Source organism: Streptomyces sp. NPDC057249 (genome assembly GCF_042669245.1).
Lineage (GTDB): Bacteria > Actinomycetota > Actinomycetes > Streptomycetales > Streptomycetaceae > Streptomyces.
In genome coordinates this window covers 1-114,381 of sequence record NZ_JBHUXS010000021.1, presented here as the reverse complement: position 1 = coordinate 114,381, position 114,381 = coordinate 1, and the positions used below count along the sequence as shown (strand labels likewise).

Sequence of the window (114,381 nt, the reverse complement as noted above, 5' to 3'; positions counted from 1 at the left end):
CACGTCAGTGATGCTGTCACGGGGATTCCCACCAGTTCGCTCGCGCCAGGATTCGATCACCTGAACCCTATACCGTCCGCTGCCGGCGCATGTTCGTCCCAGGTGTGCCCGGCGTCCAGGGTCGCCTGGTGGGCGCGGCGATAGTTCTGGTCGCCGTGCTGACGCATCCAGTTCGACTCGTACAGTTCGTGTGCGAGCAGATCGAAATCACTGGGGTGTGGATTTCCGTTCTGAAGGCGTTCCCAGGCCCTGGCAATGCGCGGATTGGAGTCGAATCGCAGCATTCCCGCGTCGAGTTGGTGCGATTCGATGAACAGGTGGCTGTAGATCTGATTGATGTCGGCCGCGGAATAGCCACGGGACGCCGCGGTCTGTGCCACCCGGTCGAGCTGGGCGTCGGCACGGATCGCGTCATAAGCGTGATCCGCCCATTCCAGTTCGAAGTCCATGTCGTTGCGTGGCCGCCGGAAGGACGAACCGCCGGACTGCAGCTCCCGCTCCGTGGCCACCGCGGTCCGCCGCCACCCGGTCAGCCCGCCGATCCCGGTGAGGACCAGCTGCTGGGCGAGTTCGTCGGCGGTCTCCGCGTACAGATCGGCGAGCGCGTCGCAGCCCTGCTGGCGGAGCATGTACTCGGCGCGGTAGAGCCGGTAGGCGGGGCGGACGGGGAGGTACTTGTCGACGAACGCGCCCACGCCGCCGTTCTCACCGGTGAACGCGTCCTCCAGGTCCCCGAGGAACACGAAGGGGGACTTGGCGACGTCGACGAAGGCGTCGCCGAAGATGCCGAGCGCCTCGCCGAGGCTGTCGACCCGGTCGTTGTCCGGGTCGTCGGGGGTCAGACCGCTGGGGTCGGTGAGCACGCTGGGCACGTTGTCGGCGTAGGCGTACGCGGAGACGTACGGCGTCGACAGGTCCCGGGCGGCCGGATCGGACCGCGTGAAGCGACCGGTGGCGGTGTCGTACTGGCGGGCGTGCAGGTCGAGGTTGCCGGTGGTGGTTTCGTAGCGGGCGCCGGTGTAGGAGGGAGGGCTTGCGGGGGCACCGCCGGTGACGGTGTCCAGGACCCGGGTGCCGAACGGGTCGTAGGCCCAGCGCTGGTAGAGGGTGCCGGTGCTGTCGGTGACGTCGACCGGTGAGCCCTGGGTGTCGTGGTGGTAGTAGAAGTGCGCGCCTGTGCCGGTCTCGACGGAGGTGGGCCGGCCCAGGGGGTCGTAGCGGAAGGACTGTTCGACGGTCCAGGCGCTGTCGTATTCGGTGGCCAGGAGCGGCAGGGGTGCGTTGGGGTCCCACTGGGTGCGGTGGGTGACCGTCCCGTCCTCGCGGGTGGCGACCTGGTTGCCGTCGGCATCGTGGTCGTAGGTGTAGACGGTGCCCGCGACGGTGGCGGCGGATATCCGCCCGGCCAGGTCGTAGGTGTAGGTGTCGGCACCCTTCTTGGTCTGGTTGCCTTCGGCGTCGTAGTCGTATGCGGTGGTCGTGGTGCCGGTGGTGGTGGAGGTGAGCTGGTCGGCCGCGTCGTAGGCGTAGTTGGTGGAGGTGGCGCCCAGGGTGGAGGTCAGGCGGTTGCCGACCTTGTCGTAGGTGTAGGAGGTGGCGCGGCTGGTGGCGCAGCCCGTGGCCGAGGGCTGGGGGAAGCAGCCGGAGGTGAGGCGGCCCGCGGTGTCGTAGGTGAGGTCGTAACCGGTCGTGCCGACGTCGGCGCGGGTGATGTCGACGTGGGTGGGCAGGCCCGCGTGGGAGAGGGTGTGCGCGGTCTTGGTGACCGTGGTGCCGGCCTTGGCGGAGGTGACGGCGGTGAGGCGGCCGGCCCGGTCGTAGGCACGGTCCTCGGTCTCGGTGTTGGGCAGCGCGGACCGGGTGAGGTGGCCGGCCGGGTCCCAGGTGTAGGTGGTGGTCCTGCCGTCGGCCAGCATCGTGGCGGTGCGGCCGTCGTTGTCGTAGGTGTACGTGATCGGGTTGCCGTCGGAGTACGTGCGGGTGAGCATCTGCCCGGCGGCGTCGTAGGTGTAGTTGAAGCCGCGGGTCCTGGTCAGATTGCCGACCGCGTCGTAGACGAAGTCCTCGGAGATCTTGGAGTTCGCGCGGGCGGTCAGCTGCCCGGCGTCGTCGTAGCCGAAGGTCGCGTCGGGGGTGGCGTCCGAGTAGTCGATCTCGGTGAGCAGACCGCGCGGGTCGTAGGTGTACCCGGTGGTGCCGCGGGGTGTGGTCTTCCCGGTGACGTTGCCCTCCGCGTCGTACGCGTAGGTCGTCTTCCGTTCCAGCGGGTCGGTGACGGAGGTGAGGCGGTGTGTCGCGTCGTAGCCGTACGCGGTGACGTGGCCGTTGGCATCGGTGCGTTCGCTGAGGTTGCCGAGCTTGTCGTAACCGTAGGCGGTGACCGCGCCGCCGGGCGCGGTGACCTTGGTCAGCTGGTCCAGGTCGTCGTAGCCGTAGGAGGTGGTGCGTCCGTCGGCGTCCTTGCGTTCGGTGACTCTGCCAAGGGCGTCGTAGGCGGTGGTGGCCACTCCGCCGAGGGGGTCGGTGACCTTGGTGGGGTTGCCCGCAGGGTCGTAGTCGTACGTCGTCGTGTATTGGGCGGGGTCGGCGCCGGTGGCGTTGCCGCGCGGATCGACCGCGGTGGCCCGGCGGCCGTCGCCGTCGTAGGTCCAGCTCGACTCGTGGCCGAGCGGGGAGACGCGGCTGAGCAGGTTGCCGTCGGCGTCGTAGGTGTAGGTCGTGGTCCTGCCCAGTTGGTCGGTGCTGCTGCTGAGGCGGTTGTTCTCGTCGTAAGCGGCGGTGGTCGTCTCGCCCGCGGCGTCGGTGGTCCTGGTGACGTTGTCGTTGGCGTCGTAGTTGTAGCCGGTGGTGTGGCCCAGCGGGTCGGTGACGACGAGCGGCCGGTTGATCGCGTCGTAGGTCGTCTTCGTCGTCGCGCCGGTGGGCCCGGTGGTCTCGGTGAGGTTGCCGGCGGCGTCGTACGCGTAGGACGTGGTGTGGGCGGCCGGTTCGGCGCCTGAGACGTTTCCGCGCGGTGAGACGCTGCTGAGCAGCCGGCCCGCCTTGTCGTACGTGAAGGTGGTCCGGCCGCCGGCCGCGTCGGTCCGGGAGGCGAGCCGTCCGCTCGCGTCGTAGGTGCGGGTGAGGGACTTGCCCGCCTGGTCGGTGGTCCGGGTCAGGTTCCCCGCGTCGTCGTAGCCGAGCGTGGCGGTCTCGCCCGCCGGGTTGCGCACCGATGTCAACTGCTCGGCGCCGTTGTACTCGTAGGTCGTCGTGCGGCCCAGGGCGTCCGTGGCCGAGCTGAGCAGACCGCGGCCGTCATAGGTGTACGTCGTTGTGTACGCGGCCGGGTCGGCGCCCGAGACGTTCCCACGCGGGTCGGTCCTGGTCAGGACGCGGCCCGCCGGGTCGTACGTGAAGGTCGTCTGTTCGCCCAGTGGCGTGGTGACCGACGTCCGGTTGCCCGTGGTGTCGTACCCGTAGGTGGTGACCTTGCCGCGAGGGCTGGTCACGGTCTTCAGCGAGCCGAGCGAGGTGTACGTGTAGGCGGTCCTGCCGCCCGTCGGGTCCGTCGCCGACGTGAGCCGGTTCGCGGTGTACGCGTACGTCGTCTTGTTGCCGCGGCCGTCGGTGTGGCTGGTGAGATTGCCCGCGGTGTCGTAGCTCCAGCTCTCCTTGTAGCCGAGCGCGGCCGGCGCGGTGCGGGTGAGCATCCGGCCCGAGGTGTCGTACGTCATCTCGGTGGTGTTGCCGCGCTGGTCGGTGATGGCGACGGGCCGCAGGTAGCGGTCGTAGTCGTAGGTGATGCTCTCGCCGTACGGATCGATCGTCTTCATCAGGACGTTGCCGGCGTAGGAGTCGGTCCACACGCCGCCGTCGGGCGTGGTGGTGTGCGACTCGCTCTTGCCGTCCCAGGTGAACGTGGTGGTCTCGCCGTTCTGGTCGGTCTGGGACTTGATGCGACCCGCGTTGTCGTAGACGTTGCTGACTTCGCCGCCGGCCGGGTCGGTGTAGGACGACAGCCGCTTGTTCGTGTCGTACGTGTATGAGGACGTCCTGCCGGCCGGGTCGGTGACCGAGGTCAGCAGACCGTCGGTGTAGCCATACGAGACCGATGTGCCGTCCGGCAGGGCCACCCCGGACAGCAGCCCGTCGGCGCCGGGTGTGAACGAGGTGGTACGGCCGGCGGCGTCCTTGACCGAGGCGAGCCTGCCCGACGCATACGTGAGGCTCAGGCCCTTGCCCGCCGCGCCGACCACGGAGGTCAGCAGGCCGGCGCTGTCGAAGGTCCGTACCGTGTGGTCCGGGGTGGTGACCGTGTACGTGCTCGTCCCTCTGACCAGCTTGGCCGTCGTGCCCGCCGGGGCGGTGTACGTACCGTTGCTCGCCTGCGTGAACACGAACGACGCCCCGTCGCCCGTCCGGTACGTCGCCTTCCCCGTCGCGAGGGTCAGCCGCGCGTCGAACGGCGTCGTCCAGCCGCGCCCCAGCAGACCGGTGGCGGTCGAGTCCGACCGGTAGGTGCGCTCCAGTGTCAGCGGCACCCCGGGACCCGTCAGAGAGGCATCGACCAGTTGCTCATAGAACATACCGGTCGCGGTGTTGACCGGGTCGGCGCGATGGGCCTAGGCGTAACAGGTGCAGATGCCCGCCGCCGCGCCGGGGATGCCGGGCGTGTAGAAGGCCTCCACCAGCGCTGAGGTGGTGCCGCCCGGGCTCGACCCGTCCGCGTTGCTCAGGAAGACCCAGGCGTAGTACTCCTTGCCGTCCTCCAGGATTCCGCCCAGTTCACTGCCTGCCCACCAGAAGCACTGGTCGGTGGGGTAGGAGTTGCTCGACCACCAGTCGTAGCACCAGGCGCCGGTGTCAGGGGTGTCCCCGCTGGGGTCATCGGTGGCCTTTTTGATCTCCTGCTGGACGACGGGGGAACCCGCCTCGTCCAGGACGTAGAGCCACATCCCGGTGTACGTCGATCCCCGCTGCGGCAGCTTCACCTGTCCGCCGATCGACAGCATGCCGGGGTACGCGGTCGCCCAGGCCGACACCGAGACCGGGTTCCCGGGCGCCGCTGCGAGACGCTGTGCGGCCGGGCCGGTCTCGGCGGCGGGACCACGCTCGATGCGCTCCGTTTCCGGCCGGCCGTGAGGCGTGCCCTTGGCCTTCCGCTTCGGCGCCGTCATGTATTCCCGCATGGGAGACAGTTCGTGCCTGTCCTTCGCGACCTGCTTGCGCCGCTCGGCGAGCGTCATCGCCTTCGGTGGATCGGGCAGGTCCTCGGCCGTGCGGGCCGCATCCTGTGCGACGCCCGTTCCGGCGCCGGCGGGCCGGTCACGGGGCGCCGCCCAGGACGGGGCGGCAGGCAGTATCACGAGGAGAGCGAAGGCCAGGAAGGCCGTGACGAGTCTTCGCGCTTGTGCGCGCATGGTGAATCACCTGGGTGGCAATAGTGAACAGAGACTCGGTGATGTTGATCCACACAGCGTCCGAAGTAACCCATGGTGCGAAATGCGGCTGGATTGTGCCGGCAGGACGGAAGTGACGAGAGGAAAGCCGCTGATCACGATCATGGGAGGCGGCAGGCAAGTCCTCAAGTTGGCGTGGACGCGACGATGTGGGCCGAACCCGCGGGATGCTTCGCGTAGTACAGGGCGGTTGCCGTCAGTCTTCGTCGAACTGCGCCAGTTCGATCGTGTAGAGGCGCCGCTTCTCGGGCCCGTTGCCGGTATCGGGGTCCAACTGGCTGTCGGCGCACACGGCGAAGACGAGGTTGCCGAGGCAGTGGGTCCACAGGAGGTACTTCTCCGGCAGGGTGCGGACCGGGCCGCGTCGGCCCGTCGACGCGCAGCAGCTTCGCGCCCTCGCCGCGGACTTTGGCGATCAGCGGCGAGTCGGGGGCCGTCCGGGAGGTGGAGACGAACGCGTACAGGTCCTTGTGCTGCCAGCGTTCCTCACCCTCTCGTGGGTCGAGGCCGACGAGACTGCCTTTCTTGGTCTTCGGGTCGTACTCGTTGCCTACCACGGTGCCGCCCATGAGGACGCCGCCGAGGAAGTTCGGCGCGGACCACATTTTCTTGCCGTCCGTGGCCGACCACGCGCCCCGCTGCCCGAGCAGCATCCGGTGCTCGGGTACGACCCGGGCGTCGCCGGGTTCTTGGTACGTCGCGACGACCGTGCCGTCCGAGGCGTCGAGGACGGTCAGTCCGGGGCCTCCGCCGAAGAAGACCCGGCCGTCCACCGCGCCGTCGTCGTCGCCCCGCCCCGTGATCACTGCGGGGCCGGCCACGGCGATCGGCGTGCGAGGCGTCTGTCTGCCCAGCGGTACGTCACCTCCCCGCCGTCCCCGTCCCCGTCCCCGTCCTTGCCCTTGCCCTTACCCGGACCCCGGTCAAGGACTTTCGGCACCACGACGATCACCGTCGTGGACGCGGCCACCACTCCGACGGCCCCGAAGAGCACGGTGCGCCGGGAGATCGAACGCTCCGCGGTGCCGGCGGCCTGCGGCCCTGCCGACATCGGAGGCGCCGGGGCCGCCCCGTCGTCTCCTCCACCCCCAGCTCCCGCGCGACGGCGCCGAGCCGCGCCGCGGTCGCGGCCGCCGATTCGGGCCGGTTCTCCGGGGATCTGGCGAGGAGTTCACCGACCAGGAGGTCCAAGTCGACCGGCACCCCGGATCGGTGCGCGGAGGGCGGGTCGGGGACCTGTTGGGCATGCGCGACGATCTGGGCCAGTGCGTCCCGGTCGCCGAAGGGCGGCTGTCCGCACAGAAGTTGGTGGAGCAGGCAGCCTAAGGAGTAGAGATCGGATGCGGGCCCCACCTCCTCCCCGCGCGCCTGTTCGGGTGACATCCAGGGCGCGCTGCCCAGTACGCCACCCGCCTGGCTGATGCGGTCCAGACCCAGGTCGCGATGGAACCAGGCGATGCCGAAGTCGAGGACGCGGACCGTTCCGTCCGGGCCGAGGACGGCGTTCGCGGGCTTGATGTCGCGGTGGACGATGCCCGCGTCGTGCGCGGCCTCCAGCGCGACGCAGACCTGCCGGGCCCAGTTCACTGCATGCGCGACGGCGGGCGGACCCTCGGCAGCCAGGACGCGGTCGAGGGCGCGGGCCGGTTCCGTGGAAGACGTACGTGCGCTCGCTGCCGGGGACCGGCGCGGCCCGACCGCGCTGTGCCGGCCCGAGGTAAACCCGCACCGCACCTGCCGGGTGGTGGAGAACGAGCGCCGCCATACAGAGCAGTGATGGGGTCATACGGCTTGCCCTCCTACCGGCCTGTTACGCGGCTGTCTACAGTTACGGCGGTGCACCGCCACGGGCCGCTGTCCGAGGTCCCGGACACGCGTGCCATGCGTGCCGTGTCCCGGCGCCCCGGTCCCGGTCAGCGGACTCGCACTGCGTCGGACCGGACATCTGAAGGAGGGGTCGTGCGCCGACTGGCGCTGTTGCGCGAACGGAGACAGGACGGACTCATGGCCTCGGCCGATCCCGGGCATGGTCGCGGCGCCCGGTCGGCGACGGAGCGGCACCGGGCTCTCCGGGGGACGGCTGCCGAGCACGTAGCGCCGACCGAGCCGCGCTCCGACGCGTGCGTCGCATCGAGGGCTGTCCGTGCCTGCGTCCCCACGCGTGACGCGAGGTGAGATCAGTTTCTTCCGGGTCCGGTGCGGTGGCGGCGGCGACGCACAGGCGAGCGCGGTGCTGGCTGCTCGCCCTGTTGTCGCTGCTCGTGGTGGCGGGTGCGTGGGCCTGCGGGACTCGCGCGCTCGGTGCCGGTGCCGGGACGCCGAGCTCGGCCGGCGTGGCCGTGCGGGTGGAATCGCTCGTCCTTGAACCGGGCGATGCCGCCGAAGCGGTACGGAAGCCCTCCTCGCGGTGCGAGACGCCCGGCTCGCCGCGCCCGTGCAGGAAGGCGCTCCTCTCCCAGCCGGACATACGCCTTGTGGAGGCGGCCGGCTCCGCGGCGCCGGTGGCCGTTCCGCCCGCCCCCGTGCCCGGCACGGTGGCGGGCGATGTGTGCCGCGACGTGGCGACGTCAGGGCTCTCGCCGCCGGCAGTGCGGACCGTACCCGACCGTATGCGGATCTAGGCCGGCCGCGCGCTCTTGCCCGCGCGCCGCCCGGTCGTAGGCCGGTCATGACAGCCACGGCGCGCGTGACCGCAGCCCGCCATTCGCACACCCAGCAGCAGGAAGCAGCTTCGCCATGCCCCCTTCCCCCTCCCGCGCCTCAACCCGCGTCCGCCGCCGCAACCGCACGATCGCCGCCGCGGCGGTCGGGCTGGCCGCCATCATCACGACGGTCCTCGCCTTCACCCTGGACGACGGGGCGGCCGAACCCGTCAAGCAGGGCTCCGCCGCCGACGCCCGTACGCCCGATGCACGGGCGAGCGCTCTGCTCGCGCTGGCCCGTCGGGATGCCGACGACCCGCTGGCCGTCGGGGACGCCGACGCCCCCGTCGTCATGATCGAGTACTCGGACTTCCAGTGCCCGTACTGCGGGAAGTTCGCGCGGGACACCGAACCGGAACTGATCCGCTCCTACGTCGACAAGGGGGTCCTGCGCATCGAGTGGCGCAACTTCCCGATTTTCGGCGAGGAGTCCGAACAGGCGGCCCGCGCCGCCTGGGCCGCCGGCCGGCAGGGCAAGTTCTGGGAGTTCCACGACCAGGCGTACAGCAAGACGCACAGGAAGAACACCGGTGCCTTCTCCACCGACAAGCTGACCGCGATGGCCAAGGCCGCCGGTGTGACGGACCTCGACACCTTCCGCAGCGACATGGACTCCGACGAGGCGCGGACAGCCGTGGAGCGTGACCGGACCGAGGGCTTCGACGTCGGTGTGACCAGCACTCCCGCATTCCTGGTCAACGAGATCCCCGTTCTCGGCGCCCAGTCGGCCGGCACCTTCAAACAGGCCATCGAGTCGGCTGCGAAGGCCGCGCAGTGAACGGTGAAGCGAGCCTTCTGGCCGCCTTCCTCGGCGGTCTGCTGGCCCTGCTCAGCCCTTGCAGCGCCCTGCTGCTGCCCGCGTTCTTCGCCTACTCCTTCACCAGCCGCACCACACTGCTGCTGCGCACCGGGCTGTTCTACCTGGGGCTGTCCACCACTCTGGTGCCGCCCGGGGTCGCCGGCTCGTTCGCCGGCCGGCTCTTCTACGGTCACCGCGACCTCCTGGTCACCGTCGGCGGCTGGACCGTGATCGCGCTCGGAGCGGCGCAGATCCTCGGGCTCGGCTTCGGCGTCCGGCGCCTCCAGGAAGCCGCCGGCGCACGACGCTCCGGGTCGGGCCTCTCTGTGTTCGTCCTTGGCACCGTCTACGGTCTGGCGGGCTTCTGCGCCGGTCCCATCCTCGGGTCCATCCTCACCCTCGCGGCCCTCGGCGGCCGGCCCGCTCACGGTGGCCTGCTTCTCGCGGTGTACGCACTCGGCATGGCCGTCCCGTTGTTCGCCCTGGCCCTGCTGTGGGACCGCTTCGACCTCGGGCACAAGCGCTGGCTGCGCGGCCGCACCCTGCGGCTGGGACGTTTCACCTGGCACACCACTTCTCTCATCGGCGGCGCGCTGTTCATCCTGCTCGGCGCGGTCTTCCTCCTGTTCGACGGTACCGCGGCCCTGCCTTCGCCCATCAGCATCGAGACGGAGGCGGGGCTCGAGGAGCAACTGGCCCGCCTCGGCGGTGCCGTACCGGACCGGGTCCTCCTGCTCGTCCTCGCCGCGTCGGCCGCGCTCACCGCCGTCGTCCTCCTGGCCCGACGAGATGGGCCTCGGCCGAAGCCCGGCCCTGGACGCACGGACCCGGCTTCCGAACCAGGCGGTCCGCCCGTATCCGCCTCCCCGCCCTCGGCACCCCACCCGGCCGACCCGTCAAGGAGCTCCGACACGTGAGTACGACACAGGACATATCTCCGAATCCGTGGCAGGAGCAGTCCCGGGTGCGCGCCGTACAGAAGCGCACGGTCCGAGTCCTGTCTGCGGCCCAGATCGTCGGCGGGGTCGGGGTGGGCGTCTCGGTGTCGGTCGGCCCGCTGCTCGCGGAGTCCGTGGCACGGAGCGAGACGTACGCCGGACTGGCTCGCACAGCGACCACGGTCGGGGCCGCCGCAGTGGGCATACCTCTGGCACTGATGGCCCAAAGGCGGGGGCGCCGGACCTCTCTCGGCACGGGATGGCTCATGGCCGCAGCCGGCGGGGCTCTGCTCGTCGTCTCGGCGGTGTACCGGTCGATACCCGTGCTCATCATGGGCATGCTGCTGTTCGGCGTCGGCAGCGCGACCAACCAGCAGAGCCGGTACGCGGCAGCGGACCTGGCCGTGCCGCAGCAACGGGCCCAGGCGCTGTCCGTCGTGCTGTGGTCCACGACCATCGGCTCGGTGATCGGACCGAATCTCGCCGGCCCCGGAGCCGCGGTGGCATCGGCGCTCCACCTCCCCCGGCTGGCCGGTGCCTTCGTCCTGGCCACCGTGTGCACGGCGGCCGCCTCGGCGCTGCTGTGGGGTCTCCTGCGCCCCGACCCGCTCGCGCTGTCCCGCCGGTTCCAGGACACGGAGGAGTGTCTGGAGGAGGGCGCGACGAGTCCGACGTCACGAGTCGACACTCTTCCGCAGGGGAAGGAGCCGCGGACCGGGGCCCTGCGCGCGGGAGTGCGGCACCTTCGCCGAACTCCCCTGGCGGCCTTCGCGTTCGTGACCGTCGTCGTGGCCCACACGGTCATGGCAGCGGTCATGACGATGACTCCCGTCACCATGTCCGAGCACGGCGACGGCCTCACCGTCGTCGGCGTCACCATAAGCGGCCACCTGCTGGGCATGTACGCGTTCTCGCCGCTCGTCGGCCGGCTCTCCGACCGGATCGGTCACCTGCCGACCATCGTGGCCGGCCAGGCCGTCTTCCTCGTGGCCGCCGCACTGTCGGGGATGAGCCACGGCTCGGTCGGCATGATGATGGCGGGGATGTTCCTCCTGGGCCTGGGCTGGTCCTTCAGCCTGGTCGCCGGCTCGGCTCTGCTCAGCGAGACCACACCCGCCGGCCTGCGGCCCGGCGTGCAGGGGACCACGGACACCGCGATGAACATCGTCGCGGCCCTCGGTGCCGGGCTGGCCGGTCCCCTGATGGGCTGGGCCGGCTTCGGCGTCCTGAACGCCGTCGCCGCCGTCCTGGTGCTGCCCGTGCTCGCCTTCTGGGCTCTCCTCGTGCGCGCACGCTGATCCATGCCCCGCCGCGCGGCGCGAGGGTACCCGGCCTCCGGGGGACGCCGCCCGGAGGCTGGGTGCCGTGTGAGTCAGCTGCGTCCGGCCATGACGCCGCCGTCGACGTCCCAGATCGCGCCGGTGACCCAGTCGGTCCGGTCCGACAGGAGGAAGGCGACGGTGGCCGCGACGTCTTCGGCGGTGCCGGTGCGGCCGATCGGGTGGAAGGCGTCGAAGCCGTCCATCGTGGAGTCCATCTCCGCCTCGGGGATGAACTCCTCGTAGATGGGGGTGCGAACGACGGCGGGGGCGACGGCGTTGGCTCGGATGCCGTGCGGGGCCAGTTCCATCGCGAGGTGCTGGGTCAGGGAGTGCAGTGCGGCCTTGGCCATCGAGTACGCAGAGGAGGGGGTGGCCGCGATGGCCTGGTGCGCCCACATGGAGCCGATGTTGACGATGGCGCCCTTCGCGCCGCGCCCGATCATGTTGGCTGCTACGGTCTGGGTGAGGAAGAAGAAGGCGCGGTTGAGCTCCTGGTATCGGTCGTAGTCGGCTGTCGTGTGCTCCAGGCAGGGCTTGGAGCGAAGACTCCGGCGGCATTGACCAGCAGGGTGGCGTCGGCGTGCTCCTCGGTGAGGGTGGTGCGTAGGCGGTCGACGGCCGTGTGGTCGGTGAGGTCGGCGGCCAGGCCGGTGACCCTGCCGTGGGCCGACAGGGCGGTCGCGGCCCGGTCGGCGCTGGACTGGGTGCGGCCGGTGACGACGGCGGTGCCGCCGACGTCGAGGACGTGGGTCGCGACGGCCTGGCCCATGCCGCTGGTGCCGCCGATGACGATGACCTTCCGGCCGGTGAAATCGAGTGTGTCGCCGGACATGTGGTGCCCCTTTTTCAGGTGCTGTTGTGGGGGGGGTGGGGTGGTCAGTGGGACGGGGACCAGCCGGGCGACCGTGGGGTGGCTCTCCGCGGTGCTCGGTCGGCTCGGGACGTGTCGCGTTCGGGAAGGGGTCAGACGGCCAGGGCCACCAGGAAGCGCGAGACCATGTTGTAAGCGGCGACGGTGGCGACCGCTTCGACCGTCTGGGCTTCGCCGAACAGACGCTTGAGCTCTTCGATGACATCGGCGTCGACATCGATCCGTCGGGTGGACTGATCGGTCAGCGCGAGCAGTGCGAGCTCGTCTTCATTGAAGGGGCCACGGTCCGCGCGATCTCCCTTGAGGGCTCGGCACTTCTCTTCCGTGCCTCCTGCCTGCAGGTATGCCGGGTAGTGGACGCCCCACTCGAAGTCGGCGCGATTGAGCACGGCCACGCGCAGCATGATCAGTTCGCGGTATTCCGACGGCAGGTCGAACTCGGCGCGGACGCGGCCCAGCAGCCAGTTCCATCCTGTGGCGAGCGGGAAGCTCTTCAGCAGGACACGGTCGATGCCGATCAGCTCGCCGCCCGGCCTGCGCGCCTTCATGCCCGCGAGCAGTTCGGGCGGGGGCGCGGGCAGGCTGTCGTCCTGCCAGGGGGCGACTCGGACGTCACTCACGTCGTACTCCTTTGATGGTGCACCGGCCCACGACGGGGATCGGGTGGTACCGGTGATGGATTGCTGCCGGATGCTCCCGGCCAGAGGTGCGGGCGCTCAGGCGGAGGGATCGCGGACCGGGTAGCCGTCGACGCGGCTGAGGGGGTCCGAGGCCGGGGCGGGCGGCAGCCGTCGCCGGGGTATCCCGTCCGGGCGGAGGTCATTCCCCAGGCCGCCGGTGTGGGCGCGGGCTCGGTCGTACACGCAGCAGCGCCATGAGCCCGTGCCCGACCCGGGTTCAGACGGTGTCGTAGAGGCGTACGTCGGGGTCGGCCTTCAGCAGGGGGGACAAGCCGCCGACGACGTCGCGGGTGAACAGCTCGCTGGTCAGGTAGGCACTGGCGTCGGCGGTGGTCCGAAAGCCGTGCAGAACCTGGACGTCGTCGTCGCGGACGAGGAGCTCCTTGCTGATGGCGCCGGGGACGGAGTCGAGGAACGGCTGCTTGTACTGCTCGTATACGCCTGCGGCGGCGGCGCGGTGGGCCGGGTCCACCTGCAAGGTGATCTGGAGATACGCCATGGTTATGCCTCACTAGGTTGCCAGGGAGGGGGCGGGGCAATGAATCCCGCGATGTGCCTGCAACGTTAGGCATGTCCGGCTAGGGCCGGTAGAGGCCCCTATTGAAATCGGGATATAAGTAGTGCGTATGGCCCTAGTGGCGGGCGGCCGCGAGGCTGTCGGCGAGGTGAAGCAGGTCCGGGGCGAGCGGGGAGTCGGCGCTCCAGACGGCTTCGAAGGAGATCTGCACCTCCCGGCCCTGGTCGTGCAGGGGGCGGTGGCAGACGTCCGGTGAGGTCAGTTTGGAGCGGGGGACCAGTGCCGAACCGAGGCCGAGCTTTGCCCAGTCCTCCAGGACCCGGTAGCTGGCGGCCTCGCCCGGATAGGCGTTCAGGGGCATCTCGTGCGCCTGGAACAGTTGCGTGGTGAAGGTGGTCAGGCCGCAGGCGTCGGGGACGAGGATGAACTGCTCCTTGCCGGCCTCCGCGATTTCCACGGGAGTCATTTGCGCCGCGTCGGGAGTGACGACGACGATCGGCTCGACGTCGATGACGCGGTGCTCGAAGCGAGGCATCGCGGCCACGGCCGGGATCAGAATGATGTCGAGCCGGCCGGCCAGCAGACACTCGCGCAGCTCCTGCATGTTCGCCTCGCGCAGCACCAGGTCCCGCGGGGTGGGAAGGCCCTGGACCATGCCGAACGCGCGGGCGACCAGGTGGGGGCCGATCAGCGGCGAGAGCCCCATGCGGATCTTCTGCTCACCGGATTCGGTCAGGCGCCGGGCCTCGACCCCGACGGCGTCGAGCGCGGCAACCGCCCGTTCGATCAGCGGAAGGATCCTGGCGCCGAACGCGGTCTGCGTCACACCGCGCGGCGACCGCTCGAACAGCCTGCCGCCCAGGCGCTCCTCCAGTTTGGCGATGCCGTTCGACAGCGCGGGCTGCGTCACCCCGTACGCTCTCGCGGCGGCGCTGAACGACTTGGTCTCCGCCACCGCCTGCGCATAGCGGAGCCCTTCGAGATTCAGGCGATCCGTTGCCATAGCCACGGCTTATCACTCCATTCACTCATGCCCTCTACCGGGCTGGATCACCTCTGTTTACGGTGAGGCTGCCAGTGACCCAGCATAAGCAATAGCTATGAGCGGCCTCGTCGGAACGGAAGGGCACCATGTCGAACAGCGCCGGGACCATGGTCGTGACCGAGCCCCACGGGCCCCTGCACCCCGAGGCGGCCGAGATGGTCGCGCCCCCGACGGGGTGGGTGCGTGTGTCGGTGGTGGCGAGTGGCGTGTGCAGCGCCGACATCGGCACGGCCGAGGCCGCCGGCAAGGACACGGTATTCCCCATCACCCCGGGCCATGAGGTCGCCGGTGTCGTCGCCGAGACCGGCGCCGACGTCGAAGGCTGGGTGGCCGGCGACCGGGTGTCCGTCGGCTGGTTCGGCGGCAGCTGTGGCCGCTGTGCGCACTGCCGGACGGGCGACGTCGTCCACTGCGCCGCGCGCAAGATCCCCGGCCTGTCGTACCCGGGCGGCTGGGCGCGGTACATCACCGTGCCCGCCGACGCGCTCGCCCGCGTCCCCGACGGCCTCGGCCTCTTCGACGCCGCCCCCTTCGGCTGCGCCGGGGTGACGACCTTCAACGCGATCCGCAAGGCCGACGTCCGCGCGGGCGGACGGGTCGCCGTCTTCGGGATCGGCGGCCTGGGACACCTCGCCGTCCAGTTCGCGGCCGCGCTCGGGTGCGAGACGGTCGCCATCGCCCGCGGCGGTGACCGGGAGCAACTGGCACGCGGCCTCGGCGCCCACCACTACATCGACAGCGATGCCCTGGCGCCCGGAACCGCCCTGAAGGAACTCGGCGGGGCCGACCTCATCGTCTGCACCGCCTCCTCCACCGCCCCCGTGGACGAACTGCTCACGGGCTTGGCCGTCCATGGGCGGCTCACCCTCGTCGGCGTCGACGCCGGCTCCGTGACCGTCCCGGCGGCCCGGCTGGTCATGAACGGCCACACCCTCACCGGGCATCTGACCGGCAGCCCGCGCGAGACGGAAAAAGCCATGTCCTTCGCCGTCACCACGGGTGTGCGGCCGATGATCGAACGGATGCCGCTGGCGAAGGCCGGCGAGGCCATCGCCCGGCTGCGCACGGGAGCACCCCGCTTCCGCATCGTCCTGGACACCACCAGCACCGAGTAGCCGGCCCCCCGCCCCGCCGGCCTCCTCGGCCACACAGCGGGCGGCACTCCGGCCCGCCTTGCATCCGATGTCACAACCACCGACGATCGCGGGGGTCCAGCCTGCGCCGAACGGAGCCACCATGTCCCACCAGGAAACCCAGGACGTCATCGAAACCAACGACGTCATCGTGATCGGCGCCGGCGCCTCCGGACTGGCCGCAGCCACCGCTCTGCACGCCGCCGGCCGCGACGTCGTCGTCCTGGAAGCCCGGAACCGCGTCGGCGGCCGGCTGCTCTCCACCCCCCTCGCGGCCCCCGGGCGGGCGCTCGATCTGGGGGCCACCTGGTTCTGGGACGGCGAGGAACGCGTACGCACTCTGGCCGTCCGCAACAACATCGCCACCTTCGACCAGCACCTCGCCGGCGACACGAAGCTCCAGGAGGCGACCGGCGTCCGCCGCCTCACCGGCAACCTGATCGACGCCCCCTCCCACCGTTTCGCCGCAGGGGCGCAGAGCCTCGCCGCAGCCCTCGCCGCCGGATTGCCCTCCGGGTCACTTCGGCTGGACACGCACGTCACCGCGATCCACCCGAGCAGCCGGGGCTGCCTCGACGTGCTCACTCCGGCCGGCACCCGCCGTACCGGGCACGTCGTCCTGGCCGTTCCTCCGGCGTTGGCACTGGAGCGCATCGACTTCTCCGACGTGCTCCCCGCCGACCTCACGCGGCTGGCGCGGGCCACCCCGGTGTGGATGGGTGCGGTCGTCAAGGTCGTCGCGCACTACCCGACCGCGTTCTGGCGCCAGGACGGGTTGGCGGGGGCGGCGTTCAGCCGGACCGGCCCGCTCCAGGAGATCCACGACATGTCCGGACCCGGCGGCGCGCCCGCCGCACTGTTCGGCTTCGCGCATGCCCGCACCGTCGGCCCCGGCTTCGAACGGGCCCTCACCGCCCAGCTCGTCCGGCTTTTCGGCCCGGCCGCCGGCTCCCCCGTTGCCCTGCACGTGCAGGACTGGAGCACCGAGCAGTGGACCGCCCCGTCCACCGTGCAGCACCTCACCGACCACTCGCTCTTCGGGCACCGCCTCTACCAGCGGCCGGCCCTCGACGGCCGCCTGCACTGGGCGTCGACCGAGACGGCCACCACCCATGCCGGACACATCGAAGGCGCACTCGCCGCCGGGGAACGCGCGGCACGGACCGTGCTCGCGGCGTCCGCGGACGCCGACGACACCGCCCCGGGCATCACCGCCCCCAGCAGGTAGGTCACCATGGTCGACGCCTTCGTCGCGGGCGCCGCCGGCGGCATCACCTCTGGCATCATGGTCGCCACCACCAGCGACCCCACCCCCGCCTTCCTGCCCGCCGTCGCCGTCACCGCCTACCGCCGATGAACACCACGAACCCCGAAACGCCCGCGCCCGGCATCACCGTCGACGGCACCGGGCTCCTCTGCGTCACCCTCCTGCTCCGCCTGCGCAAAGAGATCGACGGCGCAGAGACCGACACCGTCGTCCACGTCATCGCCACCGACCCAGCCGCGCCCCTCGACCTCCCCGCCTGGTGCCACATGACCGGCCACCACTACCTCGGTCCGGTACCGGACGCCGCCGAAGAGCCGGTCTACGCACTGCGGATCGCCGCCGGTGCCCGCCCTACCCGAGCCGGCGCCCCCTGGCATGCGGACGACCCGGAAGGCTGACGGCCCGCGTCACTCCGCCCTCGGCGGCATCGCACGTGAGGCCGTGGAGCATCTGCTGTCCAGCGGGCTCACCCGAGCCGCCCACCTCGTGGGCAACCCGACTGCTTATCCACGCGCCAGTGAGCGCGGTTGACACCTCTTCGACTGCTCCGCGACGGAGAACGGCTGTCAGCAGTACGGGCCTCCCCGGCCGCTGACTCCGCCAGTCGGCCACGTACCGCAGGCGGGGAGCGACGCTGCGAAGTTCCTCGCAGGTCCGCGACGGAGTCCGGCTGTGCGCGAAGCGGGTGTACGACCGGTCGGGCAGCGGCGCGACGCGGTCCGCCTCGGGCTCTCCACGCGGCCCCCGCTGCCGGCGGCGAAAAGTAACGGCCCCGGGGGCAGCAGCGCGGCCCAGGGCCGGTGGAAGCTCGCGCTGCTCCACGCGTGCGGCAGGCAGTTGAGCGTGGACCGGGGCGCGGTGTCGCCGCACCGCTCCTCAGCCACGGGCTGTCGGCACGACGACGCGCGTGGTGGGCCGGAAGGACGCGCGGTGAGAAGGGGGCGGCCGTCGAGAGGGGCGGCGCATCGGCGCCGCCCCTCTGCTATGCGACCGTCACCAGGAGGACTTGGTCACCCCTGGCAGGTATCCGGCGTGGGCCTGCTCGCGCACGTTGACGCGGGAGAGGCCGAACTTGCGCAGGTGGCCACGCGGTCGTCCGTCCACGCTGTCCCGGTTGCGCACGCGGGTCGCGCTCGCGTCTCTGGGCTGGCGGCGGAGCTCCGCCTGCGCGGCCGCCTTATCGTCCTCCGAGGTGCTCGGCGAGACCAGAACCTCCTTGAGTTCGGCACGCCGTTGCGCATAGCGGGCCACGATCAGTTTGCGCTTCTCGTTCTTGGCGATCTTGCTCTTCTTGGCCATCAGACACGCCCCCCGCGGGCCCTGATCCGGGCGACGGCGGCCTCGATGCCGATCGCGTCCACGGTCTTGACCGCTCGCGCGCTCAGCCGCAGGCGCACATTGCGTCGCTCGCTGGGCAGCCAGTACCGCTTGCTCTGGATGTTCGGGTCGAACCGGCGCGAGGTGCGCCGATGCGAGTGGGAGATCTTCTTGCCGAAGGCCGGCGCGGCGCCGGTCAGTTGGCAGTGGGCAGACATACGGTTCAGCCTTCCTGTTCACCGCTGTTATCGGTAATGGAAATCATTGTCGTATGCTACCCGCATGGCTCGCAACGAACTACGCCCGATCGTCAAGCTCCGCTCCACCGCCGGCACCGGCTACACGTACGTGACTCGCAAGAACCGCCGGAACAACCCCGATCGGCTCGTCCTCAGGAAGTTCGACCCCGTCGCCCGGCGCCACGTCGACTTCCGCGAGGAACGCTGACGCACCAGGCCGACCGCCCATCCGTTCTCCGAACCAGGGACACACCCATGAAGCCCGGAATCCACCCCGCCTACCGCCCCGTCGTCTTCCGCGACAAGGCCGGTGACTTCGCCATCCTCACTCGCTCGACGATGACCAGCGAGAAGACCGTCGAGTGGGAGGACGGTCACACCTACCCGGTGGTCGACGTCGAGATCTCCTCCGCGAGCCACCCCTTCTACACCGGCACCGCCCGTGTGCTGGACACCGCCGGCCGCGTCGAGCGTTTCGAGCGCCGCTACGGAAAGGACGGAGGCCGGCGATGATCCCCGGAGGACCCATGCCCGTGGTGATCGTCGGCGGGCTGCACGCCGACGCCCGTCGCGAGACGGTCGCCCGGCTGCTGCGCGAAGTGACCGGCAGCGTCGCCCTGCACCACGACCTGTCCAACGGGCCGGCCGGCGCGGTGCGCCGCGGCATCCGCGACAGCACGGGCGCCACCTCCTGGTCCGAGACGCCCCTGGTCAACGACTGCGCCTGCTGCGCCCTGCGCGAGGACCTGGTGCCCGAGCTGGCGCGACTGGCGGACGCCGGTCCCACCCGTCTCGCGGTCGTCGAACTGTGGGACTCCGTGGAACCGCGCGGGATGGCCGAGGTCATCGCCGCCCACGGTGACCGCGGCTTCCGGCTCACCAGCGTCATGACCGCCGTGGATCCCGCACTCGTCCTGCCGTGTCTGTCCAACGGCGACGACCTGGCGGAGACCGGTCTGGCCGCCGCCGTCACGGACCGGCGCACCGTGGGCGACACCTTCGCCCGGCAGCTGGAGTACGCCCCGGTCCTCGCCGTGGCGGACAGTCCCGAGACGGGGCTCGACGACCTCGCGCTCCTGCGGCAGCTGCATCCGGCCGCACGTCAGATCCGTGTCGGCTCGGGACAGCTGGCCCGTGCCGCCTTCACCGGGTTCGACGTGGCCGCGGCCGCCGCCGCCCAGCACCCCGCCTGCGCCCGGCTCCCCCACGACTGCGACGAACAGGGTGTCAGCACCCTCGTCTGGCGGCGTCGGCGGCCCTTCCACGCGGGCCGCCTCTACGAGGCGTTGGAGGACCTGTGCTGCGCAGCGGCCCGCAGCCGGGGCCGGTTCTGGCTGGCGGACCGGCCGGACAACCTGCTCGCCTGGGACGCCGCCGGGGGCGCGCTGTGCGTGGAGGACGCCGGACCGTGGATGGCGTCCCTGCCGGACGCGGCCTGGGAGATGATGCCCGCCGAGCGCCGTACCGCGGCCGCCCTCGACTGGCACCCGGAGCACGGCGACCGCTGCCAGCACCTCGTCTTCACCTCCCCCGATCTGGACCGTGCGGGGCTGCTCTCGTTGCTGGACTCCTGCCTTCTCACGGACGAGGAGCTGGTCTCCGGTCCGGACGCCTGGCCGCGGCCCACCGGCTTCGATCACCTGCTCGACATCGCCGCCTGACCCGCCCCGCCGAACATTCGAGGATCTCTCATGCCCCGCCCAGCCAAGGTCGCCGTCGCCCGTAAGGACCGGCCGAACCCGCTCGACGCCGCCGGCATCGCGTACATCGATTACAAGGACACCGACCTGCTGCGGAAGTTCATCTCCGACCGCGGCAAGATCCGCAGCCGCCGCGTCACCCGGATCAGCCGGCAGCAGCAACGGCAGATCGCCACGGCCGTCAGGAACGCCCGCGAGATGGCGCTGCTCCCCTACTCCAGCCGCTGACTCCCACCTCATTACGGTCCGGCTCCCCGCCGGCGAAAGGACTGCCATGGCCGTTCCCAAGCGCAAGATGTCCCGCAGCAACACCCGGCACCGCCGCGCCCAGTGGCGCGCGATCACACCGGCGCTCGTCCCCGTGACCGTCGACGGAAGCACCCACCTGGTGCCGCAGAACCTGCGGAAGGCCTACGAGCGCGGTCTTCTCCGCCCGGATGGCTGAGCAGCGTGCCACCCCCCGTCCGGACGCCTTTGAACCCCACGGGAAGGCGTGCGTGCACGGGTAGCACGGGGCCGCGCTGCCCCGAAGACCCCGGGCCGGGTGATGGTCGCAGCCACGGCATCACCCGGCCCGGTCGACCTGGCACCGGCTTCATACACGGGAGGGCACGTGACGGTGATCAGCATGTGCCCCCGGAGCCCTCTCGGCTCCCGGCGCCTACCAGGGCGTGGCGCGGGCGACTCCGCCGACGGCACTCCCGTACAGCTGCGCCGTACAGGAGAGCAGGCCGGCGACGCACCTCACAGCGTGTCATCCGATCGGATGCGCTTCGGCGGGGAACTGTGGGGGCATGACGACACAGCTCGGACTTCCCGAAGGCATCCAGGCCTGTCTCTTCGATCTCGACGGAGTGGTCACCCGGACGGCGGTGGTGCACGCCGCCGCCTGGAAGGCGACTTTCGACGCCTTCCTGCGCGAGCGTGACGGGGCCGGCTTCCGCCCCTTCTCCGATTCCGACTACGACCAGTTCGTCGACGGCCGCCCCCGGGCGGACGGCGTCCGCTCCTTCCTTGCCTCCCGGGACATCGAACTCCCCGAGGGCACCCCCGACGATCCACCGGACACGCGGAGTGTCAACGGTGTCGGCAACCGCAAGAACGAGCTCCTCCTGGAAAAGATCCGTACCGACGGTGTGGAGCCGTACGAGGGCACGCTGCGCTACATCGACGCGGTCCGCGCCGCGGGGCTCGCCACCGCGATCGTCTCCTCCAGCGCCAACACGCGCGACGTGCTGCACTCCATCGCCGCCGAGCAGCTGTTCGACGTACGGATCGATGGCGTGGTGGCCAGGGAACGGAATCTGCCGGGCAAGCCGCGCCCCGATACCTTCCTGGCCGCCGCCCGGGACCTCGGGGTGGAGCCGTCCCGGGCCGCTGTCTTCGAGGACGCGCTGGCCGGTATGGACGCGGGCAGGTCCGGGCACTTCGGCTTCGTCGTCGGCGTCGACCGGGTCGGGCAGACCGACGCACTGTACGCCCACGGCGCCGACCGTGTCGTCAAGGACCTCGCCGAACTCGGAGGCAACGCGTGATCACCAACCGGACGTACACCGTGGAGCCCTGGCGCGTGCGCGAGACGGCTCTCGACCTCGATCTCCTGGCCCAGAGCGAATCCGTCTTCGCCCTGTCCAACGGGCATGTCGGCTGGCGCGGCAACCTCGACGAGGGCGAACCGCACGGCCTGCCCGGCAGCTACCTCAACGGGGTGTACGAACTGCACCCGCTGCCCTACGCCGAGGCGGGTTACGGCTACCCCGAGTCGGGTCAGACGGTCATCAACGTCACCAACGGGAAGCTGCTGCGGCTGCTGGTGGACGACGAGCCCTTCGACCTGCGTTACGGGCGGCTGGGCAAGCACGAGCGCACCCTGGACTTCCGGCGCGGTGTGCTGGAGCGGAGCTGTGAGTGGACCTCCCCGGCGGGTACGACCGTCCGGGTGCGTTCCACCCGCCTCGTCTCGCTCACCCAGCGCGCCATCGCCGCCGTGCAGTACGAGGTGGAGCCCGTCGACAGCCGGACCAGGGTGGTCATCCAGTCGGAGCTGGTCACCAACGAGAGCCTGCCCTCCGCCGACGGCGACCCGCGGACGGCCAAGGCGTTGCAGTCCCCGCTGGAGCCGGAGGAGGACCAGGCCGTCGGGTCGCGGCTGCGTCTGGTCCACCGCACCCGGCGCAGCGGCCTCAGGGTCGCTGTGGCCGCCGACCACGTCGTGGACGCCCCCGGGGAGATCACCACCAGCAGCGAGAGCAACACGGATGTCGCCCGCCTGACCATCACCTCCGTCCTGGACCCGGGACAGCGGCTGCGGGTGCAGAAGACCGTGGCCCACGGCTGGTCGGGCGCCCGTTCCCGGCCCGCGATGAGCGATCAGGTCGAGGCCGCACTGGCTGCCGCCGCGCATGGCGGCTGGGACGAACTGGTGGCGCAGCAGCGGGCCTACCTCGATGACTTCTGGGCCCGCGCCGACGTCGAGGTGCACGGCGACGAGGAGATCCAGCAGGCCGTCCGCTTCGCCCTCTTCCATGTGCTCCAGGCCGGTGCCCGCGCCGAACAGCGGGCGATCCCGGCCAAGGGACTGACCGGTTCGGGGTACGACGGCCATGCCTTCTGGGACACCGAGATGTTCGTGCTGCCCCTCCTCTCCTACACCGAGCCCAAGGCGGTCGCCGAGGCGTTGCGCTGGCGGCAGGCCACCCTGCCCGCCGCCCGGGACCGGGCTACCCAGCTCGGACTGCGCGGTGCTGCGTTCCCGTGGCGGACCATCGACGGCTCGGAGGGCTCCGCGTACTGGCCGGCCGGCACCGCCGCCTTCCACGTGGCGGCCGACATCGCGCACGCCGCGGTGCGCCACACCGCGGTGACCGGCGACGCCGCGTTCGAGCGCGAGACGGCCCTGGAGCTCCTGGTGGAGACAGCGCGGTTGTGGCGCTCCCTGGGCCATCACGACCCTCACGGTGTGTTCCACATCGACGGCATCACGGGGCCGGACGAGTACAGCGCCGTCGTGGACGACAACACGTACACCAACCTCATGGCCCGCTCCAATCTCCTCGCCGCGGCCGACGTGTGCGAACGCCACCCTGAGGAGGCGGCCCGGCTGGGTGTGGACGAGGAGGAGAGCGCCGCCTGGCGAGACGCCGCCGAGGCCGTGCACATCCCCTACAACAAGGAGATCGGCGTGCACGAGCAGCACGCCGGCTTCACCCACCACCAGCGCTGGGATTTCGCGAACACACGCGCCGACCAGTACCCGCTGATGCTGCATTTCCCCTACTTCGACATCTACCGCAAGCAGGTGATCAAGCAGTCCGATCTCGTGCTGGCCATGTACACCTGCGGCAGCTGGTTCGAAGCGCACTGCGACGACGACCAGCTGGCCGCGAACTTCGCCTACTACGAGCCGCTGACGGTACGGGACTCCTCCCTGTCGGCGTGCTGCCAGGCCGTCGTCGCCGCCCGGACCGGGCATCTGCGGCTGGCCTACGACTACACCGCCGAGGCCGCGCTGATGGACCTGGCCGACCTGGAGCACAACACCCGCGACGGACTGCACATCGCCTCGCTGGCCGGTACGTGGATGGCGCTGGTCGCCGGATTCGGCGGCACCCGACGGGACGGCGACAGCCTGCGCTTCGCGCCCCGACTGCCGGAGAAGTTCAGCCGCCTGGCCTTCCGTCTCCAGTTCCGCGGCCGGTGCCTGCAGGTGGAGATCGAGCCGGACAAGGCGACGTATGCGTTGCTGCTCGGCGACCCTCTGACGATCCACCACCACGGCACGGAGGCGCACGTGAACGGTGAAGGGCCCGTCACCCTCGCGATCGCCCCGCCGAAGCGGCGGCCGACGCCCGAACAGCCGCTGCACCGCCGCCCGGGCGCCACCGACCGGCCGGGCCCCGTGCAGAAGTGAGACGGGGCGACCGGTCGGGCTCGCCGGACAGCCGCCCCGGCCCGGGGGCCCGACCGCCCCGGGCCGGGGCGGCTGCCTCTTCGCGGCCGAAACCCCGCTGGTCCACCGGCTCCCCGGTGACCGCGCCGCCGCCGGCGTACTCGTCCGAGCCGGCCCGGGTCTGCGGGGTCTCGGCGGTGTCGCACAGCATCAGGTGACTCCCGGCGGGCAGCACGTCCAGGTAACCGCGGAGCCCGGTCACCTCCGCGCAGCCCTCCGAACGGCTCAAGTCCGGTCACGTAAAGGGTCGTTCGCGTTCCGCCGAGCGTCGCAGGGCGTTGCACACCCTCTTGACGGGCTCCCCTCCTTCGCTAAGGTCTAGACCTGCAAGCGTCGGTCTAGACCTTCGCATGTCGAGTTGCCCTGTCGGCAACGGAGTACGTTCACCTGGGCGGACCCAACGTGCACGAAAGGAATTGAATGTCATGCGCATGAAAAAGACGTGGGCCGCAGTGCTGGGCGCCCTGGTCGCTCCCGCAGTGGCCCTGAGCCTCCCGGCGCCCTCGGCGAGTGCCCACGGCTGGGTGGTCTCGCCGTCCAGCCGCCAGGACCAGTGCGCCAATCGCGTGGTCCCGTGCGGCCAGATCAAGTACGAGCCGGCGAGCGTCGAGGGCCCGAAGGGGCTGCGCACCTGCAGCGGAGGCGACTCCCGCTGGGCGGACCTGGACAACGACAGCAAGGGCTGGAAGGTCACCCCGGTGGGCACCACGGAGACCCTGACGTGGACCATCGAGGCGCGCCACGCCACGAGCAGCTGGCAGTACTTCATCGGCGACCAGAAGATCGCCCAGTTCAACGACGGTGGCCGCATCCCGGCCGCCACGGTCAGCCACCAGCTGGACTTCAGCGGGTTCAGCGGCAAGCAGAAGGTGCTCGCCGTCTGGAACATCGCGGACACTGCCAACGCGTTCTACGCCTGCATCGACGTGAACATCGGCGGCAGCGACGGTGGAGGCGGTGACGACGGCGGCGGCGACAACGGCGGCGGCGAGGAGCCCGGCGACTGCACGGTCGCCGCCTGGAACTCCGGCAGCGTCTACAACGGTGGCGAGACCGTCTCCTACAACGGCCACACCTGGCGGGCCAAGTGGTGGGTGACCGGCGAGGAGCCCGGCACCACCGGCGAGTGGGGCGTCTGGGAGGACCTCGGCGTCTGCTGAGCCCCGCGAGGGCCCCGACTCTCCGGGAGCCCTGACACCGCGATGCCCTGACACCGCGGTGGCCGCGATTCCCAGCGCCCGGGGCCGCCCGCATCACCAAGGACGATGCCCCCTCCCGCACGACCGGCCGGCGCAGATCCCCGAAGGACTGCGCCGGCCGTTCCGCACCTTCCCCGGCATCACAGCACCGCTCCCCCACCACCAGGAGACAGCGTGAGAACTCGGCATCGCCTGCTCGCCTGCGCCACCGCCGCCCTGCTCGGCGGCGCCGGCGCGCTGATGACCCCGGCCACCGCGCAAGCGGCCAACCTGCTGACCAACCCCGGCTTCGAGGCCGGCACCCTCGCGGGCTGGTCCTGCGCGGGGAGCACGGGCTCGGTCGTGAGCAGCCCTGTGCACGGCGGCTCCCGCGCACTGGCCGGGGCCGCGAGCAACTCGGACACCGCGCGGTGCGCGCAGACGGTGTCCGTGCGGCCCGACACGAAGTACACCCTCTCGGCCTGGGTCCGCGGCTCGTACACGTACCTCGGTGTCCAGGGCGGCACGTCCACCTGGACGGGCTCCGCCTCCGACTGGAAGCAGCTGACGGTCTCCTTCACCACCGGGTCCTCGCAGCAGAGCGCCGAGATCTACCTGCATGGCTGGTACGGGCAGGGCACGTATTACGCGGACGACATCAGCCTCGACGGACCCGGTGGCAGCGACGACACACAGGCGCCCTCCGCGCCCGGCAACCCGCGCGCCACCGGCACCACCGCCACCAGTGTCTCGCTCGCCTGGGGCGCGGCCTCCGACAACGTCGGCGTCACCGGCTACGACGTGTACCGGGACGGCACCCTGGCCACCTCGGTGACGGGGACCTCGGCGACCGTCGGCGGGCTGACGCCCAGCACCTCGTACCGCTTCACCGTCCGGGCGAAGGACCGCGCGGGCAACGTGTCCCCCGACTCAGCGGCCGTCACCGCGACGACCGGGAAGGACGGCGGCAGCGGCGACCGCTTCATCCAGGCCGCCCCGTACCTCTACCTCGGCTGGGGCAACCCGCCGAGCCCGGCGGAGGTCATGCGGGCCACCGGCATCAAGTGGTACACCATGGCGTTCATCCTCGCGCAGAACGGCTGCAACCCCACCTGGGACAGCCAGCGGCCGCTGACCGGTGGCCAGGACGAGGCGGCGATCAAGGCCATCCGGGCGGCCGGCGGCGACATCGTCCCTTCCATCGGCGGGTGGAGCGGCAACAAGCTCGGGCCCAACTGCTCGACGACGGACGCACTCGCCGGTGCATACCAGAAGGTCATCGACGCCTATGGACTGAAGGCGATCGACATCGACATCGAGAACACCGACGAGTTCGAGAACGCCGCCGTGCAGACCGCATCCTCGGCGCGCTGAAGATCGTCAAGCAGAACAACCCCGGCCTGAGGACGATCGTCACCTTCCCCACGCTCAACACCGGACCCAACTCCTGGGGCAACCGGCTGATCGAGCGCGCCCATGAACTCGGCGTCGGCATCGACAACTTCACCATCATGCCGTTCAACTTCGGTGGCCAGGCCGACATGTACGGCAACACCATCAAGGCCACCGAGGGGCTGAAGGCCAAGCTCGTCTCCACCTTCGACTGGACCGACCAGCAGGCGTACAACCACATCGGCATCTCCGGCATGAACGACTCCAGCGACGCCGGTGAGATCACCACTCCGCAGATCTGGACCCAGATCCGCGACTGGGCCAACAGCCACGACCTCGGGAGACTCGCCTTCTGGGCGGTCAACCGCGACCGCCCGTCCTGGCAGTTCACCTCCATCACGGCCGGTTTCACCGGCTGACGCGCTCGCACCATGGGGTGCGCCCCGCCCGCAGGGGCGTACCCCACGTTCACCAGGACCAGCCGCGGCACGCGCTCTCCGGCTCGGTCCTCGCGGAACGCACCATGGCGCAGCACCGGCGCCCGTACGGCCGCCAAGACACCGATCGGCTTCTCCCCCGCCTCTTCGGCAGAGGACATCGATGATCTCGGCGGTGGTCCGGAACCGCGTGCGCTCCTCCTGCTGGGTGCGACCGGTCTCCTCGGCCGGCTTCTCGGCGCTGCCCCGGCCGGCCTCCTTCGGCGCCGGTCATGACGGCGCCCTTCGGCTTCGCGGACGTCGCCGACGCCCGGCATTACACGGAATTCCACGCGCAGACCGGCAAGATCGTGATCACCGTCGATCACGGCACCGATGCGGCCGGATCGCGGTCATCGCCGACGACCGACCCCGCTACGAGGAGCCGCACCATGCGCGCGATCATTCAGCACACCTACGGAGGGCCCGAGGTCCTCACCGAGACCGAACTGCCGCTTCCCGAGCCGGGCGCGGGCGAGATCCGCGTCCGGGTCGCCGCGGCGGGCGTGAACCCGACCGACTGGAAGCACCGCGACGGCACCGTCCCCTACGACCACGGCCTGCCCGCCACCACCGGCTGGGACGTGGCCGGCGTCGTCGACAAGGTCGGCCCCGGTGTCACGATCTTCGACGAGGGCGACGCGGTTTTCGGCATGCTGCCGTATCCGTACGCGCCCGGCGGCTACGCCGAGTACGCCACCGGGCCGGCCCGGGCCTTCGCGGCCAAGCCCGACACCATCGACTTCACCCAGGCCGCCGCGCTTCCCCTGGCGTCGCTCACGGCCTGGCAGGCGCTGAACGACACCGCCGGGCTCACCCGTGGGCAGCGGGTGCTGATCCAGGGCGGGGCCGGCGGTGTGGGGCACCTTGCCGTACAGATCGCCCGTCACCTCGGCGCCGACGTGACCGCCACCGCGTCGGCCGCCGACGCGGAGTTCGTACGCTCCCTGGGCGCGGACCACGTGTTCGACTACCGCACCACCACCATCAGCGACGTCCTCACGGACGCCGATGTCGCACTCGTACCGCTCACCGGGCGGACGCGTCTGGACTCCCTGCGCTCCCTGCGCCGCGGCGGCGTCCTCGTCTCCCTGCTGGGCGCCGACGACGAAGCACTGGCCCTGGCCGACGAACGAGGTGTGCGGTACCGCAGCATGCTGGTGCAGGCCGATCACGCCGGTATGCGGGCCGTCGCCGACATGGTCGAAACGGGCGCGCTGCGCGTCACGGTCCACTCGACGCTCCCGCTGTCGAGCGCCGCCGAAGCACACCGGCTCGGCGAGGCCGGCAAGATCGACGGCAAGCTCGTCCTCATCCCCTGACTTCGGACACAGGTGGAGCGGTCCACCGGTGCGAGGTTCGTCCCGGCCCGCGCGGGCACAGGACGCTGCCCCCGGTCTTCCCGCAGGGGCCTTTCTTCTCGCGTGGCCGGGCCCGAGCCTTGACGCCGAGGGCCGTCCGGCGGCGGCCGGGAATGTGGGTGAAAGTTGATGCACGCGAGGCTGCCGCAGCAGAGTCCGCTCGCCGAACGGGCAGCAGGGGTGAGCAGGCGGCCGTCCGACGCGTCTCGGCTGGCCGCCCTGCAACGCAGCTTCGGCAATGCGGCGGTCACCCGTGCGCTGAACGGCACCCCCGTACAGCGGTACACCGAGCCTGACGCGGAGCAGGACATCACGGACACCGTGACGTACGACCGGATCTCGCAGAACGGGAGGATCGCGGTCTCCGGCCGCCAGGAGGCCTTCGCGGAGGCCGGATTGTTCGAATCGGCGAACACGGCGTTGGCCGCGTCGGAGCAGGTCCGCATCCGCCTCGAACCGGGCCGCGAGGTGGTGGTCGGCGGCCGGGTGCTGCGCCGGGTACTGCCTGTCTTCGCGTCGAGGGAGGCCGCCGAGGCTGCCCAGGCGAACAGTGAACACGAGCCCCTCGCGGGTGAGAGCGCGCAGGTCAGGGGGGCGAAGCTCGACTCCTACCGGCAAAGCGTGGTTCAGCCGCCCGCCGCACTCGGGGTGCTCCTGCGGGACATCGCCAGGCTGGCGGGCGGGGGCCGCCCCAGCGACGGGAGCGTCAACGGCGTGCACCAACGGCTGCTCGCGCTCGCGTTGGACAACCAGGGCGCGGCGCGGGCCGCCGAGCACGTCCCGGTGAACCCGCTGCTCGACCCGGTCGATTACCTGAAGACGGCGGGGCGGCTCATCGGCGAGATCGTCCTGGAGTACGCCGGCTCCCGGGAGCCGGAGCGTGTGATGCAGGATCTCCTCATCACGATGCCCAACGACTGCCAGGCCGCCGCGCAGAGGCTGCTCGGCACCAGGACGGGCGAACTCCAGCAAGCAGGGGCCGAGCCGGCGGTCGGCCAGAACCACTATGTGAACCTGAGTGACATGTCCGGTCGGTGGAACAACCATTTCGGCGCGGTGATCATGCGGGACGGCGACGACACCCTCACCTTCGAGGCGGCGGCGGACAGCAGCAGCCGTATCAGTGAAGGCAAGTCCCTCGGATACTTCGCGTTGTACGGGAAGCACGGCACCTCGCAGTCCTTCGACGCGGACCTGCGCCGGCAGAACGCCGTGGGGAGTGCCTGAACACTCCGAGAGGGGGTGACGGTGGTTGCGGCGGACACGCCCACGAGTGGGCGTGTCCGCACGGGCTAACCGCCTGCGGTCACCGACGACGGAGACCCGACCGCCTCCGCGGGTTGCCCAGCCGGCGCTGACCGTGACCATCGGGCCGCGAGCGCCGCACAGACCGTCAGTTGCATCTGGTGATACAGCATCAGGGGCAGAACGGCCAGCGCGGCCTTGGCTCCGAAGAGCACGGAGGCCATGGGCAGCCCGTTGGCCAGACTCTTCTGCGATCCGCAGAGTACGACGGCGATGCGCGAGGGGCGGTCCAGGCCCGCGATGCGGGCGGCGGCATGTGTCCAGGCCAGTGCCGCCACGAGCAGCATGGCGAGGACGGCGAGCAGGCCCAGCAGCCTGCTCGGTGTGACGCTGCTCCAGACGCCCTGGTTCATTCCCGTGCTGAACGCCACGTAGACCACCAGGAGGATGGAGCCGCGGTCCACCGGGCCGAGGAGCCGCTTGTGCCGGTTCACAAGGGCTTGCAGCCTGGGGCGCAGCAGCTGGCCCGCAAGGAACGGAGCGAGTAGTTGTGCCCCGATGCGAAGGGCTCCGTCCGCGGAGAGACTGGCCTCCGATCCGATCAGCCAGGCGGCGAGCAACGGGGTCGCCGCGAGCCCGATCACGCTGGAGTAGGTGCCTGCGCAGATGGCGGCGGCGATGTCGCCTCGGGCGGCGGAGGTCAGCGCCACCGATGACTGGACCGTGGAGGGGACGACGCACAGGAAGATGATCCCTGCGCCGAGTTGGGCGGTCAGCGCGTCGGGGGCGAGCCACAGTACGGCCAGTCCCAGTATGGGGAACAGGGCGTAGGTGGAGACGAGGATCAGCGTGTGGAGGCGGATGCGGCGCATGCCCGCGAGAGTCTCCTTCGTGGAGAGCCTCAGGCCGTAGAGGAAGAAGAGGAGGACGATCGCCAGCTGTGACGCGGTGCGGGCGGCCGTTTCGGCCGTACCGGAGGCCGGCAGGAGCGCGGCCAGCGTGACGGTCGCGACGAGCGCGGCCACGTAGGGGTCGATGAACCGGGGCCATCGCGAGCGCGGTGACGGCCCGGAGTTCTGTGACGAGCGGCGGAAGGGGTCGGGTGGGGCAGGGCTGTCCGGGAGGCCCTGCCTCCGGTTGTCGGTCACCCTCGGTCCTTCGCATCATCGTCGGTGCTGTCGGGGTTGATCAGAGTGTCCATGAGGTCCACCGCGCTGCCGTCGTGGTCGCTGCCGGAGGTGCCGCTGCCGTGGTTGGTGTTGGCTGTGCGGTCGATCTCCAGCCAGGAGTCGGCTTCGGAGTTGTCGACGACCACCAGGTTCAGGTCCCCGGCCGCAGCCGGGGAGCCCGCAGCGGCCAGGAGCGTCGCGGCCAGGACCAGCGCGGCTGCAGCGCCCAGGCCGAGAGGGGGACGATTGTGCGGCTCGCGCAGGGGGCGGGCCGGGGCAGGGGCGGGTGAGTGGGCGCGGGCGGTCATGCGGAGAGAGCCTCTTGTGCGTCGTGATGCCGGCTGATGTTCCGCTCCAGCAGCTGTGTCGACTCGCGTACCCCGATCTCGCCGGTGTCGTCGGCGGCGGGCAGTCGTCCGTCCGCGAACTGCAGCTCCGCCAGGGCTGTGTCCACCGCTCGATGCGCGGCGAACAGGCAAGGGGTGCTGTAGATCGCCACGTCGACCCCGAGTTCCGTGAGCTCCGAGAGCGAAAGGCGGGGGGACTTCCCGCCGGCGATCTGATTGAACAGGAGCGGTTTGTCGCCGATCACCCGGCGGATGCGCTTGATCCAGTCGACGCTGCGGACCCCGTCCACCAGGACCACGTCCGCGTCGGTCTCGGCGAGGGCCTCCGCTCGGCGCAGGATGTCGGCCTCTTCCGTGGCGTCGGTGCGCGCGACGACGACCATGTCGGTGCGGGAGGCGAGGACCAGCTCCAGCTTTTCGAGGTACTCCTCAAGAGGCAACACCTGCTTGCCGTCCGCGTGGCCGCACCGGCGGGGCCGCTTCTGGTCCTCCAGGATGACCCCGGAGGCCCCGATCCGTTCCAGGCGCTGCACCACGTGGCAGGCCACCTCGGGGTCGACGTAGCCGTCGTCGATGTCCACGAGGAGGTGCTGCCGCGGAAATGCGCCGCGCAGCCGCTCGACGAATGCCACCATGTCCGGCCACGCGATGAATCCGATGTCAGGCAGGCCGTAGTAGGACGCCGCGAATCCGAACCCGGAGACGAAGAAGCCGTTGTAGTGCTGGGCCGCGATGGACGCGGAATACATGTCGTAGATTCCGATGAGTGGCGTCGTTCCGGACGCGCCGATCTCCTGCCGCAGGACATTTCCGTACGTCATGACAGTTCTCCGTGGGGGGGTGATGGCCCCGGCTTGCCGCCCGGGGCGTTACGCCTGCGCCACAAGTGAAGGTATTCCTCATGGCGCGAGGAGGTTCGATAGTCGGATGAGAAGTCAAGGTTGCGATGACTTCTCCGTACGACCGGGAAGGGCGAATGGAAGAACTCTCCGCCTTTCGCGAAAACCATAGCTTTGCCCTCCATTTGCCCGCAAGGTGCTTTTTTCGCCTTGGCTTGAATGAGCCTTTTGCGAATGCTGCTTAAAAAATTACAATCCCGTTCAATAATTGAAGCCAGACCTGTTTATGTCGAGAAAGGAAACGCTTCCTCATTCTTCCGGCACGTGTGTGCTCCGGTCATACGTCGCACCCCCGGACAACGTCAGGTGGCTCGTGTCCCCGGCTCCGCACTCACGTGCCCGCGGTACGTATTCCCGAAGGCGCCCGCCCTGTCGCGAACACGCCCATAATGGCGGTACAAGGGACGGCAGGGGGGCCGACATGGATGCATCCGACCTGGCAGCGATGGCTGCGCAAGCTCTCACCACCGCAGCAGCCGGTACAGCGAACACGGCGGTGGCAGATCTCGTACGTGACAGGCTCAGCCGTTCCGCTCGTGGACAAGCCGCCCTGGACGAGTTGGCCAACGCACCCAGCGATCCCGAGACAGGCAGACATCTGCAAGCCACCCTTGCCGACGAGATCAGAAGCGATGCCGAGTTCGCCGGACGGCTGGCCGTGCTGATCCACGCGCCCTCACAACAGCACGTCGGCAGCGTCGTAGTGACGGGCAGCAAGGTATACCGGAGCAAGATCGCACTTGGGCCGCTGACCATCAACAACACCCGCGCCGGACGGTTGTCCCTCGCTGCCGGCGTCTTACTGGCGGTGCTGATGCTCATACTGGCCGCCTACGGAGGTGTGCGACTGTTCGACAACACGGACGACGCACCACACAGCGCACCGTCGGAGCGCGACACCAAGCGCTCCGCCGGCCGCTCCGCCGCCCTCCCGCCCACCACCGATACGGTCCGCCGGATCCTGCCCGGTCGAAGCGACATGGATATCAAGGAGTACCCCTGGTCGGGGACACCGGTGATCAGGGCGTCAGCGGGCGGCTTCGCCCTCTGCCGAGCAGCGCCCGAATGCGAGGCGAATGCCGTCGCGGTGGGCGCGGTGGAGTTCGGCCGGGGCGAGAACAAGGGGGAGAACCTGGCCGAGTTCTTGGTGCTGGCGTTCCCGGACGCTACTGCCGCCCACCTGGCATACAACGACATCGTGCAGGACTACGAAGAGGCCGACCGCGGTTTCAACAACTCCCGTAAGGTGGCGCTGGAGCGTAGGGGCGAGGAAAGTCAGGGATTCGATTCGCAAGGCACGGACACCAAGAGCAACCCTCAGCCGTTGTTCGTCAATCGGGTGCTGATTCTCCGTCAAGGCGCGTTCATAGGTGTAGCGCACCAGCTGGACGATCCGACCGAGCGGCGGGGCACCCGTATCCTCGGTCTGTCCGCCATGCTTGCCGAGCGCATCGAGCGGGCCGACACCGGAAGGACCCCGTAGCGGACAGCGCCTTCGAGCCGGGCGCTACGGTCGGACGAAGTCGCAGCGCGTGCCTGCTTCGAGCCCATGAGATCCGTCTGGGAGGCGCCGCGGCCTCTGGGTACAGGGCTGCACGAGAACGAGCGAGTGGTCCACGCCCCGGACGGGGCTCTCGGTGACCGAGTCCCCCAGCGATGCCGGCCCAGTCGCCGGCCGGCCCTTTCGGTGTGGCGTTCGCCCGAGGGGCCCCGGGGAGATCCGCCGGCCCCGTCGGTGCCTCGGCAGGTAGCAGCAGCCGACGTCGAGGGACAGCGTCGGCCCGTCCGGCGGCGGTGGCCTCCAGCCGCTCGGCACGAACGACGACGGGACCAGGTCACACTTGGCCGTCAGCATCACGGCCGCGTAGGCCGGAGCTTGCTGCGGGAGGCGCTGGCTACACATGGCCCGCGCATGCGGGTACATCGACGCGGAGACAGACTTGCTCCTTGTGTGAAATTGCCTGCCCGGCGGCGCGTGGAGGGGCCGCACCACGGCCCTGGGACCCCGTTCCGGCGCGCGTGGGGACACGGGGCCCGGGTCGGTGCCGCCGTTGTTCGGACGGGGCTGCAGCAGGGCGGTACGGTCCTTGCGAGATATGGGCTGACCTGGCTCGTCACCAGACATGGGGCTGGTCAGAACCTTGGCTGGTCCGCTCAGGTCGTTCAGGTCGTCTTCTCCGACGGATGACCGGCGCAGTCTTGGTCGGATGGCGACTACCGCCGGGCAGTGGCCGGGCTCTTCGACTTGCTGAACGAGTACTTCGAGCACCTTGCCGGGCCGTATCCCGCGCTACCGGCAGTCGACTGATCTGTCGGGCTCGGCCCCTCGCACAAGGCCCTCGACCCGAGGCTTCGTCAGTGAGGGCTTGAGGCGGCACTTCGGGCCATGTGGCGAGCCCGCGTTCGGGCTCGGACTGTGCGGCAGCTGGCAGAGTCGGGCTTCGGCCGCTTCGTCGCGCCAGGGGAGCGTTCAGGCGGAAGTGCCCTCGGCAACAGGGCGCGGATTCCGGGTGTTGGGCGCGCACGTCGGCGTACACGTGGACGCGCCCCCTCGCAGACGTACCGAGGCGCTGCACGAGTCCCGGGCCCGGGGGAAAGTTCTCAGCTCGCCTCCGCTGTGAACGTCACCTCATCCGTGTCGACGGTCTTCGCGCTGCGTCCGGGTGCGCTGTGCCACTGCCAGTAGAGGTTGGTGTGCGCGATCACCTGGTGAGGGGCCGGCGCGCCGTACTCGCTGAGGTCCTGCGTCGTATGCGCGTTGCCGACCAGCGTCACGTCGTACCCGCGGACGAAGGCGCCGTGCAGAGTCGCGCGGATGCACACGTCGCTCTGAGCCCCCGTCACGACGAGTTGACCCACCCCGCGCTCGGCGAGCAGCGCCTCCAACGCAGTGCCCTCGAACGAGTCACCGTAGATCTTGTGGACGAGAGGCTCCGCGTCTCGGCGCACCAACTCCGGCACGTACTGCCAGGGCTCGCTGTCCCGTTCGAGGTCGTCGTCGGAATGCTGCACCCAGATCACGGGCACGTCCGCGGCACGCGCCTTGCCCACCAGAACGTTGATGTTCGCGATCACGCCGTCACGGTCATGGGCGCGTTCCACCACTCCGTTCTGGACGTCGATGACGAGCAGCGCGGTATGCGGCCGGTCGGGAAGGGTCGTCAAGGGGTGCTCCTGTCGTCGTCATGGGTTCTGTGTCGCCCTCAGAGTAGGACGGGCCACTGACAGTGGCACGGCCGCACTAGGCAGTGAGGCCTTCGGCTACCTCGGTCGGCCCGACCCCAGGATGTGGCAGTGGAGTCGGACGAGGATGGTGTCGCCGGGAAGCTGGGCCAGGTAGGCCTCGCTGCCCGGCCAGGTGGAGGGATCCGGCGGGGTGTGGGGGCAATGTCCGGGCGCGCAGTGGGCGTGGATGCCGAAGGTGCCGTCTTCGATTACTCCCATCCACCAGCCGTCGAGCGTGAGGACGTCTCTGTCCCACGGTTCCGGGAGCTCGTTCGTCGGATGTGCTGGGCGCGAGTCCCGTTGCAGCCGATGACGAGGTGCTCGCCGAAGCAGGCGCCGCACCACCTCAACCGCGAGGTTGAAGCCGCCCCTGAGGCCGCACACATGACATCGGCGCGCCGTTCGGGCGCGCGTGCCGCCGGACATGGTCGGAGAGTCGGTCTCGGAGCCGCGTGACGTGTCCGGGGGCGTACGCCGGAACTCATCCGCTCGGGGCAGGCGCGCACACCGGCCGCGGGCGCATGGCACGCCGCTAGGGGCGCACAAGCGTGCATCGGCCCTCGACTTCGCAACTCTCGGTGCTCGATCGAATGCATAGCGTCACGGGGGAAGGGAATGCTGATCTTGCCGGAAGCAGTCCGGAGGCAGCACCTCCAGTCGCACAGGCCTGGTTCCCCGCAGCTCACACCGGCACCCACCCGCAGCCTCGCTCCGATCCGGGCAGCGGGGCTTCCCTTCGCGTCGACAGGCGCGGCCCCGCACACCTCGGCCGGTGAGCCCACCTGAGAGGACCCCTCCCTCATGACCGCGATCTCCGAAATCCTCGCGCACATCGTGACCGCCGACATCGACCACGCCTCGACCGGCTCGTGGATCTATCTCGGGGTGGCGGGACGCGAGTTCAGTCTCGACACCCACGGTGTCGACTTCTCGCGGGGAGCGGACGCCAACTTCCGCCTCGGCGAGGACAGCAACGTGAAGTACCCGGAGTACAACGACCCCCGCAGGCCGCCGTTGAGCACTGAGGACGTGCATCACTTCCCCGTCTACCTCCGTGTGGAATCGGCAGGCGACAGGGCCGCCTGGTGCCTCGAGTGGGCGTCGGTGACGGTCGATCCCGGCACCGGGCACCGCCGTCGCTACACGCATCCCGCCCTGTCCGGGACCGGGCACCGGATCTGGCTGGACACCGGGTACGGCAAAACGCTGTACCTGCGCCCCGAGGAGGAGGACGAGCCACGCCGCTGAACGCGAGTCCGAAGGACCGTGTCCCACAGCCGCATCGCCGGAATCCGTCCCCGCGCCCCACACCTCGGAGGTCTACTGTGTCCCGCCGCCATTCCCGTACCTCGTTCAGCCACGCGCTGCGCCGCATGGTGCACGCGACCGAGGATCTGGTCGATGACGCCCTTGACCGCGCCGGAGACTTCGAGCGCGGCGTGCGACATTCCCTGAGCGACGCCCTGGACGACGACAGGCGCCCGCGCGACCGCGATCACGACGACCACGACGACCACGACGACGACCATGACCACGACGGACACGACCGCCGCCGTGGCCCGGACCGCCGCCAAGCCGGACGTCCGGCACGCGACGACGGCGAGCTGCGGGCTCTCACCGAGCAGATCTCCCTGCTGGCCGACCGGCTGGAGAGGCACCGGGACAGCAGCCGGCAAGCCCGGGCGGGGGGAACGGTCCCCCCGCCGCGGGACGCCGAGGACCTCGACGCCGTCCGAGCCGATCTGGCGACGCTGGCGGCCCGCCTCGACCGCATCAGCGACGTTGCGCGCTGAGCTCCCGGGGCCGAGGCAGACCGACGTGACGGATCACAGGGGTGGTTCCGATGGGTGAGCAGCGTGCCCGACTGCTCGCACGGGTCCTGGCGCAGCTCGCCGGGGCGGAGGCGGCGCACACCTTGCTGCCGCGTGGCCGCCACGCGGCTCGGGAGGAGAGCTCGAAGACGCGCCGGGCCCGTCGCGCCCGCGAGGCGTTGGAGAGTCTGGGACCGTTCTACATCAAGGCCGGTCAGATGCTCGCGACCCGTCCTGACTTCGTGCCGCCCGAGATGATCGCCGAGTTCGAGAAGCTGCACGACAGCGTGTCGCCCGCCCCGTTCGCCGCCTTCGAGCCGGTACTCAAGGAGGAGCTCGGTCCGTTGTGGCACCGGCGCTTCGCGGACATCGACACCACCTGTCCACTGGGCACCGCTTCCCTGGCGCAGGTGTACCGGGCCGAGTTGCCGGACGGACGGCAGGTCGCCGTCAAGATCCAGCGGCCCGGCGTCCGGGAGTCGGTGCAGGCGGACATGAAACTGATCCGGTCCCTGGCACGGTTCGGGGCGAAGCGGGCGACCCGGTTCAACGACGTGATCGATATCGAGGCCATGCTCGGTGTCGTCTTCGATGCCATGCGTCCCGAACTCGACTTCGTGAAGGAGGCGAGGAACATGACCGAGGCCGCCGAGGCGGCGCTCGGCTTCGATCACATCGCCGTACCGGAGGTCATCCGGGCGACCGGCCGTGTGCTCATCCAGAGTCTGGCCCCCGGTGTGTCCATCCGTGACGCCGACCGGGACGCGTTCACCGTGGAGGAGCGCAGGGCCATCGGTCATGACCTGCTCGCTTTCATGTACCGGGGTTACTTCGTCGACCGGATCTTCCACGGCGATCCGCACCCCGGGAACGTGTTCGTACATCCCGGCCAACCGGCCACGCTCATCGACTGGGGCATGGTCGGCCGCATCGACCGCCCCATGAGCACCAGCATCCTGCTCCTGCTCCTCAACCTGGCCATGAACGACGGTGCGGGAACCGCGCGCGCCTGGATCGACATGGGCAGCACCACGTCGTGGACGCGGGCGGCGGCCTTCGCCGGCGACATGTCGGCGCTGGTGCCGCAGATCGCCACGGCGTCCCTGGAGGAGCTCAACTTCGGCGTCACCCTCACCGCGGTGCTGCAGCACTCCACCCGACGGGGCATCCGCACCAGCCCCATGGTCGCCATCCTCGGCAAATCCTTCGCCAACATCGAAGGGTCCATCCGCCACCTGTGCCCGGAACTCTCCCTCATCGACGTCTTCTCCGAAGAACTGATCGGCATCGTCACCGATCTGGTCAAGGAGGCCCTGTCACCGCAGCAGGCCGTGCGTACAGCACTGGAGCTGATCACGGCCGGTGCGGCGGCGCCCCAGCAGTTGCGGGGTCTCACGAGGGACCTGTCCAACCGCGACCTCAGCATGCGGATGACCCTCAACGGCTCCAGACCGTCGTTCCCCGCCCGGCTCGGCCTCGGCGTGCCGGAGCTCGGCCTCTCCATGGCCGCCGCCATGTTCTGGCAGCACTGCACCAGAGCCCGGTGACCTCGACCGCCCCGCGCTCCCCTCCCCCACACCAAGGAGCCCTCATGCGTCCGCAGACCTTGGCGGCCGATGCGCTCGATCTCGCGGATCTGCGCGAGCGCATCGACGGCGCGCTCGCCACGTTTCTGTACAACCCTTCCTCCCGTGTCCCGACCCAGGGCCGGCACGCGAGCAAGGGGCACGATCTCGACCGTACGCTCGCCCAGTACGTACTCGCTCCGGGCAAGCGCATCCGGCCCCTGCTCTGCCTGGTCGGCTGGCACGCCGCGGCCGGCGGCAGGCAAGGCGTGGGCGAGAAGGCGGCTCTGCGGCTCGCGGCGTCACTGGAGTTGTTCCACGCGTTCGCACTCATCCACGACGACATCATGGACGGGAGCGAGAGCCGTCGGGGGGCGCCCAGCGCCCACCGCGCATTCGCCGTCCGCCATCAGGACCGGGCCGACGCGGAGGCGTTCGGCAGGAACCTCGCCGTGCTCCTGGGTGATCTCGCGCTCGTACGGTGCGACGAGCTGCTGCACTCCGCCGGACTCACCGAGGGGCAGTACCGCGTGGTCCTGCCGCTCATCGACACCATGCGCAGTGAGGTCGTGCTCGGCCAGTACCTGGACCTGCGGGCCGCCGGATCGCCTCGCGGGGACACGGGTCTCGCCCTGCGGGTGGTCCGCCTCAAGACGGCCCGGTACACCGTCGAACGTCCGCTGCACCTGGGGGCGGTGCTCGCCGGCGCAGGTGCCCGGCTGATCGAGGCCTGCTCGGCGTACGCACTTCCGCTGGGAGAAGCCTTCCAGCTCCGAGACGATGTGCTCGGCGTCTTCGGCGACCCGGCCGTCACCGGGAAGCCGGTCGCAGAGGACCTGCGGTCGGGGAAGGTCACCGTACTCATGGCGCTGGCGGTCCGGAGGGCGACCCGGCCACAAGCAAGGGTTCTGCGCAGATTCGTCGGGGACCCCGGGCTCGATGAGGAAGGAGCGGCGGCGGTACGCCGCGTCCTGGAAGTCACGGGCGCTCGCGAGACCGTCGAGCTGATGATCAGCGCGCGGTACGAGGCGGCGGTCGCCGCGTTGGAGCGGGCGCCGTTCCATCCCGGCGCGACGGTGGCGCTGCGTCACATCGCAGACGGTGTGGCCATCCGGACGGCCTGAGCCATCACGGCATGGCGGCCGTTCGGTCGGACGGTCTTCGCCGAGGGGTCACGGCAGGAAAGCCGTCTCGTCCGGCGCCACGTCCATGCGGTGCCGGCAGCAGCCGACGTTCCCGAGGGAGGCATGTTCTGAGCACCGACACCGTCACCGCTGACGCCCTGGCCCTGCCGTTCTTCTGTCCTATCGGGCCGGCGGTCCACCCGCGGGCCGACGAGGCGGAACGCCGGGCCCTCGACTGGATCGGGGCCATCGGCTTCACCCGGTCCGAGGAGGAGTACGCCCGCACGGTCGCCACCAGAAGCGCCGATTTCTACGCGCGCTTCGCACCGGAGGCCGACCCCGAACGCCTCTGGCTCGCCGCCTGCTGGGTCTACTGGGGGTTCGCCTTCGACGACGCCCGCTGCGACGAGGGCCCCCTCGCATCGGACCCGGCCGGCTTCGCCCGTATGGCGGCACACACCCAGCGGGCCCTGGAGGTCCCTGGCCCCCTGTGCACCGGTGACGGCTTCGCCGATGCCGTGCACGACCTGGGCGAACGCTTCCGCGACTGCGCAACCCCCGTACAGAACCGGCGGTTCCACCACGCCCATCAAGCCTGGCTCACCGGTGTCCAGTGGCAGGTCTGCAACCGTGCCACCGGCTTGATGCCGGACCTCGACGAGTACCTCACCATGCGGCTGCATTCCGCAGGCGGCGAACCCACCTACGCGATGCTGGAGATCGTCAACGGCGAGGAAGTCCCTGCCCGGGAAATGGACGCGCCGGCCGTACGCGCGCTCACCGAGATGGCCATGTGCGTCGCGGCCCTCGACAACGACCGTCACTCCTTCGCCCGAGAGTCCACACGCCGTCAGACCGATCAGAATCTGATCACCGTTCTGATGGCCCACGAGGGCAGCACGCCCGAACAGGCGCTCCACCAGGGCATTGGTCTGCGCGACAGCGTTCTGTGCCGGTTCCTCGGACTCAGCGAGAGCGTGCGCGGACATGCGAGTCGGTCGCTCAACCGCTACATCGACGATCTCGCCCACGGCATCCGCGGCAACATCGAGTGGGCGGCGAGAACGCTCCGGTACACCGCCGCCGGTGGCGACATCCCGCATCCCGCGACTCCAGCGCCCTCGCACTGGACGGACACGCCGCTCCCCCACGGACGCGATCCTCGCAGCCTTCCCTCCATCGCCTGGTGGTGGGAGGTCCGGATCTGAACGTCTCCGCACGACCACGCGCGCAAGCTCTCTCACGGTGAAGGACGGCCCGCTTCATGCACACACAACTCATCGGCGACAAGCCGGGGACACGCCAGGACGAACCGGTCGCGGTGGTGGGGGCGGCCTGCCGGTTTCCCGGCGAGGTGAGATCCCTGAGGTCGCTGTGGCGGTTGCTGCTGGCACGCCGGGACACCAGCCGTGAGGTCCCCGGTGAGCGGTGGCGTCAGTCTGAGCTGGCCGGCCTGCCCGCTCAGGTCGCCGACCGGCTGCGCTACGGGTGCTTCCTCGACGACGACGTCTACGCCTACGAGCCGGAGTTCTTCGGCATCAACGCGCAGGAGGCGCCCTGGGTCGACCCGGAGCACCGGCTGCTGTCCGAAGTGGCCTGGGAAGCGATCGAGCATGCCGGCATTCCGGTGCGCCGGCTCTCCGGCACCCCGACGGGGATGTTCTTCGGGATCTACCAGAAGGACTACATGGTGCGGGTGCAACGGCCCTTGGAGGAGGTCAATGCCTACGCGATGTACACCGGGTTCGACAGCATCGGTCCTGGCCGGGTCGGGTTCATGCTGAATCTCAAAGGGCCGCAAGTCGTCCTGGAGAGTGCGTGTGCCTCCGGGCTCCTCGCGGTGCACGCCGCCTGTCAGAGCCTGCGCACGGGTGAGTCGGAGGTGGCGCTGGCCGGTGCCACGATGCTCACCCTGGGGCCGGAGGGGGTCATCGCGCCGGCTCTGTGGGGTGTCTTCTCCCCCACCGGGCGCTGCCACGCCTTCGACGCCGCCGCGGACGGTTACGTACGAGGGGAGGGATGCGGGGTCCTCGTGCTCAAGCGTCTCTCCGATGCGTTGCGGGACGGAGACCGGGTGCTGGCGGTGCTGCGCGGCACGGCGGTCAACCAGAACGGCCGGGGCACCCGGCTGAGCGCCCCGTCGGAGAGCGCGCAGATCGATCTGTACCGGCTGGCGCTGGAACGTGCGGGAGTCGAGGCCGGTGACGTCGGGATGATCGAGGCTCACGGTCCGGGTACCGCGGTGGGTGACCCCATCGAGTTCGCGGCGGTGGCCGAGGTCTACGGCAAGGGCCGCGACCGGTGTGCGCTGGGCTCGGTGAAGACGAACATCGGTCATACCGAACCGGTCTCGGGCGTGGCCGGGTTGTTGAAGGCGATCGCGTCCCTGTGTCACGGCATGGTGCCCGCCAGCCTGCACTTCGGCAGCTGGAACCCGCAGATCGACGCCTCCGGTACCCGCCTGTTCGTGCCGACCGACACGACTCCATGGCCCGTCGGCAGCGGAACCCGGCTCGCGGCCGTGTCCTCGTTCGGGATCAGCGGCACCAACGTGCACGTCGTTGTGGAGCAGCCGCCCTCATCCGTCCGCCCTGCCGCCCGCCCTGCACGGCGCCGCCCTGCGTCACCTGATCCGTGCGAGGCGGCCCCGTTCGTGTTCCCGCTGTCGGCCGGTACGCCCGCGGCGCTGCGGTCGGCGGCCTGCCGGCTGGCCGAGTGGCTGATGGGTGAAGGGGCGCGGACCCCGCTGAAGGACGTGGCGCACACGCTGGCCGTGCGCCGCTCACCCGCCCGGGAGCGGGGCGCGGTCGTTGCCGCCGACCGGACGCAGTTGGTGGACCGTCTTGAGAGGTTCTCGTCCGGTGCCGTGCTTCCCGCAGGGGTCGCGACCGGCCGGAAGGTGCCGGACTCGGGCGGCCACGGCGTGGTGTGGGTGTTCTCCGGACATGGTTCCCAGTGGGCGGGTATGTGCCAGGGGCTGCTGGACCGTGACCCGGAGTTCACCCGGGTCATCGACGTACTCGAACCGCTGGTGGCCGAGGAGTCCGGCTTCTCGCTGCGGCGGACGCTGCGCAGCCCCGAGGTGGTGACCGGGTTCGACCGGGTGCAGCCGGTGATCTTCGCGATCCAGCTGGGTCTCGCGGCGATGTGGCGCTCCCACGGAGTCCGGCCGGCGGCGGTCATCGGTCACTCCATGGGCGAGGTCGCGGCCGCTGTCGCCTGCGGTGCATTGAGCGTCCGGGACGGTGTACGGGTCATCTGCCGCCGCTCACGCCTCATCCTGCGGGCTGCCGGGCAGGGGCTGATGGCCTCGGTCGCCCTGGACCGTGAGGAGGTCGAGCAGCGTTTGTCACGGGAGGGCGTCCGGGGGGTGACCGTCGCGGTGGTCGCCGCGCCGGGGAACACCGTCATCGGCGGCGACGCGGACCACATCCGCCGGCTGGCCGCGAAGTGGGCGGCCTGCGGGGTCGGCATCCGTGTCATCGACGTGGATGTGGCCTCGCACACGAGCCACATGGACCCCGTGCTGCCCGACCTCGCGCAAGCGCTCACGGGTGTGGCCGGCAGGGCACCGGAAGCGACGTTCTACAGCACCGTCACCGACGATCCGCGTGCCCGCGTCGGCTTCGACGCCGCCTACTGGGCCGACAACCTGCGCCAGGTGGTGCGCTTCGCCGACGCGGTGCGAGCCGCGGCCGAGGACGGGCACCGGCTGTTCATCGAGATCGGCCCCCATCCCGTGCTCGTGCACCCGGTGCAGGCCACGCTCATGGAGCACGGTCGGGCGGGCACGGCGGTCGTGCCCTCGCTGTTGCGCGACACCGATGACCTGCTCGCGTTCCACACCCACGTCGCGGCTCTGCACTGCGCGGGCCACCCGTTGGACTGGTCCGAGCGTTACCGGGACGGGGCCCTGGCGGACGTACCGCCGACGACGTGGGAACGCACCCGGTACGTGGTGGACCCGTCCCCGCTGAGGCGCTCCCCGGCATCCCGCGACGGTGCTTCCTGGCACCCGCTCACCGGGCCGCACACCGTCGACCCCGACACCGAGGGACGCCATCTGTGGCAGACACGTCTCACCCCGACGACGCTTCCCTGGCTGGATTCCCACCGCGTCGACGACGTCGTAGTCGTGCCTGGAGCCGCATTGTGCGAGATGGCCGCAGCAGCCGCCCGCGACGTGTTCGGTGCCGGCACCGGACGAGTGGCCGTCACCGACATCGCCTTGCAGCGCCTCCTACTGGTCTCGGAAGCCACATTGATCACGGCGACCGCCGAAGCGGCCGGCCCGGACACCGCGCGCTGGCAGCTCGTCGGCACCGCGGCCGACGGTGTGCCGGTCCGGCACGCCCAAGCGTGCCTGGGCGTGGCTCCGAGGGACGAGCCCGCACCTCAGGCGTGTGATGTGAAGCGTCTGCGCGCCGAGTTCTCCCATCCGGTGGACGCCGAGGAGATCTACCGCCAGATGCGCGAGGAGCGCGGAGTGCACCATGGCCCCGCCTTTCGCGGACTTCATGACCTGCACACGGACGGCGCGCCCGTCGACCGTGAAGGTGCGCGCCTCCTGGCCCGCCTCCGGGTCCCCGACGAGGGGCGGGCCGGGGCGCAAGCGCTGCACTGCCACCCCGTCACGCTGGACACCTGCCTCCAGGCCGTCGCCGCAGTCGTCCTGCGCACCGGCGGCGTGCCCGAAGGCGGCATTCTGCCGCAGCGCATCGCAAACCTGCGGCTGTACAGCACGCTTCCGTTGAGCGGGTACTGCCTGGTGACCCTCCGCCGGATGGAAGCCGACCGGTACACAGCGGATTTCCGGCTGTGGGCCGACGACGGCAGTGTGGCCGCCGATGCCACGGGGGTGGAATTCCGCCACGTCCCGGCACAGAGCCCCCAGGAGCGCTTCGCGCGGCGCCTGCTGCGGACGGTGTGGGAGCCCTGCGAGCGCCCGCTGCCGCAATCCGAACCCGGTGGCTGGGAGCTCCTGGCGGAGCCGGGAAGCACCCGTTACGCGGCCGCCCTGGGCCGTGCGCTCCGACGGCAGGGTGCCGTGGTGACGGTCCGCATCCTCGCTGCGGACCGCGCCGCCGGGGCGTCGCCGCCGCCCCCGGCCGGTGGTCCGGCCACCCGGGCGGTGGTGTACCTGCCCGCGTCGAGCGGGGAAGACGACGGCTGCTCACCGGAGGGTCTGGCACGGGACCAGGTCGCGCGGCTGGTGGGGGTCGCCCGCGACGCGGCCCGGGCGGCGGAGGGCGGGGCGGCCGCACGTCTGTGGACCCTCACGCGTGTCGCGCATCAGGCCGCCCCCGGGGACCGCCTCGACCTCGGCCAGGCAGGTCTGCGCGGACTCGTGCGGGTACTGAGTTACGAGCATTCCGAACTGCGGCCGGGCATTCTCGACGTGGACCCGGACACGCCGTTGGCCGAGGTGGCCGCCGAGCTCTTGTCGTGCCCCGACGAGCACGACGAGATCGCCTACCGGGAAGGCGTCCGGCACTTGGCGCGGCTGTGCAACGTCCCCCTGGACGAACAGGACCGCCGGCTCACCACGATCGACCGGGCACGGGACCGGGTGGCCCTGCGTCTCGCCCGGCCCGGTGATCTGGACTCCTTCGAGTTCGTCGCACAGCCGCGCCGCTCCCCCGGGCACGGCGAGGTGGAAGTGCGGATCGAAGCCACCAGCGTCAACTTCATCAACGTCCTGCAGGCCATGGGTGTCTACCAGCGTTTCAGCACCGGAGAGGAGACCTCGGACGTCTGCGCCTTCGACGGCGCCGGCGTGGTCACCGCCGTCGGGGACGGTGTCTGTGGTGTACGGGAGGGCGATCGGGTGGCCGCCATGTTCGTGGACCGTTCCGAGTCGGCCGTCATGTCCTCCTTCGCGGTGGTCCGCGCCGACTGCCTGATGCCGGTGCCCGACGGCGTGAGCGGGCCGGACGCGGCCGCCCTCCCGTGCGCCTACCTGACCGCCTGGTACGCCTTGCGGCATCTGGCGCGGCTCCAGCCGGGCGAGACGGTGCTCATCCACTCCGCGAGCGGAGGGACCGGACTGGCGGCGCTGAACCTGGCCCGTGCTTGCGGGGCGGAGGTCTTCGCCACGGCGGGAAGCGTGACCAAGCGGGCGTACCTGCGCGAACTTGGAGTCCAGCATGTGATGGATTCCCGTACGACGGACTTCGCCGACCAGGTGCGTGCGCTGACCGGTGGCCGGGGCGTCGATGTCGTGCTCAATTCGTTGACCGGGCCCGCGCAGTCGGCCGGGCTGGAACTCCTGGCGCACCGGGGCCGGTTCATCGAACTCGGCAAGCGGGACATCTATGCCAACACCCGTCTGGGACTGCTCCCGTTCCGGCACAACGTCACCTTCTCGGGCGTCGACATCCTGATGATGATGCGGCGGCGGCCCGAATCGCTCGCCGAGGGCTACGGCGAGCTGGCCGGAATGCTCGCGGCCGGCACCCTGCCGCTCCTGCCCGTCACCGCACACCCCGTCGCCGAGGCGTCCTCGGCCTTCCACACCATGGCCCGTGCCCAGCACACCGGGAAACTGGTTCTCACCTGGCCGGACCGGGGCACCGACGACCTGCCGGTGCTGCCCGAGGACGTCTCCGTGGTGCGGTCGGACGCGAGCTACGTGGTCACGGGCGGGCTCGGCGGTCTGGGTCTGCTCGTCACCCGGTGGCTTGCCCGGCGGGGCGCCGCGTCCGTGGTACTCAACTCCCGTACCACTGCCACGGCTGCCGTCCGGGCCGAATTGGCCGCCCTGGGCGAGGAGTTCGGCACCCGGATCGAGGTCGTGAGCGGGGATCTGGCCGAGCCGGGAGTCGCCGGCCGCCTGGTCGGGGTCGCCACGGACATCGGTCATCCGCTGCGCGGGGTCGTCCATGCCGCTGCCGTCGTCGAGGACGCCACCGCGGACCACATTTCCCCCGCTCTCCTGGAGCGGGTCTGGCGCCCGAAGGCGACCGGCGCCTGGCAGCTCCACCACGCCACCGAGGGCCGCCGCCTGGACTGGTGGGTCACCTTCTCCTCTGCCGCCTCGCTGCTCGGCAACCCCGGGCAGGGTGCTTACGCGGCCGCCAACGCCTGGCTCGACGAGTTCACTTCCTGGCGCCGAGAGCGGGGGCTGCCGGCCACCTGCGTCAACTGGGGGCCATGGGCGGAGGTCGGACGCGGAGCCGGTATGGCGGAGCGGGGTTACGCCATGATCTCCCCCGAGGAAGGCATCGAGGCGCTGGAACGCATCCTCACCCATGACCGCGACCGCACCGCTTACACACCCCTCGACATGGGCCGATGGCTGGACTCCTACCCCGACACCGCACGCGCCGCGTTCTTCTCCCAGCCGGCCTCTCCCGCCGAGGGCGGCTCCCCCGGCTCCCCCAGCGCGCTGCTTGAACAGCTGCGACGGACCACGGGCGCTCAACAGCGCCACCGATTGCTGCAGGACCACGTGGTCGAGCACATCGCCGCGGTTCTGCGGCTGGACACCAGCCGCTTCGACGCGGAGACGTCCCTGGTCTCACTCGGCCTGGACTCGCTCATGGCCATCGCCCTGCGCAACCGTCTCCAGCGCGACGCGGGGCTGGACATCCCCACCACGGTCATGTGGACCCACCCGACCGCGTCCGCGCTGGCCCGCTACCTCATGGGCCGCCTCCACCGCGACGAGGACGCTCCCACGGCGTCACCGGGCACAGCCGCGGAAGTACCCCGTCAGACCGCGCCGGCCGACAGCAGCCTCACCGCCCCCGCCCCGGACAACCACTAGGTGCCTGCCATGACTTCTGCGCACACCTCCGCCCGCCCACCCACCGTATGGGACGTGATCGTGATCGGGGCGGGGCCGGCCGGCGCCACCGCGGCCCGCGTCGCCGCCCGCAGCGGCTGCACCACGCTTCTGCTGGAGCGGGCTTCGATCCCCCGGTACAAGACCTGCGGCGGCGGCCTCATCGGAGCCTCCCTCGCCGCCCTGCCCCCCGACCTGCCCCTCGACATCCGCGATACGGCCGACCGGTTCACCTTCTCCCACAGCGGGCGTGCCGAACGCACGCTGTCCTGCTCCACCCCCACCTGCGCCATGGTCTACCGCAGCGAACTCGACGCCGCGCTGACGGAGGCCGCCGCGACCGCAGGAGCGCAGGTCAACGACTGCACCACGGTCACCACCCTGGAACAGGATGCCGACACGGTCACCGTGCGAACCGGTCGCGGCGACACGTTACGTGCACGAGCCGTCATCGGCGCGGACGGAAGTGCCAGCAGAGTCGCCCGGTACGTCGGCGTGCGCTGCGCCCAGGTCGATCTGGCGCTCGAAGTCGAAGTACCGGTCTCGGACAGGGCCGCTTCCCGGTGGCAGGGGCGCGCCCTCATGGAGTGGGGCCCCTTGCCTGGTTCCTTCGGCTGGGTCTTCCCGAAAGGAGACGTGTGCACCGCGGGAGTAGTGGCCGCACGCGGGAATCCCACGGCACTGCGCATGTACAAGGAAGACTTCCTCAGCCGTCGGGGCCTGGACGGCTCCCGCCCGCTCCACGACACCGGCCACCTGACCCGATGCCGCCGCCCCGACTCACCGCTGGCGCGTGGCCGCGTCCTCGTCGCGGGCGACGCCGCCGCCCTCGTCGACCACTGGTCCCGCGAGGGGATCTCCTACGCGCTGCGCTCGGGGGACCTCGCCGGCAGAGCCGCGGCCCGCCTCATGGAAGTCCCCCGGGAAGCGGTCGATGCCGTCACCGACGACTACGGATGGCAGATCGCCGAAACGCTCGGCGTAGAAATGCAAGCCAGCAGCACCCTGATGAACCTCTTCACGCGCAATCCGCGCCTCGTCCACACCACCCTGACCCGCCTGCCTCCCGCCTGGCGTCGCCTCGACGCGTACGTCTCGGGCCGCACGAGCGTCGCAGAGATCATGGCTGCCCCCCTCGTTCGCACCACCGCGACTCTCGCCGCCCGTCTCACGCCACGGGCCGGATACAGAACTTGATCACGGTGCTGATCACCGGATCGAACCCATGCTCAACTCCCCTCGGACGGAGGAACCTTGTTCACAGCAAAATCCGCTCTGCACCGCCGGAGTGTCGGTGCCCTCGTGGCCGCCGCCGCAGCAGTGTCCGTACTCGCACCCGCCCAGGCCCGGGCCGTCGGCGCCCCGGCGCAGGTGCGGGCGCCGGAGCCGGCTGCCGCCCAGGACTGGTACGGCCAGTGGGTGGACACAACGGCCGATCCCGGCACACCGGTGCGGGAGACCCGTCCCCGGCTGACCTGGCGCACCGACCACGACGTCCTGTGGCGGGGTGCCAACCGGGACCCCGCCGTGGTGTTCGGCAAGGGCTTGTGGCCCAGCGCCGAGAACAAACCGGCGAAGGACTGGCAGTACAACTGGGTGGGCTGGGTGACCACCGCGCAGAGCAACTCGGTGTTCTCCGGCACCTCGCGGGACCACGGCCAGGCGAGCGAGTTCGGTACCTGGGTGTACGAGATCCACGCGCCCTGGGGGATCGATCAGGAGGCCTCCGGCACCTACCTCGCGAACTTCGGCACGAACCGGAACGAGAAGGAGGTCAGTTTCCCCGGCGGGATCAAGTCCCGCTTCATCAAACGCGCCTGCAAGAAGGATGACCCGTCGGACTGCCGGGACAACCCGAACTACGCCCCGACCGACGACCTCGTGACACCGCAGGATGTCGCGGTGATGCCGATCGACTGGGAACGCCTGTGGCCCACGCAGCATGCTGAAGACCTGCCTTGGTTCTCCGGCGACATCGGGACCTGGGCGGTGGGAAGTGCCGTGTTGAACCCGTTCCAGGGGGCCGATGCCTTCCGCCACGGTTTGCGGCAGCGCGCGGGTGCGGCCTGGCCGTGGATCGGCCTCTTCACGGCGCACGTGGTGAATTCGGCCATGCCCACGGGCTGGGAGAAGAGGGCCGCCGGCTCCGGGGTGCCCGCCTTCCCCGACGTGGCCACCGCGCAAGCGCTGGTCGCCAAGGCCGACGACGGGGGCTGGATCTACCGGGTTTCCTCCCGCGCCCACGGCTTCCGTGCCGATGTGCTGGAGAAGGCCACCAAGGACCCGGTCCCGGCGCGACCCGGCGAGATCTCGTACGTGGGCGGAGTCCGCGGCGACCTGCTGCTGGAAGCCTGCCACTACCCCAGGCACAGCACCACCCCCGACCAGTGCGTCCCGAACCTCGACGCAGCCGCGGACACACCGCGCTCCGCCGTACTCGCTCCCTGACTCCCTCGGGCACCGGACGGACGGCTCGTCGGGCGGGTGGCCGCTCGTGTGCCTAATGCGCGGCGTCCAGTTTCGCCCGCTGGTCCGGTGTGAGGTCGAGGACCGCCGCCGCCAGGCTCTCCTCCAGCTGAGCCACCGAGGACGCGCCCACCAGGGGGATGACCGGGATCTCGCCCCCGATCAGCCAGGCGAGGACGACCTGGTTCCGAGTGGCTCCCGTCTCCGCCGCGACGTCGTCCAGGGCGGCGAGGCGGGTGGCCGTTCCCGCGTTCTGGTAGCCCGGGTCCAGGGGCTTGTCCGTACGGCCGTAACTGCCGTTCAGGAGCGGGGAGTACGCGACCATGCTGAGAGACGGGTGCTCGCGGAGGTAGCTGAGGTGGTCGCCGGTGGTGACCCCCAGGTCGCCGTCGGGCGAGCGGAGTGTGGGCTCGTCCGTGCGGTGGCGGAGGTAGCTGTGGTGGTACTGCAGAACCTCGTAGCCGGGGAGACCCGCGGCTGCCGCCAGGGTACGGGCGCGCTCCAGGCGCCAGACACGATGGTTGCTCGCGCCCAGCAGACCCACCGTGCCGTCGGCGACGACCGCGGCGAAACCGTCCACCGTCTCCTGGAGGGGAACACGGGGATCCTCGATGTGCGCGTAGAGCAGGTCCAGCTTGTCCGTGCCGAGGTTCTCCCGGCTGCGCTCGGCCGACTCCCGGATCGTCTTCGCGGTGAGGCTCTCGACGTCCTTCGTGAAGGTCGAAGTGGGGTGGTTGGGGCGGCCGCCGAGCTTGGTGGCGATCGTGATCTCGTCGCCGAGGCCCCGGCTGCGCCTCCAGCGTCCCAGGAGCTGCTCGCTCTCGCCGCCCTGGGTGCCGTCGACCCAGAACGCGTAGTTGTTGGCGGTGTCGATGAAGGTGCCGCCCGCTTCGACGTACCGGTCGAGAATCGCGTACGAGGTCGCCTCGTCCGTGGTGGTGCCGAACCGCATGGCGCCGAGGCTCAGAACGCTCACCTCGCGGCGGGTTTCCGGGGTCCGACCGATGGTGCGGTAGCGCATGCGGGTGCCTTCCGAAGGGAGTGCCGGGGCTTCGGCGGCGAGTCTGCCTGCTGGAGTGCTCTCGAAGTCAAGGGGCGCCGAAGGTCGGACCTCCCCGTTCCTCGGTCAGTGAGTGGTCGTCAGGTGCACGTCCGCCTCTTCCTCACCCGGCACCCACGACGGACGGCCACCGGGCCCGGCAGGCACCTGCACAGTGAAGGGTGCGTAGTCGTTGAGGCTGTCGCGCACCGTGAACCCGGCCGACCGGAGGATCGCGGTGATCGCCGCAAGCATCCCCTCCAGCACGACCTTCTGATGGGCGAGAGCCGGATCGTCCCGAAGATTGTGCTGCGCTGCCCGGCGCACACAGCTGTGCAGCCGTGGGCTGGACCGCCAGCCCACCGACACCCCGCCGGCGGCATCGTCGAACGGGTCGACGGTGACCTCGACGCCTCGGGACAGCAGCGGGTTCACCCCCGGCGCCAAAACCGGCAAGCCGGCGGCCACCAGTTCCTCCCGCACCCGGGCCGCGATGCGCTCGCGCTGGGCCAGGACCTCGGCATCCGTCTTCTCAAGCACCCCGGCACCCTATCCAGGGCCCTCCGGCAGATTGCGAACCGGCTTCTCGCCGTATCGAGGACGTCACCGCCGGGGCCGCCGAGGGCGGAACGGACGCGATGGCCCGTCCGGTCCCGCTGCCGCCCGGCGGGCGGGCCGACCCCGTCGGTGCGGCTCTCACATCAGCGCCTCGTGGTTCGCCCACGCCGCCTTGAACGGGTAGCGGGCGCGCCAGGTGTCGAAGACCTCGCCGACCTCCGGCGCGGCGAACAGGGTCCCCAGGGCATCCGCGTCGGCGGCGCCGAGCTGGACGACGGCGGTCGCGATGAAGGCCGGGATCTCCTCCTCGCCGGGGACCGGGATGTGTCGCTGTGCGGCGAACGTCTGGAGCACGCCGGTGCCCTTCGCGGCCCTCTCAAGGTCCGCGAAGTACTGGTTCAGGTCGCCTTCGGGAATCGGTTCGGTGAACTGGACGAACATGGTGTGGAGCATCATGACGCCATATGACCACTGAATGCCCGGCCCGGTCCAAGACCTGATCCGCAGGGGTTCGATAACCTGGAGGAATGGATCTGGAGGTCAGGGAGCTGCGCTACTTCGTCACTGTCGCCGAGGAGCTGCACTTCGGCCGCGCCGCCGACCGGCTCGCCGTCGCGCAGCCCGCCCTGTCGAAGACCATCAAGCGCATGGAGTCCCGGCTGCGCGTCACGCTCTTCGACCGCACCAGCCGCAGCGTCGTACTGACGCCCGCGGGTGCGGCCCTGCTGGAGCACGGCCGACATGCGCTGAACGCGATGACGGTCGCCGTGCGGAACACCCGACGCGCCGCCGAGGACGCACCGCTCCGGTTCGTGATCAAACCCGGAGGGGACGCGAACCTGCTCTCCGGAATCCTCGCCGCCTACGCAGAGCGGCCCGGTGCCCGGCGGGTCGACATCCTTTTCAGTGGCGCCACCGACCGCACCGATCATCTGCTCGACGGGCGCGCGGACGCGGGCCTGCTCTACGCCCCGTTCGACGACCTCGGCGGACTGGCCACCGAGACCCTTCACGTCGAGGACCGGGTGGCCGTCCTCCCCGAGAGCCACCGGCTCGCCGGGCGCGACAGCATCTCCCTAGGCGACCTCGCCGACGAATGCTTCCCGCGGTGGGCGGGTGTCCCCGGCGGCGGGAGCGGTCCGGAGATCGCCGATGCCGGCCAGCTCACCGCTCTGGTGAGGATCGGCCGCGTCGTCGCGGTGCTGCCCCGCTCACTCGTCACGCCCGTGGCGCCGGGCATCGCGTGCGTCCCCGTCCCCGACGCGGGGCCGAGCCGGATCGTCATCGCCCGCAGAGAAGACGACCAGCGCGAGCACGTCACCGCCCTGATCGCCGCCGCATCGCGGCGGGGCGGCTGAGTCCGCCCGCGGTCGGCGGCATCGCTCGCCGCGAAGACCAGGGGTGGCGCACCATGCCCTCGCCCCCGACCCGCGCCCGTACGCCCTCCGGGCGGGCGCCGACGAGGATGCTTGTCAATATCCAGAATCCTGTTTACTGTTCCTTACGTGAACGCCTTCGATGAGCGCTTCCTCACGCGCAACGGCCTGGCCGCCCGCCAGCTCGCGGTCCTGCTGCTCAACCATGAGCCGGACACGCGACTGCCCCGGGTGCGGGACTACGCGGAGGAACTGGGCTGCGGAAACGGCACCGTCCAGGCGGCCCTGCAGCTCCTGGAGGAGTCCGGCGCCATCAGGACGACCGCCCGGGGGCACCTCGGCACCTTCCTCGCGCACTCGGACCGCTCCATACTCTGGCGGCTCTCCGGGCTCGGGACGCTGCTGGCCGCGATGCCCCTGCCGTACTCCCGCCGGTACGAGGGCCTGGCCACCGGACTGCGCGGCGCCTTCGAGAAGGCGGGCGCGCCCTTCGCGATCACCTTCATGCGAGGCGCTGGAGCCCGTACCGCCGCCCTGCTCGAAGGCAAGGTCGACCTCGTCGTCCTGTCCCGGTTCGCCGCCGACGAGCTGATCGCCGAGCATCCGGTGGAGCTGGTGGCGGACCTGGGCCCGGCCACCTACGTAGGTGCGCACGGCATGCTCCTGCGCCACGGCGTTGACCTGGACACCCCGGGTCTACGGGTCGCGGTCGACCACGCGTCGGAGGATCTGCGCATGCTGGTCGACCTGGTCTTCGCCGGACGCCCGGACGTCCAGCGGCTGGAGGCCTCGTACATTCAGCTGCGCGACCTCTTCGCCCGCGAGGAGGTCGACGCCACCGTCTGGAACCTGGACGAGGTGCAGGACCGGCTGGGGTTCGGCGTCGACGTCCTTCCGCTGGGGGACGAGGTCACCCGCGAGCTGTCGCTGCGCAACTCGAGCGCGGCCGTCATCGGCCGGACCGAGGGCGCCAAGGCGCTGGCCGCGGTCCGGGACTCCCTGGATCTCCCACTGATCACCTCGCTCCAGCGTGAGGTGATCGAGGGCACGCGCCTGCCCTCGTACTGAGCCCCGGCCTGCGGGCCGGCCGGAAACAGGGCGAAGGCCCTGCCCGCGACGGGACCTTCGACCACATCAAAATACAAAATCCTGGTTATTGTCGATTTTAGGAGGACCGCCATGGACGACCAGCTGGCCCTGCGGATGCAGCTCTTCCGCGAAGGCGGACAGATCAAGCCCGAGGTGGCCGACTTCGTCACGGCCGAGCTGGCCGCCCTGGAGGCGGAGGGCAACACCGTGACCGAGGCGACCGCGGGCATGCTCACCAGCCATCTGATGATGGCGCTCACCCGGCTCCTGAACGGCGAGGCCATCGAGCAGTTCCTCACCGACGACCAGGTCGCCGCCGAACTGGCCGGACATCCCGAAGCCGTCAGCCGCGCCCGTACCGTCGCCGAACGCGCACAGCGCGAACTCGGGGCCGCCCTCCCGGAGTCCGAGGTGAACTTCCTGAGCATGCACCTCGCGGTACTGGCGCAGCAGACGCCCACCACCCCCTCCTCCTGAACCACTCCACCGTCCCGGACCGGCCGGTCCGAACCAGCAGGAAAGAAGCAGGACATGACGAAGATCCTCGCCGGCGGCGTCGGCAAGACCGAGGTCACCCAGACCATCAAGCAGCTCGGCATCGAGGGCCTGGAGGTCACGGCCTCCAGCGACATGGACGCGGCGATGAAGCTGCGCGTCGCCCAGGCCGACTACTACCTGGGCACCTGTCACACGGGCGCCGGTGCCTCGCTCGGCGTACTCGTCGGCCTGATGGGCAGCGCCGTCTGCCACACCTTCGGCCGCAACGTCCCCACCGAGGAGCAGATCACCGCCCTGCTGGACGAGGGCAAGAAGGTCTTCGGCTTCTCCATGGACCAGATCGACACCATCGCCCCCCTCATGGCGCGCGCCATCGCCGCCCGCGGCTGACCCCAGCCACCCCGCTCTGATCACCCCGGGCACGAAGGAGTGACCCCGTGAGTACGACACTCGCAGCCGGTACGAGCCTCGACTTCTCGCTGGCCCAGCAACTGACCGTCATAGCCCTCTGCGCGCTGACCGCGTACATCGCCCACATGGCGCTGGCCGTGTTCAACGACGGCGTACGGCCGTTCCTCCTGGACTTCATCCAGGGGCGCACCACGCGCAGCGCGACGACGGCTGTCTCGTTCGGCCTCTCGGCCGGGTTCATCTTCGGGCTCGGCGCCCCCATGGCCCTGTCCACCGGTGTGCTGAACCCGTGGCTCCTCTTCCTGCCCACCGACATCCTCGGCATGCTGTCGCCGAAGAAGTGGCTCGCGCCGATCCTCGGCGGTGCCTGGGGCGCGGTCGTCGTCTTCGGGCTCAACGGGGCCAACAACGTGGCCCATGACCTGCCGGTCGACTTCATCACCGCCATGCAGCAGATGTCGACCCCGATCCTCTTCCTCTTCACGCTGTTCCCGGTGCTGGCCATCACCAAGCAGTTCGGGCGCAAGTGGGGCGGCATCGCGGGGCTGCTGGAGTTCGCCCTGGTCGTCATGACCATGAAGCTGTGGCCCAACATGTTCGCCGGCGCGCTGGCGATGGCCGTCGGTGTGCTGATGCTCATCGGCCTCGCCGTCGCCAAGGACGTGGCCCAGCGGAAGGCGGACAGGGCCGCGGGCGTCAGCGAACCCGTCGTCGAGGGCGACGACCCGATGGCCTCCCTCTTCAGCGCCAGTGCGGCCCGGCTGCGCAGGTACCTGCCCCTGTTCATGGTGCTGGGCGCCGGAGTCTGTGTGCTCGCCCAGATGCACATATTCGGCGGCGGCGAGGCGACCAGCTTCCTGATCGCGAAGGGGCAGTACTCCGAGGCGGCGCAGGTCGACTTCTACCGCGTCTTCGGCTTCATCCCGCTGATCGCGACCACCGCGCTGGCCTCCGGCGCGTACGGCATCGCGGGCTTCACCCTCGTGTACCCCATCGGCTACCTGATGCCGAACCCGTTCCTCGCCGCGATCGTCGGTGCCCTGGTCTTCGCGGCCGAGGTGCTGGCCCTCTCCTACATCGGCAAGCTCCTCGGGCGGCTGCCCAGCGTCCGCGACTCCTCCGAGCACCTGCGCAGCGCGATCAGCGAGACGCTCCAACTGGCGATCCTCTTCGGTTCGCTGATGGCGGCCAACGCCATGGGCGGCGGTCTGGGCATCCTCGTCGTCGGCGGGCTCTACCTGCTGAACGAGGCGATGGGCCGGCCGGTCGTCCGGATGGCCGCGGCACCGGCGGCGGTGATCGTCGGCGGCATCCTCCTCAACCTCCTGTACTGGTTGGACCTGTTCACACCGATCAAGGGGTAGCCCTCCACTCCCCCGGAGCACACAGGCCGACCCGAGAAGGACCCCCCACGATGAACAGCCCCGCCCCCGCGCTGCGTACCGTCCTCGGAGACATCGCCCCCGCCGCGGTACGCGGCCCCGCCCTGGCCCATGAACACCTCGTCCTCGACCTCGACCACCGGGGTGACGGCGGCGCCGTGCTCGCCGCCGGCCGGCACACCGCCGCCGTCACCGCCGAACTGGCCGCGCTCCGCGAGGAGCACGGACTCGCCCTCGTCGTCGAGCTGACCTGTCGCGGCATGGGTCGTGACGTACGCACCCTGGCCCGGATCTCCCGGGACGCCCAGGTCCCCGTCGTCGCCGCGACCGGCTGGTACTACGAACCGTTCCACACCCCCGAGATCGACCGCGCCGGCGTCGAAGACCTCACCGCCACCCTCGTCCACGAGATCGACCACGGCATCGGCGACACGGGCATCCGTCCCGGCGTCCTCGGCGAGATCGGCAGCCACGGGGACGTCCCGAGCCCGCCGGAGAGCAAGGTGCTCCGCGCCTCGGCGCGGGCCGCCCTCGCCACCGGGCTCTCCGTCGCCACCCACGCCCAGCTCGGCCGGGGCGGCCTCGCCCAGCTGGAACTGCTCACCGGCGAAGGGCTGCCCCCGCACCGGATCTCGCTCGGCCATCAGGACCTGCTGGACGACCCGGCGGTGCACCGGGAGCTGGCCGCGAGCGGCGCGTACGTCGCCTTCGACACCGTCGGCAAGGACGGCTACCAGAGCGACGAGACCCGGCTGCGGCTCCTGCTCGCACTCCTGGAGGCAGGACACGCCGACCGGGCCCTGCTCAGCTGCGACATCTCCCGCCACGGCTACCTCACCTCCGAGGGGGGCCAGGGTTACGGCCACCTCTTCGGAAGCTTCCTGCCCAAGGTCCGTGCGGCCGGCGTCGACGACGACCTGATCGACCTGCTGACCCGCCGCAATCCGCTGCGCTTCCTCAGCGGCGCGAACGTGGAAGAGAGCTGACCATGCACCCCGTACTCCCCCGGACGTTCCCGCTGCCGACGGTGGCCCCGGCCGACGCCGTCGCCCGGCAGTTCCGGCTCATCGAGGCCACCGCCCGCCACTTCGAGGGCCCGCAGCTGTTCGCATCCGACGCCGGGGTCGTGCCCGGCCTCGGACGCCCCGCGACCACCGCCCGTGTCGAGGCCGTCCTCGCCGACTTCTTCGGTGCCGAGGACGCCGCCTTCGTCCAGGGCGCGGGCACCGGCGCGATCCGGGCCGCCCTCACCGCCGCCGTCCGGCCGGGCGACCCCCTCCTCATCCACCGGGCGCCCGTCTACCGCACCACCGAGGTCACGCTGCGCGGCCTCGGCGTCCGGACCGTCGAGGCCGACTTCAACGACCCCGACGAGCTGCGCGGGGCCCTGGAGTCCGGCCGGTTCCGCTGGGCCTACGTCCAGCACACCCGGCAGCGGCTCGCCGACTCCTACGACCCCGGCGCGGTCCTCGCCGCCTGCCGGGCCGCCGGCGTCCGTACCGTCGTCGACGACAACTACGCCGTGATGCGCACCCCGGCCGCCGGGGTCGAACTGGGCGCCGACGCCTCCTGTTTCTCCCTGTTCAAGCTGCACGGCCCGGAGGGCGTCGGCATCGTCGTCGGCGCCCGCGACCTGGTCGAGCACATCCGCCGCGACAACTACTCCGGCGGCGGCCAGGTCCAGGGGCACCAGGCGCTCGACGCGCTGCGCGCGCTCACCCACGTACCGCTCATGTGGTCGGTGCAGTCCCAGGTCGGCGCCGAGGTCGCCGAGCGGCTGACCGCGGGGGAGGTGCCCGGGGTGGCGGAAGTCCGGCTCGCCAACGCGCAGGACCGGTGCCTGCTCGTCCGGCTCGACCGGCCCGTCGCCAGGGAACTGCCCGCCGTCGCCGCCCGTTTCGGCGCGGCCCCTTACCCCGTCGGTTCCAACTCCCGTTACGAGATCACACCGCTCTTCTACCGGATGTCCAGTTCCTCCCTGGACGACTCCCCCGAACTGGCCGACTGGACCGTACGCATCAACCCGATGCGGGCGGGCGCGGACCTCGTCATCGACATCCTCCGCCGCTCACTGGCCGCGCTGAACGACCCGAAGGACCACTGACCGTGTTTCTCGACACCGTACTGACCCGTAATCCCGGGCTCGTCGAGGCCGCGGCCGCACTCCACGACGAGGGCGCGATCCCGCCGGACACCTATGTGATGGACCTGGACGCCGTCGAGGCCAACGCCGCACTGCTGGCCGCCGAGGCCGAACGGCTGGGCCTCTCCCTCTGGTTCGTCGTCAAACAGCTCGGACGCAACCCGGAACTGATCCGGGCCGTCGCCCGGCACATCCCCCGGTACGCCGCCATCGACCCGCCCGAGGCGCGCACCCTGCACGCCTCCGGTGCCCGGGCCGGCAACCTCGGCCACCTCGTCCAGATCCCGCGCCGGGCCCTGCCCGAGATGCTGGCGTGGCGTCCCGAGACCGTCACCGTCTACGACCTGGACAACGCCCGCGCGGTCTCCGACACCGCGAGGCGGCTGGGGTTCGTCCAGGACATCCTGATCCGTCTCGAAGGCGCCGAAGGAAGCACCTACCCCGGCCAGGAGGGCGGCGTACCGCTCAACCGGCTCGACGCCTTCGCCGATGCCGCCGAACGGCTTCCCGGCATCCGGATCGCGGGGGTCACCGCCTTCCCCTGCATACTGTGCGACCCGGCGACCGGAGCCCCGTACGCCACACCGAACTTCGCCCTCGCCCTCAAGGCCCGCGACGCACTCGCCGCCCGCGGCCACACGGAGCTGCTGCTGAGCGCCCCCAGCGCCACGTCGATGGCCTCGCTGCCGCTGCTCGCCGAACTCGGAGCCACCCACGGCGAGCCGGGCCACGCCCTGACCGGCACGACTCCGCTGCACGCCCTCGACCCGGCGCAGCCCGAGACGCCCGCCTACGTGTACGTCACCGAGGTCGCCCACACCCTGGACGACGGGCGCCCCGCCGTCTTCGGCGGCGGGTTCTACGCCCGCTCCCACATCCGGAGCGCCCTGCTGCCGCGCACCGGGGCGCGTCTGAACGTGCGGGACGCGCCCGCCGAGAACATCGACTATTACCGGCTGCTCGACGCGCCCGCCCCCGGACACGACGTCCGCGTCGGCGACACCGCGCTGCTCGCCTTCCGCACCCAGATCTTCGTCACCCGCTCGACCGTCGCCGTCGTCTCCGGAATCTCATCCGGAACGCCCCGTCTCAACGGTCTGTACGACGCCCAGGGCCGGTCCCTGAGCTGAGGAGGCATCCCATGGCCAAGACCGTCATCGTCGTGATCGACGGATTCGGCGTCGGCGCCATGCCCGACGCGGGCACCGCGCGCCCCGGCGACCTGAGCGCCGACACCTGCGGACATGTGCTGGACCACTGCCGGGAGGCGTTCGGCCGCCCGGTGCGGCTGCCCGTGCTGGGCTCGCTCGGCCTCGGCCTCGTCCACCCGCACCCCGATCTCGCGCGGCGCACCCATCTGCCCGTCGCCGCCGGCCGGGCCGCCCTCGGCTATCCGGGCGCCGACACCTTCGCCGGCCACCAGACCATGATGGGCGCCGACTTCAGCCGGGTGACCGTCGCCCGGCTCGCCGACCACATCGACGAGGTGACCGCCGCACTCGAAGCGGCCGGTCACCGGGTCGGCCGGCTGGACGGCGGGCCGGTCCTGGTCGTCGACGGCTCGGTGCTGGTCCACGACAACCTGGAGGCCGACCCGGGCATCAACTGGAACGCCTCCGGACGGCTGGAGGACCTGCCCTTCGACGGGCCGCGCGGCATCCTCGCCGTGGCCCGTACGGTGCGCGCCGTCGCTCCCGTGGCACGGGTCATCGCGGTGGGCGGACATGCGGACGGCCCGCTGGAGCGCTTCGTCCGGGCGGGAGAGGAGGGCACGGTCGGCCTCGACACCCCCGCCACCGGCTTCTACCGCAACGGCGGCCTCGAAGTGCAGCACCTGGGCGTGCGGATCGACCACGCCCGTCAGCTCCCCGATCTGGCCGCCCGGGCCGGCATCCCGGTCACCCTGGTGGGGAAGGCCGCCGACATCCTGGCCTGCGAGACGGCGGCCCGGCACCCGGCCGTGGACACCGCCGACGTTCTCACGCACACCCTCGAAGCGGTACGCGCCTGCGGCGACGGCCTGGTCGTGGCCAACGTCCAGGAGACGGACCTGGCCGGGCACCAGCAGGACACCGAGCGCTACGGGCGTCTGCTGGAACAGGTGGACGCGGGCCTGGCCGCGCTCGTCGCCCTGCTCGACGCGCCGGGCGACCGCCTCATCGTGACCGGCGACCACGGCAACGACCCGACGGCCGGGCACGCCTTCCACACCCGTGAGTACGTTCCGGTACTCATCCACCGGCCCGGCGCGGACGGTGTGGAGCTGCTGCCCGACGCGGGAAGCCTCGCGGACGTCGGCGCGACGGCCGCCGTTTCGCTCTCGCTGGACCCGGAGGGCCTGGCCGGCGGCCGGGAGCTGCGGACGGGCCGACGGGCCGCGTAGGGCCTGTCTCCTTCGTCACCCGCAGGGCTATGGGGCGGGCTCGGTTGCGTTCCGGGCTCCCTGTAGCAGCTCGACCGCTGCGGCAAGTTCCGCGGCCCGTAGGTCTTCCCCCGTGTCCTCGGTGTCGTCCAGCGCCCCGGCCATGGCGTGCATGCGTTCGTGACCCGTGGGCCGCGAACGACGGAACGGGCTATCCTCCGCGCATGCGCGAACAGTTCACCGGGTGGCCGGAACAAGCCGTGGATGTCTTGTGGCAGCTCCAGGGTGAACCGACGAAGGAGACCCGGGAACGCTGTCGGACGGACCGTGAGCGTCTGGTCCGGCAGCCGATGATCGCGCTGCTCAACGAGGTCGCGGACGCCGATCCCCGGTACGAGGACTTCTCCGTCTGGCACTACCGCGCCGACTCGTGGTGGTGGCAGAACCAGAGTGCGGTGATCCGGCTCGGCCGCAAGGTCGAGATCAATCTGCGGTTCTCCCTGGACGGTCTGTGGCTCCAGGGTGCCTGGTGGTATCCCGACCCCGGTCAGGTGGACGCGTTCCGCACCGCAGTGGCCTCCGAAGGCAGCGGCCGCGAACTGTCTGCCATCGTCAAGGACGTACAGCGCAAGGGCTATGACGTCTCAGGCGACATGATGAAACGACCCCCGCGCGGCATTCCGGCGGACCACCCCCGTGCCGCCCTGCTGCGCCACCGTTCGCTGATCGCCTGCCGTCCGTTCGGCTGCGAGGAATGGCTGCACACCTCCGAAACCGTCGACCGGGTCCTCTCGGCCGCAGCCGACCTGGACGCCCTGCTGATGTGGCTGGCCCGCCACGTCGGCCGTACCGCCTGACGTCATCCACGAGGGACAGCTCCAGGTCGCCGGCGAGCGGTCTGCTCCAGCGGTGACCGGCTGTACGACCTCAACGCCCGCATCCTGCCCCGGGCACGGGCCACAACCGCGACTCCCGTTCTGACATACTCGCCGTGTGTCCGAGCGTGCTTCACACGGGGCCGAGGCCCCTGAACCCTTTGACGATCACGGACCGCAACTCCCGGTCGAGCCGCCGGCTGATCCCGGGCATCCCTTGCGAACATACGTCGCTCTCTATCCCGAGGTGGCAAGGGCAGGCTCTCTGCAGAACGCTCTCCAGGCCGTGATCGACCGTGCGGGCCCTGGCCTGACGGTCGAGCTGACGTCCTCGCCGGGCTGGCGCTACGTGGCGGCGAAGTCGGAAACGGACAGCCGCTCGGCCAATGTTCTGATGGCCAAAGACGAGCGCCACTTCTCGGTCGAGTGTTGGGCCCGGAACGTGCACATGGCTTCCGGCGGTACGCAGGACCTCTCCGAGGTCGCCGGCGCGATGCGCTCGTGGCACGAGGGTTCCACGGTCCGGGCGCTCACCACGCAGTGGCCCTTCCTGAGGACGTGGGAATTGGCCGAAGCCCACGAGTGCGGCGAGGCGGTTCCGGCGCGGTGGGAGATGATGCGCCGGCCCGCCGCTGCTCGTGGCGGACGCGGGCGGGACACCGAGTGGCAAGACCTGGTCCAGGCGGCCTTCGAGCAGCCGCGGCTGCGCGCCCTGTCACCGGGAAGGTCCCTGTACTGGTTCACTCTCAGCCGACGGGCCGCGCCGCCCATCTGCTCCGACCTTCCGCGGACCAGACCGCTCGGCAACGGCCGCTTCGAGGTGACGTGCGCTGACGGCCGGGTCCAGGAGGTGGACGGCGCGGCGGCGACTGCGGCGGTGATCGTGGACAACCTCCCCGACGATGCTGTCCCGCAGCCGGTCACACCATGACGGCACCATGGCCATGAGCTGTTGAGGCCGTCGGCCACGACGTCGATGAGCCGGACGACGAGGCGCCCGCACCCACTGGACAGTCTTGCCGCGAGCACCCCGCCGAAGCGGGGGCCCGATGTGTGGGCGTTGCCTCAGACAGCGGAGAGAGGCTGCTGCCGGGTGAGGTAGTGGATCGTGGTCGCTTCGGCATGGGGAACGAGGAGGCTGCGCAGTTCTTCGGCAGCGGCGATCAGGAGGTGTCCGTCGCGGGCGGCCGTCAGCGTTTCGATGACAAAGGCGACGTGGGTGGAGGTTTCCGTGACGCGGGTGCGGTGGGCGTCCCGGTGGTTCCAGTGGCGGGTGAGGACATCGGTGGTGTCGACGTAGATGATCTCGCCGGACTTGGGGTTCTCTGCGGTGTCGGGTTCGCCGAGCGGGGTGAAGGTCTCGGTGCCGTCGGCGTAGCGGATCTCGACGTCGCCGGTGACGTGGTCGAGGTCGAAGGCCCCGGCAGGCAGGCCGTGGCGGACGGAGACGGTGTTGTAGGCGTCGACGGCCGGGTTGATGCGGGGCAGGGTGCCCCTCTTCGCGAGGCGGCGGCCGAGGGCGTCGACGCTGGGGCGGATACGGCGGGGGTTGGTGCCGAAGGAGCGGTAGGCGGTGTGCCACGACTCGATGCGGGGGTCGCTCTCGTCGGCAGGGGCCCAGGTGCCGGCGGCGAGTTCCTGCTCCAGGCCCTCCAGGGCGGCAGCTGCGCGGGGCCAGGGCACGCGACCGTTCAGACCGGTGGCGGTGACGATGGCGATGAGGGCGTCGGGGAAGGCGTCGGCGACGTCGGGGCTGATGCCGAAGGCGGTCATCGTGGAGCGGTTCCGTTCTGCTAGGGGGGTCAGGGCTTCCAGGTGCCTGTGCGGCCCAGGCGGCGGAGCTGCTGGGCGGCGGTGGATGCGTCCAGGGCGGTACCGCGTTCGGTGAGGCGGCGGGCGGTCTCGGTGCGCTGTTCGACGGGTTTGTGGTCGTCGTACTTGAACTTCGCGCGGACCTCGGTGACGTCGAGGCGCAGACCGCGGATGCCGGGCAGCATCCGCCCGTAGGGAGGCTGGTCGGGGTCGACGGGAGCGTGGTCGCCGTCGGGCTGGAAGTGGGCCATCTGGCGGCGCAGCAGCTCGGCCTTCGCCTCGGGTTCGTCGACGATGGTGGCCTGGCAGATGAACTGGACGGCGGCGTAGTAGCTGGTCGGGACACCATCGGTGGGCGGAACGTCGGGCTTGGCGCGCCAGGGGCCGGGGATGAAGGCGTAGTCGCCGGTGACGGTGAAGGTGACGTTCGGGTCGGCTTCGATCGTCTTCCAGACGGGGTTGGGGCGGGCGAGGTGGATCAACAGGACGGTGCTGTCGACGGTGAAGTGGGTGGGGACGACGATCGGCGCGTGTCCGGGCAGGCCGTTGGCGCTGAGGATGCCGAAGTCGTGGCCGTCGGCGATCCAGGTCTGCCACTCGGCCTCGTCAAGGGCGGTGTCCCAGGGCTGGATGAACACTGCTGAGGTCCTTCCGTACGGTGTGCGGGCGGGCGGTTCAGTGAGGGCGAGCGGCTGACGGCGACGGCAGCGGTGCCCGGGCCGATCAGCCGTCCGCGGTGGACGCGCTCGCCAGGACGCCGCGGGCGACCGGGGCGACGGCGGCGCCACGCCGGACGCGGCTCCCCCGGCCAGGGTCGCCGGGGCCGAGGAGGCACCGAGGAAGGGCCAAAGCAGCAGCGGCTCGACGGTGAGCGGGGCTGGGGCGGCGATCGGCGCGGCACGCCGGACATGGGCCGTGCGCGCACCGGGGCCGCCGAGGAAGTCGGCGCGCCCATAGGCCGGAGAACTGCCCAGGGCCAGCAGCGGAGCGGAACAAAGGTGGTCATCCCTTACCATCAGTGGAACGACTACACCGTACAACGCACCGACCGAGAGTCGTCAACCGAACGACCGCACGGGCCAGTGCAGTGACCGACCTGCTGGGAGAGGTGAGAGCGATGACCGAGACCGAGGCGGCGCTGCGGACGCTCGCGCACAACGTCCGCGCGGCCCGCAATCGGGCAGGGCTGTCCCTGGACGAATTCGGCCGCCGGGCCAAGGTCAGCAAGGGTGCCCTGGTCGCCCTGGAGAAGGCGCAGGGCAACCCCAACTTCGCCACCCTCGTGCGGCTCGCCGACACCCTCGGGGTCTCGGTGTCCGCCCTGATGGAGGCACCTTCCGAGGGCCGGGTCCGGGTCGTGTCCGCCGACGCGATCATGCCCTTGTGGGCCGGGGAGAGGGGCGGCGAAGCACGGCTCATGCTGACGACCTCGGGCCCGGCCCCGGTCGAGGTCTGGCGCTGGAAACTGGAGCCCGGCGAAGAGCACCCCAGCCACCCCCACCAAGCCGGTGTCGTGGAAACCCTCAGCGTCACCGCCGGACAGATGGTCCTCATCGCCGACGGCGCCGAACATCCCGTCGGAACCGGACAGACCGCCACGTTCGACGGCGACGTCCCGCACAGCTACCGCGGCGCCGGCACCGGCACCTGCCACCTGATCATGACCGTCCACATCCCGCCCGTCCCCGCTCAGGGACCGCCCTCCTGAGCCACAGATCCCCTCTTCCGGCCCAAGACGGCAGCCCCGACACGCCTTGTATCTCAGCTGAGCGTCTCAGCCGCCTTGGTCATCGGGCCTCCCGCGTCACCGGTGTTGAGCGTTCCCGCCGGTTCGAACAACAGGATCGCAGTCTCCTCCTCTGCCACGGGGCAGTGCTCGACTCCGCGGGGAACCACGAACAACTCCCCAGTTTCCAGCACCACATCGGCGTCCCTGAGCCGAATGGTGAGCCGCCCGTCGACGACCAGGAACAGTTCGTCGGTGTCCTCGTGGGTGTGCCAGACGAATTCCCCCTTCAGTTTGGCCAGCTTGACCTCGTAGTCGTTGAGCACGGCCACCTTCTTCTGCGACCACAACTCGCTGAACTGCGACAGTTTGTCGGCGAGGTTCACTGGAACAACGGACTTCGACATACGACATCCCTTCAGAAGCCGGTCAACCGGGAGTGACCTCTCAGGCCCTCCGGCCGGCGTCACGACCTTGCCGCGCTCGGGCTCCGCCGGTCTTGTACGTTTCTGGCATGTCGACCGAAGACCGCCCCTCCACGTCGATCAGCGCCTGGAAGCCGCCGGTTCGCGGGATCACCGAGGTCTTCCACGCACACTTCACCGATCACGCGTACCCGGCCCACACCCACGACACGTGGGACCTGATGATCCTCGACCACGGCTCGGTCGACTTCGCACTCGACCGCCGCCGCCATGGTGCGACCGGTACAGCCGGCGTCCTCCTGCTGCCTCCCGGCGTCCCCCATGACGGCCGGACCGTCACGGCGTCAGGGTTCCGCAAGCGCAACCTCTACCTCGACGACTCCGTGCTCCCGCGGCGTTTGGCCGGGCGTGCGGTGAACACCCCCGTCTTCAGCGACGGGCTGCTGCGCCACCGGATCGACCAGTTGCACGCCGCCCTCGTCCATGCCGGGGACGGTTTCGAAGCCGAGTCCCGCCTCGCGTTCATCCGTGAACGGCTCCATTTCCACCTGGACGCGCTCCAGCCGCGCGCACCGGGGCGTGAGGTGAACCGGCTCGCCGCCGAGTTGCGGGACCTGCTGGACTCACGCGTCCACGGTGGCGTATCCCTGCACGAGGCCGCCGCGATCCTGCACGCACACCCGACTCACTTGATCCGTTGCTTCAAGCAGTCGTACGGCCTGCCGCCGCACACCTACCTCACCGGCAAGCGGATAGAGCAAGCGCGTCGACAACTGCTTGACGGCCACCGGCCCGCCGATGTCGCCGCAGCCGTGGGATTCCACGACCAAGCCCATCTGAACCGACACTTCACACGCCATGTGGGCACCACCCCCGCGCGATACCGACGCGGCGGAGCGAACATGAAGGGCGGGGCGGTGGGCTAGAAGCGAGAGCCTAGGCAGGTGTCGCGGACCGCGGGTCGGCGGATGATTCCATCGGGCGCCTCGTCGCGCCTGCGCCCCTCAGCCATGCGAACGAGAAGAGGCCGGCACCGGCCATGACGACGGCCGCGCCGACGGCCGCGATGCTCATCCCGTGCGTGAACGCGCCTCGCGCGGCCGCCAGTACCGCTTCTGCGGTTGCCGTTCGGCAGTTGGGCCGCGGCGGCCGTCGCGCCACCCAGCGTTTCGCGCACGGCCGCGGCCGACCCCGCGCGCTCCGGCGGGGCCGCGCCGAGGGCGAGTTCGTTGGCGAGCGTCATGGCGGCGACCAGGCCGCCCGCGTACACGGACGCGCCTGCAAGGGTGAACGAGAGTGCCGAGTCGGTCTGCACCTGGGCCAGCCAGAGGAATCCGCAGGCGGACAGGATGAAGCCGGCGCCCATGACGTACGCCCGGTCCATGCGGCGTGCGAGCGCGGCTCCGGCCGGGGCCATGACGGCTACGCCGCCGGCCGGCACCAGGCTCCACAGCGCGGCGTCGAACGGGCTCAGGCCGAGGACGGACTGCAGATATTGAGTGAGGAAGACGGCCATCCCGACCATGGCGGACATCGCGAGGAGATTGGCGACCATCGGGCCGCCGAAGGTGCGCCGGCCGAGCAGGGCGAGGTCGATCATCGGATGCGGAAGGTGCTTCTGCCGGCGCACGAAGACGACGCAGAGAACGACCCCCGCGCTGACGGCGAGGGCGGGCAGCGGCTCGTACCCGTGTCGGGCCCATACCTTGATCCCGTAGGTGACCAGGAGGACAGCACTGAGCGACAGCAACGCGCTCGGCAGGTCGAAGCGTTCGCGCTTCGCTGATCTGAACTCAACGCTCGTGATCAATACAGCTAGGGCTACGGGTGCGGAGCCCGGAGTCCGGGCTCGGCCACGCGGTTGCAGCACACCCGTGCGAAGATCGCGGCGTGCACGCTCTACGCTTCCGTCTGGCCGACGGCACCGACCTTGCCTCTGTCGTGCGTCTGCGCGACGACGCTGCCCGCTGGATGCTTGCACAAGGGGTCACTGGTCAGTGGCGGCCCGGCGAACTCGGCGTGGACCACTTCCGCCGCATCATGGAGAACGGCGAGGTTTGGGTCGCGGAGGCCGCCGATCGTCTGGTCGGCGCCTGGGAACTGTGGTGGGAGGACGAGGACGCCTGGGGGCCGCAACCGTCAACAGCCGGCTATGTACACCGGCTGATGGTGAACCACCGCAGTGTCCCGCCGGGGACGGGGCGCCACCTTCTGCGAGCGGCGGAGCGCCGTGTGGCCGAGACGGGCCGACCGTTGGTGCGTCTGGACTGCCTGGCCGACAACGCACCCCTGCACGCGTACTACCTCGGTGCCGGATATCACGTCGTCGGACGCAAGGAGGGCAAGTCTCAGCCGGGCGGTACGCCCAAGTCGTTCACCCTCTTCGAGAAGCCCCTACGGCGCGGAGCAGAGTGCGGCCCAGTCTCCCGTTCGATGGGGACGGAGTGAGTGCGAGATCATCGGTCGTGAGCCTTCTGACTTCTTACGAGCCCAGCGCTACTGAGAGCGATCGGATCAAGGTGTGGTACAGGTTTGTGCCGCGCGAGGGCTGGCTCCCCCAGGACACGGAAGGGCTCTGGGCAACTCGCCTGAGCGAAGACACCGCCAAGGTGGAGAACGCCCCCTTCTTGCAGGACGGCGTGGCTGAGGGCGAGATCGTACGTTTCGTGACGGACGCCGACGGACTCCACTGGTCCCAGGAACGAGTGGAGGCATCAGGCAACTGCACGGTCCGGGTCCTGCCCGTTCCCTCCGGCCCACTAGGCAGAAGCGCCCGAGCCGTGCACGAGCGGCTGGCGCCGTTCGGCCTGGGCGGTGAGGTCTTCAGCGAGGAGTTCCCGTTGGTCGCCGTCACGGTGCCTGCCGATGCGGACCTCGGTGGAATCAAGGCGCTGCTGGCTCGCGGCCAGGAGGAGGGGTGGTGGTACTTCGAGGTCAGCTGTGTCACCGAGGCATGGCGCAATGCGTAGTGCCCCCGGCGAGAACGACCCCGCCAGGAGGACGGACGCCGATGGCGCGTGCGCGAGGGGACGGGCAACCCGCGCTGCCATGACAGCCGCCGATTACGCCCCGGTCGGCGGCCCCGTCCGGGGCGGGTGCGTCATCGTGTCCAGGCTCTGGTCAGCGCAGCGGCCCGTCAGCGGCGGCAAGACCTGGATGAGCAGCCACCTCCCTGTACGGAGCCGCCGCCTCACGCGGTGCCCCGCCGGGTAGCGAGCGGCGAAGAGAGCACCCGCCTGCGGCTTACTGGTACGGCTTACTGGTGGCGCTCTTCCTTGGCTGACGAAGACATCGGGGCGAGACGTTCCACATACGCCTCGATCTCACCGGATTGACCTGGGTCGTCGCCGAACTGGCCGGCTAGGGCAAACGCGCCTGCCGTCTTCCAGTAGCCCCTCCGCGCCCAGAAGTCGTCCCCCTCGTTCGGCGAGGCGGGTGGACGCGCCCCCTGCGGGTCGTGCGGCCGGAAGAGCAGGCGGCGGTCGCTGAGGCGAGCGACGGCGGAGGCAGCCGCCTCGCCGGGCGGTCACGCGACAGTTGCACGCGACGGCAAACGCGACCAATGATTGAAGGCGCTTGCGCTTATACCGCGTCTGCAATTATTGTTTTAGAGCGCAACCGCCACATGCAACCACTGGAAGGTACTCCCCCATGCCTCTCGCGCTCCTGGCCCTCGCCATCGGGGCCTTCGGGATCGGCACCACCGAGTTCGTGATCATGGGTGTGCTGCCCGAGGTCGCAGAAGACTTCGGCGTCACCATTCCCACGGCCGGCTGGCTGGTCTCCGGATACGCGTTCGGCGTCGTCCTCGGCGCCCCCCTGCTCACCGTGCTCGGCACCCGGGTCTCCCGCAAGAAGATGCTCATGTTCCTCATGGGGCTGTTCATCGCCGGCAACGCCCTCTCCGCCTCCGCCCCCAGCTTCGGCCTCATGCTGACCGGCCGGGTCGTCGCCTCGCTCGCGCACGGAGCGTTCTTCGGCATCGGCTCCGTCGTAGCCGCCGGCCTCGTCGCCCCGCAGAAGAAGGCCTCCGCGATCTCCCTGATGTTCATGGGCCTGACCCTGGCCAATGTCGTCGGCGTCCCCATCGGTACGTACGTCGGCCAGGTCGCCGGCTGGCGCGTCACCTTCGCGATCGTCGCCGCGCTCGGCGTCATCGGTCTCCTCGGCGTCGCCAAGCTCGTCCCCGAGACCGGCCGGCCGGAGTCGGTGAGCGTCCGCGGCGAGTTCGCCACGTTCCGCAACGTCCAGGTCTGGCTCGCCATGGCGATGACCGTCCTCGGGTACGGAGGTGTGTTCGCTGCGATCACCTACATCACTCCGATGATGACCGAGGTCGCCGGTTACAGCGAGGGAGCCGTGACCTGGCTGCTCGTCCTGTTCGGCGTCGGCATGTTCCTGGGCAACCTGATCGGCGGCAAGTTCGCCGACCGGGCCCTGATGCCCATGCTCTTCACCGCCCTGGCCGCCCTGACCGCCGCCCTGCTGCTGTTCACGGCGACCGCGCACAACAAGGCACTCGCCGCGATCACCCTCTCGCTGATCGGCGCTCTCGGCTTCGCGACCGTACCGCCGCTGCAGAAGTGGGTGCTCGACCAGGCCTCCGCCGCACCGACGATGGCCTCCGCCGCCAACATCGGCGCCTTCAACCTCGGCAACGCCCTCGCCTCCTGGCTCGGCGGTGTCGTCATCGCCGCAGGCCTCGGCTACACCGCCCCGAACTGGGTCGGCGCCATCCTCTCCGCCACGGCGCTGCTGCTCGCCTTCCTCGCCGCCCACCTGCACCGGCGCGACCGCAGGGCGGGCCGAGTCGTCGCCGGGTCCTCGGCGGCCGGGTCCACCCCGGCCACGGTCTGATCCGGCCCCACCCTCGCCCCCGGGGTACGGCTCCGAGGGAAGCCCGCCGAGCGCCACCGCCCCCGCCGCTGACCACACAGAACACCGAGGACCCGGTCGTGTCCGCCCGTCGTGCCGCCGAGGCCGCCGAGGCCGCCGCAGTCAACGTCAGCGTCGTCGTCCCTCGACGTGGGCGCCGGCCTGCTCGCCCTCCGCCGCGACGACCGGCTCATCGGCGCCGAGACCGTCCGACACTCCCTGATCCCCAGCACGCCCGTACGACCCGTACCACCGAAAGGCCACACGCACCATGGCACCGAACACCACCGTCCCCACAGTCGCCCTCAACAACGGCATCGAGATCCCGCAGCTCGGCTTCGGCGTCTTCCAGGTCCCCGACGCCGAGACCGCTGCCGCCGTCACCTCCGCACTGGAGGCCGGTTACCGCTCGATCGACACCGCCGCGATCTACGGCAACGAGTCCGGCGTCGGCACGGCCCTCGCGAACTCCGGGATCGCCCGCGAGGAGCTGTTCGTCACCACCAAGCTGTGGAACGCCGACCAGGGCTACGACGCCACGCTTCGCGCCTTCGACGACAGCCTGGCCAAGCTCGGCCTCGAGTACGTCGACATGTACCTCATCCACTGGCCGACCCCGGCCCGCGACCTGTACAAGGACACCTGGAAGGCCATCGAGAGGCTCGTCGCCGACGGCCGGGTCCGTGCTGCGGGTGTCTCCAACTTCCAGCCCGACCACCTGAAGCGGCTGATCGACGGCGCCGAGGTCGTCCCGGCCGTCAACCAGGTCGAGCTGCACCCGGGCTTGCAGCAGAACGAACTGCGCGCCACACACGCCGAGCTGGGCATCGCCACCGAGGCGTGGAGCCCGCTCGCCCAGGGCGCCGTCCTCAAGGACGAGGCCGTCACGGCCATCGCCGGCCGGCACGGCAAGTCCCCCGCCCAGGTCGTCCTGCGCTGGCACCTCCAGCTCGGCAACATCGTCATCCCCAAGTCGGTGACGCCCTTGCGCATCCGGCAGAACCTCGACGTCTTCGACTTCACCCTCACCGAGGACGAGATGACCACGATCGCCGGTCTCGACCGCGACCTGCGCACCGGCCCCCACCCGGACCAGCTCAACTGATCCGACCGGCCTCCACAGGCTGCCGCGGGCTCGCGCGGACGGGACAGCGGGTCCCCGTCCGCGCGAGCCTCCCGTGCGTTTCCGTGGCCGCCGGAATCCAGCCTCGACAGCTGTGCCGGTGAAAGGCTGCTCCCCCAGCACTCGAGACCTGCTCGCGCGCCCGCTCTTCGACGGACCACCGAGCGAAGGGCCGACGTCACGGTCCCGCCGATACGGCGCGGCTCCATCGGGCTTGGGCAGCAGCCCGTACTGGGTCATGGCCTGCCACGCCGTACGCAAGACCGGATCGCGGGCCTGCGCGACATTGACTCGGACGATCGTTCCCGGGGCGGGGAACTCGGCCGGCGTCCTGACCCCGAACCTGTGCACCTCCCGGGCTCCTGCTTGACCGCAAAGAAGTCCGACTCAGGGAGCAGCCACCGGTGGGCTGGTACTTGCCCTGGCCCAGATCAACTCCGCGAGCTGCCCAGGACCAAGTGGCTGCGTACAGTCCAGCCCTCCGGCCAGACACGCTGGTGCCGAGGTCAGCGGGTCTGCAGAAGTCCCGGTGCACGCCGTACCGCTTCGGCACGAGCCAGGCGGTAGTCGCTGATCTCCGATGAGCGGTCCACCGAGACGTTGGTGCGGTAACGGCGGTCCAAGCGCTCGGCGACGTCAACCAGCCGGCTCCCCCGCTGGCACTCGGCGTCCGCCACCGCGATCGCGATCTCGGTGGCGGCTGGGCTGGCATCGACCTCTTCGCCACCACGAGATCGTGCGGCGGCCCGACGCGCGGCCTCTGGCGTCGCGAACGCCCGGTGTCGGCCCTTCATGCAGTTCCGCCACTCGTTCACCGCCGCGAGGTAGGAGGCATCGGAGGTGACACGGCGGTGGACCTCGAGATTGAGGTTGTTGGCGATGAACTGGTTGCGCAGCCAGGCCGCGAGATCCGGTCCGTAGAGCGAGCGCCGGGCCTGGGACGTGCAGCCGTCGCGGTTGGTGGTGATGCTCTCGCCGTCGGGAACGTCGATGGTGATGCGGGTGTCATCGTGCCCGAACAGCGCGACGGGGTAGGCCTGCCGCCGGCTTTCTGAAAGTGATGCCAGATAGATCTGGTTCGGGTCGTCGGACACGAATTGGCTGATCGCATCGTTCGCTCGCGAGGGTGAACCGTATCCGTACCGGCGCGCGGTGGTGACGCTCAGACGGCCGTAGTCGGCGCCGGCCCCTGCCAGAGCTTGTTCGGGAGGCCGGCGCACCACATATCTGAATCCGGCATCGGCCATGCACTGTGCCACCAAGCGGCCTTCGGCGAGGTACAGATACCGTGCGGCCTCCGGGGTCAGATCCCCCTGGGCGTCCTGAAAAACCGCTGGGGCCGCAGGCAAGGGCGCCGAAGCGACCCCAGGCGGTTCGCTGCTTCCGCAACCGGTGAAAAGCAGGTTGAGAGCTATCAGCAGGCACGCGCCAGAACCCCGGAGCTTCCGCCGAGGCGAAGCGGGCGCGGGCTCGACCCCGTCCCGGGTTGTCGCCCGGCGTGGGCGCGCCGGCCCGGCAGCAGTGGTCAATGCCATGACTCGTCGACCTCTTTCGTCATCCCACCGTCGGCCCCCTGCCGGACGGCCGCGGTCGAGCCCGGTCTTCGTGAGGGCGCCGACGGCCCGGAGGATTTCCGGGCCGCGGCATCCGGGGCTTCAGCAGCCCCAGTTGTTGGAACTGCCCAGGTGGGCATGGGCGGCGTCCTGCGGGGACGAGGTGCCCGGCGCCACGACCTTGACCGAGCCCGTGTAGTAGTAGCCCTGCCAGACGCAGGCATTCAGCCCGGAGGTCCCGTGGTTGTACCAGGACGAGTCGTGGTTGTTGATGGCCCAGGCGCTCCAGTCGGAGTTGGAGCCGCTGAACTTGTACATGTGGCCGTTGTAGGAGGTCTGGTCCCAGACGCAGAGGTAGCCGGACGGGCAGTCGGCGGTGGCGGCCTGGGCGGGCGAAACCGGGCCGAGGAATACGGTCGCGACGGCTGCGGCGACCAACGGCAGGACACGGGTAAGGCGCATGGGAATTCTCCTCTGTCGATTCGGGGAGCAGGAATGTGCTCTGCGGCAGGTGCCGACCGCGGCTTCGAAGGGTGCATTTCGGCCCTCGGTAAGGCATCTGCGTCAACTCGAGGTTCCGGGAAGCGAGAGTTGTTCGCCAGGCCGGCAGGACGGCCATAATCAACGAATCAATCGGACCATTCGGAGGGTGGAGCGCGTTGGCAGGAAGGCCGGGCCGTCCGGAACAGCCGCTGAATCCTGAGGCCGGGCCTCTGGAACGCTTCGCATTGGATCTGCGTGCGCTGCGTAGCAGAGTTCGGCTCACCTACGCAGAGATGGCCGCCTCGACCCGTTTCTCGCAAAGTGCGCTGTCCCAGGCCGCGGCCGGCCGGCGGCTGCCCAGCCGTGAAGTCCTCCTCGCCTATGTTCGTGCGTGCGGTGGCGACCCGCGGTGGTGGGAGGAATGTTGGGAGCGTGTACGGAACGAGCTGAACCAACCCCAGGAAGCACGGCACACCCACCCGGCCACCCCGCCGGGCTTCGGCGGCGTGGAGACCACCAGCTTCGTGGGCCGGGAGACCGAGTTGACCCAAGCCGCTGCTCTGCTGGAGCACAGTCGACTGGTCACGCTGGTCGGCGTGGGCGGTGTGGGCAAGACGCGACTGGCCGGGCGGGTCGTACGAGAGGTGGGCGAGCGGTTCACGGACGGCACCTACTGTGCGGAACTGGCTGAACTCAGCAGCGACCACGCTGTTCCGGAAGCGGTTGCCTCCGCCGTCGGCGTACATGCCAGGGCGGGGCAGGACCCCCTGAGCGCGCTCGCGGCGGCGTTGCGTGGGCGGTGCGTGCTCCTTCTCCTCGACAACTGCGAGCATGTGCTCGGTGGCTGCGCGCGCACCATTCAGGGCCTGCTGCCGGTGTTGCCGAAACTGCGTGTCCTTGCGACCAGCAGACAGCCCATCAATCTCGGCTCGGAGCATGTGCTGCAGGTGAGACCGCTGGAGCTTCCTCCCCTGCCCCCGCCGCAGTCGCCCAGTCGGACGCCTGGAGACGAGCGCGCCCCAGGAGCGTGCGGCGTGGATTCGCCTGCCATGACGCTCTTCGCCGACAGGGCCGAGGCCGCGTCTCCCGGCTTCCGGGTGACTGATGCGAACCGGCACGTGGTTGCCCAGGTGTGCCGAAGGCTGGATGGACTTCCTCTCGCCTTGGAGATCGCCGCGCGGCGCTTGCGCACCCTGGCCCCCGAGGAGCTTGTGAAGCGGCTCGACCACAGGTTCCGCCTTCTGGGCCCCAGCGCCGGGGAGCGCATCGCGCCCCCTCGCCACCAGGCTTTGCGCGCGCTCTTCGACTGGAGTTACGAGTTGTGCACCGAGGCCGAAAGACGGGCCTGGGAGCAGCTGTCGCTGTGTACCGGTGGGGTGCTGCTGACCGACGCGGAACAGCTCTGTGGCCCCGCCGGGCAGGACACTGCGGGGTCGATGGGCGGGGGTGAGGCATTCGAGGCCCTGGTCGGGCTCATGGACAAGTCGCTCCTCACACGTATCGAGACCGAAGGCTGTACCCGTCTGCACATGCTGGAGACCGTTCGCTCCTACGGCCAGGAGCGCCTCGTGGAGAGCGGACGGGCCCAGTCGGCTCTGCGTCGCCACCGTGCCTGGTATCTCCGGCTCGCTGCGCGGGCGGGGCTCGCGTACGGCTCGCCCGCACAGGCATCGTGGCTACGCCGACTGCGGGTGGAGCACTCCAACCTCCGGCAGATCGCCACCTCGCCCGCACCTCCCGGCGAGCCTGCGGCGATGGTGCTGCACGCATGTCTCGGCTTCTGGCTGCATTGTCTGACCTCGGCCAATGTGGGCGAGGGCGCGGGCTGGATGCGCGGCATTCTCGAACGCCATCCCCGCCCTCCCTCCCCCGAGACCGCCCTCCTGTGGTGCCAGGCCGTGTGGGTGGCTGGGTTCCTGTTGCTTCTCCAGGGTGATCACGACGGCGCTCGAAAGGTGATCACGCGAGGAGAAAGGGCCCTGCCGGATGTGCCTGCTGTGAAAGCCGCCCCTGCGGGTGACCACGCGGACCACCCGACTCCCGAACAACTGACAGCGGCGTTCCTTCAGTTGCGTGCTCTTCCTGCCCTGTTCGCGGGAGACACGGAGACCGCCGTGAAGTTCACGGAAGCCTCTCTGACCACCGGTCAGTGGTCCGACGCGCTGTTGACTCGGGAACAGTGCATCGCGCAGCTCGGCTTCGCCGCCGTGATGCAGGGGGATCACGCCCGCTCTACCGGGTTACTCGAACAGGCGCTGGGGATGTCCGAGGCCCGGGGCGACGTATGGCATCGGTGCTATCTCCTGTGGGCCCTGGCCGTCAATCACAGCGACGCGGGGCGGCCGGACCTCGCCCTGGAGCCCCTCGAGCGCGCTCTCCGGCACGCGAGAGAGATCGACGAGCATTTGGGAGAGGCGGCCCTCAGCGAGACCCTGGCCTGGGTGCTCTCCTCCTGTGGCGACCCGCGCTCAGCGGCAGTCGTGCTGGGGGCGGTGGACCGCGTGTGGCACCCGTCCGGCGCCCCTCGCCTCTTCGGGTTCGTGCTCTTGACCACCCATCGTGAGCGCGTGCTCCACAGCGCGCACCGGCTGCTGGGCGAGAGCGAGTACCGAAGGGCGTACCAGGAGGGGCAGCACCTCGGCCTGCGCCGGACGCTGGAGAGAGCCTTCGCAGCCCATCGGGTTCCTTCACACACCATTCCCGGACCTCACCCGGCAAGTCGGCATGGAAGCCCATCCGTCGCCGGTCTCCGCAAGGAGGCTGCCCAATGACCCGAGGCTGTCACCGGCCGAGGCGTGATGAGGCATCGAGGACACGCCCTCATCGCCGCGTTTCTACGCCACGCCCGCAGGAGCCACGCGCGCGCCGCGACTTCGCGGGCGCAAGACCAGCCGGGCGGCTGCGGCTACCGGCTCGGTCAACGTCTCCTCGTGCGCTTGCCCCGGCCATCGGGCTCGACGTCCTCCGAGGTACGCAGGGGCGCGATGCCGGCGGCACCGATCGCGATCACCATGGCACCGCGGCGGTCGGCCGTGCCGGTGGAGTCTGCGGTCACCACGACCACGGTCGATCGTTTCGCTCCTGCTCCGCATCCCACCGCCCCCAGTCGGACCCTACGATCAGCGTCACGGCTGCGACGACACGGCGCCGGACGTTCGGCAGTCCATCCGACGGGCTCGGTGTAGATCCGCGCGGGCGTCGTCAGGGAAAGGCGCCTCCAGGAGGAGTTCCGATGCCGCCGTCGAGACGGTTGGCGAATGGCGCGGGCATGACGCATATTCTTGGCTGAGCGGACCGCGAAGGCCCAGGCGACTGTGGCCACGCCCCCGGAAGGACCCTGCCGATGGACCCAGCACCGGAGCACCGGGCTCAGCGGATGACGCCAAGCCTCCCGCACACGGTGGGAACGCGAGACACGCGCCTGATCGTGGTCCGGGGCAACAGTGCTTCGGGCAAATCCTCGGTCGCAGCTGGCCTGCGCGAGCGCTTCGGACGCAACCTCGCCATCGTCGGCCAGGACAACCTGCGACGCATCGTGCTCCGCGAACGGGACCGACCCGGCGCGGCGAACATCGGGCTGATCGACCTCACCACCCGCTATGCCCTGGACAACGGCTTCCACGTCGTCGTCGAAGGCATCCTGTACGCCGACCGCTACGGCCCCATGCTCCAGAACCTGGTCCACGCCCACTGCGGCGTATCACGCTGCTACTACCTGGACGTGCCCTACGCGGAGACAGTGCGCCGGCACGCTACAAAGGCGGATGCCGAGTATCTTCGGCACGTCACCCCCCGTCATCTGCGCGACTGGTTTCGGGAAAGAGACCTGCTTCCCGACGCGCTGGAAACGGTCATCGACGAGAGCAGCGCCCTGGACGACACCATCGAGCAGATCCTGCGCGAAAGCGGACTGGACCAGGTGCCTCCCATCGACCGCTGAGCCGACCCCTCGCACCATCAGACGCGCTACGACGCCGGAGGCGGGGGGCTCAGTCACCCGACTCGGTGAGCATCAGCACTCGGGCGCCTGTCCGGGCATGTGCAGAACCGTGAGCAGGCCGCTCGGTGTCCGGTTCCGTGTCAGGAACTCCGCGACCTGCGGGACGGTCGGCTCGTCGGCCGCGACGATACGGACCAGGCGGAGACGGCCCGGGAGCAAGGGTAGGTTCGCACTACACAGTATGTTCAAATGGCTCTGGCCAGAGCGTTGTTGTGTGAACCGAACGTGCCATCGCGCGAAGGAGGTCGTGTGTCCCCCGACGGGTCATTCGAACAGGGAAAGCCGCACCCGGCGCGGGTCTACGACAGCCTATTGGGTGGCAAGGACAACTACCCGGTGGACCAAGCCGTCGCGGAGGGCATCGCCCAGCGCTGGCCGGAGATCCAGCGGAGTGCGCAGCAGAACCGGGCATGGATGGCGCGCGCTGTACGGCATATGGTGAAGGAAGGGGGCATCACACAGTTCCTGGATATCGGCACTGGCATCCCCACCCGGCCCAACCTGCACGAGATCGCTCAAGGCATGGTGCCGTCGGCTCGGATCGTCTACGTGGACAACGACCCGGTGGTGCTCCGACATGCCGAGGCGCTGCTCACCCCGGTCTCACCAGAGGGCCGCTCGACCTACCTGCAGGCCGACCTGCGGGATCCGCGCGCGGTACTGGAATCGCCTGAGGTGACCGAGACACTCGACATGACACGTCCGGTGGGCCTGGTCCTGGCCGCGATCCTGCACTTCCTCGACGAAGACGAGGACCCGGCGGGCGTCCTGCGGGTTCTCGTGGACGCTCTTCCGTCCGGCTCGTTTGTCGCGTTGTCCCATGCCTGCGGTGACGCAGATCCCGTCAGGGCGGCGGAGGCATCGGCCTTCTACCGGCAGAACAAGGTCTCCAAGCCCGTGGTGCTGCGCACACAGAAGCAGATCGAGGCATTCTTCACGGGACTGGAACTGCTGGAACCGGGAGTGGTGACCGTCGACCGCTGGCGCCCGAACGCATCGGTGTCCGAGGGACCCGACGACATGGGGTTCCGTTGCGGCCTGGGTGTCAAGCGCGGAACTGCCTGAGAAGGGAAGGCATCGCCGACCGGCTCTCGGGGCTCTGGAGGTGTCCGTTCCCTTTGGCCAGTGCCGGAGGGCGAGGGCTTCCCGCAATGGATGGTGAACGGGGGGTGCGTGGGGAGTCGACGACTGCACGGGTGGCTCGGGGCGGCAGTGGCTCTGGTTCTCTCGGGATCCGCTGCCGTACTTCTGGGCAGGTCGTGGTCCGCCTGTGACGTGGGGGTGAACGACGCGGCCAACAGTGGTTTCCTGCTGTGGCTGTTCATCCCGGGCCTCTGGACGGCCCTGCTGCTGGTATGGGTCGCGGTAGGCGCTCTTCTTGGGAACCGTCCCCTTCTCCATGCCCTTGCCCTCGCGGTGACGTTCCTCGGTATCGTCTGGTGCGTCCTCTCGATCTTCTTGGGAGGCTCCGCCGCTCCTCAATGCCCCAACGGCGTGCCCCCGTGGTGGCCGAGCTTCATCCCCGTCCCGGGATTCTGAGAGACCGAGTACTGCGGGGGAATTGCTGTGGGTGGCGACGTCGGCGAATCTGCATAACGCTCTTTCTGCCTGTGATGGCTGCGGCCGCAGCGTAGGCCCTTGTCCGCTGGCAAGAAGCGTTCGATGGCCTGCTGGGGCACATAGGGGTGGAGGTGGGGAAGCGCCATGCCAATCACAAACCAGCAGGTAGCGGGACACGCGTTCCTCCAGCAGATGTACGACGACTTCAATTTCCCTGATCACGTGGTCGACCGGGGAAAGGCGATCCTGCTGCGGCTGTGCGAGCGCATCGAGGTCGAGCGACCGCCGGACCTGGAGAGCTTGTACGCACTCACCCAGGCTGCGACGGAGGAGTTCAACCTGTTGGAAAGCGAGTTCGTGGCGGCCGGAAGCGAGATCGAGACGGTGGCGCGGGAGTGGATCTGTGACGAGTTTTGCTTCGTCGCGTCGGCCTACGCCTTCACGGAAGCGGACGCAGAGGAGCTGACCGCCGGCCGGGACTGGTGAACAAGGACAGGAGAGCCACCTCCGATCAGCCGTACCACACGGTCGAATTGGAGCTCGCGCTCGGCAACGGCGATACGCAGATCGTCCAGCAGGCGGATCAGGCGGTCCGGGGCACTGGTTGATCAGCCCTGCACGCGACACCGTGGTGGACCGGAAACTTTGCAGAGATCGAAGCCTTCCACGTCGTTCGACACGCTCCGCCCCGGGGATAGAGTCCGGGCCATGTACCCGATCAGCCGCTCCGGCCCTCGGCTCCATCTGCGCGAGCTCGCCCCGAGGACGTCGACGCACTGCTGGCCATCTACGGCAGCGCTGCCGCGACCGAGCACCTGTCCTTCGAACCGCGTACGCGCGCGCAAGTCGAGCAGATCGTGTCTCGGTCCGGCGCCTCGGCCACGGAGACGCCACGTACTGAGTACGCGCTGGCTGTCGCCCGGTCCGACACGGAAGAACTGATCGGGTTCGGGCGTCTCGCCACCGATCCACATCAGCAACGCGGGGCCACGGTGGGATTCGCCCTTCACCCTGAGACCTGGGGGGGCCGGTCTCGGCCTTGAAACCGTGCGCCTGCTCCTCGGTCTCGGCTTCGAGGAATTGGGCCTCCACCGCATCTGGGGAGCACGGTCCCCTCACAACGAGGCGTCGGCGAGGACGCTGACCGCCGCAGGGATGACCGAGGAGGGAATCATCCGCGAGCACGTCCAGAAGGCCGGCCACTGGCGAGACTCCGTCGTCCACGCGATTCTCGACCATGAATGGAACGGCCGAGTCACCCGATAGCGCACGGTGTGGATGCTCAGCTCCAAGCAGACGGTGCGGTGGCCGCATGAGGCCGTACTTTTCGGGTCATCTGATCGTTGGACTGGCAGTGTCGTTGGCTTGACGCCCGGTGGGCACGCTTCGAACCGTTGATGTCAGACCGAACGCCAAGGCGGGGTGGGCGGTGACGGGATCACCGGCAGGTGATCGACGCAATCGCGTGGAAGGGCGTCGACAACCTGCTGCGGAAGTGGGCCATCGACGGCACCTGGGAGAAGGCCTTCCCGCACTGCTCGCCCAGGCGGACGCCGAAGTTGAACGTGGGCCGGGTCGTCGCGGTCGACTCCACCGTCGTCCGGGCCCACCAGCACGCCGTCGGCACCCGTCAAAGGGGGCCCCGGCCTCCGGGCCGGCAGACCATGCCTTCGGAAGGACCCTCTGGGAACCGACCAGCGCGGGCAGCGAGAGGACGGCGGCACGGCCAGGGCTCACCGGCATCCCGCGTGCCGACAGGTACGCCGCACAGTCACCGTGGCCGCGAACGGCAGGTCCCGCACCTCCAAGCTCGGGCTTCTCGCCTGCTCATACAGCAGCGCCGCAGCCTTGTGAGGGGCCTCCGGGCAGACCTCGCGGTTGATGACCTCCGCACGGTGACGTGCCTCCGCCGCAACCGGGAGCCCGTAGTCGATCACCTGAGGGGCGCCCGGCGGACGACTGGGCCCGTGCAGAGGCCCGAGGCGATGAACATCAAGAGCATCGACGCCGTCGCCGCCGCGCTCGCCACGCGTGATGCCCGGCCGGGAAACATCGGCCGGGCTCCTGCGCCAACTTCTCGGTCACTGCTGCGGGTTGGGAAGATTCAGGCACCCACCGGGCAGTCGGACCTAAGGTAATGGCATGGCGGCGTCAGAATGGGAACGACTCACCCATGCTCGCGGTGCCCAGCTCCTGAGCAAGCGTCTGTCGGGCCGAGCGGCAAAATTGAGAGCTGAGAGTTCGGGTCGCGACCTACGCTGGCGGCACCTTCAACTTTGTCCAGGAGTAGCGTGCCGCCCGCCTTCGTTCACCGGATCACGAAGTACAACCCCGCCGACCGTGACGAACACGGCAACTACCAGGGCGCGGAGGAGGCGATCAGTGACCAAGGGCCGGTCGAGGCCGCGTATTTGCAGGCGATCTCTGCGTTCGCAGAAGTTGCAGGCATTGACCGGCTGGAGATCCGTGAGCCTTCCGTCACCGGGCTCGTCCACTTTGGCGCCCAGCCGGCGGTCGAGGGACACGGTCTCAGTGGTCTCTTCCCGGATGACCTCACCGGCTACTACGACGGGGCCGAGGTCTCCTTGGCGGTGGCCCTGGAGTTGATTCGCGTCATGCTTCGTGAGCAGGGAGCCTGGTGTCGGCTTGAGGCGGGAGACGTCTTTACCGTGCACGTCGGATGGGACCAGTACGTGTACGTGGGCAGCGACCTTCCCTGCACGGACGCCGTTACCCGCACGCGGGAGCTCGGCCTCTTCGCGGAACCGCTGGTGGCCTCCCCCTACGTCGCGGAACCAGAGGTGACAGAAGCCGCCGACGAGGGCTTTTGGGCGTCGGTACGTACCGAGCTGGCGACGCGGCAAGGCCTGCTTCTGGAGGAAGCCCACTTCGTCGAAGCCACGCGCTGGCACCGTCTCACCACGGAAAACCTCAGCGTGGTGCGTGCCGGTCTCGGCCCGCGCGCCTTGCTGACCGTGTGGCCGGACCTGCAAACCGACGTCGGCGCGGTTCTGACCGCGCTGCCGGCCGAATGGGACATCGCATTCGTCTGGGAGACGAAGGACGGAGCAATCAGAGACGTGACCGCCGATGAGACCCAGTACGAAGAGCTCGTTGCCCTGATAGCCGATGCGCGAGCGGCCCGCGCCCTGTCCCTCGACGCCGACGAGCGCAGTCCACTCCTCCGAGCCGCTCTACCCGACAGTGACGGCGTGCTGCGCGCACGATGGTGACTCGACTGGGGAGAAACAAGCAGCGGCACCAACGGCAGGCGGACGTCCATGACTCCGCGGGTGGCCTCCCGGCGCGGTCTGCCGGCACGAGAGCCTCGGCGGCCGGACGGAACAGCGCGGGTTCACGCCCCGAACCCACTCCCCCGCGGCGTCGCAAAGGCTATGTCGTCAGGGAGGCAAGCGGCACGGCAACGGTCGGCTCGCATGTCCACGAACGTGGGACTAGGCCGTGTATCGAAAGTGAATCTTGAGCGATGCGTGATCATGGTGCATGGGGCGGGGAGATCTCACGGACGAGCAGTGGGCGGTCCTGGAGCCGTTGTTGCCGAAGGGGACGAAGGCGGGGCAGCCACCTGTCTGGCCTCGCCGGCAGCTGATCGACGGCATAGGATTCCGGGTCCGTACCGGTGTGCCGTGGCGGGACATGCCTGTCGAGTACGGGCCGTGGGGCCGGGTCTACGACCTGTTCCGCCGGTGGCAACGGGACGGTACCTGGCACCGGGTCCTCACCCGGCTCCAGTCCCTGGCCGACGCGAAAGGCGGGATCACGTGGGAACTGAGCGTCGACTCCACGGCGTGCCGTGCTCATCAGCATGCGGCCGGGGCTCGGAAACAGGGTGACCTACAGAAGGAACCTCCGGGCGGCGTGGTCACCGAGCCTCTCGATCACGGGCTGGGCCGCTCGCGCGGCGGGTTCACCACCAAGCTGCACCTGGCCGTCCAGCAGGGCCAAAGGCCCATGTCGATCGTGGTGACGGCAGGGCAGCGTGGCGACTCGCCGCAGTTCGAAACGGTGCTGGAGAAAGTCCGCGTGCCCCGCATCGGTCCGGGTCGGCCGCGCGTACGCCCCGATCGCGTGCGGGCGGACAAGGCGTACGCCTCCCGCTAGAACCGTGCCTACCTGCGCCGCCGAGGAATCTGCTGCGCCATCCCGGACAAGGCCGACCAGGCGCGCAACCGCCAGAAGCTCGGCTCCCGGGGCGGCCGACCACCACGTTTCGACCCGATTGACTACCGCGAGCGGCACGCCGTCGAGTGTGGAATCAACCGCCTCAAGAAGCACCGTGCCGTCTCTACGCGATACGACAAGCTTGCCGTCCGCTACGAGGCGACCGTCCTCGTCGCGGCCATCAATGAGTGGCTGTGAACATTGACCATCAACCGCTGCAGCCGTACGGGGCGCAGGGTCGACCAGCTCACGCGAGTGCAGGCCCAGTTCAGCTCTCCGTGGCTGCCGAAGCGTTGACGACGGCTGTGAGCAGGCCGGGGAAGAGCAGGGCAAGGTCGTCGGCGCGCAGCTCGTTCATGCGTGAGGTGCCGACGTAGTACTGGCGGATGACGCCGGCTTGGCGCAGGACCTTGAAGTGATGGGTGCCCGTGGAGCGCGAGACCGAGATGTCGAAAGTTCCGCAGGCCATGTCGTCCTGGGCCTGGACGAGTTGGCGCACGATGCTCCGGCGGACCGGGTCCACGAGCGCGTCCAGCACTCCCTGCAGGGTGATGGCCTCCATGTCGGGATGGTCCGTGATGCGTTCCGTAGTGGTCCGTGCGGTCACGGCCGCTCACCTCCTCCTCGTTCTTCTCCAACATACTACGATGATTGCAATACGTTGATACTCATCAACGTTTGACAGTCATCATCCTATGCAGTTCAGTGGTCGGGCACGCACCGGAAGGCCCGAGCAAGCCCATTTGGAACTGCAGTTGGGCGGTTGCGGCCCCACTCGGGTGCAGCCCCGCCTAGACCCCCGCAGGAGAAAAGATGACTTCAGTTCACACCGGAGTGACACCCACACCTGCGCCGGAGAAGCGCGAGGTACCAAGCGGCTTGAAGGTCACGGCGCTCGCCACGGGATTCGTCATGGCAACCCTCGACGTCACCGTGGTCAACGTCGCCGGTGCCACCATTCAGGAGGAGCTGAGGACCACACTGACGCAGCTGACCTGGATCGTCGACGGCTACGTGCTGACCTTTGCCTCGCTCCTGATGCTCGCCGGCGGCCTGGCCAACCGGATCGGCGCGAAGAAGATCTACCTGTGGGGGATGGGTGTCTTCTTCATCGCCTCACTCGCGTGCACCCTGGCGCCCAACCCCGAAACCCTGATCGCAGCACGCCTTGTCCAGGGCGCTGGCGCGGCTCTCTTCATGCCCAGCTCCCTGTCACTGCTGGTCTTCTCCTTCCCGGAGAAACGCCAGCGCACCAAAATGCTGGGCCTGTGGTCGGCGATCGTCGCCACCTCGTCCGGGCTGGGCCCCACCGTCGGTGGCCTGATGGTGAGCGCGTTCGGCTGGGAGTCGATTTTCCTGCTGAACCTGCCGATCGGCGTCATCGGTATGTACATGACGTACCACTACATTGCGCCGGCCGGGACCCATGCCACGCGACTGGCCATTCCCGGCCACGTCACCTGGATCCTCCTCCTCGCCGCCATCAGCTTCGCCCTGATCGAAGGTCCCCAACTGGGCTGGGCAGCGGGGCCGGTAATCGCCGCCTACGCGGTCGCTGCGGCGGCCGCCATCACCCTCGTTGTCCGCGAGCGGCGCGCGACCAAGCTCGTGATGCCGTGGCTCCTCTTTCGCCACTCAAGTTTTGCCGGCGCCAACATCGTTGGCTTCCTCTTCAACTTTGCCCTGTTCGGGTCGACCTTCATGCTCGGCCTCTACCTCCAGCACGCCCGCGGGGCATCCCCGTTCGAGGCGGGCCTTGAGCTGCTCCCCATGACGATCTTTTTTCCCGTGGCCAACATCGTCTACTCCCGCATCTCCGCCCGATTCTCCAACGGCATCCTCCTGACGACATTCCTGCTGCTCGCCGGAGTCGCCTCTCTGACGATGGTCACCATCTCCCAGGGCACCCCTTACTGGGTGGTGGCCGTTGCAGTGGGCGTGGCGAACCTCGGCGCCGGCATCATCTCGCCCGGCATGACAGCGGCGCTCGTCGATGCTGCCGGCCCCGAGCACGCGAACGTGGCCGGATCGGTTCTCAACGCCAACCGTCAGATCAGCTCACTGGTCGGGATCGCCGTCATGGGCATCATCCTGAACTCCATCACCGACTGGAACCACGGGGCCTCTCTCTCCTTCCTCGCGGTCGGCGTCGCTTATCTCCTGGGCGGCCTCGGTGCCTGGTGGCTCATCGCGCGGCCCGAACGGCGCTCTGCCGCAGCAGCGGCAGCCTGACCCCACGAGGCTCGGAGTCTCCTCGCCAGCCACCACCAGGCGGGTACACCCCCGAGAAGCACTTTCGATACACGCCAGAAGGCTCACGCTCCACCGCGGCGTCACCGCACGCTCCTGCGCAGACGAGGTGGACAACGACCTGAGAGTTCTCGGTCCGGCCGGCAGTGCCGGTGTATCGACGCTGCACCCCGAACGTGAGGGCCCTTCTTCAGGTCGCCGGGTTCGTCGATGCAGAGGATTGCCCGCTCATCGTGCAGCTGCTCCACAACATAGTCGCGTACGTCGTCCCGAGCCGCGCCGGCGTCCCAGGGCCCCCGGCACAGCAGATGCTGCACGTCATGCGGTATCGCTTCCCGGGCCCACTCGGCGATCGTCCAGCGGTTCTTGCGCGGCAGGTCCGACAGCAGCCCGAGCACCAGCCGTCCCGTCCGGCGCCGGGCCTCCACGCGCGCGAACCGTCCGGCCATGCGCCCCATCAGGTCCTCGAGCCCTTCCTGCCAGCGGGCAGGGGTTACGCTGTGACCTGCGGCCACCGCGTGATCGTGTGTCTTCACACCCTGACGATCAACGGTGGCCACAGCCATGCCAGGCAGGAGGAACACCATGCAGATCGCCGGCGTCGACATCTACGTCAATCACCCCGTTCTGCACCTCGGGGCAACCGACTGGGTGCCGCTCTCCCTCGCTCTGAACGCCTCCCCTGCAGCCAGTTGCGACACCCACGTGGCCGTCCGGGTTCGTCCCCAGAAGGGGTTGATCAAGGTGCGCCTCTTCACACCGTCTGATGACCCGCAGGCCCAACACCCGGACCCGGAGTTCACCACAGTCTTCGACGGCACCCTCCTGCTGCCCGACGGGCGCATCGCAGTCGGCGATGTCGAGCAGCAGACCCGCTTCGTGCACCGAGTGGGCGACCGCGGTCAGTTCAATGTACGCGTCGCTGTCAACGCACCGGGGCCGGACGTCAGCGCCGTAGACATCGTCATCTCCGACTCGAGTAAGTGACTTGCGAGACGATCATGCCAGCGTGAGACCGCTCAACGCGCGGCGGCCGCACCGCGATCAAGATCACGATCCACAGCTGGAGTATCAGCCGTCCCTTCGGAACAAGGCGAAGACATCGTCTACGCCCGTAACTCCCAGAAGCGTGAATGTTGCTACGGCGATCCCGAATGCCGTTGTCCAGTAGGTTGCCCGAGAAATCCTTTCCCGGGCAACCTCATCGTGTAGGTGGTCGCCGATGGTTGCGAACAGGTACCCGACGCCAACCGAAATGCCGACGGACACCACTAGCCTCATGAGCTCGTCGTGGGGTAAGGCCCCAACGGAGTGAATCTTGGCAACCAGGATGAAGCCCGCACCCGCCCGGCGAGGAACCAGACAAGCATCTCGTCGTCTCTGTCCGACACAAGGCCCCTTTTCTCATTCCGTCGACGCTGTCATCAAGCAATCCGGCCAATGAGCCTGCCACCTTGGTCGTGAACTAATCCTACGAGCAGCCGAGTTGGAGGATGCGATCTTTACGCAGCCCCTCGCACTCGAGGAGACACCTTCGACTCCGTGCGGCCGCGTTCGCCGCCACGCGCAAATCGCCCGTCACGCCGCGAGGGACCGGATGACCGGCTCGGGGTGCTCAAGACCGTGGCCCGTCGCCCCTTCAGCGCTCGGACGACGTCGTCCATCGTGAGGTCGTGCGCAACTGGCAGCCGCTTGAGTTCCTGCGACGGCGGGAGCACGGAGCGGGATGCGGCCAGGACGGTGACCGCGTCGGAGCGTTCGGACATCGACCCCTCCTCGTCGGCGTTCTACCGCCAGTGACCATGCATTTCTCGTACGCTCACCGTGCAGGTGGCGTACTCGCTGGCGTCGTTCGGTGCATGGCACAGAAGTCCGGCGCTCGGTGACCTGTACAGAGGATGCCTGCGACAGGCGGAGCCAATCGTCTGCGGCTCGCAGAAATCGGCTGGCGGATCACACGCCGACTCCGTACAGATTGACCTTGCGCATTCGGCAAGGGGGCGGTAGCAGATGGCACCAGACGGGCTGCGGGCAGGCGACGCGGTGCACGAGCGCTGGTTGCGACGACTCAACCGCTCCACCCGGGGCCCCGGCTATCGGGACGAATGGTTCGACGAGCAGTGCGGTGGATGCAGGTTCTGGATCGCTGCGGCGAGCTAGGCCTGGACTGGGGAGCGTGCGCCCACGCCGACTCGCCGTTTGACGGGCAAGTGCGTTTCGAGCACGACGGCAGCGAACGCTTCTTCGCCCGAGCCGACGGCACCTTCGGCTGAGGACGTACCGGAGCCGACGTTTCGCAGGGTTGCCGCGATTCCGCCCAGGTAGCGCCGGGTCACCCAACGCGCCGCGCTCCGCCAGTGGGGCGGACTCGCCGCCAGAGCATCGCGCGCCCACAGAGGGCTCAGAGCACACGCTGGTAGCGAAGCTCAGTGAGCGTCATCTCGTCGTAGGGGTCGTCCTGCGTAGCACCGTCGGCTTGATAGCCAGACCGCTCGTAAAAGCGTCGGCCTCGTCGATTGTCAGAGAGAACCCACAAGGCCGAGACTTCGAAGTCCAGGCTCTTCATCCGGGCGTGGGCCTCCTCCAGAAGCCTCCGGCCGATGCCTTGGCCGATGAGATCCGGCAAGAAGTACAGGGCGTAGACCTCGCCAACCCGTCTCGGACCAGGCGCTTCACCCCGCCACGGCCCGAAGCAGATCCACCCCACCGGGCCACGGTCACCGAGCGCCACAAGATCTCGTGCCTGTCGTCCGGGTTGAGCGAACCACTGCCGCCGTTGACCGGCATCGCCCTCCACCGTCATGGCAGCCAGATACGTCTCGGGAACGATGCCGGCGTAAGCCGCCTGCCATCCCCGGACTCGGATCATCGAAACGGCCTCGACGTCGGCCGCGTCCATCTCCCGCACGTGCACCATTGCGCCACCGTAATCGCACAGGGGCCCAGGACGAGTTCCGTTCCCCACCGTCGGTGCCTCCTTCGCGGGCAACTCCTGACGAACGATCTACTGTGCAGACCGTCGCTCATGAGGTGCGTGAACGCCCCCGGGCGGGCCGGCAACTACAAGGGCTTGCGCCCCGGAGAGGTCGGGCTGCTGTTGGAGGGTGAGCACTTGGACCCGGTGATGGATTCGTTCGTCATGACCGAGTGAGAGAAGTGATCGGAACCGAGACAGGGTGCGGCCTCCGGAATCAGGGGATGATGACGACCTTGCCGCGGATACGGCCGGCTTCACTGAGGCGGTGGATGTCCGCGAGGTCGGCCAGCGGATGTGAGGCGCTGATGTCGAGTGCGATCTTCCCCGCGTCGACCAGCTCCACAAGCGCAGCCAGCTGCACCACGTCGTTGCGGGCGACTATGTGCGTCGCCCGCACCCCGGTGTCGGCAGGCGGTTCGACAGGGGTTGCGACCGAGACGATCCGCCCGCCCGGCCGAACCACGGATCCCAGAGCAATGGCATCACGCGAACTTAGCGGAACGAGATTGAGCAGAGTGTCCACAGGGGCGTCGAGGGCGGTGGCAACGGGCCCGGCGGTGTAGTCGATCACGTGGTCCGCCCCGTGCCGCCGGACTGCCCGGTCGCTGCGGGCGCTGGCCGTGGCAGTCACCTCGGCTCCGGCGTGCTTGGCGAGCTGCGTCACGAAACCGCCGACCCCTCCCCCCGCGCCGTTGATCAGCACGCGCTGGCCGGCGGACACCTTTCCGTGCTCGAACACCGCCTGCCAGGCCGTCAGGCCCGCCAACGGCAGGGCTGCGGCGTGCGTGAGCGGAACGGATGCCGGTGCCGGAACCAGCCATGCGCCCGGCGCTCGCACGTACTCGGCAGCCGCACCGGCTCCCTCCAGCCGCCCGACGACCCGGTCGCCGACGGTGAACCCTTCGGTCCCCGGGCCGATCTCGGCCACTGTGCCGGCGACGTCCCAGCCCGACGTGTAGGGGAGATCCACGGGCAGGAAGGTCTGCAGCAGCCCGGCGCGCAAGGCGGCTTCGGTGGGGTTGAACGAAGTCGCCGCGGCGCGGACGAGCACTTCACCGGTGCCCGGGCGCGGCCGCGGAACGTCGTCGTAGCGGATCACGGACGCATCGCCGAACGCGTGGATACGCGCGGTCTTCATCTTCATGCGGTGAACTTACGGTCACTCACGGAGACGATCCATGCGCCAGGGTCCCTTATTCATGCGCGTGCGTCTCATGCGTACCATCGCCCGATGGATGGGCTCAGCGACGTGATCACGGTGGCGCGGGCCGGCCGGCCCCGATCGGCGTACGTGCGATGGCATGCACCCTGGGGACAGCGGTTCGCCTCCGTACCGGGATCGGTCGGCTTCCAGGTGATCCTGGAGGGCCATTGCCGGCTCCTCTCGCCACACGCAGCGCCGGTCCGACTGGAGGCGGGCGATGTGCTGTTCCTGCCGCACGGCAGCGGGCACACGCTGGCCGACAGCCCGGCGACCGCGGTCGCAGCCCCGGCCTGCAGCCCCGATGACGCCGAGCTGCCCGGGCCCTACGCGTCGGACAGTGTCGACCGGCTCGGTCGGGGCGGGCCGGCCACCGTGGTGCTCTGCGGCGCCTACCGGCTCGGCCCGTCCCGGACCCACCCCCTGCTGTTGACCCTGCCCGACCTGATCCACCTGCCGGCCGGTCAGGACCGCCATCCCGAGCTGCACGCGGCGGTGCGACTCCTGACCGCCGAGGTGGGCAATCCGAGGCTGAGCACCAGCGTGACCATCCCCGCGCTCCTGGACACGCTCCTGATGTACAACTTGCGCATCTGGCTCGCTCAACAGCCCGCCCCCGACACCCCCACCGGCTGGGCCGCAGCACTCAACGATCCGGCGGTCACCGCCGCCCTCCATGCCATCCACCGGGACCCGGCAGCGCCCTGGACCGTGGCGAAACTCGCAGCGGAAGCCGGCCTCTCCCGGGCGACGTTCGCCAGGCGCTTCACCTCGATGATCGGTCAACCGCCCCTCGGTTACCTGACCTGGTGGCGACTGACCGCGGCTGCACGCCTACTGCAGGCGACGGAAGCGCCCTTGAGATCCATCGCTGCCCAGGTCGGATACGCCTCCGAGTTCGCCTTCGCCAACGCCTTCAAGCGCACCCACGGGCTGGCTCCCAGCACGTACCGGCGCCGAAACTGATGCGGGGGCGATGATGGTGAGCACGTTCACCTGTACGCGACGGGTGCAAACGGGGCCGTGGCGAGACTGTGGCGAACCGGCGGACGGGATCGTGAGTTCACCTGATTTCAGGCCCGTTCGACGCGGGAGCCGCCCGATCGGCGGCGGACGGTGCAGTTGGGGCGGCACCCTGAAGACCAGCGCACCCGGCCTCGCCAGGCGTCCGCTGGGACTCGTGTGGGGATGACCGTCGGCCGTTCTCGCCGAACGATTCCCCGGATCGCGTGCGACGTCTGACCAGCTCCCGCTGCGACGCGCAATTATTTGACCGATCGTTCCAGATAGGCTTATGGTCTTCGACGTGGCCAGAACCAAGGAATTCGATCCGGACGCCGCGCTGCAGTCGGCCCTTGAGTTGTTCTGGCGGCGCGGCTACGAAGCGACGTCATTGACAGACCTCGTCGAGCACCTCGGCATCGGCCGCGCCAGCATCTACGCGACCTTCGGCAGCAAGCACGAGCTGTACTTGAAAGCCATGGACCGGTACGCCGAGACGCGCGACTCGGCGCTCCTCGCCGAGTTGTCCCAACCAGGCCCCGCACTGCCTGCGGTGCGGGCGGTGGTGCGCCGGTTCGCAGCAGAGGCCATCGCCCCTGAGGGTCGACTGAACGGCTGTTTCGTCACCAACACCGCGGCCGAGCTGGCGCCCCACGACCCCGCAGCGGCCCGCCGCGTCGAGATCAGCTGGGAGCACATCGAGACCCTGCTGCATTCCGCGCTCGTACGGGCCCAGGCTCAGGGCGAGCTGCCCGAGGAACGCGATCCGCGCGCGCTGGCCCGCATGCTGCTCGTCCTACTACAGGGGGTGCGGATCGTCGGCAAGGCGTCGATCGATCCCGACCGGGTACGGGACGCGGCCGAACAGGCCCTTACTCTCCTGGACTGACCCGCATCCGCCGAGTCCACCGGGCCCGCTTCCGTATACCCGAATAATGAACCGATCGGTCAAAAATCAGGAGGATGGCATGACCGCCCCAGGCGCTGCCCGCTTCGCCTCTGTGCAGCCGCGCTTCGCCTCCGTCCTCCAGCTCATCGCTGCCTACGGACTGGCCTTCGCCGGGCTGGTGCTCCTTGGCGGACGCTTCGCGGACCGCTATGCCGAGCGGCGTGGCGTGCCGTCTTACCCTCCCCACCCGCGTACGGCAGGGCAATGGCCACCCGGGGGCAGCCTCTCAGGACTCGGCGCGGCTGCAGTCCTCGCGCTCATCGGGACCGACCGCACACCGCTCATACCGGTAAGGCCTGCTGCCGGGCCTCGTGTTGCAGGGGCCGCCGCTCTCGCAGCCGTCGTCCGTTTGCACCACGGCACCAAGTAATCCAGCACTCAAGGGGAGCCACCGCAATGAACCGCTTCACCGGAAAGACCGTCCTCGTCACTGGCGCAGGCTCCGGCCTCGGCCGCGCGATCGCGATCGCCTTCGCCACCGAGGGCGCATCCGTGGTTGCCGCGGGACGCACCGCGGTCTCCCTGGACGAGACGGTCGGTCTCATCGGGGCCACCGGCGGCACGGCCACCGCCGTCACCGCCGATGTCACCGACTCCGGCCAGCTTCAGAACCTCGTACGCGAGAGCGTTACGCGCTTCGGCGGACTGGACATCGCGGTCAACAACGCCGGGGTGCTCCGCGGCACCGTACCCGTCGGTGAGGTGAGCGAGGAGGACTGGGACACGGTGCTGCGCACCAACGTCACCGGTGTCTGGCTGGCCATGAAGCACGAGATCGCGCACATGCAGGGAAACGGTGGCGGCGCCATCGTCAATATCTCCTCCAACCTGGGCGCGCACCTGCGCATTCCGAACCTTGCCACGTACATCACCTCCAAGGCAGCGGTCTCCGCGCTCACCCGCGCCGCCGCTCTCGACCACATCCACCAGGGGATCCGCATCAACGCGGTCAGTCCCGGCGCCTCCGCTGCTCCCATGTCGCTGCGGCCCGGCGAGACGGAGGCCGACCGAGCCGAGCGAGTGAAGACACAAAACCCGCTCGGCCGGGTCGCAGAAGCCGAAGAAGTAGCGGCCGCGGTGCTCTATCTCGCCTCACCGGCAGCCGGCGCGGTGGTCGGCGCCGACCTGGTCATCGACAGTGGCTCCTCGGCCTGACCGCCGTAGCGGCTCGCACGACGCGGTCACCGACACGGTCACCGGATGACCGAGTGGGGCCGAGGACGTGGCGGTCGCGGGCGTCAACCACTGGCGTGCCTTCGCCGACGACTCCCCCGGGCTGACCGATGTCGCCCACGACTGCCCGGAAACCGGCCGGGCTGCCGCCCAGGCTCTGGTGCCAGCCATGGATGGACAGAGGCGCAGCGGAATCGAACTGCCACCGGGACGGCTGGTCATCCGCGCGTCGACATCGGGATTCGACGGAGCTCTAGCTTGTTGCAGCCTCACGCAGTCGGGCGCGCAGGATTGCGGCACCGTCACCCTCAAGGTCCTCGCAGGCCGCTGCACGGCCTGCCATCCCCATCACCAGCGATAGGGTCGGCCCCCGGAGCAGACGCCCCGAGCCGGTGGTGAACGGTCCGTCCGTGGCCTCCACCCGCAGACCCGCGATCGCGGTCTTGCTCGGGACGGTGAAATCGCGGCCGGCGAAGAACCGGGCCACGGCGGTCGTCGTGGCCACTGGAGGTGTCCGCACCAGGCCCAATGGCCGACGGATGTCCTCGCTGTGGACGACGATCTCGCCCAACCAGGCCGCAGTATGTCCTGTCGGCCCGGCGGGCCCGGCGACAACTGCGCGAAATCGCCGCAAGGTCTCTTGCGGTGTGGCACCACGGTGCTTTGCAAGCTGTCGGTCGTTGTGCAGATCGGGGTCGAACCGCGCAGCCAGCATGCTCAGCAGCCAGCGCCGGATACCCGTGCTGGCGCCTGCCGTCAGATGGGCCACGACCTCCTCCACGGTCCATCGTTCGCACAGTGATGCTTTCGCCCACTCGGTTTCGCTGAGCTCGGCCAGGTCTTGAGCGAGCGCGGATCTCTCGACGTGGATTGCCCCTTCCAGAGCTTTCCGGGTCTCAAGAACGAGTGCTTCGGCAGCCATAGGTCGGCCTCCTGATATCGGTGTCCTCCATCTGACTCCTATCGCAGTCCGAACTCATCGACTGCAGCCACGGATCGGAGAACCTGCGACGCACGCGCCTCCAACGCACCGCGCACCTACCTCCGGTCTCCAGAACACTTCGAGGCGCGGAAGTCATCGCGCCAGGCGCAGTTGCCCCTGTGACCTTGCATGACCACAGCGCGTCAAAAGTCACGCGGAACGTTCTTCGTCTACGCGACGGCCGGCGGGGAGGGATGACCAGCCCGGTGTCCTGGTAGCCCCCGCCGGCGGTGGTCATCGTCCTGCCGTCAGCGGCCATGGCGCCGTGTCCCCAGCCGCGGTGTCCTGCCGGTTGCCCGGTGGAGTAGTGGCAGTTCTTCGATCGCTCGGCGTTCGAGAGAGCGCGGGTGGGCGGCGACACACGGGCCCCGCCGTCGACGATGAGCACGGCGTCCTTACGGAACTGCTTCCTTGGGTGGAGCGCGAGCAGCGGTCCGAGGTGGTCGATGATGCGGTGCGCCACCGACTCGGAGTCACGGACAACGAGGCGAGGTGGCGCATCGTCAAGTCTGTCCGCAGCATGCCAGCAGCGTGGGCTCAGCGGGCCGAATGGGGCTGTCCAGGACGACTCCGGCGTCGGAATCACACCCGTCACACCAGTCACACCGCCCTCCCATGATCATTCCTCCGCTGGCCGAGCCAAACCGGCTGTCAGGGCTGCGGGATGAAGTCGGGTTCGATGCCCATCGCGGCAATGCCCTCGCGCACGGCGCGGTCGAACCGCTTGATCTCTGCCACGAGGACATCCCACGTGACAGGCGACGTCCAGAAGTCGGGTGTGATGTCGGAGCCGATCCGCCAACCCTCGTCGGAGCTCGCGATGCGGATCAGCCCCTCATCGGCCTGCATCGAGTCGAGCTCGAAGTCCTCATGGCGGACAGCCGGGCTCTGAAGCCAGAGCGCCAGGTGGTACGCCAGCTCGGCTACCGGGAACTGCTGCTCGCGCCACATCACCTGCCCGTGTTCCCACACGGACAGTTCGGCCTCGATGTCGAGGAGCAGCACTTCCAGGGGGGCCTCCTGCGGAGTGAGGCCACGCCGCGGCTGGTCCGACAGTCCGAAATCCCGGCAGACGAACCGCACCGCCCAGCCTCCATCGGATCTGGGGCTCCCACTTCCAGGCCGCCCGAATGCGGACAATCCTACCGACAGGCATCAGCAGTCCCGCCGAGCGCTCTACTAGAGGTCCGTGTGTTGCGGCGATGCGGTCAGTCGCCGTTCGGTGTGGGCCGGATGAGCAGGAGGGCTATGTCGTCGAAGCGCGGCGCGTCTCGTTTGGCGTGATGGATGAGAGTGTCGGCCAGCTCGTCCAGGTTCAGGTGCCGGGCCTGTGCAAGGTGCTGGGCAAGCTCGCTGATGGTGTCCTCGATGTCGGTGCCGGGGGTTGCGACGAGTCCGTCGGTGTAGAGGCCGAGGATGGCCCCCGGTGGAAGGGCGATCTCGGTGGTGACGTAGTGGGTGTCGTGGTCGATGCCGAGCAGCAACCCGGGTGGCAGGCGCAGGACTTCGATGGAGCCGTCGGGGTGGCACAGCAGCGGCGGGGGGTGTCCGGCGTTGGAGAGACGGACGCTGTGGTGGAGCGGGTCGAGCTCGGCGATCAGGCAGCTGGTGAACAGTTCCGGGTCCAGATCGGTCAGCAGCTGGTTGGTACGCGCAAGGATGTCGCCGGGGGACGGAGAGTCGCCAAGTCGGCCGTACCGGCACCCTGGCGGTCGAACCGACTGCGCGCCACCTCGTCGCTCAGGCCCAGCATCGCACCCACCTGTGCCCAGCTGGCTCCCGCCTGCCGGTCCGCCTGCACCGCAGCATCCATCAGCCGGCCGGCCAGGTCCGGCACACGTGCCACAACCTCACTGTGCCACCCGACACCCGGACCGGGTGACGACAGCCGCCGAACACGCTCGGCGGCCGTTCGTGCCTCAGCCATCAGGTCCTCACCGGCGGCACGGTCATCCGCCGACAGCGGGCCGGGACTCCGCCGACGCCGCGGCGGACGGAGCGGGCAGGCGTACGACGCGCTGTGCCACGCGCGAGCAGCGCGAGTGAACGCCGGCTCCCGGCGCCAGGACAGCCCGCGTGCTTGCCGAGGTCCTCACGGCTGCCGCACAGCGGAATGCTGCGGGCGACACGGACGGGAGTGCGAGGGTCCCGCTCCCCGTGTGGCATCGGATGATTGACCAGTCCGCAGCCGGTCCGGCGCATTGTCGCCTCCGGAAATCTACTGCACACGCTTCTTACAATGGGCACTCATATCCGAATGTTCATGAGTGGGCAGGTCGGGGAGCGGCCCATTCCTGACCCGGGTGGCGGGAGGGCAGAGCGAGACCCCCTGTGGCACGACCTGAAAGATGTCACGTGCGGAATCGCTCGCGGCACCTGCGCGGGCGGAGGTCGCCGCCTTGCGCGCGGCCCCGTGCGTGAGCACGTGGTATTGGGCGGGATGCCCCTGGCCGCCGGTATCGACCGTGATCGCGACATGGTCGTCGTCGCGGTGAACGACACCGGAATGCTGAGGCCAGAACTTCATTCCGCTTTCACACACAGATCGAATGCAACGCGGCGATCCTCACAGCCTCCCGATGCCACACACCACGTCTGCGCCTACAGAGACTTCTGTTGCTGCCGACAACGACCTCATCCGTTTTCGATCGTTCCGACAATTTCTCGCCTCCGGCTGCTCTAGGCTCGCTCCGTGACCACGACCGAACCGCGTCTGCTGGTGGCGGAACTCGCCAAGTCACTGACGGTCAGACTCGACGCCATCGCCGCTGCCATGTCCCAACTCGTCTACGGGAAAATCGAATTCTACCGGTCCATGGTCGTGGGCCCCGAAGACCTGAACGCTTCGATGCGTCTGAACGTCGCCCACATACTCAAACACCTCACCGATCCCACTTCCTCGACGGTCGACTTGGCCGGCCCCGAGGAAACCGGCCGCAAGCGCGCCCTGCAGAACGCCCCGCTGCCGGAAGTGCTGCGCTCGTACCGGATCAGCTTCCGTTACTTCTGGGAACAACTCCTCGACGCGGCCCGGGAGACGGGCGGTGCCGCCCCCGACGCGCTTCTGGACTCCGCGTCCCACATCTGGGAGCTGGCCGACATCTATTCGTCGGCCCTCACCGATGCCTACCGCGAAGCCTGTGCGGAACGGATGGTGGAGACGGACCGGCGACGCTCCGGTCCTCGACGCCGTACGGTCGGCCGCCACCGGCCGGGTGGGTGTGAGTCCTCTGTACGAACGTCTCGACCAGACCAACCGCGCTCTCCGCTACGCGCAGGTCGCCGCGCAGTCGCTGACGGCCGGGACCGCCGTGGTGCGCCAGCTCGACGACACCCCGCTGACCGAACTGGTGATGAGCAACCTGGAGACGACCCAGCGGGCCGTGCAACGTATCCTCGGCGGAGTCCTGTCGCTGCCGGAGGAGGACCGCACCACTCTTCTGGCCACCGCCCGTGCCTGGCTTGAGGCCCATGGATCGGCGGCCGCGGCAGGTCGCCTGCTGTTCTGCCACCAGAAAACGGTCCGCTACCGCATGCACCGTCTGGAGGAGTTCCTGCGGGGCCCCTTGGACGATCCGAAGATCATCGCCGAACTGTCCATGGCCGTCGACGCGGTGGGCACGTTTTCCATGCTGCTGCAGAGCAACCAGATGCCGGCTTCGCGGACCGGTGCCGAGGAGCGCCGAACCGGATCGCGCGACCCGAACGCCCGCTCCCGTAACGGCAGGGCGCCGGCACCGGGAACGCGGCCGACCGGCCCACGGATCGACCGGGACCAATGAGCTCTGTCCGCTCAGGACCACGTCCGGCCCAGGCCGTGTCCGGGCGGTTGATCCGCCGTCCCGACCAGTGGGCAAGCGGGCGCACCTTGACCCGTGGCCCAGGTATACGGCGGGTAGGGTGACGGGTGGCCAAGCGGGGGGACGTGCATGGTGGTCGGGGCTGCAGTCAGGCGGGGTGTCCGGCTCGGAATACGGATCGGGTCGGCGCTGGCGGCACTCTTCGGCTCGTTGGCGTTCATGGGTGCGGCGATGTGGCTTCGCACGGGGTTGCACGAGGCCCTGACCGGTCTCGTGCGGGGCATCGCGGTCGTGAGCGGGAGTCTGGGAGTCGGTGTCCTGCTCGGTGCGGCAACCGGTGCGGCACTTGCGCTGTCACCCGAATGGCTCGCCGCTCGGGCGCCGTTGCGAGGACTGCTCGCTGGCTGCGTCGCGGCCACGATGCACCTCGGTGAGGTTCTCGTTGTGGCGGTCGCCTCCGACGGCGGCTACGCACCGATACTTCTCACGCTCCTTGCCACGCCCGTGATCGGTGCAGTGGCGGCGGTGCACAGCGGTGATGTCCTGGGACGTACGCACCATCACCGGTGGTTGGCGCGTGGGGGGCGCCTCGCGGGTCGGCCACGGATGTAGGCGTCGACGGCGGCGTTCCGTCAGCCGTGGCCGCGGTGGTCGGTCCGGTTGGGGCGAAGCAGCGCAGGTCGGCGACCTCCGACTCGATGCAGGTCTCGGAGCCCAGGGTCAAACCGCCTCGCTCTGGGGCTGGGGCCTGAGAACCGGCGCCGCCTCTTCCGCCGCCCCGGGCGTCAGCGCGACGGCCATCATGGGCGCGGGGCCGGCGGCGGCCGAAGCGGTCGGCAATCGTCGTCCGGAACGGGATCAGGCAGCACCAGACGGCTGCGGTGCGCCCGTTGACGACCACAGTGCACGTCCCTGCCGTTGGCGGCCAGGTCCTGGTGAACCCGGTCGTCCTCACCACGGGCGCCGTCATGCCGGACGCAGCGTTCAAGCAGCGGGAGGGCGAGGCCGGTCTCCCCGAGTGCTCCGCAGCGTTCGCCCCGGCGCAGGTCGAAGTCCACGTCGTCGGGCACGGGGCGTTCCGCCTCCCTGCCGGCGCCTGCCCGGATTCCGCGTACCCGGAGCAGTACCTCGCGGTCCGCGGCCCTCGGTCCGGGTCGTCCCCCGTGGTCTGCGCGAGCTGGAGACGATCCTCGGCGCGGAGGTCTTCGCCCGGGACCCACGCGGCGTGACCCCCACCGTCTGCGGCGAGGCGTTCATCGAGCACGCGCAACCGGCCTGGCGCACATCCGCAAGGCGGGCCAACATGGGGCGGAACTGGGCCGGACACCCGGCGCAGGCCCTCGGTTCGCCCCGGTTGGCGGACCTGCTGGACCATCCGTGGAGCCTCCCCGGCTCCTGGGTGTGACGCTGCCGGACGAACGGGAGCAGAGCCCCGGCACCGGGGCCCTGCTTCAGCATCGGCGGGATGTGGCGGCGGAGATCCGGGGCATGCTGCCGACGCCTGAGCCAGGTCAGCCCGGCAGCGCGACGAGCGGTGCCGGCAGCGGTCCCGGGTCGCCGGTGCGGGCGAAGGACGCCCAGGCCGCGCGCATCCCCCTGCCCACCGCGGCCACCTCCACCCAGCCGAGGTCACCCAGCATCGGCGCGTGCCGCCAGGCGTACTCCGATCCCAGAAGCAACGGGATCTCGACGCAGTGCGTGGCGCCGTACGGCGAACCGGCGGGCCGCCAGTCCAGCCGGTAGCCGTAGGCGCGGGCGCCGTGGCGTTCGAGCCGCGCGTGCAGGTCCCGCAGGGGCTCCTCGTAGAGCCGCCGGGTGCGCTCGGCGATGCTTCCCGCGTCGGACGGGCCCTCGGGAAAGGCCGACATGTCGTCGGCGTTCCACCCGTAGAGCACGTCCGGGGCGGGGCCGGTGAAGGGCGCGGCCCCGGTCTCGGCGGGCAGCGGTGCGACGCCGCCGACCGGGCCGAACGGCGGGGCCAGGAAGTTTCCCGTCCGCCGCTGGTGGTCGGCCGCGGTGCGCGTCTGGGCGGCGAGCAGGTCCGCCGCCGGGGCGGTGCGGGGGTCGGTGGAGAGGTGAGTGGCGAAGAGCTCTCCGGTCTCCCGCGCCTCGGCCGGGGGGCGGGTGGCGATGGACAGGGGCGGGCTCTGCAGGATCACCCGGCCGAAGAGACCACGGGCCTCGGGGACGTTGAGGAGCAGCAGGGCGGACAGGGCTCCGGCGGACTGGCCGAAGACGGTGACGTTACGGGGGTCGCCGCCGTGGTCCGCGATGTTCGACCGGACCCAGCGCAGTGCCTCGATCTGGTCGTACAGGCCGAGGTTGCCCTCGCTGACCCCGTCCTGGAGGAGGTAGCCGAGGGCTCCGAGCCGGTAGCTCGCGCTGACCACCACGACGTCCTGCTCGGCGGCAAGGGAGCTGCCGTCGTACCAGTCGAGGATGCCGGCGCCGCTGCTGAAGCCGCCGCCGTGGAACCAGACGAGGACGGGGCGGCCCGTCGTCGTTCGGGTGGCGGGCGCGGTGACGGTGAGGTGGAGGCAGTCCTCGCTCTGCGGGTGCCGGCCGGGCGGCGGGCCCATCAGCGCTTCCAGGCGGGAGGGCGGCTGGGGGCAGACCGCGCCGGCCTGCGGTCCGGGGTCCTCGGCCGTCACGGGGCGCGGCCGGGCGAAGCGGGGTGCCGTGGCGTAGCGGATGAGGGTGGTACGGACCGTGCGGGGGGTGTTCATGCCTTGCCTGCCGTTTCGGGTACGAGTGGGGCCCGCTCCACAGGAGTCTCGGGAACCATCCGGAACAGCGCCACCGCACCGACGAGGCTGAGCGCGCACATCCCCACGAGGTACCAGGTCACACCGGTCGAGGAGCTGCCGCCGCCGAGGAGCGCGCTGGAGATCATGGGAGCCAGTCCGCCGCCGAGGACCGCGCCGATCTGGAGGACCAACGAGGTGCCGGAGTAGCGGACCCGGACCGGGAAGGTGTCGGCGATGATGGCGCCCTGGACGCAGTGGGTCACCGGGATGATCACGCCCATGCCGGCGAGCGCGAGGAGGGCGGATGCCCGGTTGCCGGTGTCGAGCAGGGGGAAGAACACCGCGCACCACAGGAGGATGGCGACGGATCCGCCGATGAAGAGGGTGCGGCGCCCCTTGCGGTCGGCGATCTTCGTCCATACGGGGATCGACGCGAACCACAGCACGGCGGCGCCGCTCACCCCGAGGACGAGGAACTGCTGGTCGAAGCCGAGGTGTTTGGTGCCGTAGGACAGCGTGAAGACCATGAAGACGTACGCGACCGCGGAGTTCGCGACGACGGCGAGCAGGGTGACGGCCAGCCGGGGCAGTCCGGCCTTCATCGCCTCGGCCAGCGGGAAGCGGACCACCTCGTCCTCCTGCCGGGCCCGGTCGAAGGACGGGGATTCGGTGACGCGCAGCCGTACGACCAGTCCGACGCCGACCAGGACGAAGCTCAGCAGGAACGGGATGCGCCACGCCCAGGCGGTGAACGTGGCGTGTCCGGCGAGCGAGTTGGTGGCCAGGAAGATGAGGTTCGCCAGCACCAGGCCCGCGGGCGTCCCCATCTGCGGGAAGCCCGCGTACAGGTTGCGCCGTCCCTCGGGGGCGTGCTCCATCGACATCAGGGTGGCGCCGGCGCCCTCGCCGCCGAGGCCGATGCCCTGGACGACGCGCAGGAGGACCAGGAGGACCGGAGCCCACAGACCGATGGAGCTGTAGCTCGGGACGGCGCCGATGAGGGTGGAGCCGAGACCCATCATCACCAGCGAGACCACCAGCGTGGAGCGGCGTCCGAGGCGGTCGCCGAAGTGGCCGAAGACCAGGCCGCCGAGCGGCCTGGCGACGAAGCCGACCGCGAGCGTGGAGAACGCGGCGAGGGTGCCCGCCGCGGGGCTCAGGGAGGGGAAGAACTGCTTGTCGAAGATCAGTGCGGCGGCCGTGCCGTACAGGAAGAAGTCGTACCACTCCAATGTGGTTCCGAGAAGGGTGGCAAGCGCAGTCCTGCTCGCGCCCTTGGGACGGTCCGCGTCGCTCATGGAACACCTCGTCTGCTGGGGAAGGCGGGGAAGCCCGCACTTGCGGTGGATCCTGGGTCCCGCGAGCGGAACGGAACAAATGCCGTTTCGTCCCGCCGCTATAGCGGGACGGGTATACCGGGCGACCGAACCCGTCCTCTTCACGGACCGCTCCCCGCGAAGGCACCTGTTCCCCGGGGGCATACCGAAGTCGGCATAGCTGAGCTCTGAATCGTCATTTGTGGTCATGGCGCCCGCATCCCAGGGTGTGAGTCATGACGGCACAGACTTCGCGGTGGATCCGCAACTTCGTGGCCGGGCGTTTCATCGACCCGGATGACGGCGGCAAGAGTTTCGAAGCGACGGACCCGGCCACCGGCCGCGTGCACTCCCTCGTCCACGAGGCCGACGCCCCCTTGGTCGACCGGGCCGTCTCGGCGGCGCGCGGGGCGCTCGGCCCCTGGTCGGCGACACCGGTCCGGGAGCGCACCGAGGTCCTGCGCCGGGCGGCCGATCTGATCGAGGCGCGGTTCGAGGAGTTCGTGGCCGCCGAGGTGGCCGACACGGGCAAACCCGTGACCCTCGCCCGCGACCTCGACGTGGCCAGGGCCGTGTCCAATTTCCGCACGTTCGCCGATGTCGTCGCGGCGGCCGGGCAGGAGTCCTTCCTGACCGACCTGCCGGGCGGCCGGCAGGCGCTCAACTACGCGGTGCGCAAGCCCCTCGGAGTGGTCGCGGTCATCGTTCCCTGGAACCTGCCGCTGCTGCTGCTCACCTGGAAGGTCGCCCCGGCCCTCGCCTGCGGCAACACCGTCGTGGTCAAGCCCAGTGAGGAGACGCCCGGCACCGCGACCCTGCTGGCGGAGGTGCTCGCCGAGGCGGGTCTGCCGGCCGGCGCCTACAACGTGGTGCACGGCTTCGGGGGCGGCTCGGCCGGGGAGTACGTCACCGCGCATCCCGGGATCGACGGCGTCACCTTCACCGGCTCCACGGCGACCGGTGCGCACGTGATGAAGACCGTGGCACCGCGCGTGCGCCCCGTCTCCTTCGAGCTCGGCGGCAAGAACGCGGCACTGGTCTTCGCCGACGCGGACATCGAGGAGACCCTGGACGGCCTGACCCGGTCGGTCTTCGCCAACACCGGCCAGGTGTGCCTGTGCACCGAGCGGGTCTACGTCCACCGGTCGGTCTTCGCGGACATCGCCGACGGCCTGGTCGAGCGGGCCCGTTCGCTGCGTCTGGGCAGCCCGCTGGACCCGGAGACGACGACGGGGCCGCTCATCTCGCAGGCGCACCGGGAGAAGGTGCGCGGCTATCTGGACCTGGCCGGACAGCTGGGTGCGAAGGCCCTCACCGGTGGCGGCACGCCCGGTCTCGGTCAGGAGCTGGACGGCGGCTCATGGATCGAGCCGACGCTGTGGACAGGCCTGACGAATGCCGACCGCCCGGTGCGCGAGGAGATCTTCGGCCCGGTCGCGGCGCTGATCCCGTTCGACACGGAGGAGGAGGCGATCGGGCTGGCCAACGACACGGAGTACGGGCTCGCCGCCTCCGTGTGGACCCGGGATCTGCGTCGCGGGCACCGCGTGGCCCAGGCGATGAACGTCGGCATGTCCTGGGTCAACACCTGGTTCCTGCGTGACCTGCGCTCGCCCTTCGGCGGCGTCGGCCTCTCCGGTCTCGGCCGCGAGGGAGGCGCCTCGTCCCTGCACTTCTACACCGAGCCGACCAACGTGTGCGTCCAGCTGTGACGGCGGGCCCCGCCCCGGCTTCCCCGACTCCGATCGAGCAGGCCGCCCCCGGACCGGGCGGCCGGAAGGACGTGATCATGAGCGACAACGCCCGCGGCCGGGCCCCTGTGCCCGGCGCGCGCCCGACCCCCTGCGCGCCCGCCGCGCACCCCGGCGAAGGAGACATCCGTTGATTCCCGAGGAAACGGTCCGGACGCTGGCCGCACGGCTCGACGCCGCGCAGCGCACCGTCACGGACACCCTCAGCCTCGCCGACACGCACACCCTGACCGTGGACGACGCCTACGCCGTGCAGGCGGCGCTCCTCGCCCTGCGCGAAGGGCGCGGCGAGCGGATCACCGGCGTGAAGCTGGGCTTCACCAGCAAGGCCAAGATGGAGCAGATGGGAGTCTCCGAGATCATCGTCGGCCGGCTGACCGACGCCATGTGTGTCGCCGACGGCGGCGACATCGAGCTGTCCCGGTTCATCCACCCGAAGGTGGAACCGGAGGTCGCCTACCGGCTGAGCCGGGACGTGGACCCGGACGACCGGAACACCGACATCGTCTCCTGCGTGGACGCGGTCGCCCCCGCCCTGGAGATCATCGACTCCCGCTACCGGGACTTCCGCTTCACCTACGAGGACGTCGTCGCGGACAACACCTCGGCGGCGGCCTATGTGATCGGTGCCTGGGCCCCCGTACAGGACGTGTCCGACCGTGCCGTGCGGCTGTCGGGCGCGAGCCGGGAGGTGGCGGGTTCGACCGAGGCCGTGCTCGGTGGTCCGGTCAACGCCCTGCGGGCCCTGCTCGACCTGGCGCGGCGGCGGCGCATCCCGCTGCGGGCCGGCCAGGTGGTGCTGGCCGGTGCGGCCACCGCTGCGATCCCGCTGGAGCGCGGGGAGACCGTGTGCGAGGTCGACGGCATCGGCCGCGTCGGCGTGAGGGGGGTCTGATGGAACAGGGACGTGTCGTCCCCGGCAAGGCGCGACCGCGCGGCCGGTTCCCGCACTTCCGCCGCGCCGGAGACCTCGTCTTCGTCTCCGGCACCAGCTCCCGCCGGCCCGACAACTCCTTCGCCGGAGTGGCGACGGACGAGCTGGGCACCACCGACCTCGACATCCGCGCGCAGACCCGCGCGGTCATCGAGAACATCGGTGACATCCTCGCCGACGCGGGCGGCAGCCTCTCGGACGTCGTGCAGGTCACCGCGTATCTCGTCTCCATGAACGACTTCGGCGGCTACAACGAGGTCTACGGCCAGTACTTCGACGAGGCCGGCCCGGCCAGGACCACCGTCGCCGTGCACCAGCTCCCCCATCCTCATCTGCTCATCGAGATCCAGGCCGTGGCACATCTGCCGGCCGCGACGACCACGAAGGAGACACCGTGACCGACATTCCCGAGGTCATCGACTTCCAGGGCTGGATCGACGCCCACGCGCACCTGCTGAAGCCCCCGGTGAACAACCGCACCATGTCGCTCGGCAACGACTTCATCGTGCAGATCGTCGGCGGCCCCAACCAGCGCACGGACTTCCACCTCGACCCGTACGAGGAGTGGTTCTACCAGGTCAAGGGGGACATGCACGTCAACCTCATGACCGACCAGGGTCCCCGTACCGTGCACATCAAGGAGGGCCAGGCGTGGCTGCTGCCGGGCCATGTGCCGCACTCCCCGCAGCGTCCCGACCCCGACTCCATCGGCCTGGTGATCGAGCGGGTGCGTGAGGAGGGCACGCTGGAGAAGTTCCGGTGGTTCTGCCCCTCCTGTTCGGCGACCGTCTACGAGGTCGAGCTCCAGGTCCGCGACATCGTCGCCGACCTCCCGCCGGTCTTCGAGAAGTTCTACGAGGACGAGCGGGCCCGGGTCTGCTCCGCCTGCGGTGCGCTCCACCCCGGAAAGGGCTGACCGGTGGCAGACCTGATCGACGTCCACACCCACTACGTCCCGCGCGGCTGGCCCGACCTGTCGGAGCTCGGTGGCCCGGACGCCCCGTGGCTGCGGATCGAGTCCGAGACCGAGGCCATGATCATGACCGGTTCCTCGGAGTTCCGCCGGATCCAGGCGGACTGCTGGGACGCCGAGGTCCGGCTGCGGGACATGGACGCGGACGGGGTGCGTGCCCAGGTGGTCTCCCCCACCCCGGCGTTCTTCCATTACGGCCGCAGCGGCGCCGAGGCCGCGAGGATCGCCCGGATCTTCAACGATCTGGCCCTGGAGATCACCGCTCCGGTGCCGGACCGGCTGATTCCGTTCTGCCAGGTGCCGCTCCAGGACCCGGACGCCGCGTGCCGGGAGGTGGAGCGGGCGGTCGCCGCCGGGCACCGAGGGGTGGAGATCGGCAACCACGTCGGTGACCGGGACCTGGACAGCGAGGGGGTCGTCGCCTTCCTCCAGCACTGCGCGTCGCTCGATGTGCCGGTGTTCGTCCACCCCTGGGACATGGACTCCTCGCCCCGGCTCGACCGGTGGATGGCGCGGTGGCTGACGGCGATGCCGGCGGAGACCCATCTGTCGATCCTGGCGCTGATCCTGGGCGGTGCGTTCGACCGTATCGACGAGCGCCTGAAGATCTGCTTCGCGCACGGCGGCGGGTCGTTCGCGTTCTGGCTGGGCCGGATGGAGAACGCCTGGCACGGACGCAACGACGTCATCGGTACGTCGCAGTACCCGCCCTCGCACTACCTGGGCCGGTTCTACGTGGACTCGGTCGTCTTCGACGACCGCGCGCTGCGGCTCCTGGTGGACACCGTCGGCGAGGACCGGGTCATGGTGGGCAGCGACTACCCGTATCCGCTGGGCGAGCGCCCCGCGGGGGCGGTGGTGCGCGAGAGCCGTTCGCTGAGCGAGACGGCCCGGCAGAAGATCACCCGCGGGAACGCGGAGCGCTACCTCGGGTTCTGATCCCGCAGCTCGTCCGGCCCCCGGTCCGCGCCTCGCGGGTCCGGGGGCCCTGCCGTCATCCCGGCCGCCGCCTCCTCCAGGCTCTCCATGAGCGCCCTGGCCGACGGGCTGAGGGTACGGTCGGCCGACAGGGTCAGGCCCACCCTGTGGCCGATGCGGTCCAGCGGCAGGGGCAGCTCGGCCAGTCTGCCGTCGTCCCGGACCAGTGAGCCGGGCAGGACGGCCACCACCTCGGTCTCCAGGAGCAGCTGGCGCACGGTCAGGAACGAGGTGGCCTCCACCCGGTTGCGCGGCAGGCCGAGGCCCTGGAGCGCGAGGAGTTCCTCCACCTCGCGGCGCAGCACGGTCTGCTGGCCGGGCAGAATCCAGGGGAAGTGGAGGGTGTCCGCGAGTGCGGCGCCGGGTGTGGCGGTCAGCGGATGGCCGGCGCGGACGACCAGGCCGATGGACTCGTCGTAGAGGGGGCGCCGGATCAGCCCCTCGCCGGAGGACGCGGTGAGCCTGCCGACGATGAGGTCGACGCGCCCCGCTTCCAGGTCGAGCAGCAGGTCCTCGGGGGACGCCTCGCGGACGACGACCGTGAGGAAGGGGTGGGCGCGCTTGAGCGCGGCGACGGCCCGGGGCAGCAGGATGTTGGAGCCGGCCAGGTGGGTGCCGACGACGGCGGTGCCCCGGTCTGCCTCGGCGAGCTCCACGACGTGCCGGCCGGCCTGGGCGAGCTGGGCGAGGACGGCGCGCGCGTGCTGGGTGAACGCTTCGCCGAAGAGGGTCGCGGTGACGCCCCGGGGGCCCCGTTCGAAGAGCGGGACGCCGAGGATGTCCTCCAGCTCGTGCAGGCTCCGGGTGGCCGCGGGCTGGGTGGTGTGCAGCTCACCGGCGGCCGCGACGACCGATCCCTGCCGCGAGAGGGCGTCCACGAGGAGTAGGTGCCGCATCTTCAGCCGGCCGTCGAGCAGGCGGGGAATGTCCACGTAACGACCCTAACGGAGCCGTACCCGGCTCCCTCTTCGAAGCAGCGGCGGGCCCGGTCGTCACCGTGGTGCGCGACCGGGCCCGTCCGTTCGTCTCACGCGGGGGCGTCCGCCCTCGTCAGGTCGAGCGCGATGTCGGTGATCATGTCCTCCTGGCCGCCGACCATCTTGCGCCTCCCCACCTCCACGAGGATGTCGCGGGTGTCGAGACCGTAGCGGTGGGCGGCGGTCTCGGCGTGGCGCAGGAAGCTCGAGTAGACGCCCGCGTAGCCGAGGGTCAGGGTCTCCCGGTCGACGCGCACCTCGCGGTCCTGGAGCGGGCGGACCACGTCGTCGGCGGCGTCCATCAGGGGGAACAGGGCGCAGCCGTGGTCCCAGCCCATGAGGTCGGCGACGGCGACGAATGCCTCCAGCGGGCAGTTCCCGGCGCCCGCGCCCTGGCCGGCGAGGGAGGCGTCGACGCGGGTGACGCCGTTCTCGACGGCGACGACGGAGTTGGCGACGCCCAGGCCGAGGTTGTGGTGGGCGTGGATGCCGAGTCCGGTGGCCGGGTCGAGGACGTCGCGGTAGGCGCGGACGCGGTCGCGTACGCCGTCCATGGTGAGCCGCCCGCCGGAGTCGGTCACATAGACGCAGTGGGCGCCGTAGGACTCCATCAGCTTGGCCTGGCGGGCGAGTTCGACCGGTTCGGCCAGGTGGGACATCATCAGGAACCCGGCGACGTCCATGCCCAGTTCCCGCGCGGCCGCGATGTGCTGGGCGGAGATGTCGGCCTCGGTGCAGTGGGTGGCGACGCGCACGGAGCGGATGCCGAGGGCGTGTGCCTGCTTCAGGTCGTGGAGGGTGCCGATGCCGGGCAGCAGCAGGGTGGTAGGGACGGCGTGTTCGACGCTGTCGCAGACCGCCTCGATCCACTCCCAGTCGGTGTGGGCGCCCACACCGTACGTGATGCTGGAGCCGGACAGCCCGTCGCCGTGCGCGATCTCGATGGCGGCGACCCCGGCGGCGTCGAGGGCCGTGGCGATGGTGCGGGCCTGGTCCGCGGTGTAGCGGTGGCGGACGGCGTGCATGCCGTCGCGCAGGGTCACGTCCTGCAGGTAGAGAGCGGTCATCGCGGGGCCACCTCCGTGGCGCGGTGGGCGGCCATGCGTTCGGCGGTGCGCAGGGCGGCCGATGTCATGATGTCGAGGTTTCCGGCGTAGGCGGGCAGGTAGTGGGCGGCGCCCTCGACCTCCAGGAACACCGACACCTTCGCGGCGTCCCCGGACCGGCTACCGGCCGGGAGGAGGGAGCGCAGCGGGTCGTCGCCGGTGACGCGGTCGAACTGCACCTTCTGCTTGAGGCGGTAGCCGGGTACGTAGGTCCGGACCCGGGCCACCATCTCCTCCACCGAGGCGGTGACCGCGGCGTCGTCGCAGTCGCCGACCAGGCAGTGCACCGTGTCCCGCATGATCAGCGGGGGTTCGGCCGGGTTGAGGACGATGATGGCCTTGCCGCGCGCGGCTCCGCCGACCTGTTCGATGGCCGAGGAAGTGGTCTCGGTGAACTCGTCTATGTTCGCCCGCGTCCCGGGCCCGGCCGAGCGCGAGGAGATCGAGGCGACGATCTCCCCGTAGTACACCGGCGTCACGGCGTTCACGGCCGCGACGACGGGGATGGTGGCCTGGCCACCGCAGGTGACCATGTTGACGTTGGCGGCGCCCAGGTGTGCGTCGCCGTTGACGGGCGGCACGACGTACGGGCCGAGGGCGGCCGGGGTGAGGTCCACGACCGTACGCCCCAGAGCGCGCAGCACCTCGTCGTGGCGGCGGTGCGCGCCGGCCGATGTGGCGTCGAAGACGAGGGACACGTCCGCGAACTCGTCCAGCTCCACCAGTCCGTCGACGCCTTCGTGGGTGGTGGCCACCTTGAGGCGGCGGGCCCGGGCGAGGCCGTCGGAGGCGGGGTCGATGCCCGCCATGGCGGCGATCTCCAAGGTGTCGGAGAGCCGCAGCACCTTGATCATCAGGTCGGTTCCGATGTTTCCGGACCCGATGACGGCGACCTTCGTGGTCATGCGCGCGCTCCTTGCGTGCCGGCGGACGCGAACGCGGCGGATACCGTGCCCAGTCCTTCGATGCGGGCGGTGAACTCGTCGCCCTCGGCCGCGACGGCCATGGGCCCGAGCGCGCCGGTCAGGACGAGGTCCCCGGCCCTCAGCGGATCGCCGAGCCCGGCGAGGGTCGAGGCGAGCCAGAGCGCCGCGGTCAGCGGGCTGCCCAGGCAGTCGCGGCCGACGCCCTGCGAGACGGTCTCGCCGTTCTTCGTGAGGGTCATCGCCACCTCGCGCAGGTCGACCCGGTCCAGCGGGACCGGGGTGCCGCCGAGCACGTACAGGCCGCAGGAGGCGTTGTCCGCGACGGTGTCCACGATGCCGATGTCCCAGCCGGCGATGCGGCTGTCCACGATTTCGAGCGCGGGCAGGGCGAAGGCGGTGGCGCGCAGCAGGTCGGCGACGGTCGGGTCGCGGTGCGGCAGGTCCGTGCCCAGCACGAGCGCGACCTCGGCCTCCACCTTGGGCTGCATCAGCCGGCCCGGGGCGATCGGCAGGCCCTCGGGCACGGCCATGTCGGCGAACAGGGCGCCGAAGTCGGGCTGTGCGACCCCGAGCTGGCGCTGCACGGCGGGCGAGGTCAGACCGATCTTGCGGCCCACCAGCCGTCGGCCCTCCGCGAGCGAGCGCTCGACGTACAGCCGCTGTACGGCGTACGCGGCCGCTACGTCCCCCTTGGGCAGAAGCGTGCGCACCGGGGGGCACGGCACGCCGGTGCGTGCGGCTTCCCGCAGGACGGCCGCTGCCTCGTTCACGGCGTCGGGCGCGCTCACGGCCGCCTCCCCTCGGCTGCGGCACTGCGGTGTGGGACGAACATGCGCGTTACCTCCGGCAGGAATGGGGTGGGGCGGCCGTCGGCCGCACGACAGGTATAGGCGTGCGGCCGGAGGCGCGGCAAAATATGTTCCATGACACGGAACAGCACGTCGGGAAACATGCTCGACAAGGCGGCAGCCGTCCTGGATTGCTACCGCCCGGACGGCGGAGCGTTCCGTCTGACAGAAATCGCCGCGCGTACGGGCCTGGCCAAGACCACCGCGTTCCGGCTGTGTGCCGATCTGGTGCGCCTGGGCCTGCTGGAGCGTGCGGGTGAGACGTACCGGCTCGGCGGCAAGCTGTTCGAGCTGGGCTCCCTGGTGCCGCGCCGGCAGGACCTGCGGGAGGCGGCGCTGCCCTTCCTCCAGGACCTCTTCGAGGCGACGCACGAGACCGTGCACCTGGGCGTGCGCGAGGGCTACGAGGTGGTGTACGTGGAACGCATCCACGGCCACGACGCCCTGGCCCTCCCGTCACGCATCGGCGGCCGGCTGCCGCTGACCTGCACAGGGGTCGGGAAGGCGCTGCTTGCGTTCTCGGACGGCACCCTGGTCGAGGACGTGCTGGCCCGGCCGTTGCCCCGGCTGAGCACCCACTCGATCACCGACCCGGCCCGGCTGCGCACGGTCATCGAGCAGATCCAGGTCTCCGGGCTCGCTTACGAGGAGCAGGAGGCGGCCCTCGGCGTCAGCTGCATCGCCTCACCGGTCTTCGACGGCCCGACGGCGGTGGCGGCCCTGTCCGTGGCCGTGCCACGCGCCCGGTTCCGGCCCGCCCAGCTGGCACCGGCCGTGCGGACGGCCGCCCTCGGCCTCTCCCGGGTGATGCGGGGGACGGAGACGGCACGCGACCGCCCATGAGGCCCCGGGCGACTGCGTTTCGCGGCGGAGGTCCGCCGCGAGGCTCCGCCCCCGTTCGGCCCGGGCCGCCCTGTTGTCCGCGGACGTGCGGGGCGTGTCGCTGCCGTTCACCCCGCGCGGCCCGGTGTTCCGGCCGGCCTCGGGCCCGGTTGCCCCAGTACCCGCCCGAGGAAGCCGCGGAGGTATCCCGCGACGACGTGCAGGTGGCTTTCCAGCAGGAAGTGGCCGCCGTCGATCAGGTGCACCTCCGCGTCCCTCGCGTCGCGGGCGAAGGCAAGGGCACCGGCTGGGGCGAAGATCTCGTCGTTGCGGCCCCACACGGCGAGCACCGGAACCTCTCCGGTGCGGAGGAGTTCGTGCAGCAGCGGGTAGAGGGGGCGGTTGTTCTGGTAGTCGCGGAACAGTGCCAGCTGGATCTCGTCGTTGCCCGGGCGGGAGACGAGGGCGAAGTCGTGCTCCCAGGTGTCCGGGCTGATCAGGCTGGGGTCGGGCACGCCGTGCACGTACTGCCAGCGGATGGCGTCGAGGCCCAGCGCGGCACGGACGGCGGGTTCGGTGTCGGGGCCGGGGTTCGCACCGTAGGCCCAGAGGTCGGACCAGAACGAGTCGGTGAAGCCGTCTTCGTACCCGTTGCCGTTCTGGGTGACGAGGGCGGAGATCCGTTCGGGGTGCCGGAGTGCGAGGCGCCATCCGATGGGGGCGCCGTAGTCCTGCACGTAGAGGGCGTAGCGGTCCAGGCCGAGTCGGTCGAGGAGTTGGGAGGTGAGTTCGGCGAGGGCGTCGAAGGTGTAGGTGAATTCCGTTGCGAGCGGGGCGTCGGAGTGGCCGAAGCCGAGGTGGTCCGGCGCGATGACGTGGTAGCGGTCGGCCAGGAGCGGAATCAGTTCGCGGAACATGAAGGAGCTGGTCGGGTAGCCGTGCAGCAGGACGATCGCGGGGGCGTCGGCGGGGCCCGCTTCGCGGTAGAAGATCTCGTGACCGTCGATGGTGGCGGTCCGGTGGTGCACCGAGCTCATACCTAACCCCTTGGAGTTGTTTATCCGGTTAGTTCGTCGCTGTGCAAGCATGAGGCGAGCGAGCTAACCTGTCAAACGAATCAATCCGGTTAGAGGGAGCGGCGGCCGATGGACACCCTGCTGGACCTGCTCAACAGCAGGCCCCTGGTCAACGGCGAGGAACAGGACGCGCTCGGCGATCCGGCCGCGGGCCGGCGCTGGGCGCGGGAACACGGCGGCGAAGGCAGCCCCGAGGAACTGGCGCTGCTCCGCGAGGCGCGGGACGTTCTGCGGGACGTGGTGCGCGGCGAGCGCCCGCCCGCCGCGTTGAGCCCGCTGCTCGAAGGCGTCCACCAGACCCCGGAGATCACCTCCGACGGTCTCCGGTGGGCGGTGAGGACTCCCCCGCACGCCCGGCTGGCCGTCGAGGCCGTTCTCGCCTGGGCGGACGCCGAGGAGCAACTACCCGGCCGGCTGCGCCCCTGCGCCAACGAGGCGTGCAGGCTGTTCCTGATCGACCGCAGCCGCGCCAACCGTGCCCGCTGGTGCTCGATGGCCGTCTGCGGCAACCGCGAGAAGGCCCGCCGCCACTACGAGCGCAGCCGCTGACCCGTCTTCGTACGCCGCCGGGCGGATCGTACGCTCGGGACCATGGACCACCACACGGCCACCGGGAACAGTGCGCGTCCGGCGCTCGCCCTGCGCGCGTACGTCGACTCGTATGTCGGCTTCGACCTCCGCGGGCTTCCCACCGGTGTGCACTGCGGACCGCCGAGCCGCGCGCTCACCGCGGTGATCAGTCTGTCGGATTCTCTGGAGGTGGCGGCGGGCGTCGATGACGGGTCGCCGGTCGGCCGGTTCGGTGGCGTGGCCGGTGGCCTGATGTGCCGGTCCGTCGCGATTCATCACGACGGGCGCCAGCAGGGTGTGCAGATAGCGCTGACGCCGCTCGGGGCCCGGGCCGTCTACGGCGTGCCCGCCGCCGAGCTCGCCCATCGGCTGGTCCCGCTCGACGAGCTTCTCGGGGTGCTCGCCGTAGAGCTGGCCGACCGGCTCCGGTCGGCGCGGACCTGGGCGGCACGGTTCGCCGAGCTGGACGAACTGCTACTGCGGGCTGTCGGACCGGTGCGCGGGGTGCGGCCCGAGGTGGCCGAGGCGTGGCGGCGCCTCGTCGCCGCGCGGGGGCGCGTCCGGGTGGGTGCGGTCGCCGCGGAGCTCGGCTGGAGCCGCCGGTATCTCACCGAGCGGTTCCGCGGTGAGGTGGGCCTCTCGCCGAAGACCGTGGCCCGGGTCCTGCGTTTCGAGCACGCACACGAACTGGCGGTGGCGCGGGACCCGCTCCCGTGGGGCGAGGTGGCAGCCGTCTCCGGCTATGCGGATCAGGCCCATCTCGTACGGGACTGGCGCGAGTTCACGAACCGGTCGCCTACGGCCTGGCGTCGCGGCGAGGTCCTCCTCGGGGCCGGGTAGCCGTCGGCCGCTCTTCCCATTTCTTCAAGACCGGCCGTTCGCCGTCGTGGACGATCGTCGGCATGAGACTCGTCGAGCACGAACGCCATGCCCCTGCCGTGGACCTGCGGACCACGCCCGTACACCTCGGACTGGGGTCGAGCGCGAAACCCATCGAGGGTTTCGCCTGGGATCCGGAGGTGCTTCATGCCTACAGCGCCGCGGTGGCGGCGGACGGCGCCGAGGGCCGGATGGTGATGATCTTCGAAGGCGACGGACCGGGTGAGCACTGGGAGAGCCACCCGGCCGGCGACGAGCTGGTCGTCTGCCTCAGAGGGTCCGTCACCATCACGCGCGAGGTGGACGGGGTGCGCGACCACGTCCGGCTCGGTCCCGGCGAGGCCACCGTCAATCCGGCCGGGGTCTGGCACGCGGTCGACATGGAGGGGGCCGCGTCCGTGCTGGCGATCACCGCGACCCTCGGCACCGACCACCGTCCTCGGACCGGCACCGGCCCGGATGATGTGTCATGACGACACCCGTCGCGTGCGTCGGTGACAGCCTCACCGGGCGCAGTCCGGCGTCGACTCCCTCGGGCTTCCCGAACGATGCCACGCTCCGGATGATGTGCGGCCGCCGTACCCGGAGGTGACACCCGCGACGGACATCGGTGTCCCTAAGAATGGTTGGCGGTCCGGGGGGACCGGGTGTGGCTGATGGGTGTTTGCCGCTTGTGGCTCGCGAGGAATGGCCGCCCGGTCCTCCGGG

Annotated in this window: 103 protein-coding genes and 8 pseudogenes (1 of these 111 only partly in view); 72 read left to right on the top strand and 39 right to left on the bottom strand. The window is 70.1% G+C overall.

The window, feature by feature from the left end:
- The 4 genes and pseudogenes from ACFUJY_RS30355 to ACFUJY_RS30340 form a co-directional block, all read right to left on the bottom strand.
- A protein-coding gene (locus tag ACFUJY_RS30355; RefSeq protein ID WP_383305597.1) for a hypothetical protein crosses the window boundary here: on the bottom strand, positions 1-20 show its 5' portion. The gene continues 286 nt to the left of window position 1, outside the view; the window shows 20 of its 306 coding nt (coding positions 1-20); the start codon lies at positions 18-20; its stop codon lies off the left edge, out of view.
- Between the two features lie 36 nt (positions 21-56).
- Positions 57-5,228 (bottom strand): annotated as a pseudogene (locus ACFUJY_RS30350) (DUF6531 domain-containing protein).
- Positions 5,229-5,566: 338 nt separating this feature from the next.
- A complete protein-coding gene (locus ACFUJY_RS30345; protein WP_383305596.1) occupies positions 5,567-6,262 on the bottom strand; it encodes a hypothetical protein in 696 nt (231 codons plus the stop codon).
- Positions 6,263-6,389: 127 nt separating this feature from the next.
- Positions 6,390-7,175, bottom strand: coding sequence for a serine/threonine-protein kinase (locus ACFUJY_RS30340; protein ID WP_383305595.1), 786 nt, complete (start codon positions 7,173-7,175; stop codon positions 6,390-6,392).
- 1,002 nt (positions 7,176-8,177) lie between these two features.
- Here ACFUJY_RS30340 and ACFUJY_RS30335 point away from each other — a divergent pair.
- The 3 genes from ACFUJY_RS30335 to ACFUJY_RS30325 are packed head-to-tail and all read left to right on the top strand — an operon-like array spanning position 8,178 to position 11,178.
- Complete coding sequence (locus tag ACFUJY_RS30335; protein ID WP_383305594.1) at positions 8,178-8,921, top strand: DsbA family protein; 744 nt, start codon at positions 8,178-8,180, stop codon at positions 8,919-8,921.
- Complete coding sequence (locus tag ACFUJY_RS30330; protein ID WP_383305593.1) at positions 8,918-9,859, top strand: cytochrome c biogenesis CcdA family protein; 942 nt, start codon at positions 8,918-8,920, stop codon at positions 9,857-9,859. Before ACFUJY_RS30335 ends, ACFUJY_RS30330 begins: the two co-directional genes overlap by 4 nt.
- A complete protein-coding gene (locus tag ACFUJY_RS30325; RefSeq protein ID WP_383305592.1) occupies positions 9,856-11,178 on the top strand; it encodes an MFS transporter in 1,323 nt (440 codons plus the stop codon). The genes ACFUJY_RS30330 and ACFUJY_RS30325 overlap by 4 nt, the downstream gene beginning before the upstream one ends.
- A gap of 74 nt (positions 11,179-11,252) precedes the next feature.
- Here the strand turns inward: ACFUJY_RS30325 and ACFUJY_RS30320 are convergent.
- From ACFUJY_RS30320 to ACFUJY_RS30305, 4 genes and pseudogenes are all read right to left on the bottom strand, one after another.
- Positions 11,253-11,971, bottom strand: a pseudogene (locus ACFUJY_RS30320) (SDR family NAD(P)-dependent oxidoreductase).
- Between the two features lie 194 nt (positions 11,972-12,165).
- Positions 12,166-12,693, bottom strand: a complete 528-nt coding sequence (locus ACFUJY_RS30315) for a carboxymuconolactone decarboxylase family protein (RefSeq protein WP_383305591.1) — start codon at positions 12,691-12,693, stop codon at positions 12,166-12,168.
- Between the two features lie 277 nt (positions 12,694-12,970).
- On the bottom strand, positions 12,971-13,252 hold the full coding sequence (locus ACFUJY_RS30310; RefSeq protein WP_383305590.1) for a hypothetical protein: 282 nt from the start codon (positions 13,250-13,252) through the stop codon (positions 12,971-12,973).
- Between the two features lie 133 nt (positions 13,253-13,385).
- On the bottom strand, positions 13,386-14,273 hold the full coding sequence (locus tag ACFUJY_RS30305) for a LysR family transcriptional regulator (RefSeq protein WP_383305589.1): 888 nt from the start codon (positions 14,271-14,273) through the stop codon (positions 13,386-13,388).
- Between the two features lie 128 nt (positions 14,274-14,401).
- Between ACFUJY_RS30305 and ACFUJY_RS30300 the strand changes: the two genes are divergently transcribed.
- From ACFUJY_RS30300 to ACFUJY_RS30285, 4 genes are all read left to right on the top strand, one after another.
- Positions 14,402-15,430, top strand: coding sequence for an alcohol dehydrogenase catalytic domain-containing protein (locus ACFUJY_RS30300; RefSeq protein WP_383305588.1), 1,029 nt, complete (start codon positions 14,402-14,404; stop codon positions 15,428-15,430).
- A gap of 121 nt (positions 15,431-15,551) precedes the next feature.
- Positions 15,552-16,676, top strand: a complete 1,125-nt coding sequence (locus ACFUJY_RS30295; RefSeq protein WP_383305587.1) for a flavin monoamine oxidase family protein — start codon at positions 15,552-15,554, stop codon at positions 16,674-16,676.
- 6 nt (positions 16,677-16,682) lie between these two features.
- Positions 16,683-16,805 carry a hypothetical protein gene (locus ACFUJY_RS30290; protein ID WP_383305586.1) on the top strand — a complete coding sequence of 41 codons (123 nt, stop codon included), beginning with the start codon at positions 16,683-16,685 and terminating at the stop codon, positions 16,803-16,805.
- On the top strand, positions 16,802-17,113 hold the full coding sequence (locus ACFUJY_RS30285; RefSeq protein WP_383305585.1) for a sulfurtransferase TusA family protein: 312 nt from the start codon (positions 16,802-16,804) through the stop codon (positions 17,111-17,113). The genes ACFUJY_RS30290 and ACFUJY_RS30285 overlap by 4 nt, the downstream gene beginning before the upstream one ends.
- 595 nt (positions 17,114-17,708) lie before the next feature.
- On the opposite strand, the gene rpsN is transcribed toward ACFUJY_RS30285, so the two are convergent.
- Positions 17,709-18,014, bottom strand: coding sequence for a 30S ribosomal protein S14 (gene rpsN / locus ACFUJY_RS30280; protein WP_383305584.1), 306 nt, complete (start codon positions 18,012-18,014; stop codon positions 17,709-17,711).
- Positions 18,014-18,250, bottom strand: a complete 237-nt coding sequence (rpmB, locus tag ACFUJY_RS30275) for a 50S ribosomal protein L28 (RefSeq protein ID WP_383305583.1) — start codon at positions 18,248-18,250, stop codon at positions 18,014-18,016. The genes rpsN and rpmB overlap by 1 nt, the downstream gene beginning before the upstream one ends.
- A 64-nt stretch (positions 18,251-18,314) precedes the next feature.
- Here rpmB and rpmG point away from each other — a divergent pair, with 64 nt between their 5' ends.
- From rpmG to ACFUJY_RS30220, 11 genes and pseudogenes are all read left to right on the top strand, one after another.
- Positions 18,315-18,479, top strand: a complete 165-nt coding sequence (gene rpmG / locus ACFUJY_RS30270; RefSeq protein WP_019525525.1) for a 50S ribosomal protein L33 — start codon at positions 18,315-18,317, stop codon at positions 18,477-18,479.
- Positions 18,480-18,526: 47 nt separating this feature from the next.
- On the top strand, positions 18,527-18,784 hold the full coding sequence (locus ACFUJY_RS30265; RefSeq protein WP_383305581.1) for a type B 50S ribosomal protein L31: 258 nt from the start codon (positions 18,527-18,529) through the stop codon (positions 18,782-18,784).
- Entirely contained in the window at positions 18,781-19,932 is a 1,152-nt protein-coding gene (locus ACFUJY_RS30260; protein WP_383305579.1) for a CobW family GTP-binding protein, read from the top strand. The genes ACFUJY_RS30265 and ACFUJY_RS30260 overlap by 4 nt, the downstream gene beginning before the upstream one ends.
- 30 nt (positions 19,933-19,962) lie before the next feature.
- Positions 19,963-20,199, top strand: a complete 237-nt coding sequence (gene rpsR, locus ACFUJY_RS30255; RefSeq protein WP_383305577.1) for a 30S ribosomal protein S18 — start codon at positions 19,963-19,965, stop codon at positions 20,197-20,199.
- Between the two features lie 46 nt (positions 20,200-20,245).
- A complete protein-coding gene (gene rpmF, locus ACFUJY_RS30250; RefSeq protein WP_383305575.1) occupies positions 20,246-20,416 on the top strand; it encodes a 50S ribosomal protein L32 in 171 nt (56 codons plus the stop codon).
- A 349-nt stretch (positions 20,417-20,765) separates the two neighbouring features.
- Positions 20,766-21,506 carry a beta-phosphoglucomutase family hydrolase gene (locus ACFUJY_RS30245; protein WP_383305573.1) on the top strand — a complete coding sequence of 247 codons (741 nt, stop codon included), beginning with the start codon at positions 20,766-20,768 and terminating at the stop codon, positions 21,504-21,506.
- Positions 21,503-23,881 (top strand): glycoside hydrolase family 65 protein, encoded by a 2,379-nt coding sequence (locus ACFUJY_RS30240; RefSeq protein ID WP_383305571.1) that lies wholly within the window; start codon positions 21,503-21,505, stop codon positions 23,879-23,881. The genes ACFUJY_RS30245 and ACFUJY_RS30240 overlap by 4 nt, the downstream gene beginning before the upstream one ends.
- A 464-nt stretch (positions 23,882-24,345) precedes the next feature.
- Positions 24,346-25,080 carry a lytic polysaccharide monooxygenase gene (locus ACFUJY_RS30235; RefSeq protein ID WP_383305569.1) on the top strand — a complete coding sequence of 245 codons (735 nt, stop codon included), beginning with the start codon at positions 24,346-24,348 and terminating at the stop codon, positions 25,078-25,080.
- A 213-nt stretch (positions 25,081-25,293) separates the two neighbouring features.
- A pseudogene (locus tag ACFUJY_RS30230) lies at positions 25,294-26,909 on the top strand (carbohydrate binding domain-containing protein).
- Positions 26,910-27,358: 449 nt separating this feature from the next.
- Positions 27,359-28,288, top strand: coding sequence for an NADP-dependent oxidoreductase (locus tag ACFUJY_RS30225; RefSeq protein WP_383305609.1), 930 nt, complete (start codon positions 27,359-27,361; stop codon positions 28,286-28,288).
- A 168-nt stretch (positions 28,289-28,456) separates the two neighbouring features.
- On the top strand, positions 28,457-29,554 hold the full coding sequence (locus ACFUJY_RS30220; protein WP_383305567.1) for a hypothetical protein: 1,098 nt from the start codon (positions 28,457-28,459) through the stop codon (positions 29,552-29,554).
- A 65-nt stretch (positions 29,555-29,619) separates the two neighbouring features.
- Here ACFUJY_RS30220 and ACFUJY_RS30215 read toward each other — a convergent pair whose 3' ends face one another.
- The 3 genes from ACFUJY_RS30215 to ACFUJY_RS30205 form a co-directional block, all read right to left on the bottom strand.
- Complete coding sequence (locus ACFUJY_RS30215) at positions 29,620-30,609, bottom strand: bile acid:sodium symporter family protein (RefSeq protein WP_383305608.1); 990 nt, start codon at positions 30,607-30,609, stop codon at positions 29,620-29,622.
- 107 nt (positions 30,610-30,716) lie between these two features.
- Positions 30,717-31,049: a hypothetical protein gene (locus ACFUJY_RS30210; RefSeq protein WP_383305565.1), complete on the bottom strand. Its 333-nt coding sequence runs from the start codon at positions 31,047-31,049 to the stop codon at positions 30,717-30,719.
- A complete protein-coding gene (locus ACFUJY_RS30205; RefSeq protein ID WP_383305563.1) occupies positions 31,046-31,909 on the bottom strand; it encodes an oxaloacetate decarboxylase in 864 nt (287 codons plus the stop codon). The genes ACFUJY_RS30210 and ACFUJY_RS30205 overlap by 4 nt, the downstream gene beginning before the upstream one ends.
- A 499-nt stretch (positions 31,910-32,408) precedes the next feature.
- Between ACFUJY_RS30205 and ACFUJY_RS30200 the strand changes: the two genes are divergently transcribed.
- Positions 32,409-33,470 carry a hypothetical protein gene (locus ACFUJY_RS30200; RefSeq protein ID WP_383305561.1) on the top strand — a complete coding sequence of 354 codons (1,062 nt, stop codon included), beginning with the start codon at positions 32,409-32,411 and terminating at the stop codon, positions 33,468-33,470.
- Between the two features lie 1,118 nt (positions 33,471-34,588).
- Here the strand turns inward: ACFUJY_RS30200 and ACFUJY_RS30195 are convergent.
- Complete coding sequence (locus ACFUJY_RS30195; RefSeq protein ID WP_383305559.1) at positions 34,589-35,152, bottom strand: isochorismatase family protein; 564 nt, start codon at positions 35,150-35,152, stop codon at positions 34,589-34,591.
- 861 nt (positions 35,153-36,013) lie between these two features.
- On the opposite strand from ACFUJY_RS30195, the gene ACFUJY_RS30190 reads away from it, so the two are divergent.
- The 8 genes from ACFUJY_RS30190 (at position 36,014) to ACFUJY_RS30155 (ending at position 49,946) form a co-directional block, all read left to right on the top strand.
- Positions 36,014-36,460, top strand: coding sequence for a hypothetical protein (locus ACFUJY_RS30190; protein WP_383305557.1), 447 nt, complete (start codon positions 36,014-36,016; stop codon positions 36,458-36,460).
- 77 nt (positions 36,461-36,537) lie between these two features.
- Positions 36,538-37,005, top strand: coding sequence for a hypothetical protein (locus ACFUJY_RS30185; protein WP_383305555.1), 468 nt, complete (start codon positions 36,538-36,540; stop codon positions 37,003-37,005).
- 50 nt (positions 37,006-37,055) lie between these two features.
- On the top strand, positions 37,056-38,570 hold the full coding sequence (locus tag ACFUJY_RS30180; protein ID WP_383305553.1) for an ABC1 kinase family protein: 1,515 nt from the start codon (positions 37,056-37,058) through the stop codon (positions 38,568-38,570).
- Between the two features lie 44 nt (positions 38,571-38,614).
- Entirely contained in the window at positions 38,615-39,712 is a 1,098-nt protein-coding gene (locus ACFUJY_RS30175) for a polyprenyl synthetase family protein (RefSeq protein WP_383305551.1), read from the top strand.
- Between the two features lie 11 nt (positions 39,713-39,723).
- The gene (locus ACFUJY_RS30170; RefSeq protein WP_383305549.1) at positions 39,724-40,920 is read left to right on the top strand and encodes a terpene synthase family protein; all 1,197 of its coding nucleotides are present in this window, start codon (positions 39,724-39,726) and stop codon (positions 40,918-40,920) included.
- Positions 40,921-40,976: 56 nt separating this feature from the next.
- Entirely contained in the window at positions 40,977-47,480 is a 6,504-nt protein-coding gene (locus ACFUJY_RS30165; RefSeq protein ID WP_383305547.1) for an SDR family NAD(P)-dependent oxidoreductase, read from the top strand.
- A 9-nt stretch (positions 47,481-47,489) separates the two neighbouring features.
- Positions 47,490-48,695 (top strand): geranylgeranyl reductase family protein, encoded by a 1,206-nt coding sequence (locus tag ACFUJY_RS30160; protein ID WP_383305545.1) that lies wholly within the window; start codon positions 47,490-47,492, stop codon positions 48,693-48,695.
- A gap of 57 nt (positions 48,696-48,752) precedes the next feature.
- The gene (locus ACFUJY_RS30155) at positions 48,753-49,946 is read left to right on the top strand and encodes a hypothetical protein (protein WP_383305543.1); all 1,194 of its coding nucleotides are present in this window, start codon (positions 48,753-48,755) and stop codon (positions 49,944-49,946) included.
- 52 nt (positions 49,947-49,998) lie between these two features.
- Here the strand turns inward: ACFUJY_RS30155 and ACFUJY_RS30150 are convergent, their stop codons facing one another.
- The 3 genes from ACFUJY_RS30150 to ACFUJY_RS30140 form a co-directional block, all read right to left on the bottom strand.
- Entirely contained in the window at positions 49,999-50,985 is a 987-nt protein-coding gene (locus ACFUJY_RS30150) for an aldo/keto reductase (RefSeq protein WP_383305541.1), read from the bottom strand.
- Between the two features lie 105 nt (positions 50,986-51,090).
- Entirely contained in the window at positions 51,091-51,543 is a 453-nt protein-coding gene (locus tag ACFUJY_RS30145) for a hypothetical protein (RefSeq protein WP_383305539.1), read from the bottom strand.
- A gap of 156 nt (positions 51,544-51,699) precedes the next feature.
- A complete protein-coding gene (locus ACFUJY_RS30140) occupies positions 51,700-52,017 on the bottom strand; it encodes a hypothetical protein (RefSeq protein WP_383305537.1) in 318 nt (105 codons plus the stop codon).
- Positions 52,018-52,088: 71 nt separating this feature from the next.
- On the opposite strand from ACFUJY_RS30140, the gene ACFUJY_RS30135 reads away from it, so the two are divergent.
- From ACFUJY_RS30135 to ACFUJY_RS30085, 11 genes are all read left to right on the top strand, one after another.
- Positions 52,089-52,919 carry a LysR family transcriptional regulator gene (locus ACFUJY_RS30135; RefSeq protein ID WP_383305535.1) on the top strand — a complete coding sequence of 277 codons (831 nt, stop codon included), beginning with the start codon at positions 52,089-52,091 and terminating at the stop codon, positions 52,917-52,919.
- Between the two features lie 147 nt (positions 52,920-53,066).
- Entirely contained in the window at positions 53,067-54,005 is a 939-nt protein-coding gene (yhfZ, locus tag ACFUJY_RS30130; RefSeq protein WP_383305533.1) for a GntR family transcriptional regulator YhfZ, read from the top strand.
- 111 nt (positions 54,006-54,116) lie between these two features.
- Positions 54,117-54,503, top strand: coding sequence for a PRD domain-containing protein (locus ACFUJY_RS30125; RefSeq protein WP_383305531.1), 387 nt, complete (start codon positions 54,117-54,119; stop codon positions 54,501-54,503).
- 54 nt (positions 54,504-54,557) lie between these two features.
- Positions 54,558-54,914 carry a DUF2620 domain-containing protein gene (locus ACFUJY_RS30120; RefSeq protein WP_161207663.1) on the top strand — a complete coding sequence of 119 codons (357 nt, stop codon included), beginning with the start codon at positions 54,558-54,560 and terminating at the stop codon, positions 54,912-54,914.
- A gap of 47 nt (positions 54,915-54,961) precedes the next feature.
- Complete coding sequence (locus ACFUJY_RS30115; protein WP_383305528.1) at positions 54,962-56,299, top strand: YhfT family protein; 1,338 nt, start codon at positions 54,962-54,964, stop codon at positions 56,297-56,299.
- Between the two features lie 50 nt (positions 56,300-56,349).
- On the top strand, positions 56,350-57,303 hold the full coding sequence (locus tag ACFUJY_RS30110) for a phosphotriesterase (RefSeq protein WP_383305527.1): 954 nt from the start codon (positions 56,350-56,352) through the stop codon (positions 57,301-57,303).
- Between the two features lie 2 nt (positions 57,304-57,305).
- Positions 57,306-58,421 (top strand): aminotransferase class V-fold PLP-dependent enzyme, encoded by a 1,116-nt coding sequence (locus ACFUJY_RS30105; protein ID WP_383305525.1) that lies wholly within the window; start codon positions 57,306-57,308, stop codon positions 58,419-58,421.
- Between the two features lie 2 nt (positions 58,422-58,423).
- Positions 58,424-59,590: an alanine racemase gene (locus tag ACFUJY_RS30100; RefSeq protein WP_383305523.1), complete on the top strand. Its 1,167-nt coding sequence runs from the start codon at positions 58,424-58,426 to the stop codon at positions 59,588-59,590.
- Positions 59,591-59,601: 11 nt separating this feature from the next.
- Positions 59,602-60,843 (top strand): phosphopentomutase, encoded by a 1,242-nt coding sequence (locus ACFUJY_RS30095; protein WP_383305521.1) that lies wholly within the window; start codon positions 59,602-59,604, stop codon positions 60,841-60,843.
- Positions 60,844-61,046: 203 nt separating this feature from the next.
- Positions 61,047-61,679: a DUF2461 family protein gene (locus ACFUJY_RS30090; protein ID WP_383305519.1), complete on the top strand. Its 633-nt coding sequence runs from the start codon at positions 61,047-61,049 to the stop codon at positions 61,677-61,679.
- 136 nt (positions 61,680-61,815) lie between these two features.
- A complete protein-coding gene (locus ACFUJY_RS30085; RefSeq protein WP_383305517.1) occupies positions 61,816-62,628 on the top strand; it encodes a DUF6193 family natural product biosynthesis protein in 813 nt (270 codons plus the stop codon).
- Between the two features lie 134 nt (positions 62,629-62,762).
- Here ACFUJY_RS30085 and ACFUJY_RS30080 read toward each other — a convergent pair whose 3' ends face one another.
- Positions 62,763-63,470, bottom strand: a complete 708-nt coding sequence (locus ACFUJY_RS30080) for a B3/4 domain-containing protein (protein ID WP_383305515.1) — start codon at positions 63,468-63,470, stop codon at positions 62,763-62,765.
- Positions 63,471-63,499: 29 nt separating this feature from the next.
- Entirely contained in the window at positions 63,500-64,147 is a 648-nt protein-coding gene (locus tag ACFUJY_RS30075) for an FMN-binding negative transcriptional regulator (protein ID WP_383305514.1), read from the bottom strand.
- Positions 64,148-64,626: 479 nt separating this feature from the next.
- Here ACFUJY_RS30075 and ACFUJY_RS30070 point away from each other — a divergent pair, with 479 nt between their 5' ends.
- A complete protein-coding gene (locus ACFUJY_RS30070; protein ID WP_383305513.1) occupies positions 64,627-65,217 on the top strand; it encodes a helix-turn-helix domain-containing protein in 591 nt (196 codons plus the stop codon).
- A 53-nt stretch (positions 65,218-65,270) separates the two neighbouring features.
- Here ACFUJY_RS30070 and ACFUJY_RS30065 read toward each other — a convergent pair whose 3' ends face one another.
- Positions 65,271-65,642, bottom strand: coding sequence for a cupin domain-containing protein (locus tag ACFUJY_RS30065; RefSeq protein ID WP_383305511.1), 372 nt, complete (start codon positions 65,640-65,642; stop codon positions 65,271-65,273).
- Between the two features lie 107 nt (positions 65,643-65,749).
- Here ACFUJY_RS30065 and ACFUJY_RS30060 point away from each other — a divergent pair, with 107 nt between their 5' ends.
- Positions 65,750-66,586: a helix-turn-helix domain-containing protein gene (locus tag ACFUJY_RS30060; RefSeq protein WP_383305509.1), complete on the top strand. Its 837-nt coding sequence runs from the start codon at positions 65,750-65,752 to the stop codon at positions 66,584-66,586.
- Here the strand turns inward: ACFUJY_RS30060 and ACFUJY_RS30055 are convergent.
- Positions 66,583-67,470, bottom strand: a complete 888-nt coding sequence (locus tag ACFUJY_RS30055) for an MFS transporter (protein ID WP_383305507.1) — start codon at positions 67,468-67,470, stop codon at positions 66,583-66,585. The two genes, ACFUJY_RS30060 and ACFUJY_RS30055, sit on opposite strands and share 4 nt — an antisense overlap.
- An 80-nt stretch (positions 67,471-67,550) precedes the next feature.
- Between ACFUJY_RS30055 and ACFUJY_RS30050 the strand changes: the two genes are divergently transcribed.
- The 4 genes from ACFUJY_RS30050 (at position 67,551) to ACFUJY_RS30035 (ending at position 71,640) form a co-directional block, all read left to right on the top strand.
- On the top strand, positions 67,551-68,108 hold the full coding sequence (locus ACFUJY_RS30050) for a GNAT family N-acetyltransferase (protein ID WP_383305505.1): 558 nt from the start codon (positions 67,551-67,553) through the stop codon (positions 68,106-68,108).
- 17 nt (positions 68,109-68,125) lie between these two features.
- Positions 68,126-68,629, top strand: coding sequence for a DUF4265 domain-containing protein (locus ACFUJY_RS30045; protein WP_383305504.1), 504 nt, complete (start codon positions 68,126-68,128; stop codon positions 68,627-68,629).
- Between the two features lie 682 nt (positions 68,630-69,311).
- Positions 69,312-70,517 (top strand): MFS transporter, encoded by a 1,206-nt coding sequence (locus ACFUJY_RS30040; protein WP_383305502.1) that lies wholly within the window; start codon positions 69,312-69,314, stop codon positions 70,515-70,517.
- Positions 70,518-70,806: 289 nt separating this feature from the next.
- On the top strand, positions 70,807-71,640 hold the full coding sequence (locus ACFUJY_RS30035) for an aldo/keto reductase (protein WP_383305500.1): 834 nt from the start codon (positions 70,807-70,809) through the stop codon (positions 71,638-71,640).
- 524 nt (positions 71,641-72,164) lie between these two features.
- On the opposite strand, the gene ACFUJY_RS30030 is transcribed toward ACFUJY_RS30035, so the two are convergent.
- A complete protein-coding gene (locus ACFUJY_RS30030) occupies positions 72,165-72,905 on the bottom strand; it encodes a hypothetical protein (RefSeq protein WP_383305498.1) in 741 nt (246 codons plus the stop codon).
- Positions 72,906-73,313: 408 nt separating this feature from the next.
- The gene (locus ACFUJY_RS30025; RefSeq protein ID WP_383305497.1) at positions 73,314-73,673 is read right to left on the bottom strand and encodes a peptidase inhibitor family I36 protein; all 360 of its coding nucleotides are present in this window, start codon (positions 73,671-73,673) and stop codon (positions 73,314-73,316) included.
- 197 nt (positions 73,674-73,870) lie between these two features.
- Between ACFUJY_RS30025 and ACFUJY_RS30020 the strand changes: the two genes are divergently transcribed.
- A complete protein-coding gene (locus ACFUJY_RS30020) occupies positions 73,871-76,465 on the top strand; it encodes an ATP-binding protein (protein ID WP_383305495.1) in 2,595 nt (864 codons plus the stop codon).
- 146 nt (positions 76,466-76,611) lie between these two features.
- Here the strand turns inward: ACFUJY_RS30020 and ACFUJY_RS30015 are convergent, their stop codons facing one another.
- Positions 76,612-76,749: a hypothetical protein gene (locus ACFUJY_RS30015; RefSeq protein WP_383305493.1), complete on the bottom strand. Its 138-nt coding sequence runs from the start codon at positions 76,747-76,749 to the stop codon at positions 76,612-76,614.
- A gap of 288 nt (positions 76,750-77,037) precedes the next feature.
- On the opposite strand from ACFUJY_RS30015, the gene ACFUJY_RS30010 reads away from it, so the two are divergent.
- From ACFUJY_RS30010 to ACFUJY_RS29980, 7 genes and pseudogenes are all read left to right on the top strand, one after another.
- Positions 77,038-77,634, top strand: a complete 597-nt coding sequence (locus ACFUJY_RS30010) for an AAA family ATPase (RefSeq protein ID WP_383305491.1) — start codon at positions 77,038-77,040, stop codon at positions 77,632-77,634.
- Between the two features lie 309 nt (positions 77,635-77,943).
- Complete coding sequence (locus tag ACFUJY_RS30005) at positions 77,944-78,759, top strand: SAM-dependent methyltransferase (protein WP_383305489.1); 816 nt, start codon at positions 77,944-77,946, stop codon at positions 78,757-78,759.
- A gap of 639 nt (positions 78,760-79,398) precedes the next feature.
- Entirely contained in the window at positions 79,399-79,740 is a 342-nt protein-coding gene (locus ACFUJY_RS30000) for a DUF5713 family protein (protein ID WP_383305487.1), read from the top strand.
- Positions 79,741-79,962: 222 nt separating this feature from the next.
- Positions 79,963-80,520 (top strand): annotated as a pseudogene (locus tag ACFUJY_RS29995) (GNAT family N-acetyltransferase).
- Between the two features lie 221 nt (positions 80,521-80,741).
- A pseudogene (locus ACFUJY_RS29990) lies at positions 80,742-80,935 on the top strand (IS5/IS1182 family transposase); the annotation flags it as partial.
- A 610-nt stretch (positions 80,936-81,545) separates the two neighbouring features.
- Positions 81,546-82,487, top strand: a complete 942-nt coding sequence (locus tag ACFUJY_RS29985; RefSeq protein WP_383305485.1) for an RNA-binding protein — start codon at positions 81,546-81,548, stop codon at positions 82,485-82,487.
- Between the two features lie 271 nt (positions 82,488-82,758).
- Positions 82,759-83,634 (top strand): annotated as a pseudogene (locus ACFUJY_RS29980) (IS5 family transposase).
- A gap of 70 nt (positions 83,635-83,704) precedes the next feature.
- Here ACFUJY_RS29980 and ACFUJY_RS29975 read toward each other — a convergent pair.
- The gene (locus tag ACFUJY_RS29975) at positions 83,705-84,043 is read right to left on the bottom strand and encodes an ArsR/SmtB family transcription factor (RefSeq protein WP_383305483.1); all 339 of its coding nucleotides are present in this window, start codon (positions 84,041-84,043) and stop codon (positions 83,705-83,707) included.
- Positions 84,044-84,315: 272 nt separating this feature from the next.
- Between ACFUJY_RS29975 and ACFUJY_RS29970 the strand changes: the two genes are divergently transcribed.
- The gene (locus ACFUJY_RS29970; protein WP_383305481.1) at positions 84,316-85,668 is read left to right on the top strand and encodes an MFS transporter; all 1,353 of its coding nucleotides are present in this window, start codon (positions 84,316-84,318) and stop codon (positions 85,666-85,668) included.
- An 82-nt stretch (positions 85,669-85,750) separates the two neighbouring features.
- Here ACFUJY_RS29970 and ACFUJY_RS29965 read toward each other — a convergent pair.
- A pseudogene (locus ACFUJY_RS29965) lies at positions 85,751-86,144 on the bottom strand (transposase); the annotation flags it as partial.
- Positions 86,145-86,271: 127 nt separating this feature from the next.
- Between ACFUJY_RS29965 and ACFUJY_RS29960 the strand changes: the two are divergent.
- Entirely contained in the window at positions 86,272-86,673 is a 402-nt protein-coding gene (locus tag ACFUJY_RS29960; RefSeq protein WP_383305479.1) for a hypothetical protein, read from the top strand.
- A 1,142-nt stretch (positions 86,674-87,815) separates the two neighbouring features.
- Positions 87,816-87,959, top strand: coding sequence for a hypothetical protein (locus tag ACFUJY_RS29955; protein WP_383305477.1), 144 nt, complete (start codon positions 87,816-87,818; stop codon positions 87,957-87,959).
- A gap of 128 nt (positions 87,960-88,087) precedes the next feature.
- Here ACFUJY_RS29955 and ACFUJY_RS29950 read toward each other — a convergent pair whose 3' ends face one another.
- The gene (locus ACFUJY_RS29950; protein ID WP_383305475.1) at positions 88,088-88,603 is read right to left on the bottom strand and encodes a GNAT family N-acetyltransferase; all 516 of its coding nucleotides are present in this window, start codon (positions 88,601-88,603) and stop codon (positions 88,088-88,090) included.
- A gap of 108 nt (positions 88,604-88,711) precedes the next feature.
- Here ACFUJY_RS29950 and ACFUJY_RS29945 point away from each other — a divergent pair, with 108 nt between their 5' ends.
- On the top strand, positions 88,712-88,837 hold the full coding sequence (locus ACFUJY_RS29945; RefSeq protein WP_383305473.1) for a hypothetical protein: 126 nt from the start codon (positions 88,712-88,714) through the stop codon (positions 88,835-88,837).
- Between the two features lie 40 nt (positions 88,838-88,877).
- Here ACFUJY_RS29945 and ACFUJY_RS29940 read toward each other — a convergent pair whose 3' ends face one another.
- A complete protein-coding gene (locus tag ACFUJY_RS29940; RefSeq protein ID WP_383305471.1) occupies positions 88,878-89,807 on the bottom strand; it encodes an NADP-dependent oxidoreductase in 930 nt (309 codons plus the stop codon).
- Between the two features lie 87 nt (positions 89,808-89,894).
- Between ACFUJY_RS29940 and ACFUJY_RS29935 the strand changes: the two genes are divergently transcribed.
- The 4 genes from ACFUJY_RS29935 (at position 89,895) to ACFUJY_RS29920 (ending at position 93,349) form a co-directional block, all read left to right on the top strand.
- Entirely contained in the window at positions 89,895-90,830 is a 936-nt protein-coding gene (locus ACFUJY_RS29935; RefSeq protein WP_383305470.1) for an AraC family transcriptional regulator, read from the top strand.
- Positions 90,831-91,170: 340 nt separating this feature from the next.
- Positions 91,171-91,755, top strand: coding sequence for a TetR/AcrR family transcriptional regulator (locus ACFUJY_RS29930; RefSeq protein ID WP_383305468.1), 585 nt, complete (start codon positions 91,171-91,173; stop codon positions 91,753-91,755).
- 456 nt (positions 91,756-92,211) lie between these two features.
- Complete coding sequence (locus ACFUJY_RS29925) at positions 92,212-92,970, top strand: SDR family NAD(P)-dependent oxidoreductase (RefSeq protein ID WP_383305466.1); 759 nt, start codon at positions 92,212-92,214, stop codon at positions 92,968-92,970.
- A 67-nt stretch (positions 92,971-93,037) separates the two neighbouring features.
- Entirely contained in the window at positions 93,038-93,349 is a 312-nt protein-coding gene (locus ACFUJY_RS29920; RefSeq protein ID WP_383305464.1) for a substrate-binding domain-containing protein, read from the top strand.
- Here the strand turns inward: ACFUJY_RS29920 and ACFUJY_RS29915 are convergent.
- From ACFUJY_RS29915 to ACFUJY_RS29900, 4 genes and pseudogenes are all read right to left on the bottom strand, one after another.
- Positions 93,242-93,910, bottom strand: coding sequence for a maleylpyruvate isomerase family mycothiol-dependent enzyme (locus ACFUJY_RS29915; RefSeq protein ID WP_383305462.1), 669 nt, complete (start codon positions 93,908-93,910; stop codon positions 93,242-93,244). The genes ACFUJY_RS29920 and ACFUJY_RS29915 overlap by 108 nt on opposite strands.
- Positions 93,911-94,151: 241 nt before the next feature.
- A pseudogene (locus tag ACFUJY_RS29910) lies at positions 94,152-94,565 on the bottom strand (IS5/IS1182 family transposase); the annotation flags it as partial.
- A 56-nt stretch (positions 94,566-94,621) separates the two neighbouring features.
- Complete coding sequence (locus ACFUJY_RS29905) at positions 94,622-95,053, bottom strand: hypothetical protein (RefSeq protein ID WP_383305461.1); 432 nt, start codon at positions 95,051-95,053, stop codon at positions 94,622-94,624.
- 125 nt (positions 95,054-95,178) lie between these two features.
- On the bottom strand, positions 95,179-95,742 hold the full coding sequence (locus tag ACFUJY_RS29900; RefSeq protein ID WP_383305607.1) for a PP2C family protein-serine/threonine phosphatase: 564 nt from the start codon (positions 95,740-95,742) through the stop codon (positions 95,179-95,181).
- 1,449 nt (positions 95,743-97,191) lie between these two features.
- Here ACFUJY_RS29900 and ACFUJY_RS29895 point away from each other — a divergent pair.
- The 3 genes from ACFUJY_RS29895 to ACFUJY_RS29885 all read left to right on the top strand — a co-directional run bounded on the left by ACFUJY_RS29895 (position 97,192) and on the right by ACFUJY_RS29885 (position 99,175).
- A complete protein-coding gene (locus ACFUJY_RS29895; RefSeq protein ID WP_383305459.1) occupies positions 97,192-97,752 on the top strand; it encodes a helix-turn-helix domain-containing protein in 561 nt (186 codons plus the stop codon).
- 908 nt (positions 97,753-98,660) lie between these two features.
- On the top strand, positions 98,661-98,999 hold the full coding sequence (locus ACFUJY_RS29890; protein WP_383305457.1) for a hypothetical protein: 339 nt from the start codon (positions 98,661-98,663) through the stop codon (positions 98,997-98,999).
- Positions 98,996-99,175 (top strand): hypothetical protein, encoded by a 180-nt coding sequence (locus ACFUJY_RS29885; RefSeq protein WP_383305455.1) that lies wholly within the window; start codon positions 98,996-98,998, stop codon positions 99,173-99,175. The genes ACFUJY_RS29890 and ACFUJY_RS29885 overlap by 4 nt, the downstream gene beginning before the upstream one ends.
- A 106-nt stretch (positions 99,176-99,281) precedes the next feature.
- Here ACFUJY_RS29885 and ACFUJY_RS29880 read toward each other — a convergent pair whose 3' ends face one another.
- A complete protein-coding gene (locus ACFUJY_RS29880; protein ID WP_383305454.1) occupies positions 99,282-100,496 on the bottom strand; it encodes a carboxylesterase family protein in 1,215 nt (404 codons plus the stop codon).
- On the bottom strand, positions 100,493-101,815 hold the full coding sequence (locus ACFUJY_RS29875) for an MFS transporter (protein ID WP_383305452.1): 1,323 nt from the start codon (positions 101,813-101,815) through the stop codon (positions 100,493-100,495). Before ACFUJY_RS29875 ends, ACFUJY_RS29880 begins: the two co-directional genes overlap by 4 nt.
- Positions 101,816-102,069: 254 nt before the next feature.
- On the opposite strand from ACFUJY_RS29875, the gene ACFUJY_RS29870 reads away from it, so the two are divergent.
- The 5 genes from ACFUJY_RS29870 to ACFUJY_RS29850 all read left to right on the top strand — a co-directional run bounded on the left by ACFUJY_RS29870 (position 102,070) and on the right by ACFUJY_RS29850 (position 106,430).
- Complete coding sequence (locus ACFUJY_RS29870) at positions 102,070-103,545, top strand: 2-hydroxymuconic semialdehyde dehydrogenase (protein ID WP_383305450.1); 1,476 nt, start codon at positions 102,070-102,072, stop codon at positions 103,543-103,545.
- Positions 103,546-103,714: 169 nt separating this feature from the next.
- On the top strand, positions 103,715-104,479 hold the full coding sequence (locus tag ACFUJY_RS29865) for a 2-keto-4-pentenoate hydratase (RefSeq protein ID WP_383305448.1): 765 nt from the start codon (positions 103,715-103,717) through the stop codon (positions 104,477-104,479).
- Positions 104,479-104,916, top strand: a complete 438-nt coding sequence (locus ACFUJY_RS29860; protein ID WP_383305446.1) for a RidA family protein — start codon at positions 104,479-104,481, stop codon at positions 104,914-104,916. Before ACFUJY_RS29865 ends, ACFUJY_RS29860 begins: the two co-directional genes overlap by 1 nt.
- On the top strand, positions 104,913-105,434 hold the full coding sequence (locus tag ACFUJY_RS29855) for a 3-hydroxyanthranilate 3,4-dioxygenase (RefSeq protein ID WP_383305444.1): 522 nt from the start codon (positions 104,913-104,915) through the stop codon (positions 105,432-105,434). Before ACFUJY_RS29860 ends, ACFUJY_RS29855 begins: the two co-directional genes overlap by 4 nt.
- A 3-nt stretch (positions 105,435-105,437) precedes the next feature.
- Entirely contained in the window at positions 105,438-106,430 is a 993-nt protein-coding gene (locus ACFUJY_RS29850) for an amidohydrolase family protein (RefSeq protein ID WP_383305442.1), read from the top strand.
- Here the strand turns inward: ACFUJY_RS29850 and ACFUJY_RS29845 are convergent.
- The 4 genes from ACFUJY_RS29845 to mhpD form a co-directional block, all read right to left on the bottom strand.
- Positions 106,415-107,401, bottom strand: a complete 987-nt coding sequence (locus tag ACFUJY_RS29845) for a LysR substrate-binding domain-containing protein (protein WP_383305440.1) — start codon at positions 107,399-107,401, stop codon at positions 106,415-106,417. The two genes, ACFUJY_RS29850 and ACFUJY_RS29845, sit on opposite strands and share 16 nt — an antisense overlap.
- A gap of 95 nt (positions 107,402-107,496) precedes the next feature.
- Positions 107,497-108,513, bottom strand: a complete 1,017-nt coding sequence (gene dmpG / locus ACFUJY_RS29840; protein WP_383305438.1) for a 4-hydroxy-2-oxovalerate aldolase — start codon at positions 108,511-108,513, stop codon at positions 107,497-107,499.
- Complete coding sequence (locus ACFUJY_RS29835; protein ID WP_383305436.1) at positions 108,510-109,457, bottom strand: acetaldehyde dehydrogenase (acetylating); 948 nt, start codon at positions 109,455-109,457, stop codon at positions 108,510-108,512. Before ACFUJY_RS29835 ends, dmpG begins: the two co-directional genes overlap by 4 nt.
- Positions 109,454-110,266 (bottom strand): 2-keto-4-pentenoate hydratase, encoded by an 813-nt coding sequence (gene mhpD / locus ACFUJY_RS29830; protein WP_383305434.1) that lies wholly within the window; start codon positions 110,264-110,266, stop codon positions 109,454-109,456. Before mhpD ends, ACFUJY_RS29835 begins: the two co-directional genes overlap by 4 nt.
- A 162-nt stretch (positions 110,267-110,428) precedes the next feature.
- Between mhpD and ACFUJY_RS29825 the strand changes: the two genes are divergently transcribed.
- A complete protein-coding gene (locus tag ACFUJY_RS29825; RefSeq protein ID WP_383305606.1) occupies positions 110,429-111,169 on the top strand; it encodes an IclR family transcriptional regulator in 741 nt (246 codons plus the stop codon).
- 107 nt (positions 111,170-111,276) lie between these two features.
- Here ACFUJY_RS29825 and ACFUJY_RS29820 read toward each other — a convergent pair whose 3' ends face one another.
- Positions 111,277-112,185 carry an alpha/beta fold hydrolase gene (locus ACFUJY_RS29820; protein WP_383305433.1) on the bottom strand — a complete coding sequence of 303 codons (909 nt, stop codon included), beginning with the start codon at positions 112,183-112,185 and terminating at the stop codon, positions 111,277-111,279.
- Positions 112,186-112,293: 108 nt separating this feature from the next.
- Between ACFUJY_RS29820 and ACFUJY_RS29815 the strand changes: the two genes are divergently transcribed.
- From ACFUJY_RS29815 to ACFUJY_RS29805, 3 genes are all read left to right on the top strand, one after another.
- A complete protein-coding gene (locus ACFUJY_RS29815; RefSeq protein WP_383305431.1) occupies positions 112,294-112,773 on the top strand; it encodes a CGNR zinc finger domain-containing protein in 480 nt (159 codons plus the stop codon).
- 42 nt (positions 112,774-112,815) lie between these two features.
- Positions 112,816-113,634: a helix-turn-helix domain-containing protein gene (locus ACFUJY_RS29810; RefSeq protein WP_383305429.1), complete on the top strand. Its 819-nt coding sequence runs from the start codon at positions 112,816-112,818 to the stop codon at positions 113,632-113,634.
- Positions 113,635-113,696: 62 nt separating this feature from the next.
- The gene (locus ACFUJY_RS29805) at positions 113,697-114,146 is read left to right on the top strand and encodes a cupin domain-containing protein (protein WP_383305427.1); all 450 of its coding nucleotides are present in this window, start codon (positions 113,697-113,699) and stop codon (positions 114,144-114,146) included.
- Positions 114,147-114,381: the final 235 nt, after the last annotated feature.

Excerpts from the sequence above, each read along its gene's own strand:
- ACFUJY_RS30335 (WP_383305594.1), top strand. The coding sequence starts at position 8,178 with ATGCCCCCTTCCCCCTCCCGCGCCTCAACCCGCGTCCGCCGCCGCAAC.
- ACFUJY_RS30310 (WP_383305590.1), bottom strand. The coding sequence starts at position 13,252 with ATGGCGTATCTCCAGATCACCTTGCAGGTGGACCCGGCCCACCGCGCC.
- ACFUJY_RS30305 (WP_383305589.1), bottom strand. The coding sequence starts at position 14,273 with ATGGCAACGGATCGCCTGAATCTCGAAGGGCTCCGCTATGCGCAGGCG.
- ACFUJY_RS30300 (WP_383305588.1), top strand. The coding sequence starts at position 14,402 with ATGTCGAACAGCGCCGGGACCATGGTCGTGACCGAGCCCCACGGGCCC.
- ACFUJY_RS30295 (WP_383305587.1), top strand. The coding sequence starts at position 15,552 with ATGTCCCACCAGGAAACCCAGGACGTCATCGAAACCAACGACGTCATC.
- ACFUJY_RS30290 (WP_383305586.1), top strand. The coding sequence starts at position 16,683 with ATGGTCGACGCCTTCGTCGCGGGCGCCGCCGGCGGCATCACCTCTGGC.
- ACFUJY_RS30285 (WP_383305585.1), top strand. The coding sequence starts at position 16,802 with ATGAACACCACGAACCCCGAAACGCCCGCGCCCGGCATCACCGTCGAC.
- rpsN (WP_383305584.1), bottom strand. The coding sequence starts at position 18,014 with ATGGCCAAGAAGAGCAAGATCGCCAAGAACGAGAAGCGCAAACTGATC.
- rpmB (WP_383305583.1), bottom strand. The coding sequence starts at position 18,250 with ATGTCTGCCCACTGCCAACTGACCGGCGCCGCGCCGGCCTTCGGCAAG.
- rpmG (WP_019525525.1), top strand. The coding sequence starts at position 18,315 with ATGGCTCGCAACGAACTACGCCCGATCGTCAAGCTCCGCTCCACCGCC.
- ACFUJY_RS30265 (WP_383305581.1), top strand. The coding sequence starts at position 18,527 with ATGAAGCCCGGAATCCACCCCGCCTACCGCCCCGTCGTCTTCCGCGAC.
- ACFUJY_RS30260 (WP_383305579.1), top strand. The coding sequence starts at position 18,781 with ATGATCCCCGGAGGACCCATGCCCGTGGTGATCGTCGGCGGGCTGCAC.
- rpsR (WP_383305577.1), top strand. The coding sequence starts at position 19,963 with ATGCCCCGCCCAGCCAAGGTCGCCGTCGCCCGTAAGGACCGGCCGAAC.
- rpmF (WP_383305575.1), top strand. The coding sequence starts at position 20,246 with ATGGCCGTTCCCAAGCGCAAGATGTCCCGCAGCAACACCCGGCACCGC.
- ACFUJY_RS30245 (WP_383305573.1), top strand. The coding sequence starts at position 20,766 with ATGACGACACAGCTCGGACTTCCCGAAGGCATCCAGGCCTGTCTCTTC.
- ACFUJY_RS30235 (WP_383305569.1), top strand. The coding sequence starts at position 24,346 with ATGCGCATGAAAAAGACGTGGGCCGCAGTGCTGGGCGCCCTGGTCGCT.
- ACFUJY_RS30225 (WP_383305609.1), top strand. The coding sequence starts at position 27,359 with ATGCGCGCGATCATTCAGCACACCTACGGAGGGCCCGAGGTCCTCACC.
- ACFUJY_RS30220 (WP_383305567.1), top strand. The coding sequence starts at position 28,457 with ATGCACGCGAGGCTGCCGCAGCAGAGTCCGCTCGCCGAACGGGCAGCA.
- ACFUJY_RS30210 (WP_383305565.1), bottom strand. The coding sequence starts at position 31,049 with ATGACCGCCCGCGCCCACTCACCCGCCCCTGCCCCGGCCCGCCCCCTG.
- ACFUJY_RS30205 (WP_383305563.1), bottom strand. The coding sequence starts at position 31,909 with ATGACGTACGGAAATGTCCTGCGGCAGGAGATCGGCGCGTCCGGAACG.
- ACFUJY_RS30200 (WP_383305561.1), top strand. The coding sequence starts at position 32,409 with ATGGATGCATCCGACCTGGCAGCGATGGCTGCGCAAGCTCTCACCACC.
- ACFUJY_RS30190 (WP_383305557.1), top strand. The coding sequence starts at position 36,014 with ATGACCGCGATCTCCGAAATCCTCGCGCACATCGTGACCGCCGACATC.
- ACFUJY_RS30180 (WP_383305553.1), top strand. The coding sequence starts at position 37,056 with ATGGGTGAGCAGCGTGCCCGACTGCTCGCACGGGTCCTGGCGCAGCTC.
- ACFUJY_RS30175 (WP_383305551.1), top strand. The coding sequence starts at position 38,615 with ATGCGTCCGCAGACCTTGGCGGCCGATGCGCTCGATCTCGCGGATCTG.
- ACFUJY_RS30170 (WP_383305549.1), top strand. The coding sequence starts at position 39,724 with ATGGCGGCCGTTCGGTCGGACGGTCTTCGCCGAGGGGTCACGGCAGGA.
- ACFUJY_RS30165 (WP_383305547.1), top strand. The coding sequence starts at position 40,977 with ATGCACACACAACTCATCGGCGACAAGCCGGGGACACGCCAGGACGAA.
- ACFUJY_RS30160 (WP_383305545.1), top strand. The coding sequence starts at position 47,490 with ATGACTTCTGCGCACACCTCCGCCCGCCCACCCACCGTATGGGACGTG.
- ACFUJY_RS30150 (WP_383305541.1), bottom strand. The coding sequence starts at position 50,985 with ATGCGCTACCGCACCATCGGTCGGACCCCGGAAACCCGCCGCGAGGTG.
- ACFUJY_RS30140 (WP_383305537.1), bottom strand. The coding sequence starts at position 52,017 with ATGATGCTCCACACCATGTTCGTCCAGTTCACCGAACCGATTCCCGAA.
- ACFUJY_RS30135 (WP_383305535.1), top strand. The coding sequence starts at position 52,089 with ATGGATCTGGAGGTCAGGGAGCTGCGCTACTTCGTCACTGTCGCCGAG.
- ACFUJY_RS30125 (WP_383305531.1), top strand. The coding sequence starts at position 54,117 with ATGGACGACCAGCTGGCCCTGCGGATGCAGCTCTTCCGCGAAGGCGGA.
- ACFUJY_RS30120 (WP_161207663.1), top strand. The coding sequence starts at position 54,558 with ATGACGAAGATCCTCGCCGGCGGCGTCGGCAAGACCGAGGTCACCCAG.
- ACFUJY_RS30110 (WP_383305527.1), top strand. The coding sequence starts at position 56,350 with ATGAACAGCCCCGCCCCCGCGCTGCGTACCGTCCTCGGAGACATCGCC.
- ACFUJY_RS30105 (WP_383305525.1), top strand. The coding sequence starts at position 57,306 with ATGCACCCCGTACTCCCCCGGACGTTCCCGCTGCCGACGGTGGCCCCG.
- ACFUJY_RS30095 (WP_383305521.1), top strand. The coding sequence starts at position 59,602 with ATGGCCAAGACCGTCATCGTCGTGATCGACGGATTCGGCGTCGGCGCC.
- ACFUJY_RS30090 (WP_383305519.1), top strand. The coding sequence starts at position 61,047 with ATGCGCGAACAGTTCACCGGGTGGCCGGAACAAGCCGTGGATGTCTTG.
- ACFUJY_RS30080 (WP_383305515.1), bottom strand. The coding sequence starts at position 63,470 with ATGACCGCCTTCGGCATCAGCCCCGACGTCGCCGACGCCTTCCCCGAC.
- ACFUJY_RS30070 (WP_383305513.1), top strand. The coding sequence starts at position 64,627 with ATGACCGAGACCGAGGCGGCGCTGCGGACGCTCGCGCACAACGTCCGC.
- ACFUJY_RS30065 (WP_383305511.1), bottom strand. The coding sequence starts at position 65,642 with ATGTCGAAGTCCGTTGTTCCAGTGAACCTCGCCGACAAACTGTCGCAG.
- ACFUJY_RS30060 (WP_383305509.1), top strand. The coding sequence starts at position 65,750 with ATGTCGACCGAAGACCGCCCCTCCACGTCGATCAGCGCCTGGAAGCCG.
- ACFUJY_RS30040 (WP_383305502.1), top strand. The coding sequence starts at position 69,312 with ATGCCTCTCGCGCTCCTGGCCCTCGCCATCGGGGCCTTCGGGATCGGC.
- ACFUJY_RS30035 (WP_383305500.1), top strand. The coding sequence starts at position 70,807 with ATGGCACCGAACACCACCGTCCCCACAGTCGCCCTCAACAACGGCATC.
- ACFUJY_RS30030 (WP_383305498.1), bottom strand. The coding sequence starts at position 72,905 with ATGGCCGATGCCGGATTCAGATATGTGGTGCGCCGGCCTCCCGAACAA.
- ACFUJY_RS30025 (WP_383305497.1), bottom strand. The coding sequence starts at position 73,673 with ATGCGCCTTACCCGTGTCCTGCCGTTGGTCGCCGCAGCCGTCGCGACC.
- ACFUJY_RS30010 (WP_383305491.1), top strand. The coding sequence starts at position 77,038 with ATGGACCCAGCACCGGAGCACCGGGCTCAGCGGATGACGCCAAGCCTC.
- ACFUJY_RS30000 (WP_383305487.1), top strand. The coding sequence starts at position 79,399 with ATGCCAATCACAAACCAGCAGGTAGCGGGACACGCGTTCCTCCAGCAG.
- ACFUJY_RS29960 (WP_383305479.1), top strand. The coding sequence starts at position 86,272 with ATGCAGATCGCCGGCGTCGACATCTACGTCAATCACCCCGTTCTGCAC.
- ACFUJY_RS29955 (WP_383305477.1), top strand. The coding sequence starts at position 87,816 with ATGCAGGTTCTGGATCGCTGCGGCGAGCTAGGCCTGGACTGGGGAGCG.
- ACFUJY_RS29950 (WP_383305475.1), bottom strand. The coding sequence starts at position 88,603 with ATGGTGCACGTGCGGGAGATGGACGCGGCCGACGTCGAGGCCGTTTCG.
- ACFUJY_RS29945 (WP_383305473.1), top strand. The coding sequence starts at position 88,712 with ATGAGGTGCGTGAACGCCCCCGGGCGGGCCGGCAACTACAAGGGCTTG.
- ACFUJY_RS29940 (WP_383305471.1), bottom strand. The coding sequence starts at position 89,807 with ATGAAGATGAAGACCGCGCGTATCCACGCGTTCGGCGATGCGTCCGTG.
- ACFUJY_RS29935 (WP_383305470.1), top strand. The coding sequence starts at position 89,895 with ATGGATGGGCTCAGCGACGTGATCACGGTGGCGCGGGCCGGCCGGCCC.
- ACFUJY_RS29925 (WP_383305466.1), top strand. The coding sequence starts at position 92,212 with ATGAACCGCTTCACCGGAAAGACCGTCCTCGTCACTGGCGCAGGCTCC.
- ACFUJY_RS29915 (WP_383305462.1), bottom strand. The coding sequence starts at position 93,910 with ATGGCTGCCGAAGCACTCGTTCTTGAGACCCGGAAAGCTCTGGAAGGG.
- ACFUJY_RS29880 (WP_383305454.1), bottom strand. The coding sequence starts at position 100,496 with ATGAACACCCCCCGCACGGTCCGTACCACCCTCATCCGCTACGCCACG.
- ACFUJY_RS29875 (WP_383305452.1), bottom strand. The coding sequence starts at position 101,815 with ATGAGCGACGCGGACCGTCCCAAGGGCGCGAGCAGGACTGCGCTTGCC.
- ACFUJY_RS29870 (WP_383305450.1), top strand. The coding sequence starts at position 102,070 with ATGACGGCACAGACTTCGCGGTGGATCCGCAACTTCGTGGCCGGGCGT.
- ACFUJY_RS29860 (WP_383305446.1), top strand. The coding sequence starts at position 104,479 with ATGGAACAGGGACGTGTCGTCCCCGGCAAGGCGCGACCGCGCGGCCGG.
- dmpG (WP_383305438.1), bottom strand. The coding sequence starts at position 108,513 with ATGACCGCTCTCTACCTGCAGGACGTGACCCTGCGCGACGGCATGCAC.
- ACFUJY_RS29835 (WP_383305436.1), bottom strand. The coding sequence starts at position 109,457 with ATGACCACGAAGGTCGCCGTCATCGGGTCCGGAAACATCGGAACCGAC.
- ACFUJY_RS29825 (WP_383305606.1), top strand. The coding sequence starts at position 110,429 with ATGCTCGACAAGGCGGCAGCCGTCCTGGATTGCTACCGCCCGGACGGC.
- ACFUJY_RS29820 (WP_383305433.1), bottom strand. The coding sequence starts at position 112,185 with ATGAGCTCGGTGCACCACCGGACCGCCACCATCGACGGTCACGAGATC.
- ACFUJY_RS29815 (WP_383305431.1), top strand. The coding sequence starts at position 112,294 with ATGGACACCCTGCTGGACCTGCTCAACAGCAGGCCCCTGGTCAACGGC.
- ACFUJY_RS29810 (WP_383305429.1), top strand. The coding sequence starts at position 112,816 with ATGGACCACCACACGGCCACCGGGAACAGTGCGCGTCCGGCGCTCGCC.
- ACFUJY_RS29805 (WP_383305427.1), top strand. The coding sequence starts at position 113,697 with ATGAGACTCGTCGAGCACGAACGCCATGCCCCTGCCGTGGACCTGCGG.